The sequence below is a fragment of the Lactobacillus kefiranofaciens genome (assembly GCF_900103655.1).
GTDB classification, from domain to species: Bacteria; Bacillota; Bacilli; order Lactobacillales; family Lactobacillaceae; genus Lactobacillus; species Lactobacillus kefiranofaciens.
On the sequence record NZ_FMXC01000001.1, the window covers coordinates 1 to 115,343 of the forward strand.

The window sequence follows — 115,343 nt, forward strand, 5'->3', positions numbered from 1 at the left end:
TAAATAAAGAATAAAAAATCAATCTATGAGAAAGATCTATTTACACAAAAGATTTGACAGTTTCAGCTAATCTGAAAAAGATGGGAATAGATATGACTACGGCCACAAAAATGTATTATATTTATATTAATCAACATGGCAAACTTCCATTCGCTCCAAGTACAGGTAGATCGGAATTAGATCAGGCTGTATATGAAGCAAAACATCATCAGTATGCAGGAGAGTACAATTCATTAGAAGAATTCCGAAAGGATCTGTATTCTCCTGATGAAGATTAAATATACACATAATTACATAAGAAATTGAAACAACATCATGCTCATAAGTTGACCAATTATTATGAGCTACATATTAAAGGAATTGACTATTAGAATATGATTTTGATAAAGAAACCGGTGATTTGATTCTTATCTTAATTGATACTGGTGATCATGATGATTTGAAAAGAAAAAGATATTAAGTGTCTAGGAAAAAGCTCTTTGTCTGAATAACAAAAAAGGGACCAACTTTTGAAAAGTTGATCCCTTTTTTGTTACTTCCAAGCCCATGGATCTTCATGCCAGGTCTTTAATGTTTGGTATTGTTCGCTTGTGATATGACCAGATTCATTTTCCTTTTTGAGTAGTTCTGGGTAAGAAAGAAGCGGCGCATATTTAACTCTTGCTTTTTCAAAGTTTTCTTTTGCATCAGGCAAGTAATAAGTAAAGATTGAAGAAACACCGATGACATTGCCGCCATCTTTTTCAGTTGCCTTAACTGCGTTTAAAACAGAGCCACCTGTAGTGATCAGATCATCAATTAATACAATCTTGTCATTTGCAGTAAAACGACCTTCAATTTGGCGACCTTTACCGTGGTCCTTTGGCTTAGGACGAACATAGATCATTGGCAGGTGCAATTTTTCAGCAACAAGTGCTGCGTGAGGGATACCAGCTGTAGCTACACCGCCGATGATAGCTGCTTCAGGAAATTCTTTAGCGATTAAATTTGCTAAATCGCTAGCAATCATATCGCGCAAGTCCGGGTAAGAAACCATTAAGCGCAGATCGGTGTAGATTGGTGAAAGCATCCCACTAGCATAAGTAAATGGCTTGTCAGGTGAAATAGAAATGATTTTTTCTTGAATAAGTTGACTGATAATTTGATCTTGATGCATGTTAATTAAACTCCTTTTTAATTGCTTCGTATGCTGCATGAGGGTTGCTTGTTAAGGTTATAGGACGACCTACTACGATAGCAGTTGAGCCCCATTCTCTTGCTTGAGCTGGTGTAGCCACACGGGACTGATCATCTTTACTACTTCCTTTTGGTCGGATGCCAGGTGTGACATACAAAAAGTCATTACCAATTGCCTGATGTAATTCTTTAACTTCGAGTGGTGAACAAATTACGCCATCGGCTCCTGACTTTTTAGCCGTTTTAGCAAGACTCATTACTTGTTCACTCATTGATAAAGCACAATTTTGCTCAAAACGCAGAACTTCGTCTGAAATAGAAGTTAATTCAGTAACTGCAAGTAGTTTTGGTACTGTGTCTCCTGCAGGCGTACCCGCAATTAGACCGTCTTTGGCAGCGTGAATCATTTGGCTGCCACCTAATGCATGAACGGTGGTGTAGGTGATGCCAAGTTGTGCAAGTAGTTTTGCTGCTTGATAAACAGTGTTGGGGATATCGTGCAATTTTAAATCTAAAAAGATTTGGTAGCCTTGTTTTGCTAATTTTTTTACTAATTCAGGACCCGTGTGATAGAAAAGTTCCATGCCAATCTTGATAAAAACATCTTGCGGCTGTCCTAAGTTAGATAAGATTTTTGTTAATTGTTCTTGATTGTCAACGTCTAAAGCAACAATTACAGGTTTCATTTTCCCTCCATACAAAAAAGTCTATACCAGTGCAGAGAGACACCAGGTATAGACTTTCCCTAGATAAATTTAAGCCAATATTTTGAACTTGCGGTCTCTCTGTACCGTTTAAAGTTTGATCAAGGTGAAGTTTAACACCCCTGATTAGAAAATACAACAGCAAATTTTTGACCTTGCAAAAAAATAAAAGGCGTGTAGAATCAATTTCTAAAAAATAAGCGAATGACAGCGAGCATTCATTTTGGAGGAAAATTATGGTTAATACTCATGTAAATTTACCCGGTTTAGATTTGAAAAATCCAGTAATGCCAGCTAGTGGCACCTTTGGTTTTGGCGATGTGCCAGCCGCACAAAAATTTGATTTAAATGAATTAGGTGCAATGGTGATTAAAACTACAACTCCGCACGCTACAACAGGTAATCCGCAGCCACAAATTGCGGTTTTAGAAGATGGTGTTTTGAATTCCGTGGGGCTGACTAACCCTGGCGTTGATCATGTAATTAGTGAAAAATTAACTAAATTACGTCATCAATATCCCGACTTGCCGATTATGGCCAGCGTGGGAGGAGACAGCGAAGAAGATTATGTCGAAGTCGCAAAAAAACTGTCTGATTCTGGCTTAGTCAATGCGTTAGAAATTAATGTGTCCTGTCCTAACGTGGCACAAGGCGGCATGAGTTTTGGCGTTCATGCCGGTGTAGTTGAAAAGTTAACCAAAAAGATTAAGATGGCAGTTGCTTTGCCAATTTATGTCAAATTGACTCCTAATGTGACTGATATTGTTGAGATTGCTAAAGCAGCCGAATCCGGTGGTGCAGACGGGATTTCGATGATTAATACTCTGTTAGGAATGCGGATCGATATTAAAACTAGAAAGCCCCTTTTAGGTCACAACATGGGCGGCTTATCTGGTGAAGCTGTGAAGCCGATTGCCATTCGCATGATTAGTCAGGTCCGTCAAGCTACAACTTTGCCAATCATCGGGATGGGCGGAATCAATTCTGCTCAAGATGTAATTGAGTTTATGCTGGCTGGTGCTAATGCTGTAGCAGTTGGGACTGCTCATTTTAACGATGAACTGGCAAGTAAGCATATCGCCGAAGAATTACCAGCGGAACTAGAAAAATTAGGCGTAGAAGACATCAATGATTTGGTTGGACAAGTTAAATTTAATTAACTCTTGACAAACATATTCAATTACAGTAACTTTAAAGCAATGAATGTCCTTTAAAATTAGTCCCGTGAGGCTAGCAAGGCAGGCTTAAATAGTTTTACTTTACTAAAAGCTCCTAGTCTCAATGTAGGCTGGGAGCTTTTTTCATGGGCAGAGTTAGGAGAATTTTATGGCAAAAGAAATATGGGATGCATTGGCAATTAAGCGTGCATTAACGCGAATTACCTATGAAATCATTGAACAAAACAAGGGAACCGATGATTTGGTTTTAGTCGGGATCAAGACTCGTGGCGTTTATCTAGCTAATAGAATTCATGATCGAATTCAAAAATTGGAAGGCGTAGATGTGCCTGTTGGTGAATTAGACATTACGCTTTACCGTGATGACCGCCATGATGCTTCACTAAAGCAAGATCCAGTGGTTAATTCAGACAATATTGGTGTAGACATCAACAATAAGCGAGTAGTTTTGATTGATGACGTAATCTACACGGGTCGTACAATCAGAGCAGCCATGGATGCGCTCATGCACGTTGGTCGACCAAGCTTGATTAAAGTTGCAGTTTTAGTAGATCGCGGCCACCGAGAATTGCCAATTCGAGCAGACTTTGTTGGTAAAAATATTCCAACTTCTGCAGATGAACAAGTTGCAGTTAATGTGATTGAAAAAGATGGCAAAGATTCAGTTGAACTGAAGGCTTTGCCTAAGTAAAAAGAATAACAGATAAATAATCAACCATTTAATTGACTCCAGAGAGGGCCAGAAGGGTTGCTTAGTTTTTCGTATACAAAAATACGGAGAAGAAGCCTGGAGCAATTAAATGCTTCAGGCTTTTTTTGATAGAAAGAACAGAACATGAAAAATTTAAATCTTGTTGCTTTACCACATTTTGTTAGTGTTGAAAATTTGAAAAATGATGAAGTTGAGGCTCTGATTGAACGTGCAGAATACTTCAAAAAAGGTGGAGCTATACCTGGGTTAACCAGACCGGTTTACGTCACTAACATGTTTTTTGAAGATTCAAGCAGAACTCATACTAGTTTTGAGATGGCGGAAAGAAAGTTGGGCTTGACTGTGATTCCATTTGATCCAGCTCATTCATCTGTCAACAAGGGTGAGACTTTATACGATACCTCACTAGTGATGAATGCTTTAGGAGTAGATCTTGAAGTGATTCGTCACTCACAAAATGAATATTACGAAGATTTGATTAATTTAAAAGAGCATCAAAAATTAAACATCGGTGTGATTAATGCAGGAGATGGTTTGGGTCAGCATCCTAGCCAATGTATGCTTGATATGATGACGATTCACGAACACTTTGATCACTTCAAGGGATTAAAAGTAGCAATCGTCGGTGACATCACTAATTCCCGCGTAGCCAAAAGTGACATGGAGCTTTTAACTAGACTTGGCGCAGAAGTTTACTTCTCTGGCCCTGAATATTGGTATTCTAAAGACTTTGACCAATATGGCAAGTATGAAGAACTTGATAAATTGATCCCTAAAATGGATGTCATGATGTTGCTACGGGTGCAACACGAACGTCATAGTGGTGATCCTAATGAAAAGAAATTTGATGCTCACAGTTACCATGAAAAATATGGTATTAACCATAAACGCTATGAGGCTATGAAAAAAGATGCGATCATCATGCACCCAGGTCCAATTAATCATAATGTTGAATTAAGCGGTGATTTGGTAGAAAGCGACAAGTGCATGTTTGTGCGTCAAATGGAAAATGGCGTCTTTATGAGAATGGCCATGCTGGAAGCAGTTTTGCGTGGTAGAAAACTCGGAGGGCTTGAATAATGCAAACAGTAATTAAGAATGGAACAGTTTATCAAAATGGACGTTTGATTCATGCCGATGTGCTAATTGAAGATCAAAAAATTAAAGCGATTGGTACTGATTTAACTGGCGACAAAGTCATCGATGCAACTGGTAAGTTGGTTAGTCCAGGACTGGTTGATGTGCATGTCCATTACCGCGATCCTGGACAAACATATAAGGAAGATATTGAAACTGGCAGCAAGGCTGCAGCCCATGGCGGCTTTACTACAGTAGGAGCCATGCCTAATGTGACGCCGGTTCCAGATACGCCTGATTTAATGAAAAAGATGGTTCAAGAAAATAAACAAAAAGGCATCGTGCACATTTTTCAATATGGTCCAATTACCAAAAATGAAACAACAGATGAACTGCCTGATTATGCCACATTGAAAAAAGCTGGTGCCTTTGCCCTCAGTAACGATGGTCACGGCGTGCAAACTGCTCAAACGATGTACCTTGCTATGCAAGAAGCAAAGAAGAATGACTTGATTGTTGCAGCGCATGCTCAAGATGATTCACTTTTTAATCACGGCATCGTCAATGAAGGAGAAAAGGCAAAAGAACTGAATTTGCTGCCAGTAACTGAACTAGCTGAAACAACTCAGATTGCAAGAGATCTTTTATTAGCCGAAAAAACAGGTGTTCATTATCACATTTGCCACGTTTCAACTAAGACTAGCGTTGAATTAGTGAGAATGGCAAAAGCGCGCGGAATTAACGTTACTTGCGAAGCCGCACCACACCACTTGCTTTTAACTGAAGATGATATTCCTAAGGACAATGGCTATTACAAGATGAATCCGCCACTTAGAAGCAAGGAAGATCAAGCAGCTTTATTAGTAGGCTTGCTGGACGGCACGATCGATTTAATTGCAACTGATCATGCTCCGCACGCTAAAAAAGAAAAGCAAGGTGGAATGCAAAATGCGGCTTTTGGAATTACCGGTAGTGAGACAGCCTTTAGCACGCTTTATACCAAATTTGTTAAAAACGATAAGGTCTTTACATTAGAGCAATTGTTATCTTGGTTGAGTGATCAACCGGCTAAAGTATTTAGCTTAAAAAAGGCAGGAGTGCTGGAACCCGGACGTCCAGCAGATGTTGCACTTTTTGACTTAGAACATGAAACAGAATTAAAAGAAAAAGATTACCAATCAAAAGGCGTCAACACCCCATTTACTGGACAAAAGGTTTATGGAGCAACGGTAATGACAATGGTTGATGGCAAAGTTGTATATCAAAAAGGAGAAGAGTAATGCGCTATTTAATTTTAGAAGATGGCAGCATTTATGCTGGTGAAGGATTTGGCAGCGATAGAGAAACTACTGGTGAAGTTGTTTTTACGACGGGGATGACCGGCTACCAAGAGGCAATTACTGACCAGTCTTATGCCGACCAGATCTTGGTTTTCACTAATCCATTAATTGGCAATTACGGCATTACCTTAGCCGATTACGAATCATTGCAGCCACAGATAAAAGGCGTGATTTGTCATCAAGTTGCACGCCATCCTGATAATTGGCGGATGCAAACTACTTTGCCAGAATTTTTGAAGCAATTGCATATTCCAGGCATTCAAGGAATTGATACCCGAGAATTGGTTAAAAAATTGCGAGTTCACGGCACCTTGCGCGGCAAGATAGCTGATTCTAAAGAAGATGCACAAAAAATAGCGCAAGAATTAAAGCAAAAGAATGTCACTCAAGGCGTAATTAGCCGCGTTTCCACTAAGAGTGCCTACCCGGTCCCAGGATCCAAACGTAACATCGTGGTGCTTGACTTCGGTATTAAGCACAGCATCTTACGTGAATTGGCTGAGCGCGACTGCAACTGTATCGTTTTGCCATATACCGCAACTGCAGAAGAAGTATTAAACTTGCATCCCGACGGTGTTCTTCTTTCAAACGGACCAGGTGATCCAGAAGAAATGATCGAAGCAACCAAGATGGTGCAAGAAGTAGAAAAACATGTGCCGCTGTTTGGAATTTGCATGGGCCACCAAGTTTTTGCCTTAGCTAATGGTGCTAAAACCTACAAGATGAAGTTTGGTCACCGCGGTTTTAACCATCCGGTCCGTGAGATTGCGACCGGTCATATCGGCTTTACCTCTCAAAATCACGGTTATGCAGTTGATGCAAATTCAATTGATAAAGATAATTTAATGATTACCCATGAAGAAGTTAACGATGGCACTGTAGAAGGATTGAGACATAAAAAATATCCTGCATTTTCGGTTCAATTTCACCCAGATGCAACACCAGGACCACACGACGAGGATTCGCTATTTGATGATTTTATGTCAATGATTGATCAAAGAAAGGAAGAAGAGCATCATGCCTAAAAGAACAGATATTCATAAGATTATGGTGATTGGTTCAGGTCCAATTATTATTGGTCAGGCCGCAGAATTTGATTATTCTGGTACTCAGGCATGCTTGGCTCTGCGCGAGGAAGGTTATGAGGTTGTTTTAGTCAACTCCAATCCAGCAACAATCATGACTGACACTACAATTGCCGACAAGGTTTATATTGAACCCTTAACAGTAGATTCAGTTTCTCGAATTATTCGTCAGGAATATCCAGATGCGATTTTGCCAACATTGGGTGGTCAAGTTGGATTGAACATGGCATTGGCTTTGGCAAAAACAGGAATTTTGGATGAACTCCATATTGAGCTTTTAGGTACAAAGCTTGCTTCAATTGAACAAGCAGAGGACCGGGAAAAATTTAAGGAACTTTGTCAAAAATTAGGTGAACCGGTTCCACCTTCTAAGACGGTTAAGACGGTCGAAGATGCCTTAGCATTTGGGGATGAAATTGGTTATCCAATTATCGTTCGTCCAGCCTTTACCATGGGTGGTACCGGTGGTGGTATTTGTCACAATCATGATGAATTAGCCGAGATTGCCAAAAACGGTTTGGAATTGTCTCCTGTAACGGAATGTTTAATTGAAAAATCAATTGCAGGCTACAAAGAAATCGAATTTGAAGTAATGCGCGATCATAATAATAACGCCATGATCGTTTGCTGTATGGAAAACTTTGATCCAGTCGGTATTCACACTGGTGATTCCATCGTCTTTTCACCAAGTCAGACTTTGTCTGATAAAGAATATCAAATGCTCCGTGATTGTTCGTTGCGGCTAATTAGAGCATTGAAGATTGAAGGGGGATGCAACGTTCAGCTTGCCCTTGATCCAAATAGCTTTAATTATGATGTGATCGAAGTTAACCCAAGAGTTTCTAGATCTAGTGCTTTGGCTTCTAAGGCAACTGGTTATCCAATTGCCAAAATGGCGGCTAAGATTGCCGTTGGTTTAACTTTAGATGAAATCAAGAACCCAGTAACGGGGACCACTTATGCCGAATTTGAACCAGCTTTGGACTATGTAGTCTGCAAGATCCCTCGCTGGCCATTTGATAAGTTCCCTAAGGCTGACCGAGTTTTGGGTACGCAAATGAAGGCTACCGGTGAAGTTATGGCCATTGGTCGAACAGCAGAAGAAGCCATGCAAAAAGCGGTAAGATCACTAGAGATCGATGAAAAAGATCTTTATTCACCTGAAGCACATCAGGCAAGTGATGCACAGCTAGAGCAAAAATTAGTCAAGGCCCAAGATGATCGCTTCTTTTACTTAGCTGAAGCTTTCAGACGCGGTTATTCAGCTCGAGATGTGCACGAATTAACGAAGATTAATTATTACTTCTTAGATATCGTGCAACACATGGTTGAGATGGAGAAGACCCTTGAAGAGAACAAGGATGATGCCGATACTTTGCGTTTGGCCAAAAAATATGGCTTTAGCGATCCAACCATTGCCAACCTCTGGCATGAAAATGCAGATCAAGTCCGTGGCTTTAGAAAAGCTCATGGCATTATCCCGGTCTATAAAATGGTTGATACCTGTGCGGCAGAATTTGAGTCAAGTACGCCATACTTTTACTCAACCTATGATGCAGAAAATGAATCGCATAAGACGGGCAAGAAGTCAGTCATTGTTATCGGTTCAGGCCCAATCAGAATTGGTCAAGGGGTCGAATTTGACTATGCAACGGTGCACTCAGTTAAAGCCTTGCAAAAGATGGGCTATGAAGCAATCGTTATTAACTCCAACCCTGAAACTGTTTCGACTGATTTCTCGATTTCAGATAAGTTGTATTTTGAACCATTGACCTTGGAAGATGTGTTAAACGTCTGTGATTTGGAAAAGCCGGAAGGCGTGATTGTGCAATTCGGTGGTCAAACTTCAATTAACTTAGCTGCTGGTCTTGAAAAACATGGCATTAAGATTTTGGGTACCAAAGTTAAGGACGTTAACCGCGCCGAAGACCGTGAATTGTTTGATGAAATCATCAAGAAGTTGAAGCTTAACCAACCGCAAGGTTTAACTGCTACTACTCATGAAGGCGTAATTGCAGCAGCTGAAAAGTTAGGTTACCCGGTCTTGGTTCGTCCAAGTTATGTTTTAGGCGGTAAGGCAATGGAAATTGTTTATACTAAGGCAGAACTTGAGGAATATTTGCAAGACCACGTGGACATTGCCGCTGATCACCCAATCTTGGTTGATGATTACCTTGATGGACGCGAATGTGATGTTGATGCCATTTGTGACGGTAAGACAGTGCTTTTGCCAGGGATTATGGAACACATTGAACACGCTGGGGTTCACTCCGGTGACTCCATGGCCGTTTACCCACCACAAACCTTCTCTGATGAAGTTAAGGACAAGATTACGGAAGTTACTAGAAAATTGGCTTTGGAACTTAACTGTGTCGGCATCATGAATATCCAGTTCATCGTCCGCGATGGCGAGGTTTATGTAATCGAAGTCAACCCAAGAGCAAGTAGAACGGTGCCATTCTTGAGCAAGATAACTGGCATCGAGATGGCTCAAGTTGCTACTAGAGTAATTATGGGTGAAAGCTTGACTGAGCAAGGCTATAGCGATGGCCTTGCACCAGAACCAGATATGATTTCTGTTAAAGCACCAGTCTTCTCCTTCAGTAAACTATCAGATGTTGATGCTTACTTAGGGCCAGAAATGAAGTCAACTGGTGAAGTCATGGGCAGTGATCATACCTTTGCTAAGGCGCTTTATAAGGCCTTTGCCGGTGCCAAGATGCAATTGCCTGAAAACGGTAATGTTTTGTTAACCATTGAAGATCGTGATAAGGAAAAGATTTTGCCAATTGCTAAGAGATTTGCACGGATTGGGTATAGAATTTTTGCTACGAAAGGGACTGCAGACTTTTTACGCGGACATGATTTGCACGTTGATCCGGTTACTAAGGTTCACGAAGATGAAGAATCTAAGGAAAACATTCTGAATGAATTAAGAAACGGCAAGATTGATTTGGTAATTAATACCATGGGGCACGACATTGAAAAGAATTCCGATGGCTTCATTATTAGACAAGTTGCCATTGGTCAAAACGTGCCACTAATTACTGCACTTGATACGGCAGATGCTTTGCTGACTAGTCTTGAAAACAGATCATTTGCGACAGATGCTTTGAAATAAAAGATAGAATAGATTAAAAATTGCGATGCGTTTCTCTCAGCTGAGGGATGCATCGTTTTTTGATTAAAAAAAGATAAAAATTGAAATTTCTTACAAAAAAATTGAATTTTTTTGAACGAAAAGGCAACACAAATTTATCGAGTTGAATTTAATGGCAAGTATTTTTGGTTTTCTAGTTTAATTGGTGAATTTACTAAAGCATTTAAAATGCAAATTTCATTAATTAGTAGATATGAACAGCAGGGGAAAGATTTAACTGAGATTCAAGGCTTAATAGCCGCTGGAAAAGTAAAGGTTGATCAAGTTCATTTTATAAATGTTGGTGCGGATATCTGTCAGATGAAGCTTGCACAGATGTTGATTGATGATATGAAGAAATTTGATAGTTCTCAAATTTACGGTCAAAAAATTCCATTGTTGATGTTTTACTTAAAGAATTATCAGATTGTTGGTGATGAAATTAAAAGTGATTTTAGTGTGAACGAATTGCTTCAGTTAATGAATGATTACTGTCAAGTCGACTTTGGTTATCCAAATAATGAAACAGAGTATCAACATTTGCTTGGTGCAAGTGAAAATAGTAATGAATATTTTAAACAACGTTCATTGGTTTTAAACTATTGGTTGAAAGATGATCATTATTTACGAATTATTTTGCAAAATGCTATCAATCACAGCAACAGTTCAGTTCTTTCACAGCAAGCGCGTAGTAATTATAAAAAAGCGTACTATCAATTAGAAAATAGTGAGGTTAATTCTTTATGGTATGAGGATATTGAATCAAGAACTACAGGCTTGACTTGGTATCTTACTAGTGCTGATCAAGCAATTAAGATTTTGTCTAATTTTAGAATTGGTTCCGAAGATCAAAATAGAAATATGTCAGAGGATCATCATCTTACTTTTTCATTAAGACCTAAAACATTCATTAAGACCTAAAACACCGGAACAATATCAAAATGAAGGAATTTTGAACAAAGCAGCGGGTAATTGTAATTCTTTTGCACCTGTTCCAGTACCGGTCTTCATTTGTTTTAGTTTGAAACGCATTTTAGAACGTGGTGGCCTACTTATCAATAGTGAATTGAATAATAAAGAAGAGATGTCATTTAATTTACAAGAAGATGTGGATTGGGATTTATTTTCTTTCAACAAAAATATCCGTTCCATTTACGCTGATCACGATTCTACTAACTTAATGCAAACTAAGTGTATTATTAAAGACTACTTGGAGTTTATTGCAAAGGATATTATTAAAATTTATGTTAGAACGGAAGCTGAAAAAGTAAGTTTACTGACGGCTTTAATAGAATATCAAGCCAAACAAAGCTTTAGTAAAAAGCATCTGCAATTAATTGATCTTTCTCAATATGCAGCTAGAATTCAAGTTGAACCAGATTTGTTTTTCGGCGATAGAGGAAAAGTGATTTATGGAGATAATCGGATTGAGTTTTCAGAAATTGGTAAAACCAATATTCAGTCTCATGATGAGCCGTTTAGTATAGTTAAAGAAATGAAAACAGTATCAAAGATGATAACTATTGGAGGATTAATGCGTCAAGAATTCAAATTAGAAGATAGTAAAGGAAACTTGAAAACCGTAGCAGTTTATCATAAGCCAGATTGGATTTTAAAAGTGGTTAAGTGGGCTAGTGCATTTACAGGAGAAGTTAGATATTATTTGGGCCTATATTATCACAGCGAATTTTTGAGCGTGTACAGAATTGAAGGAGAAAACGAATGGATTAATAATCAAGATAAAACACGGATGAATTTTACCGAAAATGAACAACGAATTTTAAAGAAAGTTGAGGAAAGCTTTAAGTTAGAAACGGTGCGTAAGAATAGAAGATAGTGGTTAGAAAGCAACTTCTCAAAGCACTGTATATTTTGCTAGCCTATTTAAAATAATTTTGATAGAATTTAACTACAGAATATATGTTCAAGAAGAGAGGCGATAATATGGCTACCGCAACTTTTAAAGTAAATAATGACATCCTCAATTGGGTTCTACAGATAGCTGGGACTCAACTTAATTCAGAATGGATAAATAAGATTAATACTTGGATAAAAGGCGAAAAGACACCAACTATTAATCAATTAAAGAACCTTAGCAAAAAGTCACAAATCCCTTTTGGTAATTTCTTCTTGTCTCAACCGCCTAGAGTAGAAATGCCACTACTTCAATTTCGGACTATTGATAATAGTGGAATTACAGATGCGAGTCATGGGTTACTGAGTACAATAGATGCTATACAACTAAGAGCAGCTTGGCTTGAAGATTATCGAATTAAGGAAGGCTATTCAAAAATAGCATTTATTGGCATGGGGAATAAAAAGAAATATCGGTCAGCTTCTTATAAAGAAATTGCGGAGGAAATTTTAAAATATTTTGATTTAGTGAAGGGATGGAATAGTACTCTTAAATCTAATCAGAATGCCTTTAATTTCTTAAGAAAGAAGCTTAGTCAAAAAGGAATAGTTACTGAGACCGGCAGCTTTGTCGGTAACAAAACTAGAGATAGTTTAAATATTAATGAATTTAGAGCCTTTGTTTTGATAAATAAATATGCTCCATTCATTTTTATTAATACTAAGGATAGCGAGAATGCAAGATTATTTTCTCTAGTTCATGAACTAGTTCATTTATGGTACGAAAAAACTGAGATTTTTAATTATAATTTTCAAACCAATCCGCAATATTTGAATAAAAAGCTGGAGCAACAAGTTAATAAAATTTCAGAATGTATTTTGTTTGATAAAGATATTTTTGTTAAGGCTTGGATAGAATCCAATGATTTAGCATTGGATAAAATTTATGAAATTGCTAAAAAATTTAAAACTAGCCCAATAGCAACCGCAATTACTGCTAAGAATTATGGTTTGATTACGCAAAGAGTGGTTGATGAGGTTAAAGGAGAAACTACTAAAAACGTTGCTAATCGAAAGAACAAAGGTGGCCCAAATTTCTACGATACGTTGGCATATCGGATTGATATAAATTTTGCTACTTCTGTGATTAATAGCACAGAAGCTGGTGATACTACTTATTTAGATGCTTTTAGTCTGCTTAATGTTAAGAATATGAAGGGATATGATAGTTTAAAACAGAGAGTTGAGGAGAAAATGTAGATGGTGAAATATCTATTGGATAGTAATTGTTTCATTGAGCCGATGAAGAGATACTATAGCTTTAAGGCATTTCCCTCATATTGGAAGTGGCTTAATGAAGAGCTAAATAAAGAGAATAGTTTGTTAGTTATCTCGAAATGTGTAGCTGATGAAATAAATGTTGATCCTAGATTAGAGAAATGGACTCAAGAGCATTTCTCTAATTTAGTGTATGATAAAAATCGGGATCCTTTTGTTTGGTCCAAATATGCAGAAATTATTAATTATGTCCAAAATTGTGGAGCATATCAAACAGGTAGTGTTAATGAATGGAAAAAACCAGGGAAAGCAGATCCATTGTTAATAGCTATAGCTTCCCAATATAATTATCAAATTGTTACCTTTGAAAGAGAAAGTGGTCAATTTGGTTATGATGTAAATAATGAGTGGAATTGGAAGCACAACGGTGGTCCAATTAGGCATGAACCTAAAATCCCAGATATTGCTAAGCATTTTGGTGTTTCATGTATTACTTTATTTGATCTTGAGGAAAAATTAAAATTATGTATTTAAAAACAATGAATTTTGTCATTGCTTTTTTCTTAAAATTATTTTCTACAAACTTATTGAAAATTGTTTAGTTACTTCTTGATTGATAACCTAAATCTCCTGAATGTAAATGTTTGCACTAAAAGCGCTTTCGTTGATACAATCGTTTTTGTAACTTTTTAACAAAAAATATAGGGAGAAAAAACGAATGAGTTATCTATTTCTATTTATTCCAGCAATCGGCTGGGGTCTAATGCCGATGTTTGTTGCTGGAGTCAAAAAGAGTAGCATATATCACCAAATCTTAGGGACGGTGCTTGGTGCATTTATTTTTGGTGCGATTGTTACTTTAATTAAACATCCTGCATTTAACGCAACTACTTTTATTTTAGCAATGCTTGCCGGAGCAGCTTGGGTGATCGGTCAAGTTGGTCAGTACTACAGCTACTCCAAAGTTGGGGTTTCTGAAACAATGCCAATTTCGACAGGTTTGCAGCTAATCGGTGTGCCATTGGTTGGTGTTTTAATCTTTGGCGAATGGGCAAGTACGCAAGCTAAGATCTTTGTTTTTCTTGGTATTCTAGCCTTGATTATCGGTGTGGCATGTACTTCACTAACTGATAAGGGAACTGCAGAAGGTAATAAGCAGAATCAAACCACAACCATGATCGTGTTGGTTTTAACTACTCTTGGTTACATCACTTCAAGTTCCATTCCAAAGGCTTTGAAGGCGACAGCGTAATGATCTTCTTTGCTGAAACTCTTGGGATGTTGATTGCTGCGTTCATTTACTTAGTTGCCACTAAGCAAACGCAAGTATTTAAGGAAAAGCAAAGCTATCAAGTAATTCCAGCTGGTATTATTTATGCCATTGCTGCTTTAGCTTACATCGTTTCAGTTAAGATGAACGGGGTAAACTTAGCCTTCGTTATGTCACAACTTTGTGTAGTTATTTCTACTCTTGGTGGAATTATCTTCTTGCACGAAGCAAAGACCAAGAAAGGCTTCATTTATACTGGAATTGGTTTGGTATTGATTGTTGCTGGTGCGGTACTTACTTCAGTATTTTAGAAAATTAACGTCAGAAAATTCTGGCGTTTTTTTAATGCATTTGAAATAAAAGAATTCCTAAAAAGGCTTAAAATTGAAAAGTAAGAGAGTTTTTAGCTACCAAGGAGAAAAATAATGAATGACAATACAGTATATGTAATTAGCGCCCGAAGATATGCCCGTAATGGCGAGGTTATTGAGCGAAACGTACACGTTTATAGTTCCTATCAAAATGTAATTGCAGCCTTTAAGCCATGGCTTGAAGTGACCAATAAAGAAATTCATACGAATGATAAACAAGAGATGCTCCAAGTGCGAATTTATGATCCAGCCAATGAATTTTTGACGAGATATCGCTTTGACATTTATGAAAAGCAGATTGATAACTTTTTTCCAAGTACCACAGAACATATTTAAGGAATGATTAGATGACTTTAAGTGAAGCAGAAAAGAAAAGTGCTTTAAAGAAGCTAAATGAAGAACAGTACAACGTTACGCAAAAAGCGGCAACCGAATATCCTTTTACTGGTAAGTATGATGATTTCTATGAAAAAGGTATTTACGTTGATGTAGTTTCTGGGGAACCGCTCTTTTCTAGTCAGGATAAGTATGATGCGGGATGCGGCTGGCCTAGTTTTACTAAGCCAATTAAAAAGTTGACCTATCATCGCGATCAGTCGCATGGGATGGAGCGGACAGAAGTGACTAGTCCAGAAGCTGAGTCACATCTGGGCCATGTTTTTACTGATGGTCCGATTGATCGTGGTGGTCTACGCTATTGTATTAATTCAGCGGCGTTGAGATTTGTTCCTTATAATGAGCTTGATGAGCAAGGTTATGGGGAATATAAGAAGCTGTTTTAGTTTAATGAATATAAAATGATGAGCTAATCGATAAAATTCGGTTAGCTTTTTTGTTTGGAATTATAAGAAATATATTAGTATAAATTATTGAATATGAGAATAAAATTATGTATTATTTGTAATTAATAAAAAGGGAAGAGGAGTATACCCATGACAGAATCTATTTTATCGCCAATGAGTGTATCTATTGGAATTGGCTTCATTATGATTGCTTTTCAAGAATTTTTTGAGACAGTTTCTTGGAAATACTATGCAGGTGGTGCAGTGCTTGATATAGCTATAGTGTTGCTTTCCCCAGTGCTTGGCCTTGCTAAATATATGACTACAGCGGTAACTTGCTTTCAAGTAATCGCAATATTTGCATTATACTTTTTGCTTAAGAAAAAATTGAATGCAATCGTAGCTTTCATTTTAGCTTTATTAATTTCATTTGTTATGACAATTGCTTTGTGCTGTGTCATTGGAATTGTTTTTAATATTTAGATGAAAAATTGATTAATGGGGGAGTGAAAATATGGATGTTGAGATTAAAAAGTATGACAAACAATATTTTGACCAACTTTGTTCCGTCATGGATAGGGCGAGAATGCAGGAACTTAAAAGTGCTGGCTTGGAGCAAGTGTTTTTGTCGTTGAGGGATGCCCCATATTTAGGCTATTTATTAGATTGTGAAATTTACGTAGCTGTTAAAGAAGGAAAATTACTCGGATTTGTTGGCCTAAGAGCACATGAATTGTCATTCATCTATGTTGATCCTGATTATCAAAAGCAAGGAATTGGCAATGAGCTGATGAAGGTTGCGGTATCCCATTTAGAGAAGCCTGTAAAACTGGATGTATTTACTGACAATATTGCGGCCAAGTCTTTATATCAAAAATATGGCTTTAAGACTGTTAAAACAGTTACAGAAAAGTGGTCGGATGATTATCCGGTTGATTTTTCACAGGATACGATGGAGTTGAAGTAAAAATGAACATACAAATGTTAAAGCAAAAAGTGAATGATTTAAATGCTTCATTTTCTGACAAAGAAGTGAGTTGGCTCCTTGATAATATTGGAAATCCAGACAATGTAATTCGGGATAATTTAGTTTGTAATATTTTTGGTAATGGCTTTTTTGAAGAGAAATTTACTAAACAGCAAGTTAGATTTTTAATAGATCAAATTAGTAAAAGAAATCTATTGTTTTATTGCATTAAAGAAAGTGGAAAAACAACACTAACAAGATCTTTTACATGTTTATTGTGGGATCTAATTATTCGAACAAATGATAATAAAGATTCGCGGTATTATCAAATCTTAGATAAGGATGAAGAGCAACAAGTATTTAAGAATTTAATTTATTATTTGAAAAGTGAGCATGAATTCACTGGCTTTTCAAAAGAATACGGCTGGGTTCATGCAATTGCACATTGTTCTGATGCCTTAGCAGACAGTATGTTAAATAAAGATTTTGATCAAGAAATGGTAGAAAAATTTTTATTAGCAGTAAGAGAGATGCTGAATAATATTGATAAACGTTTTATTGATGGAGAAGAATATCGTTTAGCTGATGTTTTTATAAATGGCTTTAAAGTTAATAAGATTAGCTCTAGTAGTTTTATTAATTGGATAAAATCTATAACTTTTGATCCATATTCAGGAGATCTTTTGGAATATTATAAATTTAATAATTTGAAATCAATGTTGGAAGACATATATGTTAAATTGAATTCCTATTCATTGCTTGATTCTAATTTAAAGAAAATAGTAGAAAAAGATTTTATTAGTAAATATTAGAAACTTAGTTATGATTATAGACACCAAAAAATTACAAAAAGCAATTATCGAAAATAAGAAAAACCATAATTTTAATACCACTGATATAAAATTTGAACTTCTTTGTTTGTATGGAGAAGTAATGAGCTGTTTCAAGCTTGGTTAAAAGAGGATCAAGAGAATATTAACGAAGAGCTAGCTGATGTAGCTATTTTTCTACTAGGAATTTCTGAAATGTTGGGTAGCGATCTAGGCGAAGATATTGTTAAGAAAGTTGCTATTAATGCAAAACGAAAATATGTAAATGGAAAGAAGATAATCAATGATGACTAAAGTAGAACTGACTCGTTTCAGAATTAAAAAGGGAAAAGAAGCTAAAGCGCAAGAGTGGATGGATCTTTTGAATGAGCATCATGTTGATACTGTAGCTACGATGGCTGGTGAAAAGATGTATGTCGAAAGTGTCTTTAAAGAAAAAATCCAGATGGCTATACTTACTTTTACTGGTATTCGGTTCAAGGCGAGGGCGGTAATGCTGTTGAAGAATCTGAAAGCTATATCGATAAGAAGCATATTGAGTATTGGGATGAATGTATTGATCCTGAATGCAAGCCAGTTGATATGGAATTGGAAGAGAATTTGATTGCACCGAGTGTTGAGAAGGTAATTGAAGAAAATAAAAAGGAGTAAAAACTCCTTTAATCTTTATCTAACTCCTTAAATAATTTATCTGTTGAATCTACAGTTTTATAATTTCCTGCCTTGTATTCTTGGAGCGATTTTTTAATATTAGATTTCATGAACGGCGAAATTTCAGAATATCTAGATAAATTAACGGGAATGGCATTTTCACTTACAACTTGAGTTAAAATCATTCGCATTGCAGATGACCAATCAAGCCCATATTCATTAAATACTTTTGTTGCTTGTTTTTTTAAGTCTTCTGGTAATCGCAAACGCACAGTAGTTGTTGTCATAAATATCACCTCATAAATGTAGTATATCTAGTTACATTATGAAACAAATTAAAACATAAATACTGGAGGAAAGGTAAATGAAAACATGGAAAATTAGTGGAAGTATCGTATTAGTTTTATTCGTAGCAGTCAGTGTATATCTTAGCGTTAGAAAAGTTGACGGGGCTGGTGTAGCACAAACTCCCGAATTGAGAAATATCACTTTAATTATCTGGGGAATATTTGGGTTAATTATTTTTATTGGTTATCTAATTTGGCTAGCTGTATTAAAGCATAGAGCTGATAGAAAGTAGGAAATATTTTATGACAGATGACAAATTAATTGATTGGGCAAAAAACTATAAAGTTTGGCTCGAGCTGGCTTAACATATGGCAAAGAAGAGGCAGGGATCGATATTGCAGTAAAAAGATTAATTGCGATTCATGATTGTAATAAACGTTATAAAGGGATGTATCCTTATGGAATTACTACAGTATTTTTCTTATGTGAGCCGGTCAGTGGTAGTTTTACGGAAAATGATGAAACAATTGCCAGTGGATATTTTGCTCTGGATGACTTACCCAAATTAAGTGAAGATAAGGGATCAAAGGAGCAAGTAGAAGTGCGTTTTGAAGCATTTCATGATCTTGATTGGCAAGCGGAGTTTGAATAAAAAACTTATAGGGGTTGATTATTATAAGAGAGAAGAATGTTAGTTTTAAAATTGCGATTTTATTTTTAGCCTTTACAGTTGTTTTTACACTTTTTCGATCTTCAATGTCAGGAATTTTTTCGCTATTTTATGCAAAGAATGGAATTGAAAGTGCTAGTATTAGCTCGATAAAATCTTTTCAAAATATAGGAATAATGGTCGGTCTTTTACCAGCAGGTTATTTAGCAGATAAAATTGGTAGACTAAAAGTTTTAACATTGTCTTCTTTAATTATTGCAACTAGTTTCTTAATCTTAATTTTATTTAGAAGTTTCTTGGTTTTCTCACTTGCAGAGCTTTTATATGGAATCGGATTAGCGCTAAATTCAGGAACTTTAGTTTCATATATAACTGATTTGCAAGAGCAAAATAAAATCGCACCTGATTATTTGAAATTAAAGATACTGCACCTATTTGGTTTGCTATGGTTGGATTAGCTATTTATCCATTATTTATATTTATTACTGTTAAGTATTTATCCTTTTCTGATAATAAAGCAATAGATCAAGTTCAGAAACAAAGGGGATATAATCTAAGAAGTATTATTAGCTTTTTTTGGAAAAAGAATTTTTGGATTTTACTTTTGCTAAATGTGGGATATGATTGTGGCACACAGTTTATTCTTATCTACTGGTCAATTATTTATGTCGAAAAGTTAGGCTTTAACTTATCGCTGATTTATACGCTTTTCATGTGTGCGCTTATTCTAGGATCAGTAATATATAGTAGAGTATCTACTTTGCTTAATGTGAAAAATATTACTTTGATAAATACAGTATGTATGATTTTTATGTTTGTATTGAGTGGAATTGTCGATAATAAATTTTTACTTTTAGTTTTATTTTTAGCAATTGAGCTATTAATGGGAATGATGTCGGGACAAATTTCAGCTACTAGTAATGAAGCAATATATGGTGAACGCAATAAATCAACAATGCTTTCAACTGTATCATTCATTACGGAAATTTTAGTGAGTCTGTCTTTATTTATCAGTAATAGTATTATGAATTTGTTTGGAAACTTAAAAGTAATGTTTTTCGTATCAGCAATATACTTTGCGGTAATTTTGCTGATTATTCCATTAATTAAGAAGAAGGAACAGTAATGCTAGACAAAATATGGCAAAGAATGTATCACAAAGCTAAAGCAGTACAAAACTTTCGTGAAATATCAAACCACATGGAAGCTGGTGGAGTCGCAGCTACGGTTCTATCTAGCTCAGGTAAAATCTACACAGGGGTATGTGTAGATACAGCTTCTACTTTAGGAGTGTGTGCTGAACGCAACGCTCTGTTTATATGATTACTAATGGTGAGTCAAATATCACACGCGTATTGGCAATCATGCCGAATGGCAAAACTGGTGCACAGTGTGGGGCTTGTCGTGAATTCATGGCGCAATTGATGGAAGGTCATTATCAGGATGTTGAAGTAATGCTTGATTATGAACATGAAAAAGTTGTTACGCTCGGCGAATTAACTCCTGATTGGTGGTTATAGCATAAAAATAGAAGAGCTAATCACTCTTCCATTTTTTAGTTTATCCTTGTGCCAATTTAGTCACAATAAACGAATTTAATGAAACATTTTCTTCATCTGCTTCCTCAGCTAAATGAGCATGTAATGATTTAGGCATTCTAACTAATAGTTTTCCAGAATATTTTTATTAACAGGCTCTGGGATCTTTATATTACGTCTTAAGCAAGACGAAAACCATGCCTTTTTTGCACCGTTTAATTCAGTGATAGCTTCGTCTAATGAATCACCATAGGCAATAACACCGGGAAGTTTAGGAGTAGTAACACGATAATATGTTTCGCCATCATCTTCTACAATTTTTTAAAATTCGGTTGAGTAATTGAGCTTCATGTAGTAATTTAGATCTTTTTTCATAGCAACTAGTTATCCTTAAATTGATTAAATAGAAGAATTCTTTTTCTTTTAATTATATCGTTCAAAAACAAGTTTTCACAGAAAGAAGTAAAAACAATGAAACCAAAATTAATTATCATCAGAGGTAATTCAGGTAGTGGTAAAACAACTTTAGCTAAGGAAATTCATCAGCGATTGCCACGTAATACTTTATTAATTCCGCAAGATACAGTTAGAAGAGAAATGCTAAATGTTAAAGATGGAGAGAACACTTTAGCCTTACCACTATTAGAAAATTTGCTGGAGTATGGCTATACTCATTGTTCCTATACTATTTTAGAAGGTATTTTAAATGCAAAATGGTATTCAGAATTATTTAGAAAAGCTCAACAACTTTTTGGCGATCAAATTTATGCTTACTATTTTGATATTCCATTTGAAGAAACAATGAGACGACACAAAGAGCGTCATGAAAGTTCCTTTGGCGAAGAAAAAATGCGTTCATGGTGGAACGCCAATGATTATATTGGATTTATTTCAGAACGAGCTTTTACTAGTCGAATGAGTTTAGATGATGAAATTCAGGGTATCATAAATGATATTCAAATGGAGAAGAAAAAATGACCCTAGTTGAAAAATTAAATCAAGAGCTACACAGTAATCTAAAGCCAATCAATCATGAATCTCTTAACAAAACTTTTGTAGGTTATAGCAATTTATATAAGCAGTCAATTTTTGTAAAGCAATTTGCAAAAAGACAAGGAGACTATACGGAAGAGATGGTTACGAATCAATTGAATGACCGTGTAATAACGAATATGTTAATCGATGATAAATATATTTTGGTTTTAAAGGATGTTAAGCCTAGAGATATATCATCGAGTGTTGACCAAAATTTAGCATTTAAAATGGGACAAGTTCTCGGTAATTTTCATACTCATGTTCAGCCTTTTCCAAAAATAAAGATTGTCAAAAATCAATTTGATAACTATTTATCTGAAATAAATACTTTTCAAGATTCTTTTTATAAAAACAAACTAATTAAAGTTGCAAGAAAAATTAAATCAAATAAAAATGAAATTCAAGAAAATCTAAAAACAAATTCAAATTTTGTCTTACACGGAGATGTGGGTATTAGAAATTATAAGTACATTAATGGGAAATTAGCGCTAATTGATTTTGAAAAAGCACGTTTGGGTCCCGCATATCAAGATTTTATTAAATTGTTCTATCAGGATTTTTCATTAAATCAGAAATTAATCAATTCCTTTTTGAAAGGGTATTCGACTGAAAATTCAGATTATCAATTATCAAATCTGACAAAACAGTATTTAGTTTTTACTACGGCAATTGGAATTTTAAATTATACTGAAAAAATTAATGATATTGCTTTTAGAAACATAGGTAAGCGAATGCTTGACAGTATAGAAGACTAGTAACTGATTCGAGATATTGCACAGGCAGTGGTTATTGAATTTATCGATTTAATGGGGACTATCCATTTATTAATTAAAGCAGAGGGTACACATGAATGAAGAACCATTTATTTTAGATATTGATTTACATAAACAGGCCATAATAGAACCTGGAGTTGAAAATTTACAATATAAATTTCATGAGAAATTGCTTTTTGCGTTTGTTCCAGATGATGAAATTAAATCTTTTTTAGATAGACATTCTCATAAGACTTTGGGGAAATTTAAAACTGTTTCGTTTAGACCTAAAGTATATGAAGTAGAAATCAATAATCAACTAATTACTTTATGTCAAGCTCCAGTGGGAGCGCCAGCTTCAACTAAATTTTTGGATTGGTTGATTAATTATGGAGTTAAACAAGTATTAACTGTTGGAAATGCAGGAGCACTAGCCGATTTACCTGAAAACACGATCTTTGTTCCGCAAAGAGCGATTCGTGGGGAGGGTACGTCTTTTTATTACAAAGAATCAAGTAAGATTATTAAATTAGATAATAAGTTTGTAAAAAAAGTTGAGAATGAAATAAAAAATTTAGGTTTTCAATATGAAGAGGGAACAACTTGGACAACAGATGGCTTTTTTAGAGAAACTCCTAACCAAGTTTTGCAAGCTAAAGAATTAGGTGCAAAAACTGTAGAAATGGAGTGCTCAGCTTTGGCTGCTTGCGCGGAATTTAGAAACATAAATTTTGCACAAATTTTGTTTACTGCTGATAGTTTAGCTGACATGGATAACTATGATAAACGTAACTGGGGTCATGATTCATATAGTGTTGGACTTAATATCGGATCTCAAGTGTTAGTAAATTTATAATAATATTTCAACTAAAAATGGAGTGTAAAGCTATGAATAAACAACCATTTATTTTAGATTTTGACGAAAATCCGCATGCAGTAATAGAACCGAATCATGATCAAGAACCATTTCATTTTCATTCAAGATTGCTTTATGCATTTGTATCGGAGAAAGAAATCAATGCATTTTTAGATAAGCACCTTCATCGCACTTTAGGAGAATTTGAATCAGTTTCATTCAATCCTAAAATCTATGAAGTTCAAATTGATAATGAATTTTTTACTTTATGTCAGGCGCCATTAGGTGCCCCTGCAGCTGTACAATTATTAGAGTGGTTAATTACCTATGGTGTAGAAACAGTTCTAACGATTGGTACTGCAGGTGCTTTAAATGATTTACCAGAGAATGAAATGTTTTTGGTTAAACGAGCAATCCGTGATGAAGGAACGTCTTTTCACTATATGGACCCGGGACAGTTTGTTGATTTAGATCGTGATTTTTTAAAGCAGGTAGAAAAAGCATTATCTGAATTAAATCTGGATTATGATGAAGTTACCACTTGGACAACAGATGGTTTCTTTAGAGAGACACCTAAAAAGGTTGCACAATTCAAGCAATTAGGGGCAGCCACTGTGGAAATGGAATGTGCTGCTTTAGCTGCCTGTGCCCAATTTAGGGATGTTGATTTTGCTCAAATCTTATTTACTGCTGATACTTTAGCAGATATGGAAAACTATGATGAACGTGACTGGGGCAGTGAATCACATAGTGTAGGATTGGAGATAGGATCAAAAGTGGTCGCTCAGCTTTAAAGAATAATAAAAACGGTAAGAGCTTAAAATTGTGCTCTTACCGTTATTTGTTATTGATGATTATCTTTTTGTTTAAACCATTCACGTGCAAAATCAATTAATGCATGTGCATCAATTAACTTAATAACACCCTTATCCAGCTTAATAGTTTTCCATTTATTAGGATGAGCTTTTTCAAACGCTGCTCCCAATTCGTTAAAGTCATCATAAGAATACATATCAATATTTTGATATTTGGTCCAAATCGTTTTGCCGTTTTTGTCAACGTCAGTTGCAGCTAAGCAAGTTTCAGTTTTGCGGCCAATTGTTGATTCTGCGTAATGAAGCATCGTGCAGGTTTCGTAGTCTGTTCCTAAGAAAATAATTTTGATAAAGATAATCTAGTGGACTGTTTACACCATAGGGCATGTTGAGAGTTTGTCTCTCAGCAATACTTTCTTTATTTTTACCCCAAATTGCGATCGGTAAATAAGGGTGACTGCTTCGAACAACATTAGGCAATCTTCTAAAATATTCTGGAGTGACACCCAAACCTACAGTAATCGAAGTTGCTGGATTATAAGGTGGCATATTATCACGAACGAATTGAATCAAGTCCTTGCGAACTGGTGGATACTCCCAAGTTGCGGGATCACAATTGGTTGTAACTTGAGAAGGCATCATTAATGTGCCATCTGATAAAGTTTCTTCCAAAGCCTGGACAATAGTTTCGGGCCCACCTGGAACATAGTTAAACTTGCTCATTGCTGTGTGAACAAGACAAGCATCATTAGCTTTAATTCCGACTTCTTTCAATGCTTGTTTGAAATCGATCTTGGTTGTAACAGTGTTAATTAAATTTTCAGACATAATCATTTTCCTTTTTCAAATAGTAACGTTATTGACTGGGTCTGAAAAATGCTACTCTTGTTTTAATTTCTGCGTTGTTAATTTTATTTTTTTTGTTACTCATAATAATTCTCCATTTTCAAGAATATAGTTCACATTTTATCACATTAAATAAGCACTAATTCCAAGTAAGAAAGAACTAGTGCTTATTAATATGATTTTTAAATTATTTATTTTTCATAAAACTTAATCTCAGTCTTGGCTAAATCAACTGTATAAGTTTCTTCTTCAAGTGGACGCTTCGTCATCCCTTCGTCGGTTGAATAGATGATTAAAGCTAACTTGCTGCCAGATGGAATGGTGTAGTAGGTAGGTTGAAGCAAGAAGTCTAAATCGTAGAATTTATCAGCTTCGATTTCTTCAGGCTTTTTCATGTCTTTGTAGTTTTGTAAGTTCATGTGTGCCTTGGTGATTAATTTAGCCTTAGTCTTCTTGTCTGGGACAAATTCTTGCAAAGTGTCAGTACCAAATCTGTAACCAAGTTCTTGACCACCGCGCATCAAGAATTTAGGTGTAGCAATCAAACGTTTTCTTTCACCAAGTTCAACTAAAGCAACGGAGATTTCACCCTTAGGCAAACTGCCAGAAACGCGAACTTTGACTTCAGGACGACCCACAATCGTAGTTGGATGAATAAATTCATCAGTTTCAAAACGTAAACTTGGCTTAGCCCATTTTTCATCACCGCAAATGAACTTGTATTGCCAATCGCTTTCTGAAATACCAGCTTTCTTGAATTCAATACCGCCAACATCGGTAAAGGACTTTTGTGCTTTGCCGTTGCCATCTTGGAAAAGTTCGCCTTCATCAGTAGGGTAGTAGATCTTTTCTTGGCCTAAATCATTGCTCCAGTCAGGTTCTTCATGCCACTTGTCAGCTTGCAAGTTATCTTGAATCATAACCGTTGGCCATTGATTGTAAGCATTATTTTCAATGCCTAAAAGTTCATGAACAAACCAAAGGTTCATCAAGTCTGTAAAGTCAATCGAAACAAAGTTGTTCATATTGTAGTGTGGACCTTGGTGCAAGAAGAGGTGATGCTTCATTGGCATCTTTTTAACCAATTGCCAGATCTTGTAAACGTTCTTTGGCTTAACGTTCCAGTCATTTAAGCCATGAACAGAAATCCAGGAACACTTGATACCATCAGCGTGGTGACGGTAATTTCTTGCTTCCCAGAAGTCAGAATATTGACCCGTTGCACGATCCTCTTTTTCAAGCAATTCTTTTTGCATCTTGTCATATTCTGACTTGATCTTGAGATATGACCCTGCATCCCACAAGTTTGATTGACAAGTTTCAGCAAGTAAGTCTAAATCTTCGCCTTGGCAAGCTTCAGGAGCAATAACCAAACCATGTTCACGATAGTAGTCATACCAAGAAGAAATCGCAGCTTCAGAAACAACAGTCTTTAGGCCCTTAACTCCAGTAGTAGCAATCGCAATTTGTAAAGTACCTAAGTATGAACGACCAGTCATCCCGATATTACCGTTGCACCAATCAGCTTTAGTTTGAACAGTTCTAGTTCTGTCAGTGTAGGCAACACGATCACCATGGAGCCATTCGATTACTGCTTTTGCAGATTCGGTTTCTTCAGGCGCACCAGTGATGCGGACGCCGTCACTGCCGCGGGTTCCGATTGCACCAGCGAAGACACTGGCAAAACCGCGAGCTAACATGTATTCGTTAAGTGGGTAAGAAGACTTGTGTACTGCTTCTTCAGTTGCTGGGTGGCTAGAGCCATCTGGCTTTTGCGCCTTGACGATTGGTGAGTGAACGTATTGTGGATCATTCCATTCAGTAGCATCAGATAGGTTTTCGTCAACGCTATGGTTGCGTTTTTCATTAGCAATAATGCCGCCAAAGTATGGAGATGCTGTGTAAAGTGCTGGCACTTGAAGTCCTTTGTTTGTTTCAGCAGGACGGAAGATAGTCGTTTGAATCAAATCGCTCTTGCCGTCGTGATCAGTATCAAGATCAGTTTCAACATAAACAACTTCGCGAATAACCTTGTTGGTATCAAAAACAGGAATAGACTTGCCGTTGAAGAACTTGAACTTATTTTGACCCCAGAATTGAGTGAAGTAGCCTTTACCAGCCATCACATCAAGTAAAATCTGACCGTTCTTAGTACGGGTATTAAGTAAACGATAAAAAGCAGAAATGAGCTTTTGATTATCGCTAATATCTTGTACAAAAGGCAAAGCTTGTTTTTGCATAAAGCCCGTTGGATCAGCAAAGTCGTAATCGTAATGAACATGGTAGCCTAAAAGCTGCAAAGCTACATTATAGAATTGAGCTGTACCAATGGACGTTGGTTCTTGCTTTAAAAAGTCAGCCAAGGTTTCGTGATCGGAAACGGCGAATTCTGCTAGCTTCGCAGTTTTAGCCTCGGCGATTGTATTTTTGATTAACTTAGCCAACAAGTCGCTAAAATCCCAATCGGCGTAATTTCTAGGCAAAAAGTTGATGTCGATTAATTCTTTGACCTGTTGCTCAAAAGGTGTATCGACGTAGGCGTATTGATTGTATTTCATATTTTTCTCCTTTGGTTAGTTTAATTATCTATAGTTTACCTTTTTAAGAGAGTAGAACCAATAAAAATGAAAGTAATATGGAAATATTTTAAGATGAAAAGGCTTTATTTTTATAGGAAAAATATTCTAGGTATTTGATTTCATTAAAAAAGCTTGCTAAATTAAATATGTATGATATTATTTTAAATAATTAGTAGAAACAGAGAGGTTTTATTGCCATATGATTCGTTTACGTAAGTTCTAATATTTGATTTGTTGTTTAGCAAAATACTGTATTTACATGCTTATTTAGTGTACCTAATTTTGCTCACATCTCAATTATTAGCAGTAAGTGAATCTAGGGTAATTTTCTACGTCTAAATTAGCCTTTATTTGTTGCACTGTTTTTGAGAGTGAGTATCTCATGGCAGTGTTTTTTCTTTGCAATAAATCATTATTAGATTCAGAAAAAAACTAATATTTTTACAAAGAATGAGGAAAATAATGGGTTTAAAAGATTATTTTAAAATTAATCATCAGCGTGCTTTTTTAGTATTGTTTTTAATTACGTTGACTCAAGCAGCTACTACAGTTTACACCTATTTGACTAGTTCACAGCTTAATGCTTTGTCTTAGGGAAAATTTGTCTATTTTGTTGTATTGATTGCAGTTCAATTTATTTTCGGTCAAATTTGTAACATTAGCTTTAATTACTCTAATGTACAAAATACTAGACAAACACAGGATTTGTTTCATCAAGTAAGACAAAAAATAGTTGCACACTATTATCAAAAGCCAGCTAAAGTCTCAGAAATGGAAAATCATTTAGGCAATGATTTGCAGCTGGTGCAAGAGAGCTATTATGATGTGCTATTCTACTTTGTTTGTGACTTTATTTATATTTTGTTAACTATTGGGACGCTCTTTTCATTTCATTGGTTATTAGTTGCCTATGCCTTATTAGTTGCCTTGCTAGCAGTTCTTGTCCCTAAGTTACTTGAAAAATATACTAATAAAGCTACAGAAAAAGTATCTAGTAAAAATGCTGATTTTTTACATGCCATAGAAAAATGGTTCAATGGACTAGCTGAATTAAGACGATATCAGAATAAAACGGTCTTAAAGAAAGTAGTAGGAAAGAATAGTTATCAGCTAGAAAAAAGTGAATATAAACGTGACAAAGCATTAGCTTATACAGCAATGGTAGCTGCAATCTTTAATATTGCTGGGCGTGTCGGCGTACCTTTAATTGCTGGAATTTTGTTTTTTAATCATCAAGTTGATTTAGGTGTAATTTTAACGGCTGGGTATTTCGCCAATGGTATTTTCTATAGTGTTGATAGCTGTGTGAATAGATATATGCAGTTGAAATCGACCAGAACACTTCGTAATCGATTGAAAGTGCTACAAAAAGTAGTAGTTGAAAATCAATATGATGACTTGGATAAAGTTGATTCTATTCAAGTAAAGAATTTAACCGTTCACTATAAAGCAGGTGAAAGCATTAGTTATCCTGATTTCACTCTTCATCGAAGCGACAAGGTTTTACTGACAGGAGATAGCGGTACTGGTAAATCTACTTTGTTAAAAGTAATGCTGGGACAAGTTAAGCCTAAAACAGGTGAGGTGATTTATTTAGATAAGAACAGTAAGGTTTTACATCCCGATCTAAGGAAACTAGGCTATCTGGCGCAAGATTTATTAATCTTTCCAGGTAGCATTGCAGATAATATCACGATGTTTAATTCAAAGCTCAATTCAAGAGTTGGTGACCTAGTAGAACAAGTGGCTTTTAAAGACGATCAGGCACGTTTTAATGATGGGCTACAGACAAAGCTGGATCCTCATCATGAATTGCTCTCTGGTGGACAGAAGCAAAAAGTAGTTTTAATGCGGTTATTACTGCACCAGACGCCGATTCTTTATTTAGATGAGCCAACTAGTGCCATCGATCAAAAAGCCACAACCTTAATTCTGCAGAATTTGATAAAAACAAAGGCAACACTTCTAATGATTGCTCATAATTTAACATCAGAGCAAAAAGCATTGTTCGATCGTGAAATTTGCTTGGAGGAAAAATAATGAACTGGAAGGAATTATTTAAGTTAGAGCTATTTAGATTTTGTCTGGCAATTAGTTTGCAAATGATCGCTGCAGGTGGAGAGGTTGGAGTTGCCTATACTTTAACGTTGCAATTCAATGCAGTTAAAAATAGAGATTTAAAATTATTTTTATGGTGGACAGTAATTCAATTAATTTGTTATGCGTTAGTATTTTTATTTTATAATATCGCTTCCATACTTTGGCAAAAAGCATTGCAAAAGTATTTTCACTTAGTAAGACAAGAAATCACGGATCACTATTTTACTGATAGTCATCAACATAAGGTAGGAAGTGTACAGAATCGACTAACTAATGATATAAAAATCTTGCATAAAGATTACTTTAATTCTTTTATATGGGTAGCAGGGATGATCGCAAGCATCTGCAGTGTGACCATGACTTTATTAACCTTTCAATGGGCATTGTTAATCGCCTGTTTACTTTTAGCTGTGGTTCAAATCTTCTTGCCCAAGTTGTTAGATAAGCCACTGCAAAGAGCAACTAAGAAAGTTTCTTCAGCTAATCGAGAATATTTAACAACTTTGGGTGATTGGCTAATTGGATTGTCTGAATTGCGAAGGTTTGAAGCTAATGAAAAGTTATTCAAAACCGTTGCTAAATTTTCAGGTCGTTTGGGAGCAGCTAATGTGCAAAAACAGAAAGTTGATCAAGAATTAGATTACTTGAATCAATTAGCTTATTCACTAGGGGATGCTTTGATTTTCTTATTAACAGGATACTTAGTTGCTAATAATTTGGTCGTGTTTGGGTTAGTCGCTAGTATTGGCAATTTTAGTGCAGCGCTTTTTAGCTCGCTTCAAGGCATCGCTAATTATACCGGCAAGATGCGTGCAACTAAGAAGTTACGTGAAGAGATTTTAGCATCTAGAGAAAAAATTACTACGACAAGAACGGTAAATGCAAAAGCACCAGCAGGATTTACAATTCATGATTTAGCAATTGATTTTGAAAATGGTGAAGGAGTTGTTTTCCCCGATATTCAAGTAAAAGCAGGAGAAAAGATTTTACTGACTGGTGATTCAGGAGCAGGCAAGTCAACTTTATTTAAATTGCTATTAGGAGAAAAACAAGCTAGTTGTGGTGAGATCCAATATTTTGATCAAAATGGAACGAGGATTTATCCTAATCTATCCGAGATTGGTTATTTGCCGCAGGAACCAACTTTTTTTCCAACCACTATTGCAAAAAATATTACGATGTTTAATCAGAAATTAGATGATGGCATAAATGCTGCAATAAAACGAGTGGAGTTTGCAAGCGATGTGACTAAGATGCCGGCAGGAATTGAGACGAGCATAAATTTGGATCAATTGAATGTTTCGGGTGGTCAAAGACAGAAAATTGTTTTAGCTAGAAGTTTGGTTCATCAAAGCAAATTAATTTTAATTGATGAAGCTGCGACGATGAAAATCTTGCAAAATATTCTTACTGGTAGTGCGACAGTCGTGTTTATTGCACATAACTTTAATGAAGAGATGCGACACCTATTTGACCGGGAAATACATCTATAGATCAGTTTATAAAATGATTCGCACAATTTTGTTTAATAATTAGTTTTTTTAAATTATCAAAGCGATTAAGGATTTTGATTTTTTTGTGTAATAAATATTGAGTACTATAGTTAATACTATGGAGTCATAGCAAATCAGAGTAAACTAAAAGAAAAATAGACGTAAAAGAAGGTATGTTCAATGAATAGAACTCAAGTAAAAGACAACGCCAGAAAACATGAGGCAATGGTAGAGAAACTGTTTCAAACGCAGATTCAGCAGTCAATTGAAGAAACTATCGTGTATGATCAGGATTCTTTTAATGATAAATCAAAAAATAATTTTACTAAATTAGCCCAGCAAATCGTTTGGCCACTAGCTACGGATCAAGCAGTAATCAAGGCTTTTAAAACATATAAAGGTCAAAAAATTGCGGCATTGAATTTTGCTTCATATACTAATCCCGGCGGGGGTTTCTTGAATGGTGCTATGGCGCAAGAAGAAGCGATTTGCGCGCAATCAGATTTGTATCCAGTTATTTCGAGTCAGAAGAATTTCTATGATTGGAATAAACGGCATCTGAATCAGAAGATGTATTTAAATCGCGCCTTGTATTCACCCGATATTTTATGGGGCACTTCTACGGTGCCACAGGGGAAGAGTGCTGTGATTACTTGTGCTGCACCTAATAAGAGTGCTGGCCGACGTTTAGTAGAAGATAAAGAAGCACAAATGAAATTTGAGAGTAACGCAAATAGTGCAATGCTTAGTCGCATGAATTTTGTTAAGCAAATTGCTGAAGAGCAGAAAGTTAATGTCTTAATCTTAGGTGCATGGGGAGCAGGCGTCTTTGGCTTTACGGCAGATGAAGTTGCTAAAATGTGGCGGAGAGTTTTTGCTCAGACAAGCAGCATTGAAATAGTAATCTATGCTATTATTCCTGATAAACGTAGTAATCAGGCAGTTCGCGCTTTTAAAGATGTATTTGAAAAGTAATAAGAGAAGTTAATTTATGGGATTATTTAATTTATTTAGTAAAAAACAGCAACAAGCTAATCAGTCATTCTTAGCTAAGCAACGTAGCCAGCAGGCAATTGTCAAAATAAAAAAATTAGCTTTGCCATCTAGGATCAAGCAGCAATTAATCAAAGCTGAAGTTTATGATGTTTGGTTGAATAGTCATGATTTGTTGCCCTTGGCAAATTTAATTGAAGAAAGTGAAACGATTGAATATGCGGCTGTTGGAATTGATGACCATAGCAAGACAGTAATGTTAATTTGTACGAATTATCGTTTGCTTATTTTACAAAAGAAAATGACTAGTGAAAATACAAATATTATTCCGCTAGCTCAGATTAAGAGTGTTATCCTCAAACAACAATTGGCTTATGTTGAATTGAAGTTGATTGTCAAGGATGCACAGTTAGATTTTAACTCGCTTAATAAAGTACCAGCTGGAATTCTAGCAGATAAAATTAGAAAATATGCTAAATTAGCCCAGAAAGGATCGGTTGTCGATCAACAGCTGGAACAAATTAAAAAGTTGAAAGGCCTTAAGGATGAAGGCATTTTGACTGAAGAAGAGTTTCAGGCAAAAAAGAAGAAAATTTTGGATATGTAAACAGAAAGCTGAGTATCATCAAATACTCAGCTTTCTTCTTATTTAACTTGCATTTTCATAATTGCCTTAACCGAAATAATCTCAATTTGTTGTGTAGCAATATTTTTAACTTGCAGCATCTTATTGATGGTTGGGTTAGCAGCAGCTTGCATAATGTCTTCGATGATTTGTGAATCAGGAGAACTGTACTCATATTTAGTTTCATCAAAGGTCGCCAATAAAATAGTTGAACCGGTATTAGCAACAGGAGCTTTTGGTGCTTCAATTGGAGCAGATTCAGTTGCAACTGGTTTACTAATCAATTTATTTGCAATTGGTTTATTTTTAGGCTCGGCATGCTTGATAATCTTAACTTTAGGCACTTCGATTTTCTTTTCTGGCTCTGTAGCTTTAGCTTTTTCAACTGTTTTAATAGGTTGCTTGTCTTCTTTTTTAGGTTCAGTGGAAGTTTTATTAACCGTGGCCTTTAAGATCTTATCTGTATCAATTTTCTTAGGCTTTTCTACAGGTACTGGCATTTTTATCAATTGGGATTTCGCGTTTAGTGACAATGGTATTTTTGTTAGGTAAAAGATTACGAACAGTTTTACGTGCTTTGAAGAGGTCCATGACCCTGGGACCGTAAACATTAATTGAGTAATGTAATCCATTAAGAGGGAAGAATTCTTCTTGTCTAATGCGTGTGTCAACTTCACTACGGTCAATCCCGGTTTGTTTAACAATATCATCAGTTGTAAAAATAGGTAGGATATCTTTTAGGTGTTCTACAGTTGATGCATCTTGTGCACCAATCACTTTTCGCATGATGTCCCAACTTTTAGCGTCATATCGTCTGGTTAAGCCTGAATCCGCGGTTGGCTTAATAAGACCTTGTTTTCTTGCATTTTCTACAATTTTTTTGTCAACATCTAATGTATTAACTAATTCAAGCTCAGATAAGGCAGAGGTTGGTCGCAAGGATTCAATCTCGTTTGAAATTTCTTCAGTATGAATGTCTTTAGCTAAAGCCCAATTCTGATAACTAGCGATGTAGCTGGATTCGCCTTCTTCAGGATGAAGCCACATAATATAGCCTAGGAAGATATTAGGGTTAGTTGGTACAGGGACAAATTCATGTTCAGTCAACAATTTGAAGTCAGTTACCATATTGAAAGTACCACTGTTTGAAGGTGAGGCTTCACTCATGAATTGGATCTTGTCACCTGGTTTCAATTCGCCTAACTTTTTAATATCGCTAACGTAGGGCAAATAATACTTGGCAAAAATCAAACGATCGCTGGCAACATTGCGTATATTTTTAACTTCCAACTGCGGCATTTTATGACCGATTGAAGGGATTTTAATGGCGTGACTACGAATTACTTCGGCAGTATAGGTTTCTTTGCTTTTGTTAACCAAAGGAAGAACGTCGTTAGATTCACCTTGCTGTAATGCTTGCAAACGTTGTTGGAATTTCTTATAGCGACTGGGTTGGAACTTAACATCAACGTGGGCCCCATTAGCTGCAAACTCATCAGTATTATGGGTTAAATAATTTTCTGTATAATTCTTCTTAGTAAGATTATTATTGCTTAATTCAACTACCCAGGAATCTTGACGATCGTAGCCGCTGACTAATGTTTCAGGACGATTAGTACCTAAAAATATCCCAGCTTTTTTAATAAATGTAGCAGCTAAGCCGTATTTCCCTTGACCATATTGTTTAACCTTACTAATTCCTTCGATATAATCGCCAATTGCCAGTTGTTGATCAGGATGTTCAATATATTTGATATTTTCAATATTTAACCAGGCGTGATAGTCAAGAATTTCTATTTTTTCATCTGAATAACAAGAAATTTTATCAATTAATAGTGAACCATTTAAATTAGTTTTATTAGGTAAAGTTACATCACCTAATACACCCAGCCATTTTACCCAAATATCAGCATCAAAATAGGGCTTAAGGCGAATATGAACAGAATTAGGATGTAAATATTTGTTCAATTGTCCATTGATAATTTGATTTCTTTTCATATTGAAGACAATTGCTTTTTTAGCTAATTTTAATTCTTTTATTTTAATAAAATCAGCATATAATTGATTTTCTTTATTGCTACTATGATGTAGCTTATGTCGATTCTTATGCAAAAGCTTTTTCAAGTTATCGGTTTTCATAATTTTCCTTCTTTATTCTAAGTAATTAATTTTTTCTTTTTTATGATTCAACTTAGTACAAGGTTAAACATCTCCTTACTATTGTCAGTTATTCCATTATATAATAAAATCTAATATATAATAAAATCTAAGTTTTTTTCGTAAAAGTCAAATATGGTCAATTTTGCGTCCAATTCTGTAAGTAAAATATTTAGCAAAGCCTAAAAATTATCTTGCTAAATTAAAATTTATTTAGAAGCATAAAAATAGTTCATTACCATTTTAGTTGTGGTGATGAACTATTTTCTTTTTTATAACCAAGTTTGTTCAAAAATATTTTCTTTAAAGCCACAGGTTAAATGCTGTTCATCAACAACAAGGGGCCTTTTGATCAATTTACCATCTTTAGCCATCATGCTTGCAGCTTCATTAATAGTCATTGTTGGTATCTTATTTTTTAATTTTTGTTCGCGGTAATGCTGACCATGTGTATTGAAAAAGTATTTTAAGCCACGATCTTAATACTTGGTCATCCAATTAATTAAATCTTCTTTTTTAGGTGGTTGTTCTACTAAATCTTGAAATTCGTACTTAACATTGTGCGCATCCATCCATTTTTGTGCTTTGCGTGAAGTAGAGCAGCGTTTGTAACCGTAGAATTTAATCATAATTATCCTTTCATTTATTTTTGCAAAAAGTTTCTGAAAAATTCAATTTCCTCATCGTTTGCAATATCAGCTAATTCGTCCTTTTGATCAACGAAGAAGACATGACCGTGCGGATTATCTTTATCACCATAAGATTTACAGATTGCATGGACGCCACGTCCTAATAAGAAGCCAAAGAGCGTAAATTGCATATCATGCAAAAAGTCATTGTTGGCGGTAATTAAGTAAGTAGGCAGGAAGTTTTGATTAATGTATTTTTCGACGTTAAGCTGCTCGTGATATTTATTTATTGCTTTTTTAGTAAAGTAAGTACTAGCTAATCCATCTAGGTTGCTTGGGGTTAGCATGAAAGAAGCAGCACAGTTTAGGCCAACTGCACGGAATTTTAAATTCAATGGCTTATATGGGAATAGCTTTGCATAATCAGGATTAGTTAAAATAGTTGCATATTGTTCTGCCATTTGTCCGCCAGCACTATCACCAACGATGAAAACATTATTTCTGTCTAAACGATATTCCTCAGCGTGCTCATCAACCCAGTGCATGTAACGATCGACATCGTCTAGTTCATCTGGAAATTCCGCATTTTCTGGCGCTAAACGATAATTAGGATTAATAAAAGCAAAACCTCGCTTAGCAAGTCCCATACCATAGTATTGGTAGATCTCTTTAGTACCATAAACCCAGCCACCACCGTGAATATTAATGATTACAGGAAATGGGGCCTTGTATTTTTTAGGTAGATAGACATCTAATGTATGCCATTTCTGATCTGGACCATAAGGCAGATTGTCTAAACGTTCAACTTCAGGAATATCATTTGGCAGATCGCTATCTCGCTTAGTATCGTGTTTGTAGGCACCGGTTCTGAAATCTTCTACGAATTTTTTGATTTTATCTTTAAGTTCCATAGTCGTTCTCTTTTCTAGTAAGTATCTGTATCTAATTAAATTATACTTTAATTAATTTGCCTAGAATTGAAAAAATAAGAATTTTTTTGAAAATACCCTTGCATTTCGAATGAGCTTCTCATATAATAATTTATGTTCTGTTGAGGACATACAAACATACAAGATGGTCTGGTAGCTCAGCTGGATAGAGCAACAGTCTTCTAAACTGTGGGTCGTGGGTTCGAATCTCACCCGGATCATAAATGTAGCAACGTTTTCAAGCGTTGCTTTTTTGTATTTTAAGTGATTGACCATTAATTTGAAATGATTAATTGTATAATACAAATAGATGACAAATGTTAATCGCTTCTTACATTATAACCATATCGGTTGACTAAAGTTTAAATCGATATTATTCTAAATTTGATTCCATATAAAGAAGATCTACAAATGTGAAATTTTTTAGTTGTTTTCACATAGCGGAGGAAATTAATTTTGACTAAAACTAAGAAGATTATTATTAAATTAGCATGTGCAACTATTCTTGGTACTGCGGGCGTTGCATTGACTCACGTGAATATGCCGCAAGTAACAGTAAATGCAGCAGCAACTTCCGTTGCTGCTCGCGCCTTAGGCGTGGATGTTGCTAGTTATCAGAGTGCTGACTTATCAAGTCATGCTCATGCAGGTGCACAATTTGCTATCGTTAAGGTAAGTGAAGGGACTTCTTATAGTAATCCTAAGGCTTCAAGTCAAATTTCAACAGCTTTATCAAATAATATGATGCCAATGGCATATCATTTTGCAACTTTCAGTTCTAACAGTAGTGCTGCAGTTGCAGAAGCTAATTATGCGATTAAAGCTGCTCAAGCATTTGGCTTGCCTAAGGGCTCATACATAGCTTGTGACTATGAAACTGGTCAAGGCAACAATATTTATGGTGGTAAGACGCCAACGGCTAACGCAATTATTGCCTTTATGGATCAAATTAAGGCAGCAGGCTATAAGCCACTTCTTTATGCAAGTTCATCAGTTTTGCAACATCAGATTGATGCCAATAGCGTAGTTGCTAAATATCCTAATTCTTTATGGGTAGCTTCATATGCTATTTCTGGTAGAATTGATAATCCTAATTTTAATTACTTCCCATCAATGAATGGAGTTTCAATTTGGCAATTTACCGATAATTGGCGTGGTTTAAATGTTGATGGTAACGTTGCAGTTTTGCCTTTGTCTACAGATGGCAATGTTACTTCCAATAATGGTGCTATTTCGCAAGCTCCAACAAATAAACCAGCGGAAAATACTGCAAGTGCTAAGCCGGCTTCTAACCCTAAGCCTGCAGCAACTACTAATAATGAGTTGGCAACGTCTGGTTATGTAATGAAGAAGGCTTACATTTACAATAAGAAGGGCGAACGTCAAAGCGGTTACTATGCAGCTTACTATGGCATTAAATATTACGGTTCAACCGTGAAGCTTGATAATGGCAAGACAGCCATTAGAGTTGGTGACGATCGTTATGTCATGGCAAGTAATGTCTTAGGCAATTCGCGCGTGATGAAGCATAATGTTTACATTTATAATCATGCGGGTCGTCGTGCTAACTGGAGAATTTTGAGAAAAGGTACTCCAGTTAAAACTTACGGTACGAGATTCCATATTCATGGCAAGAGTTACTACCGTATTGGCAAAGGATTGTATGTAAAGTGTGCTAATTTCTAAGTTTAAAAACTGAATATTGAAAAGCGTAATGATTTTCCTATTTTTAGAAAATTGTTACGCTTTTTTGTATAATGAAAATACCTAGAAAAACGTCTAGATGTTTGATAAAAAGGTGAATTAAATTTTGAAAAAACGACTAATAACAATAATTTTATTGAGTTTAACCACTTTACTTGCGGGATGCACAGTAAGTGATAATACACATCATGTGAAATCAAATTCGAAGACCGTTAAAGTTGAAAAAAAGATAAAACCGAAGCAGGGGAAATATCAAGTAATTGAGCAAAATTGGACTATACAAAGAGATGGTGTCAATATTTATGGTCGCTTGTATTTGCCACAAAATAAGGTTGGTAAAAAGAAGGCAGTAATTTTAGCGCACGGTTTAGCAGGCAATCACCAAGATTTAGCTAATTATGCAAAGTACCTAGCCAGTCGCGGCTATTTAGCTTATGCGTTTGATTTCCCAGGTGGTGCAAAATGTGGTTTAAGTAACGGTATAGATCAATTGCAGATGTCGATTTTTACTGAAGAGCAAAATCTGAAAACTGTTTTAAAGGCTGTTAAAAATAGAAATGATGTAAATTCTAAAAGAGTTTCACTTTTAGGTGAAAGTCAAGGTGGTGCAGTTGCTGCGATGCTGGCTTCAAAGAATCCTAAGGAAATTAGATCATTAATTTTACTTTATCCTGCATTTTCGATCTCTGATTATACTCAAGCTGCCTTTGGCTCCATTAAAAAAGTGCCCAAAACTTTGAATTTGTTTGGTTTCACCGTTGGCAAAGCTTATTTTGAGAAGCTGTTTAAGTTTAATTTATTAAGGAGCGCTACTAAATATCATGGTCCTGTTCTCTTGCTTCACGGTACAGATGATATTATTGTGCCCGAAACTTATTCTGAAAAAGCTGCTAAAAAATTTAAACATGCTCAACTTTATAAATTTAAACATGCAGGACATGACTTTAAGGGCAAGTATCAAAAGTGCGCTTTTACTTTAATTGATAACTTTTTAGAGAAAAACTGAGGTTAAATCATGAGAAAGAAGTATCTAGGTCTAGTTGGACTTTTAAGTTTGCTCGGCTTAATGATTGTTTTTACTCAAAAAGTTAAAGCTGATGTTAATTATGATATTAACAATGTTGCTGTAACTGCTAAGGTGAATCGTGATGGATCAGTAACGATGCATCGTGAGTTCAATTATAGTTTTGACAGTGATGCACATGGTGTTTTTTATCGGCAGAACTTGACTAAAAAACAAAAAATTACCAATATCCAAGTAAAAGTAAATAATCATCCAGTAAAATTATCTCAAAGTGGCAAGAATAATACTTATCAATTAACCAAAAATAAGAATTCTTATAAATTTAAAGTATTTCACAATATTGCTGAAGCTGATGCTGTCAAAGTGGAATACTCTTATAAAATCTTGCATTTAATTACTAATTATCAAGATACTGCAGAATTGAATTTCAAGATTATTGGTAATGGTTGGGATGCAGATTTAGATCATGTCAGGGCTACGGTAATTTTTCCAGGTTCAGTTAAAGGCTTAAAAGCATGGGCGCACGGACCACTTGATGGCTATACTCAGGTATTGCCTAGACAAGGGAAAATTATCATGACAGCTGATGATGTAGCGGGTGATAGTGGAGTTGAAGTTCATGCGCTTTTTCCAACTTCAGTGACTGCCATTAATACCAATGTAGTTAAAGAAAATAGAAAAAAAGCAATCGAAAAGCAGGAAGCTCAATTAGCAAATGAGGCAAATCGAAAACGACGTAATCGATCTTATGTTAATTGGACTGTAGTAGCCATTTCATTAGTTAGCGGATTATTTGTTGTTATTAAGGGATTATTTAATAAAAAAGCTGGTTTTAAGCCTAAGAAAACTAAAGAATTATCACATAATTATGATATTCCTGATGTTAATCCAGTGGGTGCGCAAATTTTGGATAATGTTGCTTTACCCAATACGAAGGCGTTTACGGCCTATTTGATGCAGCTAGCCGGCCAGCATAAAGTAAAGATCGAAGAATATCACACAAAGCATTTAAAGAAAACGCATTATCAGATTTCTCTAGTAGATAAGAGTATTCTCGCTGATGAGCTGATTTACTTTTTGTTCAAACAAGTGGGAGATGGAAATTCTTTTACTACGAATTCTTTGAAAAAATATGCTTCTAAAAAACTAGGTCAAAAGTTTGATGAGTGGTGTAATAAGCAATATGATGCGGTAACTGCTGCAGGCTATCTAGATGATAAAATTGAACGACAACGTAGTCATTACCGCAAGCTTACTATTACTGGGATTGTGCTTAGTACTATCACTTGGGTGATCGCAGTTTTTTGCTTTAATGCTAATACCTATATTGTTTTGATAGGCATAGGATTAATCTTGCTTGAATTCATTGCCTTCTTTATTGGCAATCATCGATTGAGTCTTTATACACAAAAAGGAGCCATCGAAACTAACAAGGTGCGTGGCTTCGAAAAAATGTTAGATGATATTGGTCGTTTCAAGATGAAGGACGTTGGCGATCTGATCTTATGGGAAGATATTATGCCTTATGCTGTAGCCTTTGGCTTGTCTAAGAAGGTACTAAAACAGTTAAAACTAGAATTTAGTCAAGAAGAATTAAGTAGTACTGGTTTTATTGTAGGCAGTGCGTTTTATAGTCCCGGTAATGATGGCTTTGCTAATAATTTTGAAAGCAGTTTTTCTAGTGGCGTATCATATGGTTCTTCGTCAGTTTCTGGTACCAGTGGTGGCTTTTCTGGCGGTTCATCTGGTGGTATTGGTGGAGGAAGCGGTGGTGGCGCTTTCTAAAAAAGCTTGTATAATTAATTGAAAAAGGAGGAATTTTTATGCCATTTGTACATATTGAATTAATTAAGGGACGTTCAGATGAACAGATTACTAATTTGATGAAAGATGTTACTGAGGCAGTACATAAGAATACTGGGGCACCTAAGGAACATATTCATGTAATCATTAATGAATTAGGCAAGCATTCATACGGTCAGGGCGGTGAATGGAGAGCCTAGTTTTGAGTAAAAAAGATCTTCTGCGTTTAAAAAACAGAAGATCTTTTTTAGATATGTTTAATTTAATTCAATTTAACTACCCAATTGTAGTTATCTGCTAAGTCACCAACTTGAATGCCAAATAAAGTATCGTAAAGTTTTTGAGTGATTGGACCGGCTTTAGTTTCACTGCCAAAGACATGCTTTTTACCTTTATAAGTTAGTGAACCAACGGGAGAAATAACTGCAGCTGTTCCCATAGCACCAGTTTCTGCGAAACGATCTATTTCGTTAATCGGAATTTTAGTTTCAATTGGATCAAGGTCGAGATCCTTAGCCAGTTTAAGGATTGAGCGTTTAGTAATAGAAGGCAGGATTGAATCTGATTTTGGCGTCTGGAATTGTCCTTCTTTAGTAATGCCAAAGAAGTTAGCACCCCCAAATTCGTCAATATACTTATGCTCTTTAGGATCCAAATAAAGAGCATCGGCGAACCCGTTCTTTTTTGCAATTAAAGATGGCATTAAACTGCTGGCATAATTGCCAGCGGTTTTAGCTTGACCAGTACCAGCTGGTGCAGCTCGATCATAGTCACTGACTTCGTAAGGCATAGGCTTAAGACCCTTAACGTAAGCACCAACAGGTGTAGCATAAATTCTAAATTGGTAGGTTTCAGAAGGAGAAACACCGACAACAGATTGCATTCCCATCATGAAAGGACGCAAATATAAAGTACCATCAGAGCCATAAGGAGGAACAAAATCTTGGTTAGCCTTGACTACTTCTTTGACAGCTTTGATAAATTTATCCTCTGGATAAGGTTCCATTAGTAAACGTTTAGCGGAATTAGCCATTCTCTTAGCGTTTTGATCAGGTCTAAAAAGATTAATCCCGCCATCTTTTCTGCGATATGCTTTTAAGCCTTCAAAAATTTCTTGACCATAATGTAATTCTTCAGCAGCTTCATTAAAGGTAATGGATGAATCTTGAGTTAGATGTCCACCTTGCCATTTACCATCTTTAAATTCATCAACCCAGCGATAAGGCAGATCATGATATTTAAAACCAAGTTTATTCCAATTTAAGTCTTCAGGACGAGTTTTAACCATCGCAAATCCTCCTTGCATAATTAAATGCTACTTTCTTAAATTATAGTGGGACTAAAGTTAAAATGCAAAGAACAAGTTAGCTATTTATGAAAAAAATTGCCAAACCAACTATGGTGCTTTTTCTTTTGTTCTTGGTCCATTAATTTTTTATTTAGTTCTGACATTTGCTTACCCATTTCAGTCATTTGAGTAGTTGCCTTAGCCATTTGAATAACGGCATCTTGTTGTTGATGAGCCCGTACTTTATCACTATTCTGATATTTAGTCATTAAAGTATCATTGCCTAGCCATTTATCAAAATTTTTAATATCGATAATAAATCCGGTGCTAGTTTGCTGAGAAGAAATGTGATATTTTCGTGGCAAATATTGGAAATACCGTTCCATTAACATTGAACCACTATTTCTTGCCGTACTGTCGGAAACTTTATTAAATAATTGCTTATTAACTTGTGCTTTTAATCGATCATTTTGTTGAGTAAAGATAATATCTTTACCTGTTTCAGCTTGATTGATTAACATTGCCCAGTCGTTGCGACCAACAAAAAGAGAATAATCGTAGTTTTCTGAAAAATATTTATCAATTTGATCGTAGATTTCAAATTTTTTAAGTGCAATCTTAATAATTGATTTAATAGGATAAAGATAATCCTTTTCAATTTCCTTTGCATCTGCAGAAGATACGTTTGCAAAAAATTCAGCTAACTTAACTTGGCAATATTTGAATAAATCGTCATTAGCTCTGTTAAATAAACTATTTAATGCTTCTTCACGTTTTTCATTATTACCTGAAAAGGTAGATTCAAAGCTAAGATACCATAAACGACGCATCATCTCTGTTTTTAATGAAAACTGTGATTTGATTGAGCTTTCACGTCTGTTCATAGTAAAGATAAACGTTGGTAGGGGATGGGTTAAATTTCGGTTGTTAGTAACTTCTTTAATAAATCTCTCGAAGTAAGTTCGCGTGGTTAAATCTGGACTTACATCATCAATCATTAAAGGACTAACGGGCCCATTGCTGTAAACATAATCGCTTAATGTAGTGGTGATAGTCATATTAATGTTACTCTTGCCATTAACATAATTTTTAGAATCTAACATCCCACTGTCTAAGAAATTGTGGGCGCCGATTAGTTTAGCAGCTAATTTCTTTCCTAAAGTTGATTTACCAGTTCGTCCTTGTCCAATTAAAGCAACTGCAATTGGTACATCTTCTCTAGAACGGTTCGAATTAGATAGTTCGTATAAGTTGCGGATTTTCCAAAGCCAAGGTGATTCATAAAGAAAAAGCATGAAATCACAGGCTTGCCAGCCTTCTCCGACATCTTTGTAAGTATTATATTCATGCACGATATCGCAAAATAGTTGTAGTGCATCTTTCAATTGATCGTTAGTTAGGTTAGAGGATACAACTTGGCTTGGTATATTATTGCCAATTTTAGCTGCTTGAAAAAGTTGCCCATTATTGTAGAATAATGCTGGCTTAGGGAAGAGATCTACTTCACGATTAATTTTCAGTGTTTCATCATTTTGCTTTTGATCTTGGTGAGTAATTTTTTGAGTTAGCGTATATAAATCACGTCCGATAGTATCTAGCTTTCTTCTTTTATGTCCACCATCTCCAAATAAAGTAATTGCTTGTGTGACTGTTAATTTTTCTTTTTCAGAAAGCTTTTTAAATTCGTCGTCTTTGCTGTATTGTTCACGGTATTTTTTTATTTCTTCAGCCGGTAGAATAACAATATCTTTTTTGTCAGAGTTTAAATTGTTATCAATGCTAAGTGAAGAATCGTGTAGAATATGAATTTGTAATTCTTCAGTATCTTTAGCCTTTAAATATCCTGCTAGTTTTTTAGAATTAATGTAAGTAGTTGCATGTTGTAAATTATTGTTGAATAGTTGCTGATAAGACTGAAATAGAGGATCTGCAGTTGAACCGTAATCAAGAATTAGTTGCTCCATATTTTGAGACAAAGCTGCTTGAGTTAAATTCATTGAACCGGAAAAAACAGCATACCTTTGACTGTTGCTAACTTGATAAAATTTAGTATGGATTAATTCATTCTTGGTAAAAAGAAGTTCAAGGCTTCCGTCAAGTAGTCTAGTGGTAAATTCACTTGTAGGGTGTTTATAGCTATATTCAATTATATTTTTACGTTTATTTAATAATTGATCAATTCTTTTTCCGATCGAATTTTGACCATTGTCGCTCAAACCTAAAATTAGAGTGATTTTGGAAAAGTGAGGCAGCAAGTAAGTTTCGATAAACTTAATTGAAGAAACAAAAGAGATCCCTTTAAAATTAGTGAAATTATTTTCATGGCATTGTTGGTCGATTAGTTGCCAAAAGTTGGCATTGGAAATTAGTTTCTTTTGAGGATGATCAAGGACATTTAAGGGCATAATTATAATTCTCCTTTCAATAGATATATTAAAAATGGTAAATCAATTATATCCAACGCACGTTTGAAAGCAAAAGAAAAATATCATTTATTTTTATTAATTAAAAGTAAGTAATAAAATATAAAAGTATGACAAATAAAAGTGGTGAAAAATATGTATGATTATCGAAATAATCTTAAAATAATTTTGAATAAAACAGATGCGGATGATAAGAGCTTAGCTAACAGTTTGAATGCGATTAAGGCAATTATTGCTATGGCTGAAGGAAATACAGCTAATACACAGTCAATTGCTCAACGAAATGCGGATCTTAAACAATTTAAAAATCTATTACTGGGTTTAACTAAATTAATCGAGGTGCCAGGGGATGCTGGAGCTAAAAATGAGTCTTTAGCCGCACTACACAAGTTAACTTTTGTATCAGGTGTTGGCAAACGCTATGGCAATGTCTTAGGTAAGCTTGATCAGGCAATTCAAAAATCAAAAACTACTAAGGATGTAGTCAATAAGAAAATTTTTGAGGATGCAATTAAACTTAAACAGCAGCCTAAGCGAGATTATCGTAAAGGAAAACGTTATACAGTGATTAGAGCCTTATCTGGTTGCAATTTAATTAATGATAATGGACAGATTGTCTATCGCATTAAGGAATCGCAAATACATTCACTCAATTTAAGAAGTGGTGATATTGTGGAAGCTCTAGAAGATAAGGATAATTCTAATTATGAAGCTGAAGTATTGCGTGTAGTCGGTTGTCAAAAATTGCGCAGTCGCGACTATGATCCAATTGAAGAGTTTCGTTATGCAGTTGTACAGGGAAGAACGGGGCAATTAGCAATTACACGCAATATTAAAGGTGAAAAGCTGCGCATTCGCTGCAAGGAAGTAACGATTCCAGTTGATTCCAGTTATTATCAGGGTGAAAATATTCATCTAGAAGATGGTTCAATTGTAGATTTGGCTTGGTATACGGGGGATGTCCGTATTAAGAAGAATCCAGCAGATGCTGTGCAAATTCGCTGGATTTATCAAGTAGATCCGCCTAAGCAGTCTGATTTATCTTATAAGAAAAAAGATAAGAGCAAAAAAGACACTGCAGAAGAATTAACCAAACTAGACATGAATCTGCATTATCAAAGAGTTGGAATTGCAATTGGTGATAATCAAAATGAAGGTATTCTTGAAGGAATTGTTACTCGCTATAACGGTATCCCAATTCCAATTAATGCCTTTGAAGGTAAGAAAAAGGTAATGGAAAGACAGATCAAGGATTTAGATATTGTGATTCTAATGACTGCTTATGCTGCTCATGATGCAACTTGGAATATTCAAGAATTTGCTTCAAAGTATGGCGTAAAGTTTGCAGTTTCATCATCTAAAGGCTATCGTTCGTTTGAGCGTGCTTTATATCGGGCTGAAAATGGTTTACCAGCTTATGAAGGTACGCAGTCAATTGAATATAAGGAAACTAAAAAATCCTAAAATTATTGATCTTAATTGAAAAGCGTTGTATGATATAAGAGTTGTATTTGTGGAGACCTCCACATCTGCAACCGCACGGCTTGAGGTTAGAAGTCTTCTTGTGTAAGAAGCACCCCAGTTCGGCGAGTCTAAGTATTTTTTCGGAGGTGTACAAATGTACGCAATTATTAAGACCGGTGGTAAGCAATACAAAGTTGCAGAAGGCGACAGCGTATTTGTAGAAAAGCTTGATGCTGAAGAAGGCAGTTCAGTAACTTTTGACGAAGTTATCCTTGTTTCTAATGGTGACGACGTTAAGGTTGGTACTCCATTAGTAGATGGTGCTAAGGTAACTGCTAAAGTTGAAAAGCAAGGTAAGGAAAGGAAGGTTGTAACTTTCAAGTACAAGCCTAAGAAGCACTCACACAGCAAGTATGGTCACCGTCAACCTTATACTAAGGTTACAGTTGAAAAGATTGAAGCTTAATTCAGAGGTGAAATGATTATGAATATTTTAGGTATGAAATTATTTGCCCACCACAAGGGTGGCGGTTCTACTGCCAACGGTCGTAACTCAGCTGGTCGTCGTTTAGGCGCTAAGGCTGGTGACAGTCAATCAGTCCACGCAGGTACTATTATTTACCGTCAACGTGGTACTAAGATTCACCCAGGCAAGAATGTAGGCCAAGGGGGAGACGACACTTTATTTGCACTTGTAAACGGCGTTGTTAAGTTTGAACGTCTTGGCAAGTACAAGAAGCAAGTTTCTGTATACCCAGCTGAAGAAGCTAAGTAATTCAGATTAAAAGAATAAGGCGGGTAGCATTGTGCCACTCGTCTTTTTTCATGGTGTTTTACATGTCTTAAGACTAGAAATCTGGTATAATTGAGTAAATGCTATGCAAAGAAGGTTTTGACATGGAAAAACAGCAAGAGCTATTAACATTAATACAAAGTAGAATAAAAAAGGTTACAGCTTTGATTAAAGAACATAATGCAGATGCAATGATTATCTTTAATCAAGCTAATTATCGTTATCTTACTAATTTTACTGGTGAAGAAGCACAATTGATTTTAAATGCTGACGGCGGGCGGACCTTATTGTCGGATTCACGTTTTGCTGGTCAAATTAAAGCCCAAGCTCCCGGTGAAATGAATGTAATTATGAAACATTCAAGTGATTATGAAGAACTTACTAAAGCACTTAAGAAAATGAACGTTAAAAAAGTTTTAGTAGAAGGCGAGTTTGTTTCAGCTAGTGAATTTTTTAAATTAAAGGAATTGAATCCAGACATTGAATTTACAATGGTCGAAGAATTAGTTGAACGGGTACGTAATGTCAAAGACAAGCTTGAAATTGCTGCCTTGCGCAAAGCCGTTGATATTTCAATGGAAAGCTTTAAGGGTATTATTCCGATGATTAGACCAGGCGTAAAGGAGCGTGACATTGCTGCTAAACTTGATTATTTATTTAAAGTTAATGGTGGCGATGGACCGGATTTTGATACTATTGTTGCGTCGGGCGTGCGTTCAGCATGGGCTCATGGTGTAGCAAGTGATAAGCGTTTGGTAGATGGCGAGATGATCGTTATTGATTTCGGTAGTTTTTATCATGGTTATGCGGCCGATATTACCCGAACTGTGTCATTAGGTGCGGTAGATGCAGAGATGCATAAAATTTATAAGGTCGTACTTGAAGCACAACGTCGAGGCATTGCGGCTGCCGTCACCGGCAATACTGGTCGTGATGTAGATAAGGCAGCGCGTGATTATATTACAGCACAAGGATATGGTGAATATTTTGGTCACGGCATTGGTCATGGAATTGGATTAGAAATTCATGAATTATGTCAGCCTGCTTTACCGTTTAGGATAACGAAACTAGTTAACAATATGGTGCACACGGTTGAACCAGGCATTTATTTACCAGGTAAAGGTGGAGTTAGAATTGAGGACGATGTCTTAGTTCATGATAAAACGCCAGAAGTATTGTCAACTTTGCCTAAAAATGAACTAATTTCTTTATAGATAGATTTTAATAGGCTGAAGTTATAGCCAAACGCGCTTAAGATTGGTAAGATAATAATTGTAGAAATGAGGGACTTAATATGACAATGATTTCAGTTAACGAATTCAAGAATGGGTTAACTGTCAAGTACAACAATGACTTATGGCGCATTGTTGAATTCCAACATGTAAAGCCAGGTAAAGGTGGTGCTTTCGTACGTTCAAAGCTTAAGAGTTTAAGAAGTGGCGCTGTACAAGAGTATACTTTCCGTTCAACTGCTAAGGTTGAAACTGCAGAAATTGAAACTAAATCAATGCAATACTTGTACAACGATGGTAGTAGCTATGTCTTTATGGATACTACGACTTATGATCAATTGGCTATTCCTAATGAGCAAATTGGTGATGAAGCCAACTATTTATTGGAAAACATGGTTGTTAATGTAATTATGCACGATGGTGAAACATTAGGTATTCAATTACCAAACACTGTTGATTTAAAGGTTGCTAAGACTGAACCTAATATCAAAGGTGATACTTCATCAGGTGGTGGTAAGCCAGCTACCATGGAAACTGGCTTGGTAGTTAATGTGCCATTCTTCATTAATGAAGGCGACGTCTTAACTATTAATACTACTGATGGTACCTACGTATCACGTGCTAATAAGTAGTTTTTTGAGGTAACAAAATGGCAGATAGTTCAAAAATTCTCTTAAGTGGTGAAGAAAACAGCGAACAAATCAAGATTGATACAAGTGTTTTAGAGGTTATTTTGGGTATTGCTGCTGAAAAAATTGATGGTATTGCAGGAATGCGTGGCAGCCTTAAATCAGGTCTTAGCTGGGTTCTTGGCCGTGAAAATCATGGTAAGGGCGTCAATGTGAAGACGGATGAAGATAATAAGCTGATTGCAGACGTTTATGTTTATCTTGAAAGTGGCGTAAATGTACCTAAAGTTGGTATGGAAATTCAAAAAGCTTTAAAGGCACAGCTACTTCAAATGACTGATCTGGAACTTAAGTCAATTAATGTTCATGTGGTAGGTTTGATTTTCCCAGAAGACGAAAAAGACGCTGAAGAAAATACCTCAGAGCTGTTTCCGGAGGACAAATAGAGAAAATGAACCAACACGAAAGTCGAAAAGTTGCTATGCAAGCAGTTTATTTGGCTAATCAAGAACCAGATTTAACTGCTGAAGATGTTGAAGCAAAAATCGTCGCAACACTGGATTTAAAACAGCTTTCTGCCTATTCTAAGAAATTGATTGAAGGCGTAATTTCAGATCGTAAGGATCTACAATCTGAATTAGCTGATCATTTAAAAAAAGGCTGGCGTCTTGAACGTGTAAGCCAAATTGTTGTTGCTATCATGGAAGTTGCACTTTATGAAATAAAGCATAGCAATGAAATTGATGCTAAAGCGGCAGTTAATGAAGCTTTAAACCTGTGTGACGAATTTGCTGAGCCAAAGGAAAAACCATTTATTAATGGGATATTAGCAAACTTTGTTTAATAGCAATTATAGCCATTTTTTGCCGGCTATTTTTTATTAAAAGGAGAATTCAATGGGAATAATTCTGGATGGTAAAGCATTAGCAAATAAATTAGCAGAAAATCTTAAAGAAAAGGTAAAGACTTTAAAAAATGAGGGAATAACTCCACATTTTTGCGTAATAAATATTGGGGACAATCCCGCTAGCAAGATTTATGTTCACACTAAAAAACGACGTGCAAAAAAAGTAGGACTTATTCAGGATATATATCAGTTGCCAACTGATACTCATCAGGAGCAAGTATTAGCTTTAATTGATAAGTTAAATGCTGATCAGAGTATTAATGGTATCATGGTGCAATTGCCTGCTCCGAAGCAGATTAATGCGGATGAGTTACTTGAAAGAATTGATCCTAATAAAGATGTCGATGGATTGACTCCAGCTAATATTGGTCGACTCTGGTTAGAAGATCACTTTGTAGAACCAGCCACTCCTGCTGGTATTATTGCATTACTCCAGCATTATAATATTCCACTAGTAGGAAAAGATGTAGTAATCATTGGTCGTAGTAACATTGTAGGTCAACCTTTGGCAGCATTAATGCTTGAACAAAATGCAACAGTAACTATAGCTCATGCTAAGACTAAAAATTTAGCTGCACTTACTAAAAAAGCGGATATTATTGTTTCTGCTACAGGACAAGCATTTTTAGTAACTGCTGAAATGGTTAAAGATGGAGCTGTAATTATTGATGTAGGCATGAATCATGTAAATGGTAAATTAGTAGGTGATGTTGACTTCGATGCAGTCAAGAAAAAGGCGAGCTATATAACACCTGTTCCTGGTGGGGTTGGTCCTCTTACAGTACAATCTTTAATGGAAGCAGTTGTAAAACTGACTAGGAGACAAAATGACCGAAAATAAGTATTTAACGGTTACGGATTTAAACTATTATATTACGCAGAAGTTCAAAAATGACCCATACTTACACAAGGTCTTTCTTGAAGGCGAGTTATCTAACTTTCGCTATAGGCGTAATTCACACCAGTATTTTTCGTTAAAGGATGAAAAATCTAAAATCAACGTGGTAATGTTTCGTTCCTACTTTGATAAAGTGAAATTTAAACCAGAAGAAGGAATGAAAGTATATGTAGTAGGTTATGTTAGTGTATATGGCCCTCAAGGATCATATCAGTTCTATGCAGAAAAAATGGAGCCTGCTGGTTTAGGTGCTTTATATGAGCAACTAAAGCAATTGCAGGCTAAATTAGCCAAGGAAGGTTTATTTGATCCTGAGCATAAACGTAGTCTGCCTCGTTTTCCAGATCGAATTGCGGTGGTTACTAGCGCGTCAGGGGCAGTTATTCACGATATTATGGTGACGGCTAACCGGCGCTTTCCGCATGCTGAGATTGATTTATATCCGGCACAAGTTCAAGGAGACACTGCAGCAGAGTCACTTGTGCATGCAATGCAGCAAATTGCCGCTCAAGGTGATAAATATGATGTGATGATTATTGGCCGTGGTGGTGGATCACTAGAAGATCTATGGCCGTTCAATGAAGAAGAGGTTGTGCGGCAAGTATATTCAATGCCCATGCCAGTAATTTCTTCAGTAGGACATGAAACTGATACAACTTTGTGCGATTTGGTTGCCGATGCACGTGCCGCTACTCCAACCGCAGCAGCAGAATATGCAACACCCAATTTGACTGATGAATTAGCTGGAATTCATCAATTGCAGAGTAGATTATTAGCTAGTATGCAGGCTATTATTCGGGTACGGCGTGATCAGCTTAAACGAATTGAAAATTCAGTAATTATGCGTGAACCAACGCGTCTTTACGATCAGCAGATTCAACAGGTTGATCTGCTTAATCAACGTTTGCAAAATGGCATGCAGAATAAATTGGATCGCTATCAGCAAAATTATCGTCTGTTGCAACAGCGATTGATTAGTGCTAGTCCGGTTCAATCAGTTAAACAAATGAAACAGCAAAGACTCTTTTTGTCTAAGCGTTTAACTGCTAATATGCAGCACTATTTGAAGAATCAGCGCAATAGATTTACCCAAATAGTGCAGCAATTGGATGATTATAGTCTATTAAAGACTTTAGAGCGTGGTTTTGTTTATACAACCAATGATCAAGGAAAGACTATTAGTTCTACTAGGCAGATTAAGCCTAAAGATCAGTTAAATCTGCACTTTAAAGATGGTCAAGTTACAGCAACAGTTATAAAAGTAGAAGGAAAATATAATGCCAACTAAGAAAAATAATTTTGAAGAACAATTAAGTGAGTTAGAACAAATTGTTACTAATTTAGAGAATGGCAACGTACCACTTGAAGATGCTTTAAAACAATTTCAAGTGGGTGTAAAGATTAGTCGTGATTTGGATAAAAAATTAACTAGTGCTGAAGAAACGGTAGCTAAGTTGATTGATAGTGACGGTACGGAGCACAAATTAGATCCTAATAATGCTTCGGCTCCATAGGAATAGTTATGACAGCATTTACTTTTTTTAAAGATAATTGGACTCCGGTAATTGATGATTATTTAGCTCAGCATTTGGCTGATGAAGTTGATGATCAAAAAATTAGTCAAATTATGGCTTATTCGGTCATGGCTGGTGGCAAGCGTTTACGTCCCTTGCTATTTTTAGCAACACTTAACGCGTTAGGAAAAAAGATAGAACAACCTGAAATTAGAATTGCTTGTGGAATAGAGTTAATTCATACTTATTCACTTATTCATGATGATTTACCTGCCATGGATAATGATGATTATCGTCGTGGCAAGCTGACTAGTCACAAAAAGTGGGGCGAGGCAGAAGCAATCTTAGCTGGTGATGCTCTTTTACCCATGGGAATTCAATGGATTGCTGAAGGAAGTCAATCCGTGGAGTCAGTTTCTATTATTACCAAGGCCGTAGGCCCTAACGGTATGGTTGGTGGGCAATATTTAGATATTGATTCTACTAATAATGCTAGTGTTGCTGGTGATGCTAAATTTATTAATAAGATGGAATGGCTTAAGACAGGCTGTTTAATTCAAGCGAGTGTGCAAATGGCCGCAGTATACGCACAGGCTAGTCAAATTGAACAAGTGAAATTAATTGATTTTGCTAAGGCTTTTGGCCGCTCTTATCAAATCTATGATGACTTAGTAGATGTTGTTGAAACAAGTGAAGAGGCTGGTAAGGCAACACATAAAGATAAAGAAGAAGGTAAAAATAATACTTTGACTTTATTAGGCATTACTAAAAGTCGCCAGGAATTAACAGACTTAATTGACCAAGCTCAAACTGATTTACATGGTTTGAATGGCGAAACTTTAGCTGGCTTTTTAGATCTTTATCAAAAGGTGTTATAAATGGCAAAACAAAGAGCAGATGTTTTATTAGCACAGCAAGGAATTTTTCATTCTCGTTCTGCCGCTCAAAGAGCAATTATGGCAGGTTTAGTTTCAGATCATAATCATCAAAGAATTGATAAAAGTGGAACTAAATTCCCTGAAGGCGAAAAATTTTATATCAAAGATGATGGTAAAAAATATGTTTCTCGCGGTGGTTTTAAGTTAGAGAAGGCATTAAAAGTTTTTGATATTAATCTAAAAGATAAAGTTTGTTTAGACATTGGTGCTTCAACGGGTGGTTTTACTGATGTTGCTCTGCAAAATGGAGCGAAGATGGTTTATGCTCTAGATGTTGGCTACAATCAATTAGCATGGCAATTACGTGATGATCCACGAGTTGTAGTAATGGAAAAGCAAAATTTTCGTTATTCAAAACCAGCTGATTTTAATCAAGGTTTACCAGATTTTGCAATGACGGACGTATCTTTTATTTCATTAGATTTGATTATGCCACCAATGTATGAAATTTTAAAAGATCAATGCGATGCGGTTTGCTTAATCAAGCCGCAATTTGAGGCTGGCCCTGAAAATGTTGGCAAGCATGGTATAGTTCATGATCATGAAGTCCATAGGCAAGTTATTGAGCACACAATGCAAAAAGCTTTAGCGATTGGTTTTAATATTTTAGGTGTTGATTATTCGCCTATCAAAGGTGGCAAAGGAAATATCGAATTTTTGATCCATCTACAAAAAGATGAGTCAAATGGCGGTCATAATTTATGGCAAGGTACGGCTGAGGATGTTGTAGCTTGTGCCGTAAATGGTCTTTAGGAGTGAAAATATGTTAGTCGAACTGGATATCAAAAACTTTGCAATTATTAAAAGCTTAAAGGTTCGCTTTCAAGAAAAAATGACCGTCATTATTGGTGAGACTGGTGCAGGTAAGTCAATTATTATTGATGCGGTTTCACTATTAATGGGTGGTCGTGGTCAAAAGGAAATGATTCGATCTGGAGAAAAGAAGGCAGTAATTACTGGTCTGTTTGAACTGGATGATCAAAAAGAAAAGATTGCTGATCTTTGTGATAAATATGGCTTGCCTCATGAAGACGATCAATTAGTAATCAGTCGCGAGTTGGCGGTTAAAGGCAGAAATGTAGTGCGGATTAATGGACAATTAACTACTATTAATGTTTTGCGTGAAATTGGCAACTATTTGGTTGATATTCACGGTCAGCATGATCAGCAAATATTAATGGATCAAGATCGGCAGATTGACCTGGTTGACAACTATGCACCAGCTGAATTTAAAGATAAATTAGCAGCATATCAGGTAGATTTTGCTAAATGGCAAAAAGTAACTACTCAGTTGCGCCACTTGCGTCAAGATGCACAAGAATTAGCACAAAAGCAAGATATTTTGCAATTTCAAAATAATGAATTAGAGTCGGCGAATCTTGAAGATCCTCAAGAAGATGAAAAACTAGAGGAAGAATTTAATGAGTTAAATAATTATCAAAAAATTGCAGATACGGCAAATTATTTTATGCAATTATACGATGACGATGAGCATGGAATTGCTACGCTATTAGGTGATGCGCAAAATGCCGCTACGGATCTGACTGAATTTGGTTCTAAGTTTAAAGATTTTGCTAAAACAGTTGATGATGGAGCTTATGCTTTAAATGATGCTCGCAGCGAATTATCTAATTTGATGGATCAGATGGATTTTGATGAAGAACGTTTTCAATATGTAACTAATCGTTTAGATACTTTGAATTCATTAAAGAAAAAATACGGGCCAACTCTAACAGATGTTTTTAGTTTTTATGCTAAAGTACAGAAAGAATTAGGTCAGTTTGAAACAGGCGGTTTAGATGAGGAAAAATTAAAAGCAGAAGTTGCGCAAATTGAAAACAAATTGAGTAAAGAAGCTCGTCAATTGCATTTGATCCGAGAAAAGGTTGCTCACTCACTCGAAGAGCAGATTAAGCAAGAATTGGCAGATCTTTACATGGAAAAGGCCCGTTTTTCAATCAATTTTGAGGAAACTAAAACTTTTACTGCTAAAGGAATTGACGCAATTGTCTTTTTAATTGCTCCTAATCCTGGCGAAGATTTGATGCCGTTAGTAAAAATAGTTTCTGGTGGTGAACAGTCGCGCTTAATCCTTGCATTAAAGTCTATCTTTAGTCGAGTGGAACCAGTTGGTACCATGATTTTTGATGAAATTGATACCGGTGTATCAGGACGGGTGTCTGCCGCAATTGGTAAGAAGATGCATTCGATTGGGCAAAATAAGCAGGTCATTGCCATTACCCACTCCCCGCAAGTTGCCGCTGCAGGTGATCAACGCTATTTGGTTGCCAAAAAGGTTAAAGATGGTTCAACTTTCACGCAAATTGGACCACTTAGCAAGGAAGAGACCATTACTGCAATTGCACAAATGATGGCAGGTCAAGATGTAACAGACGCAGCTAAGAAAAATGCTGCCGATTTGATTAAGAGTATAAAAGATGAATAGTATTAATAAGTTTTGGTTAGATTTTTGTCAAAAGCATCAAGTAAATCCTGCTGCATTAGAAGAAGCATTTGCATTTGGTAGAAATAGCACCGATGCTAATGCATTAAGTGATTTAGTCGATCGCGGGATCAAGACAGCAACAACAAGTGTTTATAATCCTAATGAAGATTTACCAACGGTAGGGATGTACGCCATTGTTTTAGATGGCAATAATCAACCAGTTTGTGTAATCCAGACTAAAACTGTGGAAGTTATGCCATTTAAAAATGTCTCTGCCAAGCATGCTTATCTTGAAGGTGAAGGAGATCGGAGTTATGAATCTTGGCGCAAGGTTCATGAAAAGTTTTTCACCTGGGAATGTCAAGAAATCTTAGGGCGGAAATTCACTGATGAGACAGAAGTAGTCTGTGAGACTTTTGCTAAAGTGCAATAATAGAAAACTTGAAAAAACAGGGATTTTAGTGCAAACTAGTTATATTAATAGTTACTAGAGGAGTTTAGCATGGCAGATAAAGGTTTATTACTCGTGCTTTCCGGTCCCTCAGGAGTTGGTAAAGGGACAGTTAAAAGTGCAATCGTTGAAAATAAAGTCTTTCCGTTTGAATATTCAGTTTCAATGACAACTCGTAAACCGCGTCCCGGAGAAGTTGATGGTAAAGATTATTTCTTCGTCAGCGAAGCGCGTTTTCAAGAAGCTATTAAAAATGGTGAGCTATTAGAATATAATGAATATGTCGGTCACCATTATGGTACGCCACTTGCTCCAGTGAAGGAGATGCTTCATGAGGGCAAAGATGTTTTACTTGAAATTGATGTTAATGGTGCTCAAAAAGTTCGTGAAAAGATGCCCGATGGAGTATTTATTTTCTTGACTCCACCAGATTTGTATACGCTGCATTTACGGTTAGAACGTCGTGGAACAGAGCCTGAAGCAGTTATTCGTGGACGGATCAAACAAGCACGGAATGAAATTCTGGAAATGGCAGATTACGATTACGCAGTAGTAAATGACACAGTTGCCAATGCAGTAGACCATATCAAAGCAATCGTTGATGCAGAGCATGTCAGTGTTAAGCGTGTGATTGATGACTATCGTAAGATGGTCAAGGAGGATTAAACTAATTATGAGAATTACTTACCCATCAATTGACAAATTATTATCACGTGTTGATTCACGTTATTCATTATCTGTTCTTCCTGCTAAAAGAGCACATGAACTAGAAGCTGGAGATCCACCTACGTTAGACCACTTTAAGTGTGACAAGTCAGTTGGCAAGGCCCTTGAAGAGATCGCTGCTGGTAAAATTAAAGTTGATCCGGCTCATGCTGAGATTAACCTCGAAGATTAATTTGCTGACCTTCATCCTTTGGGTGGAGGTCTTTTTTACAGGTGATTAGATGATTGCTCAGGTTATTGTAGATGTTGCAGTTAAGCAGACTGATCGTATTTTTGAATATCATATTCCAACTGAATTAGAAAAAAGCATTCAGATTGGTTCGAGGGTAGTAGTACCTTTTGGCAGAAGAAAGGTACAAGGCTTTGTTGTAGGTTTAACTGAAAAAAGCGAGTTTAAGGGCAAACTGAAAGACTTATTAGTTATAGTTGATGAAATGCCACCTTTAACCCCCGAATTGGTTGATTTATCGCAAAGTTTAGCAAAGGATATTTTTTCTTACCGTATTAAAATATTGCAGGCAATGTTGCCTTGGGTGATGCGTGCTGGTTATCGTAAATTATTAGTTCCTAATAATGATCAGGCTAAACAATTACCTTTTTTTAAAGGGGATCCAATTGATTTAAATAAGTTAACGGATTTGCAACAAATCGAAAAAGTACATCAATTGCTTAGAAACGATGATGCTAAGATTGAGTACTTAGTTGAAAACCGCGCTAAAAAGAAAAAAGAAAATCAATATGCGTTAGCGTTAGATTCAACTGAATATACTAAAATATATAATACTTTGCGTCAAAATGCGGTTAAACAAAAAAAGCTAGTAATGGATATTATTGAAAATGCAGCTACATATCCTAAATCTCAAAATAAATTAGAAAAGGAATTAGGTTTAACTGCGGCTGTATTGAATTCCGCCGTGAAAAAAGGTTGGCTGGTTAAAAAGGCTGTTGAGGTTTACCGTAATCCATTAGCCGGTTTTGAAGACGATGAAAAGCCTAAGCCGGTAACCTTAAATGAACAACAGCAAGCAGCTTTAGATCAGATTGCTAGTGCGATCAATAAGCGGCGTTCAAAGACCTTTTTGCTAGAAGGGATTACTGGCAGCGGCAAGACAGAAGTGTATTTACATGCAATTAGTAAGGCATTAAGTCAAGGACGTAATGCTCTGATGTTAGTGCCAGAGATCTCTTTGACTCCGCAAATGGTAAGGCAAGTTAAAGCACGATTTGGCAATCAAGTAGCAGTTTTGCATAGTGCCTTATCTGAAGGCGAAAAATATGATGAATGGCGTAGAATTCGTCGTGGTGAAACTAAAGTGGTAGTTGGTGCAAGAAGTGCTGTTTTTGCACCATTAGATAATATTGGTTTGATTGTAATTGATGAAGAACATGAAGCCTCTTATAAGCAAGAAACAGATCCACGCTATAATGCTAAAGATGTAGCACTTTGGCGTAGTCGTTATCATCATTGCCCGCTCGTTCTAGGCAGTGCTACCCCTGCTCTAGGTAGTCGTGCAAGGGCGCAAAAGCATGTTTATCAATTATTGCGATTAACTAAACGAGCTAATAATAAGAAACTGCCGCAGGTTAATTTGATTGATCTGAAGCACGTTCAGTTTGCTGGAGGTCAATTTGATTTATCTGTCGATTTAGTTGCTGCGATTAAGAAACGCTTAGAGAAAAAAGAGGAAGTTATTTTGATGTTGAATCGGCGCGGGTTTGCTAATTTTATGCTTTGCCGGGAGTGTGGTTTTGTCTTAAAGTGCCCGAATTGCGATGTATCATTGAATTTACATAAAGACACTAACAGCATGCAATGTCATTATTGTGGTCACAGTGAACCTATTCCTCAGGCTTGTCCTAATTGTCAAAGTAAACAGATTCGTTTCTTAGGAACGGGTACGCAAAAAGTTCAAGAAGAACTAAAAGAACTTTTACCGGGTGCCAGAATTTTACGAATGGATGTTGATACGACTCGTCGAAAAGGCAGCTATAAGCGAATTTTGGATGCGTTTGGCGATCATGAGGCAGATATCTTGTTAGGAACGCAAATGATCGCTAAAGGACTGGATTTTCCTAATGTTACCTTAGTAGGCGTTATTAATGCGGATACCGGATTATGGATTTCAGATTACAACGCGTCGGAAAGAACTTTTGAGTTATTGACGCAAGTAGCTGGTCGTGCAGGTCGAGCTGAAAAAGAGGGCGAAGTTTTAATTCAGACTTATAATCCCGAACATTATGCGATTCAATTAGCTAAAACTCAAGATTATGAACGTTTTTATGGCTATGAGATGCATGTTCGACATGAAGGAAATTATCCGCCATACTTTTTTACAGTTTTGATTTCAATTTCAGCCAAGAAGGAACAAAATGCTGCTAGAGAAGCATTTCGCATTAAAAGATATCTAATGCAGCACTTAGGACAGGAAACAATTATTTTGGGTCCATCGCCCAGTGCAATTTCTCGATTAAAAAATAAATATTATTATCAAATACTGGTAAAATATAAAAAAGAACCAAATTTAAATAAGTTATTACACCATGTTCAGGATTCTGCTCAGGAAGCCAGGAAATATGGATTAAGTATTTTTATTGATAACGAACCAGAAAGAATTATGTAAAGGAGATGCTTGAATGACATCAATCATTTTTATGGGGACGCCTGAATTTTCAGTTCCAGTACTCGAAGGTCTAATAAATCATGGTTATGAAATTAAAGCAGTAGTAACGCAACCAGATAAAAAGGTAGGACGCAAACAAAAAATCACTAAGAGTCCAGCTAAAATTGCTGCAGAGAAACATGATTTGCCAGTCTTTCAACCAATTAAGCTATCCGGTTCTGAAGAAATGAAGCAGTTGATTGATATGCATGCTGATTTAATTGTTACTGCAGCATATGGTCAATTTTTACCAACTAAATTTTTGAATTCAGTTAAAATTGCTGCTGTAAATGTTCACGGGTCGCTTTTGCCTAAATATCGTGGTGGCGCACCAATTCAGTATTCCTTGATCAATGGGGATCAAGAAACTGGAATTACTATTATGGAAATGGTCAAGAAGATGGATGCTGGTGACATTTACGCGCAAGAAGCACTTAAGATTGAGCCAGAAGATAATGCCGGGACTTTATTTGAAAAATTGTCTTATCTTGGTCGTGATTTATTACTTAAGACTTTACCGTCAATTATTGATGGCAGTATAAAGAAAACGCCACAGGATCCTGAGCAGGTTGTTTTTTCACCTAATATTACTAAAGAACAAGAAAAAATCACGGTTAAAATGACTGCTCGTGAGGCTAATAACATGATTCGGGCTTTAAACCCAGATCCTGGTGCTTACATGATGATTGAAGGTAAACGGTTCAAAGTATGGCAGGCTGAAGTTGCTCAAGAGACAACAGAGCTTAATCCTGGTTGTTTAATTGCAAATAAAGGTCGTTTTGCCATTGCTTTTGCAAATAAATCTGTGTTGAATTTGTTAGTAGTTCAGCCAAGTGACAAGAAAAGAATGGAGATTAAAAGCTTTTTAAATGGTCAGGGCAGCAAATTTAAACCAGGAGAAGAAATTGTCGATCAATAAAAGTGCACGGGCGATTAGTTTAGAAACTTTAATAAGAGTTTTAGCAGATGGCTCATATTCAAATATTAGTCTGAATAACAGCCTGCAGCATTCTAGCTTATCCTTGACTGATCAAAATTTAGCTACGAGGATAGTTTATGGAACTATTCAATATCGGCTGTTTTTGGAATATCAATTAAAGGGCTTGGTAAGAACCAAGATTACTGAAAAATATCTTAAACCACTTTTGTTAATGTCGCTTTATCAGATTATTTTTTTAGATAAAGTACCTAATCGTGCAGTCTTAGATGAAGCTAATAAGTTGGCTAAACAATTTGGTAGACATCATTCATCTGGCTATCGAATTATAAACGGAATTTTGCGTTCGTTTATTCGCCGCGGGGTGATTTTACCAGATAAAAAAGATCGAATTCGCTATTTGAGCATTAAAGAAAGCGTGCCAGAATGGTTAGTTAATTACTTTATTAATAATTTTGGCATTAAAAAAACCGAATCTGTCTTAACTAGTATTAATCAGCCTGCTAAAAATAGTGTACGTATTTCAAGTTTGGTTGATTCCAAGCAAGTATTTGCCAAATTGAAGGCTGATGGCTATGAGCCACAGTGGTCTAATTTGTCTACACATGATGTTGTTTTAAATCATGGTGGGATAAGTCAAAGTGATTTATTCAAGCAAGGAAAGTTGACAATTCAGGATGAAGCCGCTAGCTTAGTGGTAGAAGCTTTTAATTTTGACCAAGAAGCAGATCATGTATTAGATGCTTGCAGCGCACCAGGTGGTAAGACTGTCCAAATTGCAGAGAATATTAAGGGTGATGTTATTGCTCTTGATATTCATGAAAAGAAATTAAATCTAGTTCGAGAAAACGCTCGGCGAATGCATGTTGAAGATCGGGTTAAAACTAAGGCATGTGATGCACGTAAAGCACCAGAAATTTTTAAGCCGGGTGAATTTAGTAAAATATTGGTAGATGCTCCTTGCTCTGGTCTTGGTTTACTTAGAAGAAAGCCAGAAATTCGCTATACTAAGAGCTTGCAAGATTTGCGAAATCTGCAAAAAATTCAATTAGCAATTTTGAATTCTGTAAGTAGCTTATTAAAAGAGCAAGGTGAGTTAGTTTATTCTACTTGTTCAATTTCAATAGAAGAGAATGAGCAAGTTGTAAAGCAGTTTTTGCGACAGCATCCCAGCTACAAGCTAGAGCCCTTTAAGTTGAGTAAACTTGAATCAGAAACAGGGATGCTGAAAGTAATGCCTGATCTAGACGGTAATGATGGATTTTTTATTGCCAAATTTAAATTACGAGGTTAGATTTTTGATTGAAACAGCATATGCTTCAAGTATCGGTAAGGTACGAAAAAGCAATCAAGATTTTGTAGGAGTTTTTAAAAATCGTAAAGGAATTCCTTTGGCCATTGTCTGTGATGGGATGGGTGGTCATCAGGGTGGTGATGTTGCCTCAACGATGGCAGTAACTCATTTAGGGCATAATTTTATTACAACAGATTTTACTGATGCTAATATTGCTCATAAATGGTTAGAGGTCCAATTAAATTCTGAAAATGAGTCAATTCTAAAAACAGCTGATAAGTTTCCTGACTTAAATGGGATGGGGACGACAGTTGTGTTAGCTTTTGCTTTTGATGATGACGCTTTGATTGCTCATCTAGGTGATTCGCATGCTTATAGTTACTCTGAAGGCAAGTTTGTTCAATTGACGGAAGATCATTCTTTGGTTAATGAACTGGTTAAAATGGGGCAAATTACTAAAGAGCAGGCTAAGCATCATCCTCAAAAAAATATTATTACGCAAGCTTTAGGAGTTTCTAGTACGATAGATCCGGAATTCGATAATATTGAATTGGGCGAAAATGATATTATTTTGCTTTGTACTGATGGCTTGACTAATTCACTTAGTGATCCGCAAATTCAACAGATTTTAGCAACTAAGGAGCTCAGCTTAAAAGAACGTTGTAATAAGCTCATCAGTGAAGCTAATCGATTAGGCGGTGGTGATAATATTACTGTCTGTCTAGTTTGGAACAAGGAGGACGAGAGCAGTGATCGATAAAGGTTATCTGCTTGGTGAACGCTATCGAATCATTGATACTTTAGGCGAAGGTGGGATGGCTAATGTTTATTTAGCTGAAGATATTATCTTGCAGCGTAAAGTAGCTGTTAAGATCCTGCGGCTTGATTTACAAAATGAGCCTCAAACGCAGGCACGTTTTCAAAGAGAAGCATTAGCTACCAGCGAGTTAAGTCATCCTAATATTGTTTCTGTTCTTGATGTAGGCACAGACCATAGCTTGCCATATATGGTAATGGAATATGTCGATGGTCCCGATTTAAAAGAATATATTCGTAAAAATTCCCCCTTAGATTTGCGTGAAGTCATTCGGATTATGGATCAAATCTTAAGTGCGGTTGCTTTGGCACATAAGCATAATGTGATTCACCGTGATTTAAAACCACAAAATATTTTGATGGATAAGAGAGGCAATATTAAAATTGCTGATTTTGGGATTGCAGTAGCCTTAAATCAAAGTTCTATTACGCAAACGAACTCCGTTATGGGCTCAGTTCATTATATGTCACCTGAGCAAACTAGGGGCGGAATGGTTACTAAGCAATCCGATATTTATTCTTTAGGAATTATTTTGTATGAATTGCTTACTGGTACTGTTCCTTTTAATGGAGATACGCCAGTTTCGATTGCTCTTAAACATGCTCAGGAGCTAATTCCATCTATCAGAAAGAAAGATAAAAGTGTTCCGCAAGCATTAGAAAATGTGGTCTTAAGAGCAACAGCTAAAGATCCACGTGATCGTTATCCTTCTGCCCAGGCTATGAAGGCGGATCTAGACAGCAGTCTTGATCCTGAACGCAGTGATGAACCGGTTTTTGTACCTACACATGGTTTAAATAACGATAAAACGATTGTATTACCTGGTTTTAGGCCACAAGAAAAGCAGCAAGAAAAACCAGAGGTTTCCAAAGAAGACACACAGCCTGAAGAGCCTAAAAGCAAAAAAATTTTTTGGCAAAATGTTAAAGATCATAAATGGTGGTGGATTTTTTCGGTAATTACAGCTGGCTTGATCATTTTTATTATGATTTTTGCGTTAAGTGGCAGAGGTGATAAGCCTGAACAAGTTAATGTCCCCGATGTAACTAATATTGCTGAAAACCGGGCTAAAGATAAATTAGAGGCTGCTGGTTTACAAATTGGGCAAGTGATTAAACGTCAGTCTGATGATGTAAAAAAGGGGCGCGTAATTGCAACTAAACCCAATGCTGGAAATAGTATTGATCAGGGAAAAACTGTCGATTTAATTGTTTCTAGTGGCTCGAGTATGGTAAAAGTAGCTGACATGGTTGGCAAAGAATATGATGAGGCTACAAAAAAACTAGAAAATTTGGGTTTTGATGTAGTTAGAGAAGATCAATATTCAGATAAAGTTCCTACAAATGAAATTATCTCTCAGAGTATTGCCGCAGGCGTAGAGGTTAAACCTACGCAAACTACTATTACTTTAGTTGTTTCTAAAGGGAAACCTGTGCGGCCTCATAATCATACTGTCACTCTAAGAGATTTAAAGAACTATTCACTAAAGGGTGCTCAAGATTATGCCAAAGAACATGGATTAACTTTGCAAATTAATCAGGAGTATTCTGATAACGTTGAAAAGGGAATGGTGATCTCAATGGAACCTGGTCCAGGGACAAAAGTTGATCGCGGTTCAACTGTTACGATTAAGGTTTCACGGGGGCCAAAAGCTAAAAAAGAAACAACGATAACTAAAACATTTACAGTTAATTATGTTGGTGATAGCTTTGGTAAAGATGAAAAGACCAATAACGATAAAACCGATAATAGTTCTTCTAATGAAGATAGTAATTCGAAAGGTGATCATGTTCAGATTTATATTAAAGATGATGATCATTCATTAAGTAACATTTATCGTGATTTATATATTAAACGTGATATGAGCTTTTCAATTCCATTTTCGATTAGAAGTGGTCATGGGGAGTTGCGTGTAGTTCGTAATGGTCAGACGATTTTGAACGAAAAGGTGACAAAGTAAATGAAACTAGCACAAGGAATTGTTGTTGGTCTAATTGCTGGTTATTATGACGTAGAAACTACCACGGGTATCGTGAGAACACGTGCTCGTGGCGTTTTTCGTCAAAAAAAGCAAAAGCCGGCAGTAGGTGATCGTGTAGAAATTCAAATAGATGATCAAGGTATGAGTTATTTGGTAAAAATTTTGCCTAGATTGAATCGAATAGGTCGTCCAGCTGTAGCTAATGTAAGTCATGTTTTATTAGTGATTTCTGCTATTGAACCTGATTTTTCTGTAGAACTATTAGATCGTTTTTTAACTTTCTTTTCTTGGCAAAGAGTAAGAGTTACAATTTATCTCTCCAAGACTGATCTAATTGAGGCCGAAAAGCTGGCGAAAATAAAGCAAAAATTAAGTTATTATCAAGCAATTGGCTATCTGGTATTTACAGATTATCATGAAGTTCAAAGGCAAATTTCTACAATGATTCAAGATGATCAAATTTGGACTTTAGCTGGTCAATCTGGTGCGGGCAAATCCACTCTGCTTAATCATTTGAAAAAGGATGCCAATCAAACGACTGGCGCCATTTCCACTAGTTTGAATCGAGGCAAGCATACTACGAGAAAAGTTGAATTATTCAAGTTAGGTGCTGGTTTTTTGGCAGATACACCAGGTTTTTCTTCAATTGATTTAACACTGATTAAGTTAAACGAACTGTGTAATTATTTTGTTGAATTTAAAAAGGCTAGTGTTAATTGCAAGTTTCGTGGTTGTCAACACTTAAAAGAACCAGGATGCGAAGTTAAAAAATTGCTTAAAGAAGAACAGATTATGTCTAGTCGCTATGAAGATTATTTAGCAATAAGAACCGAAATTAGTGACGGACGTATACCAGAGTATTTGAAATAATTGTGTGAGGTGAGTTTATGATTATTGCACCATCAATTTTAAATGCAGATAATCTGAATTTAAAAAATGAAATAGATGAAGCTGTAGCAGCGGGAGTTGATCGCTTTCATATTGATATTATGGACGGACATTTTGTCCCAAATCTTTCTTTTGGGCCACAGCTAGTGAGTGACTTTAAACGGGAATTTCCGATGACTAACGCGGAAATTCACTTAATGAGTGATAATCCAGATGATTTAGTACCAGCTTTTGTTGATGCAGGTGCTGATATTATTGAACTTCATTATGAGGCAATGAGTGAATCTAAGATAAACTATTGGTTTGATTATTTAGCTTCTAATGGCGTTCATGCTGCTTTAGCAATTAATCCTGATACGTCTGTTGAGGTAATCGAAAAATTTTTGCCTAAGATTAGTCAGATATTAGTTATGACAGTTCATCCTGGCTTTGGCGGTCAAGGATTTATTGCGAATTCTACCTCAAGAATTAAAGAAGTGAGAAAATTGGCAGGTCCTAATGTTCCAATTGAAGTAGATGGCGGTATTAATGATGAAACCATCAAGCTGGCCAAGCAGGCAGGTGCTGATGTTTTTGTAGTAGGATCATATCTTTATGAAGATGGCGATGTAGCGCATCAGATTCATTTATTAAAAGAAAAGCTGACTAAATGAAAGCATATGCATTATTAGGCGGGCCTACAGATTTATGGCCTCAGAATATTCAAGCGCAATTTCGTCAAGCTCAAGCGCAAGGCGATTTAATCATTGGGGTAGATCGTGGCTCTTTGTTTCTGGAAGAATTAGGGATCATACCAGATTTGGTAGTGGGTGATTTTGATTCTTTGCAAAAAAAAGATTTAGCTCAGATTGAAAATAGCGTGGCTGATATCCGCTATTCTAATCCTGTTAAAGACTGGACAGATACTGAATTAATGTTGCAAACAGCTTTTAGGGATTATGCGATACAGAATTTAACAATTTTTGGAGCAACAGGTGGCCGAATCGATCATTTTTTAACTAATCTTTGGATGATACTTAATCCTGCTATTCGATCCTTTGCGTCACGACTTACGTTTATTGATCAACAAAATTTAATTAAATTTTTTAATCCAGGTAGGCATACAGTAACAAAAAAAGAAATTTATCCTTATATTGGTTTTGCTAGTTTAACGTCCATTAGAGATTTTAATATTATTGGTGCTCGTTATAAGTTAAAGAATTATTCCGGCGATTACCCACGAGTTTTTGCTTCAAATGAATTTTTGACCGGACATGAGCAGTTTGAGATTTCTTTTGCAAAAGGGATGATAGCTGCAATTTATTCAAAAGATGTAGATCGCTTTCATAATCTTTCCTAAAACGTGTAAAATAGACGTAGTGAAACAGAAACGAGGAAGAATTATGAAATATATCGATTTTGAAAGAGATATTGCTGGTTTTGGTGATGGCCGTTATGAAGCCAGACTTGATCGAGCAAAGAAAAATGTAGAAGATTATATGCACAAGAATCATGTTCATGTGTTTGATAAGAAAAAGAAGAAAGAAGTAGCTACAATTAGTGGCTTATCTAGAAATGTTACTTATCAAGACTTAGGTTTGCCGACTAAGCTAGGTGAAATGATTACGGAATATGCTTATACGCCAATCGATGAAAGAATGGCTGATGAAATTCCAGACGATGATAAACGACACAATATTATGAAATAAAAGAAAAAGAACCACTTTCTGGTTCTTTTTTGATGCACAAATGTTGCACAAAATGCATTTACTTAAAAATGAGCAAAAAAATAAGCCCGTCAGATTATTGATCTAACAAGCTCTTGGTCTATTAGGCACGAGTAACTTTACCAGACTTTAAAGCCTTGGTTGAAACCCATACGCGCTTTGACTTACCGTCAACAAGAATGCGAACTTTTTGAAGGTTTGGCTTCCAAGCACGACGAGCTGAGTTCATTGAGTGTGAACGTTTGTTACCGAATGTAGTCTTCTTACCTGTTACGTAATCTTTTGCCATTTGCTAAACCTCCTTTGTTTGTGATGTCATACTTTATTAGATTATCATATGTTTTGTTGCAATTCAACTTTTTTTAAACGTATTTTGTTTATTGATTATGTCTCTACTATGATAAAATAATAAACGTATATATAGATAATAAGACGGAGGAAAAACATGGCTGTTAAGATCAAGACAAAGGATGGTTTGATTGATATTTCAAACGGTGTAATCGCAACTGTTGTTGGTGGCGCAGCTACGTCTAATTATGGCGTTGTGGGAATGGCTTCCAAGAATGCCATTCGTGATGGATTTGACGGAATTCTTAATCGTGCCAATTATAAGCGCGGTGTTGTTGTCAAGTCACAAGATAATGAAATTACTGTTGACGTGTACATTATTGTCGGATATGGGTTGAAGATTTCTGAAGTAAGTAAGAATGTTCAAGATAGTGTTAAATTCAACCTTTCTAATCAATTAGAAATTAACACTAAAGCCGTTAATGTAATCGTCCAAAGTGTTAAGGTACTTGACGAATAACGCAAGCGGAGGTTTTAAATAGTGGTTTTAAATGAGATAGATAGTAAACAATATAGAGATATGGTACGTGTTGCTACTCATAGAATTGGTAAGAATGCAGAGTTTGTTAACTCTTTGAATGTCTTTCCGGTTCCGGATGGTGATACTGGTACTAATATGAATTTAACCATTGAAAGTGGTGCTAAGGCTGTCTCTGAAGATCCTAGTACTAGTGTAGGCGATTTAACTGAAAGCCTAGCTAAGGGGATGCTGATGGGTGCACGTGGCAATAGTGGTGTAATTACTTCACAATTGTTCCGTGGCTTTTATAAGGCTACTCGAGGCATGAAGACCTTAACTGCTCAAGAATTAGCTAACGCTTTTTCGAATGGTGTAGCAACTGCTTATAAGGCTGTTATGAAACCTGTAGAAGGGACTATCTTAACTGTTGCACGAGTTGCGGCACAAGAGGGTGCAACTAAGGCTAATGATACAGACGATGTTACAGAGGTTATGAAGGCCGTTGTAGAAGGAGCTAAAAAAGCTCTGAAATCAACACCGGATTTACTTCCTGTATTGAAGCAAGTTGGCGTAGTTGACTCAGGCGGTCAAGGATTACTGTTTATTTATGAAGGCTTTTTGGAAGGTTTGCTTGGTGAAAACTTTGCTGATCAATATCAACCAGATGAAACTGAAATGGATGAAATGATCAATGCCATGCATCATCAATCTTCGGTTCAAAGCCAGTTAGCTACTCAGGACATTAAAAATGGCTATTGTACTGAAATCATGGTGGATTTAAATGCTGATGTACCAAATAAAAAGAAATTTGATCTAGAAGAATTCAGAAAGCATTTATCTAGTTTAGGTGATTCACTTCTTGCCGTTTCAGATGGCGAAATTGCCAAGGTTCACGTTCATACGGAGCATCCAGGTGATGTATTCCAATATGGCAGTCAATTTGGTCAATTAGGTAAAATCAAGATTGATAATATGAGAATTCAACATGAAAGTATTGTTGATCAGGATGAAGAAGAACAAGAAGCTGTCGACTTTGCTGTGATTGCAGTAGCTTCTGGTAATGGGATTCGTAAGTTGTTCGAAAGTGAAGGGGTAAATCGAATTATCTCTGGCGGTCAAACAATGAATCCATCTACACAGGATTTTATTGATGCGATTAAGAAGTCAGGTGCGAAGAAGGCTATTGTTTTACCAAATAACGGTAATATTGTGATGGCTGCCAAACAAGCTGCTGAAGTTAGTGATATTCCAGTAGGCATCGTACCAAGTAAGACTATTTCTCAAGGTTTGACTGCAATGCTTTCATTTAACCCAGATGCATCAGTTGAAGAAAATGTTGAAGCAATGTCAGATGATCTTGATACAGTTGTTTCAGGTGAAGTTACTAAAGCTACTCGTGATACCGAAATTGATGAAGTTGAGATTCATAAGGATGATTTCTTAGGGATTATTGATGGTAAGATTAAGGTTGATAATGCTGATTTAATTAAGACTACTTCAGAAATGATCGAAAAGATGCTGGATGAGGATTCAGAAATTATTACTATCATGTATGGTCGTGATTCAAACAAGCAAGAAGCTCAAAAAGTAGTTGAACAATTAGAAGCAAATCATGATGATCTTGAATTTGAAATTCATGATGGTGGTCAACCCGTTTACCATTTCTTGGTTTCAGTGGAATAAACAAATGATAGATAATGCATTATTTGCTCCTGTGACCAATTTAAAGGGCGTAGGGACAAAGACTGCGGCTGATCTTGGTAGTTTAGGCATTTATAGTATTTATGATTTACTCTTTTACTTCCCATTTCGCTATGATGAATTGCAGACATTGCCTCTAGACCAAATCATGGACGGTCAAAAAGTAATGCTAAAAGGAATAGTTGCCACTGAGCCTTTTGTTAGTCGTTTTGGTTATAAAAAGAGTCGTTTAAGCTTCAAGATGAGAATTGACCATGACATAATCATGGTCAATTTTTTTAATCAACCATGGCTAAAAAGCAAGATTGAAATTGGTCAAGAAGTTGCAATTTATGGTAAGTACAACGTGGCACGGCAAAGTCTATCTGCATTTAAGTTTGTCGCTGCTAAAGAAAATGACAGTGGCATTGCTCCGATTTACCCATTAAATCGTCATGTAAAGCAAAAGAAATTAGTTACTTTAATTAATTTGGCAATTGATGATTTTTTAGAGCAAGTTAAAGATATTGTGCCTAAAGAAATTAGACAAAAATATCGCTTATTGACGGATCGAGAAATTATTCAAAAAATGCATCATCCCAATAATGGGCGTGAAGCAGAAATAGCAAAGCGAAGTGCGATTTTTCGAGAGTTCTTTATTTTTGAATTGCAGCTAGCTTTGTTGACGCGGAATGATGGTCAGCAGAAAGGTTATCCCAAAGATTATGATCTGAAGGAAATTGCTAAATTAACCAGCTCATTGCCGTTTGAATTGTCAGCAGATCAGAAGCAAGTAGTGAATGAAATTTTTGCTGATTTGCATTCGGAAAGACAAATGCGTCGTTTGCTCCAAGGAGATGTAGGTTCAGGTAAAACGGTTGTTGCAATTTATGCAATTTTTTCCGCCATTACTGCAGGTTACCAGGCTGCTTTGATGGTGCCGACCGAAATTTTAGCTACTCAACACTTTAAGAAAATAGATGAATTGCTGCGTCCATTAGGTGTAAGGGTAGCATTATTAACGGGGAATACTAAGACGCTTGAACGACGAGAAATTTATCGCGAGTTAACAGATGGTACGATTAATGTGGTAATTGGAACTCATGCCTTAATTCAGAAAAATGTTATCTTCAAAAAATTAGGGCTAGTTATTATTGATGAGCAGCACCGCTTTGGTGTAGGTCAGCGTCAAGCTTTGATAAATAAAGGAGATAATCCAGATATTTTAGCGATGACAGCTACCCCGATTCCGCGAACTCTAGCCTTGACTGTTTATGGAGATATGACTGTATCTGAAATTCATCATCTGCCATCAGGCAGAAAACCAATTATTTCTGTCTGGAAAACTAGCAGTCAGATGAAGGATGTTTACCAGCAAATGAAGGAGCAGTTAGCTCAAGGTTTTCAAATTTATGCGGTAACACCATTAATTACCGAATCAGAGACTCTAGATTTAAAAAATGCTGAAGAGTTACATCAAAAATTAAGTCATGACTTTCCAGATCAAAAAGTAGTGTTATTGCATGGTCAAATGCCCGGACCTAAAAAAGATGAAATTATGGAATGCTTTGCTAATGGCGACATTAATATTTTGGTTACGACTAGTGTAATTGAAGTTGGGGTTGATGTAGCTAATGCCAACATGATGGTCATTTATAATGCTGATCGTTTTGGTTTAAGTCAATTGCATCAACTTCGTGGTCGCATCGGTCGTGGTCAGACCCAGAGTTATTGTGTCTTTGTAGCTGATCCTAAAACTGACGCGGGGAAAGCTCGAATGAAGGTTATTGCAGCGACTAATGATGGCTTTAAACTAGCCGAAGAGGATCTAAAAATGCGGGGTGAAGGTGATCTTTTTGGTAAGGCGCAATCAGGACTGCCTGAATTTAGAGTTGGTGATGTGGTTAATAACTACAATACTTTGGTTGTTGCCCAAAAGGTTGCCCGTGAATTGGTAAAAGCTGATCCTGGTTTGAAAGACCATAAAACTCTTAAACAAGTGCTAGAATATAAGCAGCTAGAGCAAAATAGAATTTAGAAAAGATTGTGGTAAATTATGAGAACAATTGCGATTGATGCTATGGGTGGTGAAAATGCACCTGAAGCGATCGTGAAAGCAGTATTAAAGGCAAAAACTGAATTGCCGGAAACCAAATTTTTGTTATTTGGTGATAAAGAGCAATTAAGAAATTTAATTCCAGCAAATCAAATCAGTGATCAACTTGGTGTTGTAGCCACTACAGAAGTGATTGCTGATGAAGATGAACCAGTGAAGGCAATTAGGCACAAAAAAGATTCTTCAATGGTCCAAGCAGCTAATTTTGTTAAAGAAGGCAAAGCTGATGCACTCTTATCTTTAGGTAATACTGGTGCACTTTTAGCCTGTGGCATTTTCATTATTGGCAGAATCAGGGGGATTACTCGTCCTGGCTTAATGCCAACTTTACCAGTAAAGAATAGTGATGAAGGCTTTAATATGGTTGATGTTGGTGCTAATGCCAAAAGTAAGCCGGAATATCTGCTCCAGTGGGCACAAATGGCTTCATACTATGCTAAAAAAATTCGTGAAATTGAAAATCCTAGAGTTATGCTTTTAAATAATGGTGCAGAAAGCGATAAAGGCGATGAGGTACATCAAGAAGCATATAAGCTATTGAAAGATAGCAACTTAAACTTCTTAGGCAATATTGAGGGCAATGAATTGCTTTTAGGTAAGGCTGATGTCGTAGTGACAGATGGTTTTACTGGCAATGCCGTTTTAAAAAATATTGAAGGTACTTCTAGCGTCCTGCTTCATTTATTAAAAGATAGCTTGTTAAATAGTGGAATGATGACTAAATTAGGAGCTTTGCTGGTCAAAGGCTCATTAGCTGGTCTAAAGTCTAAATTTGATACAGCTAAGTATGGTGGTGCAGTTTTACTGGGAGTAAATGCACCGGTAGTTAAGACGCATGGTCGTTCTAATGAAAGGCCGATTTATTATACTCTTAAGCAAGTCGATAAGATGATTGCAGAAAATCTTGTTGCAGAGTTTAGAGATGAATTTGCTACAAAATAGTAAAATATTTTATTAAAAAGGAGAAATTTTAGAATGTCAGAGGAAGAGATTTTTAATAAGATTAGAGATTTGATTGCTGATAATTTTGATGTCGACAAGGACAAAATTACTGAAAACACTAATTTTACTGCCGATTTAGATGCTGATTCAATTGACTTAGTTGAATTTATTTTGCAATTAGAAGATGAATTTGGTGCAGAAATTCCAGATGATGATGCTGAAAAAATTAAAACAGTCGGTGATGCAGTTTCATATATTAAGTCTCATCAAAATTAATTTAAAAAAAGCGGTGTCGTGATTTGCATACGACCGGCTTTGTGTTTATAATTAGAAAATAAATAGAAAAGATTAAACAGCTTTTAATGAACAAAGCTTTAGATGGGGGAATGACCTTTGGAAAAGCAGAGTGATCTATTACTAGATATTCAACACCTGCATACGGCTTACCGTTTGCAAGGGAAGTTCTATGATGCTGCGGATGATATTAATCTGACTTTGAAGCGTGACGAGATTTTAGCTATCGTAGGTGAATCTGGTTGCGGTAAAAGTACGATCGCTGCAAGTATCATTGGACTTTATGACCATAAAAATACAAAAGTTACAGGGGACATTCTTTACAATGAATTAAACCTGGTTGGCTTGAACGAATCATTGTTTAACAAGATTCGTGGGGATAAGATCGGAATGATCTTTCAAGACCCATTGGCCAGCTTGAATCCATTGATGCGTGTTGGTGATCAAGTTGCTGAAACTCTTTATTACCACACTGACATGGATGAAAAAGCACGTCATGCACGTGTGATTGAATTGTTTAATCAAGTGGAAATGCCTAAGCCTAATGAGATGTACGAAATGTATCCACATGAGTTGTCAGGTGGATTACGTCAGCGTGTGGTAATTGCGATGGCTATTGCATGTAAGCCAGAAGTAATTATTGCTGATGAACCGACTACTGCTTTGGATGTTACTATTCAAGCTCAGATTTTGGATTTGCTGGAAGATATTCAAAAGCAGTCACATTCAGGTATTATTTTGATTACGCACGATTTAGGTGTCGTAGCTGAGACTGCAGATGAAGTTGCAGTTATGTATGCTGGTCAAATTGTTGAGAAGTCCGATGTGAAGACAATTTTTGAGCATCCACTTCATCCATATACTAGATCACTACTTAATTCTATGCCTCAATCAGATGATACTGATGAGGATTTACATGTTATTCATGGTACGGTACCATCGCTTAAAAATATGCCACGTACAGGTGATCGTTTTGCTGCAAGAATTCCTTGGATTCCTGCAAGTGCACATGAGGAGGAGCCACAAGTACATGAGGTCGAACCAGGTCACTGGGTAAGATGTACTTGTTGGAAGACATTCCACTTTGAGAATGAAGATAGTGTGCAACAGGTAACAGCAGCAAGTGGGGAGTAGTTTATGGCGAAAGAAATTATTCAAATAAAAAACTTAAAAGTCTATTACCCAATTCGTTCCGGTTTTTGGAATAGAATTACTGATTATGTTCGAGCTGTCGATGGAATTAACTTCTCAATTGGAGAAGGCGAAACCTATGGCTTAATTGGTGAATCAGGTTCGGGTAAGTCAACGGCTGGTAAAGCAATTGTTGGTGTTGAAAAGGTTACTAGTGGACAAATCATTTATAAAGGTGTAGATGTTACTAAAGCAAGTAATCGTAGAAAGCTTGACTACAACAAAGACGTACAAATGATTTTCCAGGATTCAATGTCAAGTTTAAATCCAAGAAAGCGGATTGAAGATATCATTGCTGAGCCTATTAGAAATTTTGAAAATCTAACTACTGATCAAGAACGCGATCGTGTACAAGAACTGCTTGATATCGTAGGGATGCCTAGCGATGCGATTTATAAATATCCTCATGAATTCTCAGGTGGTCAACGTCAGAGAATTGGCGTCGCTCGTGCGGTGGCTACGAATCCTAAATTGATTGTAGCCGACGAACCAACTAGTGCTTTGGATTTGTCAGTTCAAGCTCAGGTTTTGAACTTCATGAAGCATATTCAACAACAATACAACATTGCTTACTTATTCATTTCACATGACTTGGGTGTTGTTAAGCATATGTCTGAAAACTTGGCGATTATGCACCGTGGCCGCTTAGTTGAATTAGGTAGCCGTGAAGAAATTTACAAGCATCCCATTCACATCTATACTAAGCGTTTGCTTTCTGCTATTCCTAAGGTAGATGTTGAACATCGTGAGGAACACAAGAAGCATCGTGAGCAGGTTGAAAAAGAGTTCGAAGAAAACCAAAGCAAATGGTATGACAAAGATGGTCGTGTATATCCGTTACAAAAAGTAGCTCCTAATCACTGGGTAGCATTACCTAAAGATTTGGCACAGGAAGCCGAACTTGAAGAACATGAAGAAAAGGAGAGTGATTAAAGATGTGGAAAACAATATTACGGCGTTTGTTAATCATGATCCCACAATTGATTATCTTGAGTCTGTTGGTCTTCTTGCTTGCTAAGATGATGCCAGGTGACCCATTTAGTGGATCAATTAACCCTAACACCGACCCTAAACAAATCGAAGCTTTAAGAAGAGCTGCTGGACTTTATGATCCATGGTACGTTCAATACTTTAGATGGGTAGGAAACTTGTTCCATGGCGATCTTGGTACAAGTTATATCCAGCACGTACCTGTAACATCATTAATTGCTGATCGTGCAAGTAATACTTTCTGGTTATCACTTTTGACAACTATTTTAAGTTATAGTATTGCGATTCCTCTTGGTATTACCGCTGGTCGTCACCAAGACCAATGGCAAGATAATGGTGTACAAATCTTTAACTACATTACTTTAGCTACACCAGGTTTCGTATTCTATATCTTAGGTTTGTGGTTATTCGGATTTACCTTAGGTTGGTTTCCAATCTCAGGTTCCGTATCAGCCAGTGCATCCGGATTCTGGGGAGTTCTTCTTAGTCGATTAGATCACATGATCTTCCCAGCTATTCTGTATGCCTTAATTGCGACTACTGGAACAGTTCAGTACTTAAGAACTGGTATCGTTGATAACAAGGTTGAAGATTACGTAAGAACTGCACGTAGTAAGGGTGTTCCTGAAAATGTTGTTTTCCATAAGCATATTTTAAGAAACTCATTATTGCCAATCGCTGCCTTCTTAGGTAACACGATTACCGGTCTTCTTAGTGGTTCAATGATCATTGAAAGTGTATTTAGTTATCCTGGTATGGGTAAGCTGTTCCTTGACTCAATTAGTCAGCGTGATTACACAACTTTAACTGCTCTAATTCTGATCTTTGGTATCTTAACCTTAATTGGTAATCTTTTATCAGATATCATTATGAGTATTATTGATCCACGTATTAGAATTCAATAGGGAGGAGAGAAAAAATGGCTGATAAGAAAGAAAATTCTGCTAAGACAGTAAAAGCAAAAGAAGCTAAAGATAAGGCTACTCTCCCACCTTCTGGATTTCGGGTAGCTATGCGTGAAATTTTACGGTCAAAGTCCGCATGTATAGCTTTGATTATCATTATTTTAATATTGTTATTCACTTTTGGTGGATCTTTATTCTTGAATAAAGCACAAGTTACTGAAATGAATATTGCTGATGCCTACTATGGTTGGGGTGAAGCTGGTCACTTACTCGGTACTGACGATGGTGGTCGTGATATCATGAAGCTCCTTATGATGGGTGGACGTAACTCAATCATGATTGGTCTCTCAGTTACCTTAATCACTGAAATTGTCGGTTTGATTGTCGGTTTGGTTTCAGGTTACTACGGTGGTGCAATTGACTCAGTTATCATGAGAATAGTTGACTTTGTTCAAATTTTGCCACAATTGCCAATTATCATTGTTTTGACTACTGTTATTCGTAACTACAATGCCGTAATTTTAGTATTCTTGATTGCGATGTTTGGATGGACAACGACGGCGCGTTATTACCGTTCCTTCATCCTGTCACAGCGTGACCGTGATTATGTTTTGGCTTCTAAGACTTCAGGTTCATCTAATCTACAAATTATGTTCCGTGAAGTTTTGCCTAACATTACTTCAATGATTATCATTGACGTTGTTTTAACTATTGCTGGTAACATTGGTATCGAAACTAGTTTGTCCTTCTTGGGCTATGGTTTGCCTACTGCAACTCCATCACTTGGTACTTTGATTGGATTTGCGGATGACCCAGTTAACGTTATTAACCGTCCATGGTTGTGGCTTCCAGCTACTATCTTGCTTTTGGTTATTTCCTTAAGTATTAACTATGTTGGTCGTGCCTTACAACGTGCAGGTGACGCAAGACAACGTGAAAATTAATAAATTAATAAAATCATTAAAAACAGCTCTGTCGCTTGATAGAGCTGTTTTTGTTTTAATTCCATAATGATAAAGTTATGCAATTAACTTAAAACAAAAATTAAAAAATATTTTCATAAAACTATTGAGAAATTAATAAAACATGGTATTATTTAATCATCAACTTGATTTCCAAAACAGAAATAATAAGCCAAATATGGAGGCATATAAGTATGAAGAAAACACAACTTTTAGGATCAATCGGATTGGTTACAGGTGCTGTTTTAACTTTAGCAGCCTGTGGTCAAAAGAGTAATGATAATGCGGGCGCTAACGGCGCTAAGAAGTTCCCACAACAAACACCAAAGAAGGCTGTTAAAAAGGGTGGTACTTTATCTTACGCACTTGAAACTGATACCCCATTTACTGGTATCTTTAACAACGAATTATCCACTACTCAATATGATTCTGATGTAGCTCAATTCGGTAACGAATCATTATTTGATACTGATGATAGCTATAAGATTAATAACAAGGGTCCTGCAACTTTTAAGCTTGACCGTAAAGCTAAGACTATAACTATTGAAGTTAAGAAGGGCGTTAAGTGGTCAGACGGTAAGCAAGTAACTGCTAAAGACGTTGAATACGAATACGAAATCATGGCTAACAAAGGCAGTAAGTCACAACGTTATACTGCTTCACTTCAAAACATTGTTGGTTTAACTGATTACCATGATGGTAAGTCTAAGACTATTTCCGGTATTGAAATGCCAGAAGGTGAAAATGGTCGTAAAGTTGTAATTCACTTTAAGGAAATGAAACCTGGTATGATTCAATCAGGTAACGGTTACTTCCTTGAAACAGCTAGTCCATATCACCAATTGAAGAACATCCCATTTGATAAGTTGCAATCTTCAGATGCTGTACGTAAGAATCCTATCTTCTTTGGTCCATACAAGATTAGTAAGATTGTTCGTGGTCAATCAGTAACTTGGGTTCCTAACAAGTACTACTGGAGAGGTACTCCAAAGCTTGATAAGATTACAATTAGTGTTGTTAACCCTAACTCAGCTTCACAAGCTATTAAGAGTCACAAGTTTGACATTGCAAGTGTTGTTAACTCACAATGGCAAAACATTAAGGGAACTAAGGACGTTAACTTCATTGCCCAAATTCCGCTTTCATACTCATACCTTGGTTTTAAGGTAGGTAAGTGGGATGCCAAGAAGGGTGAAAACGTTATGAATCCTAAGTCTAAGATGAATAACAAGGCTCTTCGTCAAGCAATCGGTTACGGTATGAACGTTGACCAAGTTTACAAGCGTTACTCATATGGCTTGAGCTTTAGAGTACCAACTTTAATTCCTAAACAATTCGGTGACTACTTCGATAAAAATGTTAAGGGCTATACCTACAACCTTAAGAAGGCTAACCAATTGCTTGACAAGGCTGGCTTTAAGAAGAAGGGCAAGTACCGTGTACAACCTAATGGTAAGCCTTTGACTATTCGTTTGGCTGCTATGACTGGTTCATCAACTCAAGAACCAATCGTTCAAAACTACATCCAACAATGGAGAAAAGAAGGCTTGAACGTTAAGTTAACTACTGGCCGTTTGATTGAATTTAACTCATTCTACGATAAGGTTCAAAATGATGACCCATCAGTAGATATGTTCTTAGGTGCATGGTCATTATCTAGTGAACCATCACCAAATGACCTTTATGGTGAAAAAGCACCAATGAACTATTCACGTTTCGTAGCTAAGAAGAACAATCAGCTTCTTACTGATATGGACTCACAAAAGGCATTTAACCATAAGTATAGAGTTGATAAGTTCCACGAATGGCAAAAGTACATGGATGATGAAGCTTACGTCATTCCTGTAGCTAACAACTACTCAATTACTGCTGTTAACAAGAAGCTTACTGGTTATTCACTTAAGCCATCAGATGCTAACTCATTATGGTACAAGGTTGGTTATGCTAAGTAAATTAAGTTAAAAATGAAAGGGCTACTTCTAAGTTTAGAAGCAGTCTTTTTTTGCATTCAAAAAAGCAACCTAAAACTGGTATAATTTAGAGGTATAAAAGGGGCAATTTTATGGTAAGTACAAAATTTTTAAAGAAATTAAAAGAAGAATATAATATTAAATTCAATAATGAAAAGCTGCTAGAAGAAGCCTTTACGCATTCTTCTTATTCAAATGAACATTCTAATGATGGTATTCGTGATTATGAAAAGCTAGAATTTTTAGGTGATGCGGTTTTGGAATTGGCAGTTTCAGATTATCTTTATCGTCACTATCCTAAGCTTAATGAAGGTGAATTAACCAGGTTGAGATCGAACATCGTTAGAACTGAAGGTTTTTCAGAATTTGCGATTGAATGTGGTTTTCAAACAGAAATTCACTTAGGTAATGGTGAAGAGAAAGCAGGTGCTAGAAGGCGTAAGACTTTGTTAGAAGATGTTTTTGAAGCTTTTAATGGTGCTTTGTTTTTAGATCAAGGAATGCCAGCGGTTGAACACTTTTTGCATTTAACGGTTTATCCATTAATTGATAAAGGTGAATTTGATGATTCACGAGACTATAAGACTGATCTGCAGGAATTATTGCAACAAGATGGCCCTGTTGATATTGAATATAGTGTGGTGAGTGAATCACAGCTTCCTTCACATTTTGTAGTTGAATTGAAAATTAATAATAAAGTACAAACTCAAGGTGAAGGCCATAATAAAAAGGCAGCTGAGCAACAAGCAGCTAAATCAGCATTACAAAAATTTGAATAAGGGGATGAAAGAGTGCCATTAACAGAATTAGTGCTCGATGGTTTTAAATCATTCGCTGATAAGACAATTATTCATTTTAATGATGGAATTACTGGAATCGTTGGTCCTAATGGCAGTGGTAAGAGTAATATTACTGAAGCTATTCGTTGGGTAATGGGAGAGTCCAGTGCCAAATCACTTCGTGGAACTAACATGAAAGATGTTATTTTTGCGGGGAGTCAATTTCGAAAGCCTCTTAATAAGGCAGAAGTGACATTAGTCTTTGATAATCAAAAGCGTGAATTGGCATTTGATGCTGATCAAGTGTCAATTACGAGAAGGATTTTACGCTCTGGTGATAGTGAATTCTGGATTAATAATCAACAGGTTCGAATGCGTGACGTGCATGCGCTTTTCCTTGATTCTGGAGTTTCACAGAATAGTCTGGCAATTATTTCTCAGGGACGAGTTGATCAAATTTTAAATTCGCGTCCTGAACAAAGAAGAGTAATCTTTGAAGAAGCAGCTGGTGTGCTTCACTTTAAACAACAAAAAGAAGCTGCTCAGACTCAATTAAAAAAGACGCAGGACAATCTAATTAGAATTAATGATTTAGTTAAAGAACTGAAGAATCGTCTTGAGCCGTTACATGAACAGAGTTCTTTAGCTAAGGAATACCAATTTCAAAAGGCAAGATTAGACAAAAAATTAAAGAGTCTGTTGGCTTTTGAAATTGAGGATATTAATCGGCAAAAAGAAGAGGTACAGGAATCTGCTAGCAAAAATAAGGTTCTTTTAGCTAAACTTGATGCGGAAGTTAAAGAATCGCAAAATGCGGTTTCACAAAAGAGAGCAGAATATCAAAAAATTCGTGATCAGCGTGAAAAAACACAAGCTGAATTATTGAAACTGAGTCAACAGCTATCTGACTTAAGTGCAAGTTTGCAGGTAGCAGAACAATCGCGTCAATTTGATGATGCAACTAAGGTGGAATATCAGAATCAAGTTAAAGCTTTAACAGCTGATTTAGTAAAATTTAATTCAACCTTAGCAGAATTACAGCAAAATCAGAAGAACCTAAAAAAGCAACAAGCAATATTACAGAAAAAGCGTGCGCAATTAACTGCACAATTGAAGGAAGACCCAGAAGAATTAAATCAGCAGTTGGAAGATTGCCGTAATGATTATATTCAATTGCTTCAGGATCAAGCGACTACTAATAATCAGGTAGTTAATTTGAATACTGATTTAAAACGAAGTAAGGCAGATACTAGTTATCAGAATAACGATGTTTCAGAGCAGTTAAGTTCGGCTCAAAAAGAATTAGAGCAATTGCGTAATAAGGGAAAAAATTTAACCGAAAAGCGCAAGCAAGAAAAAGATAAATTTACGCAAATTAGTGAACAAAACGCTGAATTAAGTCAGAAACTAAATAGTTTACGGCAAATCGTTAATGATGAGCATAGTAAATTAGAAAAAGTTGAGGCACGTCATGAAGCTTTGCTTAATATTCAAAAGCGACATGAGGGCTACTACTATGGCGTAAGAAATGTTCTGAACCATTTGAATGAATTTAAGGGCGTAATAGGCGCTGTAGGTGAGTTAATTACTTTCCCAGCAGAACTTGAAGCAGCAATGACAACTGCTTTGGGTAGTGGCGTACAGGATTTGATTACAACTAGCCGAGTTAGCGCTAGAAATGCCATTCATCAATTAAAGCTCAATCGAGCTGGGCGAGCTACCTTTTTACCATTAGATGGATTAAGGCAGTATGGCATCCCACAATCAACGATAACTACATTAAGCTCATTCAATGGCTTCAAGGGAATAGCAAGTCAATTAGTAAAGACCAAAACAGAGCACGATATTTCTTCTGCCATTAATTATTTATTAGGTAGCGTGATTATTGTTGATACCATCGATACTGCAATGCTAATTTCACAACGTGTAGGTCGTTACCGAATCGTTACGCTTGATGGAGATGTTATTTCTCCAGGCGGCTCAATGACTGGTGGTCAGAGAAATCAACGAAACAATTCTCCTTTGCAAACAGCGACTGAAATTAATAAATTAGAAAAGCAGCTTGAGGCCTTGTCTGCCAAGCTAAAAGCGGATCAAGCACAGCTAAAAGATTTTGCCGATCAAAGTGTAAATGTATCTAATCAATTGCAAAAATTGCATGATTCTTTGCAAGAAACAAATCAGGCAATTAATGAAGCTGCTATTTCATTTCAAAATCAAGAGAAAGAAGTTAAGCGACTAACTGACGCCAATTCTTTATATGAGTCTCGCATAAAAGAGCGCAATGAGCGGATCGTTTCTTTGCAAAAACAAATTGAAGCTGCAAATGTTAAACAAGAAGATTTAACTAAGCAAGGTGAAAAGCAAAAGAAGCGGATGAATGATCTGCAAGATAAGATTCGCAATTTTAATAGCTTGAGTCAAAGAATTCAAGATCAGTTGTCACAACTTGATCCTAAAATTGCTGTGTTTACTAATAAATTAGAGAATTTGACTAGTCAGGAAAAAGAAAAAGTAGGTCAGATTGCTAATAACAAGCAACAAATCACAGATTTAAAGCAAAAATTGACTGATTTAGTTCAGAATGGTGAATTGTCGGTTAAAAAGAACTCAGATTTGAGAAAGCACAAAATTGAGATTAATCAGCAAACTGAGAAGTTACAAAAGAAATTAAATGACTTGAGTTCACAGTTAGGACAATTTGATGCGCAGATTAATCAGTTAGATCAAGTAGCTAGTCGAAACTATGATTTGCGTAAAGATGCTGCAATTGAGCAAGAAGATTATTCAGTTAAAATTGCTAAGTTTAATAGTCTAATTGATCAAAGACTTGGGGTTTTGCGTGATGATTATTCCTTAACCTTTGAAGCTGCTTTAGCCCAAGCTGAAGGTGAAAATACAGAAGATAATCGTAATGAATTAACCAAAAGCGTCAAATTGCATCGAATGTCGATTGAAGATATTGGACCGGTAAATCTGGATACTATCCAGGAATATGAGGATGTTAGAAAACGTTATGATTTCTTAGATGGACAGCAGAATGATTTACTCAAGGCTCGTGATGATCTTGAAAAATCAATGGATGAATTGGATGAAGAAGTTAAGTCACGTTTTAAATCAACGTTTAATGCTGTTGCAGAAAGTTTTAAGAGTATTTTTCCGGTAGTCTTTAGTGGTGGCAAAGCTAAGTTGGAACTAACTGAACCGAATAACTTGCTAGAAACAGGGATTGAGATTATTGCTCAACCACCTGGTAAGAAGCTGCAGCGTTTGAGTCTTTTATCTGGTGGGGAACGTGCTTTAACTGCGATTACGTTGCTTTTTGCAATGTTACAGGTTAATCCAGTACCTTTCTGCGTATTAGATGAGGTTGAAGCCGCACTGGATGATGCGAATGTTACTCGCTTTGCTCAGTTTTTGCTTAAGTATGATCTTAAGACACAATTTATTGTGATTACTCACAGGCGCGGTACGATGAGGCAAGCAGATCAATTGTATGGCGTGGTGATGCAAGAATCTGGTATTTCTCAAGTCTTATCAGTATCATTAAAAGAAATGAAAAATAAAAATGAGGTGAAGTAATTGGGATTATTTGATCGAATTAAAAAATCTCTCTTTGGTAAAAAAGATGAAGACGAAGATAAGAAAAAAGAAGAACAAAAACAGCAAGAAAAAGAAGAATCTACTGCTGAAGTAGAAACAGAAAATCAAGAAGAAGAGGCTGAATCAGCTTCTGAAGAAACTCCAGAAAATACAGAATCGGAAACTATAGAACAAGAAAAGGAAAGTACTGATTCTGAAACATCTGAGTCTGAAGATGAACCAACTTCTGAAGTTGAGGAAGAGCCTGAAACTGAAGAAGTAGAATCAGAAGAAGCAGATACAACTTCTGTAGATCAAGAACAATCTGAAGAATCAAAACCTGCTGAAGAGAAATCAGAGACTGAAGAAGATTCAAATGAACAGCTTTATGAAAAAGGTTTAGAGAAAACCAATAAGGGCTTTGGTGCACGCTTAAATGCTTTCTTTGCCAAGTTTAGAACAGTTGATGAAGACTTTTTTGATGATCTGGAAGACTTGCTCATTGAATCTGATGTTGGTTATGAAACTGCTGAGCAATTGACGGACGAATTGCGTGAAGAGGCCAAATTGCAAAATGCCAAGTCACGTGATGATTTAAAGAAGGTTATTGTTGAAAAACTGGTTGATCTTTATGATCAAGGTGGTAATAGCGAGGATGAAAAACTTATTTATCATCCAGACGATAAGCCAAATGTTTACTTGTTTGTCGGCGTAAATGGTGCTGGCAAGACGACTACTATTGGTAAACTGGCTAAGCGTTTTAAGGATGAAGGCAAGTCAGTTATCTTGGCAGCTGCCGATACCTTTAGAGCAGGGGCAGTTGAACAATTAGTAGAATGGGGCAAGCGTGTAGATGTGCCAGTTGTAACTGGCAAAGCACAAGCTGACCCCGCTTCTGTTGTTTATGATGCCACTGAACGAGCAATTAATGAAAAGGCAGACTATCTCTTAGTTGATACCGCTGGTCGTCTGCAAAACAAGAAAAATTTAATGGCTGAACTAGAAAAAATTCAGCGTACAATTAAGAAGCTTTTGCCCAAGCAACCAACAGAGACTTTATTGGTGCTTGATGGTTCAACTGGGCAAAATGCTTTGCTTCAAGCCAAAGACTTTGATAAAACTACTAAACTAACTGGTTTGGTTTTAACTAAGCTTGATGGTTCATCTAAAGGTGGGGTTGTATTGGCAATCCGTAACGAGATGAATTTGCCAGTTAAGTTAGTTGGCCTTGGCGAAAAAGCAGAAGACTTAGCAGACTTTGATGCAGCTAATTACGCTATTGGCCTTTTCCATGGCTTAGTCTAGTGATAAAGTAAATATATAATTTCAATTTATAAGGAGAATTTTATGAAAGAATATAGTGCTTGTACTACCATTTTAGTTGGTAAAAAAGCTTCAATTGACGGCACGACTATGATCGCTCGTAACGATGATACTTTCCGTCCAATTACCCCACAAAAATTTATTATCGAACCTGCGCGTCATGGTGAAAAGAAACACATTAAGTCATGGCTCAATAAGTTTGAAATGGATTTACCGGAAGATGCACAACGTGTTCCTGCTGTACCAAATGTTGATTATAAACACCGTGGTTACTATGACGAAAGTGGTATTAACCAAGAAAACGTATGTATGTCATGTACCGAATCAACTTACGGTAACGAAAGAACTTTAGCTTTTGACCCACTTGTTAAGGATGGTCTTGATGAAGATTGTATGCAAACTTCAGTATTGCCATACATTCATTCTGCACGTGATGGTGTGCAATACTTAGGTAAATTGATTGCTAAGTACGGTTCACCAGCTGGTAACTCAGTTCTCTTCAGTGATAAAGACGAAATCTGGTACATGGAAATTGTTACTGGTCACCACTGGGTTGCTGAACGTATCCCAGATGACTGCTATGCTGCAACTGGTAATCGTGTAGCCATTGAACAAGTTGATTTTGACAATCCTGATTACTTCATGTGGAGTGAAGGCATTCAAGATTTCGTTGAAAAGCACCACTTGAACCCTGATCATGAAGGTTGGAACTTCCGTCATATTTTCGGTACCTATACTGAACAAGATCATCACTATAACACTAACCGTCAATGGTATATTCAAAAGTTGTTCAACCCTGAGATTGAACAAGATCCACAAGACGGCGACATTCCATTTATCCGTAAGGCTGCTAAGAAGATTACCAAGGAAGATATTCAATTTGCTTTAGGTTCTCACTACCAAGACACGCCATACGATCCATTTGGCAAGGGTACTGATGAAGAAAAGCACCGCTACCGTCCAATTGGCTTAAACCGCACTCAAAATGCTCACGTTTTGCAAATTAGAAGCGATGTTCCTGCAGATCGTGCTGCTATTATGTGGTTATGTATTGGTGGCCCAACATTTACTCCATTTGTTCCATTCTTTGCTAATATGAGTGATACTGATCCTTCATACAACAATACTTCAATGGATTACAATATGAATGATGCATGGTGGTACTATAAGTCATTTGCTGCTATTGTTGAAAGCCATTACCCACAATTCGTTCAACTTGACACTACTTACTTAACTGAACTTAACCGTTACTTCAGAGGTCGGGTTGAAGAAATTATTGCTGGTAGTGAAGGCAAGTCAGGCGATGAATTGACTGCATATTTGACCAAGGAGAACCAAAAGACAGTTGCCCATACTCGTAAGGAAACTGAAAAGCTTTGGGGTCAAATGATGATTGATTCAATTAATATGTCTAAATTGACTTTCAATATGGATGAAAATCTTTAATTTACGTTTTAAGAAACAGTTCACTTGTTGAGCTGTTTTTTTCTTGCGCTAGTATAATTAAATTGGTAGATGGAAAGGATGATAAATGATGACAGAGAACACGATTGGTTCATTTTTTACTAAAATGAGCAATGAAGTTGAAAAACAAATGGATGAAGACCTTAAAAATTTTGGTATTACCGCTAATGAATTAGAAGTCTTAATCGAGTTAAGATATCATAAACATGGTAAAAAACTAGAAAAATTAGCTAAAGCAATACATGTGAATGATGAGAAATTAAAGACATTAACAACTCCACTTGCTACTAAGAAATTAATTACCATTTCTAATGATACAGCTATGGATACAGATGAAGGAAAAGAGCTTTGCAAGAAGGTAGCACAGCATCGGCGGGATACTGATCAAACCATTACGGCAATGCTAAGCAAAGATGAAACTTTAGGCTTAGTAAATGTTCTGAAAAAAATGTTAAAAGAAGAGGAAAGTTAGGGTATGAAAAAAGCGGCTTTGGCCGCTTTTTTGTTTGAAATATTATTTTTTCTTGTTTAACACAGAATGATGAATGCCATAAGTAAAGTAGATGATTAATCCTAAAATAAACCAAATACCGGCGTAGAGTTTAGCTTGATAATCTAATCCTAAAAAGACAATCAATGCAGCTAAGAAGCCTAATGCAGGCAGTACCGGATAAAATGGCATTTTGAAAGATGGATCATCAATATCTTTGCCTTCACGCGGACGTAATTTATAAATTCCTAGTGAAACAAACATGAAGGCGATCAAAGTACCTGCAGAAACTAGTTGTGACAACATTGAGAATGGGAAAAATGCTCCCAACAAGATACCAACTACTGTTAAAGTCCATAATGCGTTATTAGGGCAACGTTCAGAATTTAATTTACCTAGCCACTTAGGCAACATTCCGTCTCGACCAAATGAATAAATTAATCTTGATCCAGCCATACTCATGCCGATTAAAGCTGTAAACATTCCTAAAACTGCAATAGTTTGAACAATAACTGCGACAATTGGATGTCCTGCGTAACGTAGAGCTAAACCAACTGGTTCTGCGGAATTTGCATATTTTTGATATGGCATCATGCCAACTAGAACTAAACTAACACCGACAAAAAGGGCAACGGCGATTACCAGTGAGCCTAAAATGCCGCGGGGCATCGTCTTTTGTGGATTAATAGCTTCGGCTGAATTAGCCGCAATTGAGTCAAATCCAATGTAGGATAAGAAAATCATTGATACGCCGGCATAAATTCCTTGCCAACCACCAAATGATCCATTAGCAGTTGGTCGATATTTTGGAATAAATGGCATAAAGTTGGCTGCTTTTAATGCAGTTAAACCAACAACAATGAAAAGTAAGATTGCTAGCACTTTGAGCACTACCAAAGCATTTTCAACACGTGCGGCTCTTGATACGCCGTGGCCGATTAATAAAGCTACTAATAAAATGGAAAGCAGTGAGATTGCATCGATAATTCCACCATTTGTACCAAATGCATTAGATAATGAAGCTGGTAGCTTTAGACCAATCGGTGCGATCAAGGCTCGGAAATTAGCAGAAAGTCCGGAACCGACAAAGGCCAAGGCAATAAAGTATTCAGCTAAGAGTGCCCAGCCAGCGACCCAACCCCAAAATTCGCCAAAAACAACATTAATCCAAGAATAGGCAGAACCTGCAAATGGCATTGCGGCAGCCATTTCTGCATAAGCAAAAGCAACTAATCCCGCGGCTATCGCTGCTAAGATAAATGAAATTGCGACGGCTGGACCAGTATGTAGTGCCGCAACTTCACCCGGTAGAGTAAAAATTGAAGCTGAAACAATCGTTCCAACACCTAAAGCTAGAAAGTCCTTAACTTTTAATGAGCGAACCAAGTGTCCATCTTTGTTTTCATAAACGCGCGGATCTTCTTTTTTGTTCATTCTTTGCCAGAGATTCACAATACAACTCCCCTTTACGTTTTAATTATGTATCTAATTATAATTAAAAATACGTTAAAAAAGCAACCATAAAATATTTAATATTTTAACTTTATAGGAATTATAGGAACTGAAAACACTTACTTTTTGTTACAAGTCGCAACTTGCGTTATAACAATTATTAGGGTTTTAAAAGTAATAATTATTTATGAATTGGAAAGAATTTTATGGCTTTATTAATCGCTTTAATTAACATAGTAGGTTGGGTTTTGATCCCATTAACAGTAAAGGGCTCTCCTGCTCATCAAATTGCAGGGATGGGATTGGGTGCATTCATTACTGCATTCATTACTGCATTTATTATTTATCTCTGTACTAGACCAGCCTTTGATGCTGCAACTTGGGGAGTAGCTTTCATTGCAGGGATGCTTTGGACAAATGGGACAATTCATCTCTTATACGCGCATAGGTGTTAGTGGGACTATTCCTTTATCAGCTGGTTTTCAGTTAGTAGGTAATTCATTGATTGGGGTTCTGATCTTTGGTGAATGGTCAACTGTTCAAGCTAAGATTATCGGTTTTATTGCTTTAGTTTTAGTAGTTGTAGGAATCGTTCTAAGTTCTAAGAGTGATGACCAAGAATCTAGTAATGCTAATGCTAAAAATATTGCATTTTTGCTTGTCACTACAATTGGTTTTTGGATTTACTCAAGTTTTCCTAAGCTAATTGCCAAAAATATTAATCCTAACGTTAATGGCCTAGATTATATCTTGCCAGAAATGTTTGGTGTTTTAGTTGGTACGGTTGTATACATCATTGGTTCACATTCAACCTTTGTATATAGAGGTAAGCTGTTGTGGCAAAATAGTATTGCTGGATTAGAATTCGGTATTGGTACCTTATTTTATTTGTTTTCGGTAAAGCAAAATGGGGTTACCAATGCATTTATTTACAGTCAGTTGTGCTCTGTCATTTCTGCCTTTGGTGGAATTTGGTTCTTGCATGAATCAAAATCTAAACGTGAGATGACTTATATTATCATTGGTTTGATTTTTATTGTGGGCGGTAGCATCTTGACAGGTTTTGCCAAATAAAAATTAATGAAAGAAAAGGACCTTGATTATTTTGATCAGAGTCCCTTTTTGATATACTAAAGGCTGGTGAAACATATATGGATGAATTAACGAAAAACGAAGAACTAGGCGATTTATATGCCTACTATGGTTCATTACTAACTCAGGGACAGCAATCCTATTTTGAAGATTATTATTATAATGATTTGTCTTTGGGTGAAATAGCGCTTAATCATCAGGTCTCTAGACAAGCTGTCTATGATAATTTGAAGCGATCAAGTAAGATCCTGCAAAATTATGAAGAAAAATTACATATGAAACGTGATAATAATCATGTTGAGGATGTTTTAGCTGATGCTCTCTTATCACTAGACAATGATGATAGCCAAGCTGCAAAACAAGAAATAACGAATTTATTAAATCAATTGAGGGGAGAGTAACCCATGGCTTTTGAAAATTTAAGTGAAAGAATTCAAAAAGCATTAAAAAATTTAACAGGCAAGGGTAAAGTTTCTGAAGAAGATATTAATAAGGCTAGTCGTGAAATTAGGTTAGCTTTATTAGAAGCCGATGTTAACTTTAGGGTCGTTAAAGATTTTATCAAAACGATTAAAAAAGAGGCATTAGGCGAGGAAGTACAAGAAAGCTTGAATCCTGGACAGCAGGTAATTAAGATTGTCAATGAACAATTGACAAAGATGATGGGTGAAGAAGCTGTTCCACTTAATAAGTCTAAGCATATTCCGACGATCATTATGATGGTTGGTTTGCAAGGTACAGGTAAAACTACTACGGTTGGTAAATTAGCTTATCATTTGCAGAAGACAGAAAAGGCTCGTCCTCTGTTAATTGCTGGAGATATTTACCGTCCAGCTGCCGTTGACCAGTTAAAGCAAATTGGCGATAAGCTAAAGGTACCGGTCTATAGCGAAGATGGTGAAAAAGATGTCGCTAAGATTGTTCAAGATGGATTAGCTGAGGCAGATAAAAATAAAAATGATTATGTTTTAATCGATACTGCTGGTCGTTTGGAAATTGATGAACCTTTAATGGAAGAATTGGAACGAGTAAAGCAAGTTGCTGAGCCGGATAATATTCTTTTAGTTGTTGATGCCATGACTGGTCAAGCTGCAACTGATGTAGCCAAAGGCTTTGATGAACGGCTAGATGTTACTGGTGTGATTTTGACCAAACTTGATGGTGATACTCGTGGTGGTGCTGCGCTTTCAATTCGTGCTGTTACTGGCAAACCAATTTTATTTACTGGTCAAGGTGAAAAATTAAGCGACTTGGATGTTTTCCATCCTGATCGAATGGCTTCAAGAATTTTGGGTATGGGGGATATGCTTTCCCTGATCGAAAAGGCACAACAAGATTATGATGCCAAAGAAGCTCAAAAAGTAGCTGAAAAGATGCGTGAGAGTACTTTTGATTTTAATGATTTTGTAGATCAATTAAAGCAAGTACAAAAAATGGGTCCATTAGATCAGATTATGAAAATGATCCCGGGGATGGCTAACAATCCGCAACTTAAGAATTTGAGTATTGATCAAAAGCAAATTGATCATACTGAAGCTATTGTCTATTCAATGACCGAAGAAGAACGTGAAAATCCCGATATTTTAAATCCAAGTCGGCGCAGAAGAATTGCTGCTGGATCAGGTCGTCCTGTTGTTGAAGTTAATAGGATGATCAAGCAGTTTAAGCAAATGCGTGATATGATGAGTAAAGTCACTAAAGGCAATATGAAGGGTTTAAGCAAGTTGCCTGGGATGGATTCGCCAATGGCTAAGATGGCTATGCGACGCATGAATAAAAACTTTAAGAAGAATAAAAAGAAGCGTTTACGTAAAATTAAGCGATTCCACTCATAATTTTTGTAGCTGTTAAGGGAAAACACTTTACACCCACAAAATTTGGTGGTATATTATTAATCGTTAAGTTTTTAGGAGGAAATTAATTTATGTCAGTTAAAATTCGTATGCACCGTGCTGGTGCCAAGAGAAAGCCATTCTACAGAATCGTTGTTGCAGACTCACGTATGCCACGTGATGGTCGTTTCATCGAACAAGTTGGTTACTACAACCCAGTTTCACAACCAAAGGAATTGAAGCTTGACGAAGACAAGATCTTCGATTGGTTACAAAAGGGTGCACAACCTTCAGACACTGTTAGATCACTTCTTTCAGGTGCTGGCTTAATGACTAAGTTGCACGATGCAAAATACAACAAGTAATCTTGTTATGATTTAAGGCTTGATGCTATGTGCTTCAAGCTTTTTTTCTTACTTAAAAGGAGTTACCGATGGAATATTTTGACGTAGCGAAGATCTTAACTACCCATGGTTTAACTGGAGAAGTTAAGGTAAATGTGATTACTGATTTCCCAGAAGAACGCTTTGCGGAAGGGATGCATTTAGCCTTAAAGGAAAATACTGATCGAATCTTAACTATTAAGAAGAGTCGGTCATTCAAGCAATTTTGGTTGCTGCAATTTAATGAAGTAACGGATATTGATGCAGCTGAGAAGCTACGTGGCAAGGTCTTAGTAGTTAGTGAAACTGATCGCGGAGAACTACCTAATAATGTTTACTATTATAAAGATATCTTAGGATGCGACGTGATCGATAATGAATCTGAGAAGATTTTAGGTAAGATTACTGATATCCAATCACCAGGGGCTAATGATATTTGGTTAGTTCATGAAAAAAATGGTAAGGAATATTGGATTCCGAATATAGCTGATGTAATTAAAAGTGTAGATGTACCCGATAAAAAGATCTACGTTGATTTGATGGAGGGCCTACGCGATGAAGATTAATGTTTTAACGCTTTTTCCTGATATGTTTACGCCTTTGCAGGTATCAATGCTAGGTCGCGGGCTAGAAGATAAGAAGTGGCAACTTAACTTAATTAATTTCCGTGATTTTACTAATGATGTTCATCATCACGTTGATGATACTCCGTATGGTGGCGGAGCAGGGATGGTTTTACAAATAATGCCGATTAAGAAAGCATTAGATTCTTTATCATCGACTGGCAAGATTATTATTACTGCCCCACAAGGTAAGACTTTTAATGAAAAAATAGCGCAAGATTGGGCCAAAGAAGATGAATTAACATTTATTTGCGGTCATTATGAGGGCTTTGATCAGCGGGTATATAATTTAGCTGATGAAACAGTATCAATTGGTGATTATGTTTTAACTGGTGGCGAATTACCAACAATGAGCATGATTGATGCAACTGTACGTTTAATTCCAGGTATCTTAGGCAATGCTGCTAGTCCAGTAGAAGAAAGCTTCTCACATGGATTGCTTGAATATCCGCAGTACACACGTCCTGCAGATTTTGAGGGGCAGAAAGTACCAGAAGTTCTGACTAGTGGCAACCATCAAAAGATTGCCGAATGGCGACATAAAGAAGCTTTAAAAGCAACTTATCTTCATCGACCTGATTTATTGGAAAAGCGTGATTTAAGTAGCGAAGAAAAGAAAATGTTGACAGAAATTAGGTTAGAGCTTGATTAAGTATTGTTTATTTGTTAAACTAGTTAGCGTGGCTAAAGTCACAACTAATCAAAGTTATGGGTGTTCCGCTGACGTTAGTACGTTGATGAATGCCGTAGAAGGAGAAAATACATTATGGATCCATTAATTCAAGAATTAACTAAAGAACAAATTCGTGACGATATCCCTACTTTCCGTGCAGGTGATACTGTAACTGTTCACGTACGTGTTGTAGAAGGTACACATGAACGTGTTCAGTTATTCGAAGGTGTTGTAATTAAGAAGAGGGGCACTGGCATCGGTGCTACTTACACTGTTCGTAAGATTGCTTCAGGTGTTGGTGTTGAAAGAACCTTCCCAGTTAACGATCCACGTGTTGCTAAGGTTGAAGTTAAGCGTCATGGTCGTGTACGTCGCGCTAAGCTTTACTATTTACGTGAACGTCATGGTAAGTCAGCAAGAATTGCTGAAGCACGTCGTTAATTATCAAAGGAGTCAGTTCGATGTGAACTGGCTCTTTTTTATTGATTAAGTTTGTGAAAATATTTATTGTGTAACTTATGTGAAACGCTAAAATAACTTCACAAGATATCAATAAATATTTATATATAAGTATTTATAGCTTGTGAAGTTATGATTATAAAAATTAATAATAAGTGTGGAATTACGTCTAAAACAGACACTTATCCACAGTTATACTTGGGTAATTACTATATAATATAAATAAGGGTAGGTGATAATAATGGATTATCCGGAAAAATTAATTGCGGAGGTTATGCGACGCTCAAGAGGAATGAAATTAGAAGGCCTTAACTCAGGCAGCGGTCCACAGCATCCCTTGTTAATGATTGTAGGAGAAGCCCCAGGAAGAAATGAAATAGTCAATAATATTCCTTTTAGTGGGAGTGCGGGAAAGGAACTGGATAAATCTCTTCGGCAAGTCGGTTTAACTAGAAAGGATGTCTATATCACTAGTGCAGTTAGAAGTAGACCATTTGCGATCAAAAAAGTTTTTAGTAAACGAGAAAATAAAGAGGTTATTAAACGGCCTAATCGTAAACCGACGAAAAAGGAAATCTTAGCACATGCTCCATTTTTAGATTATGAAATTGATTATGCGCAGCCCAAAATAATAGTTACTTTAGGAAATACTGGCCTTGAGAGGCTTTTAGGCCCAGGACATAGAATTTCAGCAGAGCATGGTAAAGTAATTGAAAATACGCCAATTTTAAAACTGGATGAAACAAAAAATGGTTATATTTAGTCTGATAAAAAATATACAATTATTCCAGAATATCATCCCGCTGCAATTTTCTATAATCGTAAATTGACAGAGGATATAATTAAGGATTGGGAGATAATTAAACCTTATATAGCTAAAGAAAGGAAAAATAATGAGTAATGAAACTTTTTTAATTCCGATTAGACAAAATAATGATCTCTCAGATATTGCTCTAAATGAACTTCGAATGGATTTAGATGAACATCCATTGTATCAACGTATTTATGCAGATCTGGCATATTTATCTGGTAATAATCGAAAATATAGTTTAAATAAAGTGGAGACAATAAATAGCCCTCTACGAAATAAAAAAATTTTGTTTTTAGGCTCTTCTGTAACGTTTGGCTTTGGCGCTTTAGGCGAATCTTTCGTAGATTATCTCTGGAAGAAAGATGGAATAGCTGCAATTAAAGATGCTGAAAATGGTACTACTTTGGTTGATCAAGCGACTTATAATGCAGGTGATTCTTATGTTGCACGCTTTAATAAAGAATTAAAGGAGACTAATCCTGATTTATTTGTTTTGCAATTATCTACTAATGATGCTAGACAAGGTAAAAAACTAGGTAAAATTAGTCAAAATGATGTTTTTGATACTCAGACTATTATTGGGGCTATGGAATATATTATTAGTACTGCTAAATCAAAATGGCATTGTCCAATTTTAATTTATACTAATCCATATTTTGAAAGTGAATTATATGAAAAAATGGTAAATAGTGGACATCAATTAGCACAAAAATGGAATATTGAAATTTTAGATTTGTATAATAATCCCAAGCTAAAAAAACAAGCTTCACTTTACATGGCTGATGAAATTCATCCAACTCGTGCCGGATATTTAAAGCAATGGTTACCTTTATTCGAAGATAAAATAATACAAATTTTGGTAGAAAAAAGCCTAAATCTTAAGACTTAGGCATTAAACATTAATCAATATTGTTACGGTAAAGGCTAACTACTTTACCAAGAATTTTAACTTCTGAAAGAATAATAGGAGACATTGAATCGTTTTCTGGTTGCAAACGGTAATGTCCATTTTCTTTAAAGAAACGCTTAATAGTTGCTTCATTTTCTTCAGTCATTGCAACAACTATTTCACCATTATTAGCAGTTGATTGTTTCTTAACAATAACACTATCACCGTTTAAAATACCAGCATTAATCATGCTATTGCCATGTATTTTAAGCATGAAAAGTTCACCAGCATCATTCTTAAGATCCGGTGGTAGTGGGAAATAATCCTCAATATCTTCTACTGCTAAAATTGGTTGACCTGCTGCTACAACACCCACGATGGGAATAGTTGTGGGCTTAATGCCTAATTCTTTCTTGCCCTCAGCAGTAATTTCTAGAGCCCGAGGCTTAGTAGCATCTTTGATCAATAGGCCTTTGCGTTCAAGACGCGATAAGTGTCCGTGAACAGTTGAAGTTGAAGATAATCCTACTGCTGCACAGATTTCACGCACCGTCGGTGGAAATCCGCGATGATCTACAGTATCATAAATGTATTGTAAGATTTCTAATTGCTTAGTCTCACTAGTTTTTTTAGGCATAATAGTCTTTCTCCGTTTACTTAAATTTTTATTATTTTATTTATAACATATATTCTACCAGAATTGAAAGGAAATATCAAACAGGCGTTCTAAAAAATATATCTTTTTTTATTACTAAAAATACGGTAGACTAAAGATTGTTAATGTGAGGTGGATATTATGACAATGAGCAAAGAAGAAGAAAAAAGGGTTACTGATCGAATTAATGAACTTTATAATAAGAAAGAAAATGAAGGATTAACCCCTGCAGAAGAAAAAGAAAGAAAAGAATTACATCAAAAATTCTTGGCTAACTTTAGAGCTGCTTTCAAGCAAGATGTTGAAGATATGGTTATTCTGGATAAAAATGGTAAGGAAATCACTTCCGAAAGAGCCAAGCGCGCTCAAAGAAGAAAAGGACTTAGAAAAGACTAATTAACCCTTTAAAAAAGTTAAAAAATTATGTAAGATAATATTGTTAGTTAATGGAGGATATACAATATGAATTTAGGTTTAGCAATTTTTTTGATTATTATTGCGCTCTTGATTGGTGCCGTAGCTGGTTTTTATGGTGCAAGAGCATATATGAAGAAATATTTTAAAGAAAATCCTCCTATCAGTGAAGATATGATCGTTGCTATGATGTCTCAAATGGGACAAAAACCCTCTAACAAGAAGGTTCACCAAGTAATGAATATGATGAAACACCAGCAAAGATAATTCAATTAATTATTTTTTATTGAAAAGGCGAGGAAAATTTTCTTCGTCTTTTTTTGTACACTTTTGTAAATGAAGTGAATATATGAAAATATTTAGAAAATTAGGCTGGTTCTTTAAACAAGAGAAAAAACGATACATTGTTGGCATCACTTTTTTAGCCCTGACTTCATTAGCCAATCTTGTGCCGCCGCGAGTTTTAGGGCTAATGGCAGATCAGCTTGATAAAGGCCATATTTCTTGGGGCGAATATGGAATGTTAATACTAGCCGTATTAGCAGCAGCTTTTACGCTTTATGTTTTACGTTATTTTTGGCGTAAGCAGATTTGGGGGGAGCTGCTGAATTGGAACGGCAAATGCGTTCTAAATTATTTAACCATTTTATGATAATGGATCGAACTTTTTATCAGCGCCATCGAACGGGCGATTTGATGGCACATGCGACGAATGATGTATCAGCTATTCAAAATGTTGCCGGCGATGGGGTTTTGACTTTAGTTGACTCTCTAATTATGGGTCTTTCAACGATGATCGCGATGATTATTTTTGTTGATTGGCGCTTAACCGTAATAGTTTTATTGCCATTGCCGTTTCTGGCATTAGGTGCATGGAAGTTTTGGACAATTAGTATCTTTTATTGCCTATATTTCTAATATGGTTTGGCCAATGTTTGCAATCGGGTATCTTTTCAACATTTTGGAACGAGGCAGTGCAAGTTATGATCGAGTAGAAGAATTATTAGATGAAAAGCCTCTTATTACAGATGCTCATGCCGATCAGACCATTACTTCTAAAGATTTACAAGGCGATTTGCATTATGATATTAAATCTTTTGCATATCTTGATGAAAAAGATATTCCAGTTTTAAAAAATATTGAATTTACTTTGAAGCAAGGCCAAACTTTAGGTTTAGTTGGGCGTGTTGGTGCCGGTAAAACAACAATTATTCAACTATTGCTGAGAGAATTTGATCAGTATCAGGGGCAGATAACTTTGAATGGCAAAGACATTCGCAATATTCCACTAAAAGTTTTATTGGGGCAGATTGCTTATGTACCACAGAATAATTTTTTGTTTTCAACCAGTATCGGCAAGAATATTGCGTTTTCTTCTGAAAAAGCAAATAAAAGTGATGTGGCGAGTGCAGCCGAAAAGAGTGATTTGCATGATGATGTTCTTCAAATGCCGAAGGGCTATGAAACTTTAGTTGGTGAAAATGGTATTTCCCTTTCTGGTGGTCAGAGACAAAGAATGTCAATTGCTCGAGCTTTGTTAAAAGATAGTCAGATTTTAATCTTGGATGATGCTTTGTCCGCTGTAGATGCTAAAACGGAAACAGAAATTTTGTCTGCATTAAGAAAAGAAAGACAAGATAAGACGACATTGATTGCAGTTCACCGTCTGACGTCAGTGATGGATGCCGATCTGATTTTAGCATTAAAAGACGGGCAAATCGTAGAGCGTGGCAACCATCAACAGCTATTAGCAGAAGATGGCTGGTATGCAGAAATGTGGTGCAGACAGGAATTACAAGCAAAGGTAGGTGAAGACATCAATGAATAATGAAGAAAATCAGGAATCAGTTTGGGCAAAAGCTATTCCCTTTAAAGAACAAGTTGCAATTTTTAAACGATTGATGAAGTTCGTTAAAAAATTTAAATTTGAAATGATTATTGCCTTAGTGGGAGCCTTTATAGTCAGCATTATTAATATTCTTTTGCCTAGAGGGTTGCAGTATTTTTTAGATGTCTTTTTATTGCATCAGAGTGCGACTGTGCAGGTGATTTTGTTTGCTGGCTTTTTATATGCTTTAGGTTCAATTCTTAAGGCAGTTATTTAATTTATTTATCAATACTTTTTTGCATTAGGTTCAGAAAAAACACTTGAAAGTCTTAGACGGGCTTTATATCGTAAATTGCATACGTTAGGAATGCGCTATTTCGATAAAACGCCTGCCGGCTCAATAGTATCTAGAGTCACTAATGATACGATGACCTTAAGCAATTTCTTGACAGTTCTATCAACTATTGTTATTGGTGCGTTTTCGGTGGTGACAGCACTTGTTGCCATGTTTACTACAAATGTGATCGCTGGTTGGCTGATTTTAGCCTTTATACCTATCTTGCTTTTGGTAATTTGGCTATATTCACAAAAGAGTTCGCGTTTATATCGTAATTATCGTGAACACTTAAGCCGAATTAATGCTAATTTAAACGAATCAATTGAAGGCGTCTCAATTATTCAGCAATTTAATCAAGAACATCGAATGACTAAAAATTTTGAAGGAGAAAACGGCGGTTTAATGAATACACGTTTTAATATGATTCGAATTAATTCATTGCTTCTGTCGCCTTTAACCAGTTTGCTTTACTCATTGGCTTTAGCAGTGTCATTAATGTACTTTGGCTTTCCACTGCGAGAAACTTTTGTGCCTGCTGGCGTAGTTTATGCATTTTCACAATATATTTCTCAACTGTTTAACCCGATTTCAACAATGATGGATCAAATGACCTTCTTCCAAGACGGGATTGTTGCAGGTAAAAGAATCTTTAGAATCTTAGATGATACGCAATATGAACCTGCGCAAAATGAGCAGCAGGACTTGACTATTACTCAGGGCAAGATTGAATTTAAGCATGTTAGTTTTTCTTATGATGGTAAAAATGAAATTTTGCACGATATTTCATTTACGGTCAATCCAGGAGAAACTTTAGGAATTGTGGGGCATACTGGCTCAGGTAAGAGTTCGATTATTAATGTTATGATGCGTTTTTATGAATTCAGCCAAGGGCAAATTTTAATCGATGGCGTGGATATAAAAAAATATCCTAAAAAGGAATTGCGTCAAAAATTAGGCTTGGTTTTACAAGAGCCATTTATGTTTTATGGTGATATTTCATCTAATATTCGTTTATACAATAAAAAGATTACTGATCAGCAAATTAAAAAAGCCGCAAAGGCAGTACAAGCTGATCAGTTTATTGAGCAGATGCCAGGAAAATATCATGCTAAAGTAATTGAAGGTGGAGAAGAACTAAGTTAAGGTCAAAGACAACTGATTTCATTTGCTAGAACTTTGGTAACTAATCCAAAGGTCTTGGTGTTAGATGAAGCAACAGCCAATGTAGACACCGAAACTGAGACTTTGATTCAACAAGGACTTAAGCGTCTGCGTAAAGGTAGAACCACTTTAGCAATTGCACATAGATTATCAACGATTGCCGATGCAGATCAGATTATTGTTTTGGATAAAGGGCGTATAATTGAACGAGGCAATCATGAAGAGTTGTTAAAGAAGAAGGGCTATTATTACAATCTGTATACTTTACAGAATAATGAAAATAAATAATTGAAGGTGAAAAAATGAGAAGATATTTTGCAGTTCGTGGTGGTGCTGGTGATGTTGCTGAACCTGACGTTAATACTAAACCACAAGATAACCTATATTTAGCAGTTAATTCAGAGTGGCTTTCTAAGGCTGAAATTCCAGCTGATCGTACTTCAACTGGAGTGAATTCCGAACTAGATATTCGCATTGAAGATAGAATGATGAAAGACTTTGCCAATATTGCTGCAGGCAAGGAAGAAATACCTAAGGTGAGAGATTTTGATAAAGCAATTGCTTTGTACAAGATTGCAAAAGCTTTTGTCAAGAGGGATGCCGACGGTGCTCGCCCAATTCAAAATGATTTGCAAAAGATTTTAGATTTAAATAATTTTACTGATTTTAAGCAAAATGCAGCTAAATTATTTATAGGACCATACGCATTGCCAGTTGTTTATGATGTTGATGCCGATATGAAGAACACTGACGTAAACGTGCTTTATTTTGGTGGACCAGGAACATTTTTGCCAGATACAACCACTTATCAAACTTCAGATGCAAAAAAACTATTAGATATTTTGCAAAAGCAAAGTATTAATTTGCTGATGATGGCTGGTCTGGGTAAGACTGAAGCAAAAACATATGTCGAAAGCGCTTTAGCTTTTGATCAAAAGCTATCCAAAGTAGTTAAATCTACTGAAGAATGGTCAGATTACGCTGCTATCTATAACCCGGTTTCATATGCTGATTTTATTGCAAAATTCAAGTCATTTGATATGGCCGATTTCCTAGATCAGATTTTACCAGTTAAACCAGATCGCGTGATTGTGATGGAGCCGCGTTTTCTTAAGCATGCTGAAGAATTGATCAATGAACAAAACTTTGACGAGATCAAGGGCTGGATGTTAGTTAAATATATTAACAATGTAGCTAAATATTTATCCCAGGAATTTCGTGAAGCAGCGTTTCCGTTTGATCAAGCTATTTCAGGTACGCTAAAAATGCCTTCACAGATCAAGCAAGCTTACCGTTTAGCTAATGGTGCTTTTGATGAAGTCGTAGGTATCTACTATGGTCAAAAGTATTTTGGTGCTGAGGCAAAGCATGATGTGGAAGACATGATTCATAAAATGCTAAAGGTCTACGAAGAGCGAATCAAAAGTAATGATTGGCTTTCTGAAGATACTAAGAAAAAGGCGATTGTTAAATTAAATGCTTTAGTATTAAAGATCGGCTATCCAGAAAAGATTGAAGAAATCTATGATTTACTGCAAGTTGATCCTGCAAAAAGTTTATACGAAAATGAAGCGGCTATGGCAACAGTTAGAACTAGATATGAAATGAATAAATTAACTAAGCCAGTTGATCGCTCAGTATGGCTGATGCCAGGGAATTTAAACAATGCGTGCTATGATCCGCAAAGAAATGATTTAACTTTCCCAGCTGGAATTTTGCAAAAACCATTTTACGATATTCATCAATCTCGCGGTGCAAACTATGGCGGTATTGGTGCAACCATTGGTCATGAAGTTTCACACGCTTTTGATAATAGTGGTGCTAAATTTGATGAACATGGAAATATGAATAATTGGTGGACCAAAGAAGACTTTGCTGAATTTAACAAGCGTGTCGGTCAAATGGTCGATATCTTTGACGGCTTGCAATATGGCCCGGCTAAAGTTAATGGTAAGCAAGTGGTTGGTGAGAATATTGCTGACCTAGCTGGTCTTGCTTGTGCTGTACAAGCAGGCAAGAATGATGGTGTAGATTTGAAAGACTTGTTTGAAAATTATGCCAGAAGCTGGATGCAAAAGCAGCGTCCAGAAGCAATTAAAACGGAAGTACAAGTTGATGTTCATGCACCACAGCCTACAAGAGTAAATATTCCTGTGCAATGTCAAGATGCCTTTTATGAGGCTTTTGATGTTAAGCCGGAAGACGGCATGTGGCTTGATCCAAGCGTTATTAGCTCCACCTTGTTGACGGGTGATGCCATGAATCAAAGCTACACCATCATTCTTGAGGTATTTAGCAACATCATTGAAATATTCACCCAAGTTCTCAGAACCAACATGTTCAAACATACCAACGGAAGTTACGTAATCCCATTGTTGATCACCTAATTCACGGTAATCTTCAAGTTTAACTTCAGCTACATCTTGCAAATTTTCATCGTAAATCTTCTTTTGAACGAGTTTGTACTGTTCTTCACTTAAAGTTACGCCGGTAACTTTTAAACCATATTCCTTAGCAGCAGTAAGCATTAAAGTACCCCAGCCACAACCGATATCAAGCAAAGTTCTGCCCTTTTGAGGATTTAGTTTATTTAAAATATGGTGAACTTTAGCAATCTGTGCTTTTTCAAGGTCATCTTTATTATCATCGGTGAAGTAGGCACATGAGTAAGTCAAAGTAGGATCAAGCCACATTTCGTAGAAGTCGTTACCAATATCGTAATGTCTTTGTACGTCTTCTTCGCTTTGCTTTTCCGTATGTTTTAATTTAGGTAAAAATTTACGGAATTTTAAAGAGCGTATAAAACTGTCTGCACTCTCATAAGCACCATCGATTACTTTTTGAATGCTGCCATGAATTTCTATCTTTTTATACATGTAGCCTTCGCCTAAAGCTAGAGAAGCATTTTTAATGATCTCGCTCATAGGGATCTTTTCATTGAATACGATCTCAGCTTCAGGAGTGCCATTACCATAAACTTCGCTTTTGCCGTCCCAGTAAGTTACTTTAACGGGAAAAGGGAAGGACTTGCTAAGCATCATTTTGTAAAATGTTTTTTCTAACAATTATCTTTCCTCCAATAATTATCAAACCTAATTATTTATTTTAACACTAATCAAATATAAGCATAAAAAATACTTAGTCCGTTTTGAACTAAGTACATTATTATTTTGCAATGTAATGGAAATTAGGATCTAATTCTTGGTCTAAATTATTCCAAGCATCTTCAAGTTGCTGATAGATAATTGCTTCATTTTCATGAGTTAGTTTAGTTTTACGGTCTATTGAGATTGGATTGCCGTAATTAACTTTTAATGGCTGCCGTTTTAATAATCCTTTAAATGACAATGGACCTTGATAGACTACGGGAACCATTGGCTTTTGTGACATCTTGGCAATTACCAAGGCTCCACCTTTTAATTTAGCTGAATGCCTTGTCCCAGATGGAAAAATAATCAGGGAAAGCTTACCTTTTTTAAGTCCCTTAACTGGAACTTTTAGAACTGAAGGACCAGGATTTTTGCGGTCTACTGGAAAAGCGTGAGCATGATTTAAAATAAAACGCAAAACTGGATTTTTGAATAATTCTATTTTGGCCATAAACATGAATTCCATTGGACTAGCGCCTAATGCAAAAAGTAAAGGCTCCCACCAAGTTCTATGTGGTGCAACTAGAATATAGTTGCCTTTTGGCAAGCGATCTTTATGATGAATATGTAGATGTCCATTTAATACCCATACGATAAAGCGCACGATAGGGCAAATAATTTTATAAAACATAAATTCCTCCAATTGTTGTAAGCTATTATAAAAATATAAACACAAGAAAGGCAACTGTTTTTATGGTAGAACTTAAAGATAATGAACGAATTGATTATATGTATAGCGATAACTTGCGGATAATTCAAGAAAAAACTGCTTTTAGCTTTTCAATGGATACGCTTTTTCTGGCTTATTGGGCTAAAGATGCGATTCATGATCGGGATAAAGTAGCAGATCTTTGTGCTGGGAATTGTGCGGCCACTATTTATATGGCATATTTTAATCGAGCACATTATGACGCAATTGAAATTCAGAAAGAAATATTTTCTCAAGCTCAACGTTCAATTGAGTTGAATAAAATGGAAAACCGAATTTCAGTTTATCAGGAAAATGTTTTGAATGCTCCTAAATTTCTGCGCAAAGATAGTTATGATGTAGTGACAGTCAATCCGCCATATTTTAAAGCACCTAAAGGTCATGAGATTAATCCTGACCGTAAGAAAGCAATTGCCCGTCATGAATTGTTGATTAATTTGGAACAAATCATTGAAGTAGCTAGTGGATTGCTCAAGATGAAAGGGAAAATGTTTATGGTCCATCGTCCTGAGCGCTTAGGTGAAATTTGTTATTATTGTATGAAGCATGATTTGAGTGTGAAGTTTGTTCAACCGTTTGTTGCACATCGCGGAAAAGATGCAAATTTAATCATAGTTGAGGCTGTTAAGCATACGGGAACAGATGGAACAGAAATTAGGGATGCAATTGAAGTTCATGATCAAGATGGCAATTTTAAGCCTTTTATTCAGAAAATTGTACGAGAAACTGACGAAGATAAGCAAAAAAGAGAAGCACAGGGCAAGTATTATTTTTATGTTTTATTATGTAACGATGGTAGTTTTTATGGCGGATTTACTAATGATTTGGCGCATCGTTTGAAAATGCATAATGCAGGTAAAGGAGCAAAGTATACTAAGACGCGTAGACCGGTACGAATGATTTATCATGAGCAATTTGATGATAAGCGCTTAGCATTAAAGAGGGAATATTGGTTTAAACATCATAATCGTGAATGGAAGGAAAAGTTTTTAAAAGAACGTAATATTAAGTTTTAGTCTTGAAAGTTAAAAAAAATTTTTGTAAAATAGATAAGTATGTTTTAAGACATGCAAGAATTTAAAACACATCAAGAGCGATCACCATTGTGGTGCCCTAGGTAGTGGTTAAATGGTGAAAAGAACGCTTGAGAGGATTAAAACCATAGGAGGAATATAATATGGCAGACATTGTTACAATGAAGCAATTGCTTGAAGCTGGTGTGCACTTCGGTCACCAAACTAGAAGATGGAACCCAAAGATGGCTCCTTACATTTTTACTCAAAGAAATGGTATCTACATCATTGATTTACAAAAGACTATCAAGATGTTAGATGGCGCTTACAACTTTATGAAGGCTGTTGCACAAGACGGCGGCGTTTTCTTGTTTGTAGGTACTAAGAAGCAAGCTCAAGACTCAATTGCTGAAGAAGCAACTCGTGCAGGTCAATACTACGTTAACCAACGTTGGTTAGGTGGTACTTTGACTAATTGGACTACTATTCAAAGCCGTGTTAAGAGATTAAAGCAATTAAATGAAATGTCAAAGGATGGTACTTTTGACGTATTACCAAAGAAGGAAGTTGCTCTTTTAACTAAGGAAATGGACAAACTTGAAAGATTCTTAGGTGGTATCGAAGATATGCCAAGAATCCCAGATGTATTGTTTGTAGTAGATCCTAAGAAGGAAAAGATTGCTGTTCACGAAGCTAACATTTTGGGTATCCCAGTTGTAGCTATGGTTGATACCAACACTGATCCAGAACCAATTGACGTAGTTATCCCTTCAAACGATGATGCTATTCGTGCTATCCGTTTGATCGCTGGTGCTATGGCAGATGCTATCGTTGAAGGCAAGCAAGGTCAAGACGATGAGTCTGTTGAAGTTGACTTTAAAGAAAATGCTGATGGCTCAGAAGAAGCTGTTAGTGCTGAAGAAAACCCAGAAGACTAGTTTTTACTGTTAGTTCTGTAGGAGGACTTATAATGGCAATTACTGCAAAGCAAGTTAAAGAATTACGTGAACGTACTGGTGCTGGCGTTATGGACGCCAAGAAGGCATTAGTAGAAGTTGACGGTGATATGGACAAGGCCATTGAATATCTTCACGACAAAGGTATGGCTAAAGCTGCTAAGAAGGCTGACCGTGTTGCAGCTGAAGGTTTAACTGGCGTTTGTGTTGCTGGCAACGTGGCTGCTTTGACTGAAATTAACTCAGAAACTGATTTCGTTTCTCAAAACGAAAAGTTCGTTAACTTAGTAAAGGATGTTACTAAGACCATTGCTGAAGGTAAGCCAGCTAATGCTGAAGAAGCAAATGAATTAAAGATGGCTGATGGCAAGACCCTAGCTCAATCTTTTGTAGACGCAACCGCAACAATTGGTGAAAAGATTGTTTTACGTCGTTTTGCTTTAGAAGAAAAGACTGATGATCAAGAATTTGGTACTTACCAACACAATGGTGGTCAAATTGGTGTAATCACTGTCTTAGAAGGTGCAGATGCCGCAATGGCTAAGCACTTGGCAATGCATATTGCTGCTATGAAGCCAAAGGTTATTTCACCAGATGAATTAGACGATGACTTCATTACTGAGCAATTGGCATTGATGAACCACAAAATTGATCAAGATAACGAAAGTCGTGCATTAGTACACAAGAAGCCATTGCCACACCTTGTTTATGGCTCAGAAAAGCAATTAACTGATGATGTTTTAGCTAAAGCTAAGGAAGACATCAAGGCTGAACTTAAAGAAGAAGGCAAGCCAGAAAAGATTTGGGACAGAATTATTCCTGGTAAGATGCAACGTTTCATCGATGATAATACTCAAGTTGATAAGCAATTTGCTGTTTTATCACAAGATTACATCATGGATGATAGTAAAACTGTTGGCGAATTTTTAAAAGACAATGGTGCTAAGTTAGTTGCCTTTAAGCGTTTTGAAGTTGGCGAAGGTATCGAAAAGAAACAAGAAGACTTTGCTGCTGAAGTTCGCGAACAAATGAAGTAGTTATTACTACCCTAAATAGAAAGGAGGAGTACGTTTATGTACCCCTCCTTTTTTTAGAAAAAATCTTTTGCCTTTGTTGACTTAAAAGACATTAACTAGTTATATATGGTAGAATAATTAAAGCTATTAGAGGAGGTCATTTCATATGAGTCAAGTAAAATATAAGCGTATTATTTTAAAAGTATCAGGTGAAGCTTTAGCAGGTGATAAAGGAACTGGGATTAATCCAACAGTCATCGGACACTTAGCTAAAGGAATTAAGTCTGTTCATGATTTAGGTGTTGAAATCGGTGTTGTCTGTGGCGGCGGTAATATGTGGCGTGGTGAAACTGGCGCTAAGCTAGGAATGGAACGTGCACAAGCTGACTATATGGGGATGCTTGCTACTATTATGAATGGATTAGCTTTGCAAGATGGTCTTGAAAAAGTTGGTGTTCCAACTAGAATGCAAACCTCGATCGAAATGAGACAAATTGCTGAGCCTTATATTAGAAGGAGAGCTTTACGTCATCTTGAAAAAGGACGCGTAGTTATCTTTGGTGGTGGTACAGGTAATCCTTACTTCTCAACTGATACTACTGCAGCACTTCGTGCGGCCGAAATTGGTGCAGATGTAATTCTAATGGCTAAAAACGGTGTTGATGGTGTTTATTCAGCTGATCCTAAAACTGATCCTTCAGCTACCAAGTTCTCAGAGTTAACTCAACTTGATTTGATTTCTAAGAATTTGAAAGTAATGGACAGAACTGCAAGTTCACTTTCGATGGACACAGAAATTCCGTTAATTGTATTTAACGTTAATACCCCAGGTAACATTAAGAAAGTTGTTTTGGGTGAAAATATTGGTACTGTGATTAGAGGTAATAAATAATGAATAACGAAATTATTAAGAAAACACAAGAAAATATGGATAAATCCATTAAGGTTTATCAAAAGAAATTAGCATCAATTCGTGCGGGAGTTGCCAATGCAGCTTTGCTTGACAATGTTCAGGTTCAATACTATGGCGCACCAACTCCTTTAACTCAAATGTCAAGTATTACTATTCCTGAACCTCGTGTATTACTAATTACACCCTATGATCAAAATAGTTTAGATGACATTGAACATGCATTATTGGCTTCTAATCTTGGCTTAACCCCAGCTAATGATGGGAAAGTAATTAGATTAGTTATTCCACAACTTACTGGTGAGAGAAGAGAAGAAATCGCTAAGGAAGTTGGAAAATACGCTGAAGAAGCTAAAATTGCCGTTAGAAATGTTCGTCGTGAAGCTATGGATTCTTTGAAAAAAGATGAAAAAAATGGCGATATTACTGAAGATGAACAACGCAACTTGGGAAAGCAAGTTCAAAAAGTAACTGATGACTCAACTAAGAAAATTGACCAACTTGCTGATGAAAAACGCAAGGAAATTACTCAAGGATAAATATGAGTAAAAAAGACAATGAATTAAATCATCTAGCTATTATTATGGATGGCAATGGTCGCTGGGCTAAAAAAAGGCATAAGCCTCGATTTGTAGGCCACCGAGAGGGCATGGATAATGTTGAACGAATTACTTTAGCTGCTGATAAGTTAGGTATTAAAATTTTAACTTTATATGCTTTTTCTACTGAAAATTGGGCAAGACCTAAAGAAGAAGTTGCTTATTTAATGAATCTTCCAGTGCGCTTTTTTGATAAGTATATGCCCACTTTGATGAAGAACAATGTCAAAGTAAATATTATGGGGTATCTGGACGAGCTACCAGAGAAAACCTATCAAATTGTTCAACGTGCTATGTCAGAAACTGCTCATAATACTGGCCTGATCTTAAATTTTGCCTTTAATTATGGCTCGCGTAGAGAAATTGTTTCAGCGATGCAGGAATTGGGTGGAATGATTGAAGCAGGTATGCTCAAGAGTGAAGATATCACTGAAGGAATGATTTCTGACCATTTAATGACGGGTAAATTCGGGGAATACCAAGATCCTGATTTATTAATTAGAACTTCTGGTGAGCAGCGTATTTCCAATTTTTTACTCTGGCAATTGGCTTATTCAGAGCTAGCTTTCAGTGATAAAAATTGGCCTGATTTCAATGAAGATGATTTGAAGAAATTTGTAGATGATTATAAGCACCGTAATCGGCGCTTTGGTAAGGTAGACGAATCGGATAGTTAATATGAAACAACGTGTAATTACGGCAGTTATTGCCTTAATCTTATTTATTCCAATTGTGCTGGCAGGCGGACTCTGGATGGATTGGTTGACTGTATTATTTGCTGCAGTTGGCATTAGTGAAATCTTCTTAATGAAGAAACAGATTTTAGTATCCTTTGATTTTTTGCTAGCTTTGCTTGCTACTTTGACTTGGACAGTCCCAGATTCATTTTTTAAAGTATTCCCTTCAAGCATTACTAAGTTTGGAGTATTCTTTGGAATTATTATGCTTTTCTTAACATGGACTGTTCTTTCCAAAAATAAAACAACATTTGATGACGTAGGTGTATATATTTTAGCTTCGCTTTATATAGGAATAGGATTCCATTATATGGCAGCTATTAGATCATTTCCGTATAATGGTTTAGCATTATTAGGTTATGTTTTTGTAGTAGTTTGGTCTACTGATATTGGTGCCTATATGATTGGTCGTAAGATCGGTAAACATAAATTATGGCCTGTTATTAGTCCAAACAAAACCTGGGAGGGAGCAATTGGTGCAGTAATCTGTGCTTTGATTTGTAGTGCAATCTATATGGCAATTATGGGCAATTTAGGGATTAACTTTAATACTTCTGAATTGACTATGATTGTCTTGGCCTTTTTCCTTTCCATTGTAGGGCAGATGGGTGACTTAGTAGAATCTGCATATAAACGTTTCTATGGCGTCAAAGATTCTGGTAAAATTTTACCAGGGCATGGTGGTATCTTAGATCGTTTTGATAGTATGCTATTTGTTTTGCCCGTAGTCGCCGCAATTTTAGGTATTGTACATTAGGAGAATTTTTATTTGAAAGGTATACTAATCTTTATAGTCGTTTTCGGAATACTGGTTTTTGTTCACGAATTTGGACATTTTATTGTAGCCAAAAAATCAGGTATTCTTGTACGAGAATTCTCAATTGGAATGGGACCAAAGCTTTTTCAAATTAGAAGAAATCCAACAACCTATACCATTCGTTGGCTACCATTAGGCGGTTATGTTCGTTTAGCCAGTTCTGATGATGAAAGTAAGCTTGATCCTGGTATGACCGTAGTGTTGCAGTTAAATGACCGAAATCAGGTTATTAGGATAGATGCTTCTGAATCAGAGATCCCAATTGAAGGAATTCCTGTTCAAGTTACTAAAGCAGATTTAGTGGATGAATTAATTATTGAAGGCTATGAAAATGGTGATGAAAATAATCGGGTAACCTATCGGGTCGATCATGATGCTACAATTATTGAAAAAAATGGTACTGAATTAGTAATTGCCCCACGTGATACTCAATTTAATCAGGCGAATGTTTGGCAGAAATTGGCTACCAATTTTGCTGGACCATTTATGAATATAGTACTTGGTTTTGTGGTTTTTTTGATCTGGACTTTCACAGTTCCAGGACCAGCGACTACTACGATAGGTTCAATAATAGCTCATTCACCTGCGCAGGATGCTAAAATTGAAGCTGGTGATCGAATTGTAGCAATTAATGGTCAAAAGATTGTTAGTTTTGAACAAGTATCGCAAAAGATTAATCAAAGTAAAGGTAAACCTTTGACCTTTAAACTAGTTAAAGATGGTTCGACTAGAACTGCTACAGTGGTGCCAAAGGTACGCCGTATTCAAAAACAAAAGGTTTATCAAATTGGGATTGAAGCCCAAAGTAATGAAAATGCTTTTGTAAAGTTAAAACGAGGCTGGGACACAGCGGTTTCTACGACCGGTTTGATCTTTCGGGCCGTAGGTAATTTGTTTAGTCACTTTAGTTTGAATAAATTATCTGGACCGGTGGGTATCTATTCGCAAACCTCACAAGTATCACAAATGGGCTTTACGTATGTTCTAGCCTTTTTAGCGATGATTTCTATTAATTTAGGAATTGTCAACTTAATCCCGATTCCAGGCTTAGATGGTGGTAAACTTTTATTGAACTTAATTGAATTATTCCGTGGTAAGCCAATTGCTGAAGAGCATGAAGCTATCGTTGATTTAATTGGATTTGGTTTATTATTAATATTAATTATTGCAGTTACAGGTAATGATATTTATCGTTACTTCATAAAATAATATAGTTAGTTTTATTTTTACTTTAGGAGAAATTAATGCGTCAATCAAAATTTTTTATGCCGACATTAAAGGAAGCTCCATCAGATGCAGTGGCTGAAAGTCACAAACTGATGATTAGAGGAGGATATATTCGTCAGGTTACCGCTGGTGTTTATGCTTATCTTCCGTTAGGTTACCGTGTTTTACGCAAGGCAGAGGCAATTATTGAGCAAGAAATGGACAGTATCAATGTTCCAGAAATGATTATGCCTCATTTATTACCAGCAACCTTATGGCAAGAATCAGGGCGTTATAAAAAGTACGGTGCTGAAATGTTTAAATTGAAAGACCGTCATGGTCGTGAAAGCTTGCTTGGCCCTACTCATGAAGAAACCTTTACGGAAATCGTTGCTAAGAATTTAAAGAGTTATAAGCAAATGCCACTTGCTTTGTATCAAATTCAAACTAAGTTCCGTGATGAAAACCGTCCTCGTTTTGGTCTTCTTCGTGGTCGTGAATTCGTAATGTTAGATGGTTACAGTTTTGCCGCAACTCGTGATCAATTAGATGAACAATTTGATGATCAAAAAGGTGCATATGAGCGTATTTTTAAACGTGCAGGTGTAACTGTTCACCCAGTAATTGCTGACTCAGGTACAATGGGCGGCAAAAACTCAACAGAATTCCAAGCTCCTGCAGCTATTGGTGAGGATACCATTGCTACTAATGAGAAGGGTACTTATGCTGCTAACCTTGAAATGGCTAAGAGTGTTGATACCTTTAAGCAAGAACCAGAGGAACCTAAAGAATTAACTAAAGTAGCAACGCCTGGTTGTGATACTATTGAAAAATTAGCTAAATTCTTAGATGTTCCAGCAACTATAATCGTTAAGAGTATCCTTTACATTGCTGATGATCAAAAAGTTCTTGTTTTAATTCGTGGCGATAAGCAAATCAACGAAGTTAAGTTGGGACATATTCTTGATGCAGATGAAGTTCATGAGGCAAATACTGCAGATTTAAAGGAAATTACTGGTAGTGAAAAGGGTGGCGTAGGTCCTGTTAATGCTGATTGGGCAAACAAGATTATTGCCGATGAAACTGTTAAGAACCTTTACAATGTAGTAGTTGGCGCTGGTGAAACCGACTATCAATTTAAGAATGCCAACTTAGACCGAGACTTTAAAGTTAATGAGTTTGCTGATATTAGAACTGCTAATGAGGGTGAACCTGATCCAGTTGATCACTTGCCATTAAAGTTCACTACTTCAATTGAAGTAGGTCATATTTTCAAATTAGGTACTTATTATACTAAGACAATGGGTGCCAATTTCTTGGATCAAAATGGTAAGGCTAAGCCAGTTATCATGGGTTCATACGGAATTGGTGTTACTAGAATGCTTTCTGCAGCTGTAGAACAACACTTGACTGAACATGGTGTTGCTTGGCCAAAAGAGATTGCACCATTTGCAATTCATATTGTTCAAATGAAGATGAACAAAGATGATCAAACTGAATTAGCTGAAAAACTTGAAAAAAAGTTCAGTTCTAAGTATGACGTTTTATACGACGACCGTAAGGAACGTGCTGGCGTTAAGTTTGCTGATGCTGACTTGGTTGGTGCTCCAATTAGAATTACGGTTGGTAAGAAAGCTGCTGATGGAATCGTTGAAGTTAAACGTCCAACAGATGCTAAAGCGACTGAAATGTCAATTGATGAATTAGACAAGTTTGTAAATCAAGAGTTAGGATAATTTTTGTGATTAATAAGAATGATCTTTTCTTAAAATTGCTCAAACAGGTTCACTTTCCTGATAGTTTTGAAGACAATGATTTGCTTCAGAAAGGAAAGATTGAAAACGTGGATGTTTACGCTAAGGAACATAGGTGGGATATCCACGTTTTTTTTGATACGCCCTTAAGATATGATACCTATGTAGCTTTAAGAAAAGCAGTAGAAGAAACTTTTTCTTCATTTGTAAACGTAAAATTGGTTGTAAGAACTGCAGATGGATCAGATCAGTATTTACTTAAATATTGGCATTATGCTGTTCAAAATTCTAATGTTCTTCAGCCTGTAGCTAGAGAGTTTTTAGCGGGACAAAAGCCAGATAAAATTGATAATCGTTGGGTAATCCCAATAGATAATAATGTAATTGATGGTATGATTGAGCAAAAGGCTTTAGATGATTTAGCTGAAGAAATGCGCAATTATGGCTTCTTTAATTTAAAATTTATTACCCAAGTTGATAATACCAGTTCGCAAAATAATCTGGAGAGCTTGCAAGAATTGCAGCAAGAACATGAAAAGAGTATGCAGCAGGTTTATGAAAAAACACCCGATAAACCTAAACCGCAACTTAGTAAGTATCCCACCAGAAAAACTTCATATGGTAAACGAAAGTTAGATGAAAATGCTCCGATTACTCAGATAAAAGAAGTTGAAGATGGTACTCGTAATGTAGTCATTGAAGGTAATATCTTTAATATTGAAAGCCGAGAATTAAAATCGGGCTCGGTTATTTTTACTGGAGAAATTACTGATTATAGTGATTCTATTGCTTTTAAGAAGTTTGTTTCTGATAAAGAACAGATCGAACAAATGTCAGCTATTAAGCCAGGAACATGGGCTAAAATGCAAGGCTCAGCGGCTGATGATCAATGGCAACATGATGTAGTTTTCAATATCAGTAGTTTTGAGACTGTTGAACACATTGGTCGGACTGAAGATTATGAAGGCGATGAAAAACGAGTTGAGTTACATCTACATACGAATATGAGTCAGCTGGATGCAACTAATACACCATCAGATTTCATTAAAACAGCTAAGAAGTTTGGTCAAAAAGCTATCGCAATTACGGACCATGGAGATGTTCAATCTTTTCCAGAAGCTTATAGTACTGGTAAAGCCTTAAATATGAAAATACTTTATGGTGTAGAAGCTAATATGATAGATGATCATGCGCTTTTAGTTTTAAATCCAGCACCAATGACTTATGAAGATCGTGAATTTGTAATTTTTGACGTAGAAACGACTGGGCTTTCATCTGTTTATGATACGATTATTGAAATTGGAGCCGTTAAGATGAAGAATGGTGAAGTGCTTGAGCGCTTTGATAAATTCATTAATCCCCATCATCCTTTGAGTGAACAAACTATTAACTTGACTTCAATTACTGATGAAATGGTTGGTGCAGCTGATGATGAAGCGGTAGTAATCAAGCGGTTTCAGGATTTTTATGGTGATCGTCCTTTATGTGGTCATAATGTACAATTTGACGTTGGATTTGTTAATGCTGCTTTAAGAAGGGCAGGTCTGAGCGAGATCACCCAGCCAGTTGTTGATACTTTAGAGGTTTCTCGTTTACTTCATCCTGAGCAAAATCGACATACTTTAGATTCTTTAGCTAAAAAATACAATGTTTCTCTAGAGCATCACCACCGAGCAAATCAAGATGCGGAAGCTACTGGATATTTGATGTATAAGTTGCTTGATGCATTTAAGAAAAAATATAATGAAGATAACTTAAATAATTTAAATAGTTATGCTGCTCATGGTGAAGTATATAAACGTGCTCGACCTTCTCATATGACGGTATTAGCTAAGGATCAAAAGGGATTAAAGAATCTTTATAAGTTAGTTTCAATTGCAAGTACGAAAGATTTCTATCGAATTCCACGGACGCCTAAATCTGATTTAGCTAGATTACATAAAGGTTTACTTTATGGATCGGGTTGTTGGCAAGGTGATGTCTTCATTACCATGATGCAAAAGGGTTATGATGAAGCGCGTGAAAAAGCCAAATTCTATGATTATTTAGAGGTACAGCCTCCAAAAAGCTATTCTCAATTAATTGCAGATGGCTTAATTAAGGATGAGGATCAGCTACACGAAATTATTGGTAATATAGTTAAACTTGGTAAAGAATTAAATAAGCTAGTTGTAGCTACAGGCGATTCTCATTATGTAGAGCCACATGATGCTATTTATAGAACAATTTTAATTTCAGCACAGCGTTCTAATCCTAATAGAAATAAACCACAACCGGATTTGCATTTTTATTCAACACAAGAAATGCTGGATGCATTTAGCTTCTTAGGTAAGGATGTTGCTAAAGAAATTGTAATTGATAATACTAATAAGATTGCTAACGAAATTTCTGAAATTCAACCGATTAAAGATGGTTTGTATCCACCGCATATTGCTCATGCTGATGAAGAAATGAAGAAATTGACTTATGATAAGGCCTATGAACTTTATGGCAATCCGCTACCGAAGATAGTCAAAGATAGAATTGATCTTGAATTAAATTCTATTATTTCTAATGGATATGCAGTTATTTATTTAATTTCTCAGCGTCTGGTAGCTAAATCCAATAAAGACGGCTATTTGGTAGGTTCTCGAGGTTCCGTTGGCTCAAGTCTAGTTGCTACAATGTCAGGAATTACGGAAGTTAATCCACTGGCACCGCATTATCGCTGTCCTAAGTGTAAATATTCCCAATTTTTTGAAAATGGTGAATATGGTTCTGGTTATGACTTGCCAGATAAAGATTGCCCTAAATGTGGTACACCATTGGTAAAAGATGGACAAGATATTCCATTTGCCACTTTCTTAGGGTTTCATGGAGATAAAGTCCCTGATATTGATTTAAACTTCTCGGGAGATTATCAGCCGGTGGCTCATAATTTTATTCGAGTTATGTTTGGTCCTGACAATTCATATCGTGCTGGAACAATTGCTACGGTTGCGGATAAAACGGCATATGGTTATGCTAAGCATTTTGATGAAGAACGAGATCTTAAATTAAGAAATGCTGAACTAGACCGTTTAGCTAGTGGTGTTCGTGGTGTTAAGAGAACTACAGGTCAGCACCCGGCCGGTATTGTTGTAGTGCCCGA

Annotated in this window: 106 protein-coding genes, 1 tRNA gene, 12 pseudogenes and 1 other annotated feature (1 of these 120 running past the window's edge); of the genes and pseudogenes, 101 read left to right on the forward strand and 18 right to left on the reverse strand. The window is 36.2% G+C overall.

Features of this window, described 5'->3' with window-relative positions; all coding sequences use genetic code 11:
* Positions 1 to 92 precede the first annotated feature (92 nt).
* Positions 93 to 278 carry a hypothetical protein gene (locus tag BLP58_RS00005; RefSeq protein WP_013853825.1) on the forward strand — a complete coding sequence of 62 codons (186 nt, stop codon included), beginning with the start codon at positions 93 to 95 and terminating at the stop codon, positions 276 to 278.
* A gap of 254 nt (positions 279 to 532) precedes the next feature.
* Here BLP58_RS00005 and pyrE read toward each other — a convergent pair whose 3' ends face one another.
* Positions 533 to 1,156, reverse strand: coding sequence for an orotate phosphoribosyltransferase (gene pyrE, locus BLP58_RS00015; RefSeq protein WP_013853826.1), 624 nt, complete (start codon positions 1,154 to 1,156; stop codon positions 533 to 535).
* A gap of 1 nt (position 1,157) precedes the next feature.
* Positions 1,158 to 1,862: an orotidine-5'-phosphate decarboxylase gene (gene pyrF, locus BLP58_RS00020; protein ID WP_013853827.1), complete on the reverse strand. Its 705-nt coding sequence runs from the start codon at positions 1,860 to 1,862 to the stop codon at positions 1,158 to 1,160.
* 254 nt (positions 1,863 to 2,116) lie between these two features.
* On the opposite strand from pyrF, the gene BLP58_RS00025 reads away from it, so the two are divergent.
* The 18 genes and pseudogenes from BLP58_RS00025 to BLP58_RS00110 all read left to right on the forward strand — a co-directional run bounded on the left by BLP58_RS00025 (position 2,117) and on the right by BLP58_RS00110 (position 18,414).
* A complete protein-coding gene (locus BLP58_RS00025) occupies positions 2,117 to 3,040 on the forward strand; it encodes a dihydroorotate dehydrogenase (RefSeq protein ID WP_013853828.1) in 924 nt (307 codons plus the stop codon).
* A 166-nt stretch (positions 3,041 to 3,206) separates the two neighbouring features.
* Positions 3,207 to 3,749, forward strand: a complete 543-nt coding sequence (gene pyrR / locus BLP58_RS00030) for a bifunctional pyr operon transcriptional regulator/uracil phosphoribosyltransferase PyrR (RefSeq protein WP_013853829.1) — start codon at positions 3,207 to 3,209, stop codon at positions 3,747 to 3,749.
* 144 nt (positions 3,750 to 3,893) lie between these two features.
* Positions 3,894 to 4,850, forward strand: a complete 957-nt coding sequence (locus BLP58_RS00035; protein ID WP_013853830.1) for an aspartate carbamoyltransferase catalytic subunit — start codon at positions 3,894 to 3,896, stop codon at positions 4,848 to 4,850.
* Positions 4,850 to 6,127, forward strand: coding sequence for a dihydroorotase (gene pyrC, locus BLP58_RS00040; protein ID WP_013853831.1), 1,278 nt, complete (start codon positions 4,850 to 4,852; stop codon positions 6,125 to 6,127). Before BLP58_RS00035 ends, pyrC begins: the two co-directional genes overlap by 1 nt.
* Entirely contained in the window at positions 6,127 to 7,212 is a 1,086-nt protein-coding gene (locus BLP58_RS00045; protein WP_013853832.1) for a carbamoyl phosphate synthase small subunit, read from the forward strand. The genes pyrC and BLP58_RS00045 overlap by 1 nt, the downstream gene beginning before the upstream one ends.
* A complete protein-coding gene (gene carB / locus BLP58_RS00050; RefSeq protein ID WP_013853833.1) occupies positions 7,205 to 10,393 on the forward strand; it encodes a carbamoyl-phosphate synthase large subunit in 3,189 nt (1,062 codons plus the stop codon). The genes BLP58_RS00045 and carB overlap by 8 nt, the downstream gene beginning before the upstream one ends.
* A 111-nt stretch (positions 10,394 to 10,504) precedes the next feature.
* Positions 10,505 to 11,332, forward strand: a complete 828-nt coding sequence (locus BLP58_RS00055; RefSeq protein ID WP_013853834.1) for a hypothetical protein — start codon at positions 10,505 to 10,507, stop codon at positions 11,330 to 11,332.
* Positions 11,333 to 11,363: 31 nt separating this feature from the next.
* Entirely contained in the window at positions 11,364 to 12,248 is an 885-nt protein-coding gene (locus tag BLP58_RS00060; RefSeq protein WP_013853835.1) for a hypothetical protein, read from the forward strand.
* 107 nt (positions 12,249 to 12,355) lie between these two features.
* Complete coding sequence (locus tag BLP58_RS00065; RefSeq protein ID WP_013853836.1) at positions 12,356 to 13,525, forward strand: ImmA/IrrE family metallo-endopeptidase; 1,170 nt, start codon at positions 12,356 to 12,358, stop codon at positions 13,523 to 13,525.
* A complete protein-coding gene (locus BLP58_RS00070) occupies positions 13,526 to 14,077 on the forward strand; it encodes a DUF4411 family protein (protein WP_013853837.1) in 552 nt (183 codons plus the stop codon).
* Positions 14,078 to 14,261: 184 nt separating this feature from the next.
* Positions 14,262 to 15,124: pseudogene (locus BLP58_RS00075) on the forward strand (GRP family sugar transporter).
* Between the two features lie 114 nt (positions 15,125 to 15,238).
* A complete protein-coding gene (locus tag BLP58_RS00080) occupies positions 15,239 to 15,520 on the forward strand; it encodes a hypothetical protein (protein ID WP_013853838.1) in 282 nt (93 codons plus the stop codon).
* Between the two features lie 11 nt (positions 15,521 to 15,531).
* Positions 15,532 to 15,966, forward strand: coding sequence for a peptide-methionine (R)-S-oxide reductase MsrB (gene msrB, locus BLP58_RS00085; protein ID WP_013853839.1), 435 nt, complete (start codon positions 15,532 to 15,534; stop codon positions 15,964 to 15,966).
* A 150-nt stretch (positions 15,967 to 16,116) separates the two neighbouring features.
* The gene (locus BLP58_RS00090; RefSeq protein WP_013853840.1) at positions 16,117 to 16,449 is read left to right on the forward strand and encodes a hypothetical protein; all 333 of its coding nucleotides are present in this window, start codon (positions 16,117 to 16,119) and stop codon (positions 16,447 to 16,449) included.
* A gap of 31 nt (positions 16,450 to 16,480) precedes the next feature.
* Positions 16,481 to 16,933, forward strand: a complete 453-nt coding sequence (locus tag BLP58_RS00095) for a GNAT family N-acetyltransferase (protein WP_013853841.1) — start codon at positions 16,481 to 16,483, stop codon at positions 16,931 to 16,933.
* Between the two features lie 14 nt (positions 16,934 to 16,947).
* On the forward strand, positions 16,948 to 17,745 hold the full coding sequence (locus BLP58_RS00100; protein WP_013853842.1) for a DUF2785 domain-containing protein: 798 nt from the start codon (positions 16,948 to 16,950) through the stop codon (positions 17,743 to 17,745).
* A 10-nt stretch (positions 17,746 to 17,755) separates the two neighbouring features.
* Positions 17,756 to 18,057 (forward strand): annotated as a pseudogene (locus BLP58_RS11740) (MazG-like family protein).
* Positions 18,050 to 18,414, forward strand: a pseudogene (locus BLP58_RS00110) (DUF6176 family protein). Before BLP58_RS11740 ends, BLP58_RS00110 begins: the two co-directional pseudogenes overlap by 8 nt.
* 8 nt (positions 18,415 to 18,422) lie before the next feature.
* Here BLP58_RS00110 and BLP58_RS00115 read toward each other — a convergent pair.
* Positions 18,423 to 18,701 (reverse strand): type II toxin-antitoxin system RelB/DinJ family antitoxin, encoded by a 279-nt coding sequence (locus BLP58_RS00115; RefSeq protein WP_013853844.1) that lies wholly within the window; start codon positions 18,699 to 18,701, stop codon positions 18,423 to 18,425.
* A gap of 77 nt (positions 18,702 to 18,778) precedes the next feature.
* Here BLP58_RS00115 and BLP58_RS00120 point away from each other — a divergent pair, with 77 nt between their 5' ends.
* From BLP58_RS00120 to BLP58_RS12610, 5 genes and pseudogenes are all read left to right on the forward strand, one after another.
* Positions 18,779 to 18,994: a DUF3923 family protein gene (locus BLP58_RS00120; protein WP_013853845.1), complete on the forward strand. Its 216-nt coding sequence runs from the start codon at positions 18,779 to 18,781 to the stop codon at positions 18,992 to 18,994.
* 54 nt (positions 18,995 to 19,048) lie between these two features.
* A complete protein-coding gene (locus tag BLP58_RS00125) occupies positions 19,049 to 19,354 on the forward strand; it encodes an NUDIX hydrolase (protein ID WP_013853846.1) in 306 nt (101 codons plus the stop codon).
* Positions 19,355 to 19,368: 14 nt separating this feature from the next.
* Positions 19,369 to 19,830: an MFS transporter gene (locus BLP58_RS00130; RefSeq protein ID WP_226908586.1), complete on the forward strand. Its 462-nt coding sequence runs from the start codon at positions 19,369 to 19,371 to the stop codon at positions 19,828 to 19,830.
* A complete protein-coding gene (locus BLP58_RS00135; protein WP_013853848.1) occupies positions 19,818 to 20,498 on the forward strand; it encodes an MFS transporter in 681 nt (226 codons plus the stop codon). The genes BLP58_RS00130 and BLP58_RS00135 overlap by 13 nt, the downstream gene beginning before the upstream one ends.
* Positions 20,498 to 20,892: pseudogene (locus tag BLP58_RS12610) on the forward strand (cytidine deaminase family protein). The gene BLP58_RS00135 and the pseudogene BLP58_RS12610 overlap by 1 nt, the downstream one beginning before the upstream one ends.
* A gap of 40 nt (positions 20,893 to 20,932) precedes the next feature.
* Here the strand turns inward: BLP58_RS12610 and BLP58_RS12230 are convergent.
* Positions 20,933 to 21,028, reverse strand: a complete 96-nt coding sequence (locus tag BLP58_RS12230; RefSeq protein WP_023061612.1) for a toxin-antitoxin system HicB family antitoxin — start codon at positions 21,026 to 21,028, stop codon at positions 20,933 to 20,935.
* 5 nt (positions 21,029 to 21,033) lie between these two features.
* Complete coding sequence (locus tag BLP58_RS12235) at positions 21,034 to 21,228, reverse strand: type II toxin-antitoxin system HicB family antitoxin (protein ID WP_226908603.1); 195 nt, start codon at positions 21,226 to 21,228, stop codon at positions 21,034 to 21,036.
* 111 nt (positions 21,229 to 21,339) lie between these two features.
* On the opposite strand from BLP58_RS12235, the gene BLP58_RS00155 reads away from it, so the two are divergent.
* The 4 genes from BLP58_RS00155 to BLP58_RS00170 all read left to right on the forward strand — a co-directional run bounded on the left by BLP58_RS00155 (position 21,340) and on the right by BLP58_RS00170 (position 24,347).
* Positions 21,340 to 21,888 carry a kinase gene (locus tag BLP58_RS00155; protein ID WP_256330598.1) on the forward strand — a complete coding sequence of 183 codons (549 nt, stop codon included), beginning with the start codon at positions 21,340 to 21,342 and terminating at the stop codon, positions 21,886 to 21,888.
* Positions 21,885 to 22,700, forward strand: a complete 816-nt coding sequence (locus tag BLP58_RS00160) for a phosphotransferase (RefSeq protein ID WP_013853851.1) — start codon at positions 21,885 to 21,887, stop codon at positions 22,698 to 22,700. The genes BLP58_RS00155 and BLP58_RS00160 overlap by 4 nt, the downstream gene beginning before the upstream one ends.
* Before the next feature lie 91 nt (positions 22,701 to 22,791).
* Entirely contained in the window at positions 22,792 to 23,553 is a 762-nt protein-coding gene (locus BLP58_RS00165) for a nucleoside phosphorylase (RefSeq protein ID WP_013853852.1), read from the forward strand.
* Between the two features lie 32 nt (positions 23,554 to 23,585).
* A complete protein-coding gene (locus BLP58_RS00170; protein WP_013853853.1) occupies positions 23,586 to 24,347 on the forward strand; it encodes a nucleoside phosphorylase in 762 nt (253 codons plus the stop codon).
* 50 nt (positions 24,348 to 24,397) lie between these two features.
* Here BLP58_RS00170 and BLP58_RS00175 read toward each other — a convergent pair.
* Positions 24,398 to 25,196 (reverse strand): annotated as a pseudogene (locus BLP58_RS00175) (AAC(3) family N-acetyltransferase).
* Between the two features lie 209 nt (positions 25,197 to 25,405).
* Positions 25,406 to 27,772, reverse strand: coding sequence for a Xaa-Pro dipeptidyl-peptidase (locus BLP58_RS00180; RefSeq protein ID WP_025084105.1), 2,367 nt, complete (start codon positions 27,770 to 27,772; stop codon positions 25,406 to 25,408).
* 483 nt (positions 27,773 to 28,255) lie between these two features.
* On the opposite strand from BLP58_RS00180, the pseudogene BLP58_RS00185 reads away from it, so the two are divergent.
* The 4 genes and pseudogenes from BLP58_RS00185 (at position 28,256) to BLP58_RS00200 (ending at position 32,986) form a co-directional block, all read left to right on the forward strand.
* Positions 28,256 to 29,833 (forward strand): annotated as a pseudogene (locus tag BLP58_RS00185) (ATP-binding cassette domain-containing protein).
* Positions 29,833 to 31,386, forward strand: a complete 1,554-nt coding sequence (locus BLP58_RS00190) for an ATP-binding cassette domain-containing protein (protein ID WP_013853857.1) — start codon at positions 29,833 to 29,835, stop codon at positions 31,384 to 31,386. The pseudogene BLP58_RS00185 and the gene BLP58_RS00190 overlap by 1 nt, the downstream one beginning before the upstream one ends.
* 180 nt (positions 31,387 to 31,566) lie before the next feature.
* Positions 31,567 to 32,361 (forward strand): TIGR02452 family protein, encoded by a 795-nt coding sequence (locus BLP58_RS00195; RefSeq protein WP_013853858.1) that lies wholly within the window; start codon positions 31,567 to 31,569, stop codon positions 32,359 to 32,361.
* 16 nt (positions 32,362 to 32,377) lie between these two features.
* Positions 32,378 to 32,986 carry a PH domain-containing protein gene (locus BLP58_RS00200; protein ID WP_013853859.1) on the forward strand — a complete coding sequence of 203 codons (609 nt, stop codon included), beginning with the start codon at positions 32,378 to 32,380 and terminating at the stop codon, positions 32,984 to 32,986.
* A gap of 38 nt (positions 32,987 to 33,024) precedes the next feature.
* On the opposite strand, the gene BLP58_RS12240 is transcribed toward BLP58_RS00200, so the two are convergent.
* From BLP58_RS12240 to BLP58_RS00215, 4 genes and pseudogenes are all read right to left on the reverse strand, one after another.
* Positions 33,025 to 33,513 carry a hypothetical protein gene (locus BLP58_RS12240; RefSeq protein ID WP_236695757.1) on the reverse strand — a complete coding sequence of 163 codons (489 nt, stop codon included), beginning with the start codon at positions 33,511 to 33,513 and terminating at the stop codon, positions 33,025 to 33,027.
* The gene (locus tag BLP58_RS00205) at positions 33,479 to 35,143 is read right to left on the reverse strand and encodes a molybdenum ABC transporter ATP-binding protein (RefSeq protein WP_226908589.1); all 1,665 of its coding nucleotides are present in this window, start codon (positions 35,141 to 35,143) and stop codon (positions 33,479 to 33,481) included. The genes BLP58_RS12240 and BLP58_RS00205 overlap by 35 nt, the downstream gene beginning before the upstream one ends.
* Before the next feature lie 290 nt (positions 35,144 to 35,433).
* A pseudogene (locus BLP58_RS00210) lies at positions 35,434 to 35,790 on the reverse strand (arsenate reductase family protein).
* Positions 35,791 to 35,804: 14 nt separating this feature from the next.
* Positions 35,805 to 36,701, reverse strand: coding sequence for an alpha/beta hydrolase (locus tag BLP58_RS00215; protein ID WP_025084106.1), 897 nt, complete (start codon positions 36,699 to 36,701; stop codon positions 35,805 to 35,807).
* Between the two features lie 165 nt (positions 36,702 to 36,866).
* Here BLP58_RS00215 and BLP58_RS00220 point away from each other — a divergent pair.
* The 5 genes from BLP58_RS00220 (at position 36,867) to thmT (ending at position 41,450) form a co-directional block, all read left to right on the forward strand.
* Positions 36,867 to 36,940 (forward strand) — tRNA-Arg (locus BLP58_RS00220).
* 235 nt (positions 36,941 to 37,175) lie between these two features.
* Entirely contained in the window at positions 37,176 to 38,405 is a 1,230-nt protein-coding gene (locus tag BLP58_RS00225) for a GH25 family lysozyme (RefSeq protein WP_013853862.1), read from the forward strand.
* Positions 38,406 to 38,529: 124 nt separating this feature from the next.
* Complete coding sequence (locus BLP58_RS00230) at positions 38,530 to 39,429, forward strand: alpha/beta hydrolase family protein (RefSeq protein ID WP_013853863.1); 900 nt, start codon at positions 38,530 to 38,532, stop codon at positions 39,427 to 39,429.
* Positions 39,430 to 39,438: 9 nt separating this feature from the next.
* On the forward strand, positions 39,439 to 41,232 hold the full coding sequence (locus BLP58_RS00235; RefSeq protein WP_013853864.1) for a DUF2207 domain-containing protein: 1,794 nt from the start codon (positions 39,439 to 39,441) through the stop codon (positions 41,230 to 41,232).
* A 38-nt stretch (positions 41,233 to 41,270) separates the two neighbouring features.
* Positions 41,271 to 41,450 carry a 2-hydroxymuconate tautomerase gene (gene thmT, locus BLP58_RS00240; RefSeq protein WP_003547962.1) on the forward strand — a complete coding sequence of 60 codons (180 nt, stop codon included), beginning with the start codon at positions 41,271 to 41,273 and terminating at the stop codon, positions 41,448 to 41,450.
* Between the two features lie 62 nt (positions 41,451 to 41,512).
* Here the strand turns inward: thmT and BLP58_RS00245 are convergent, their stop codons facing one another.
* A complete protein-coding gene (locus BLP58_RS00245; protein ID WP_013853865.1) occupies positions 41,513 to 42,538 on the reverse strand; it encodes a branched-chain amino acid aminotransferase in 1,026 nt (341 codons plus the stop codon).
* Between the two features lie 80 nt (positions 42,539 to 42,618).
* The gene (locus BLP58_RS00250) at positions 42,619 to 44,943 is read right to left on the reverse strand and encodes a phospholipase D family protein (protein WP_013853866.1); all 2,325 of its coding nucleotides are present in this window, start codon (positions 44,941 to 44,943) and stop codon (positions 42,619 to 42,621) included.
* A gap of 153 nt (positions 44,944 to 45,096) precedes the next feature.
* Here BLP58_RS00250 and BLP58_RS00255 point away from each other — a divergent pair, with 153 nt between their 5' ends.
* The 25 genes from BLP58_RS00255 (at position 45,097) to BLP58_RS00375 (ending at position 67,224) form a co-directional block, all read left to right on the forward strand.
* Complete coding sequence (locus tag BLP58_RS00255) at positions 45,097 to 46,425, forward strand: DUF2325 domain-containing protein (RefSeq protein WP_013853867.1); 1,329 nt, start codon at positions 45,097 to 45,099, stop codon at positions 46,423 to 46,425.
* Positions 46,426 to 46,484: 59 nt separating this feature from the next.
* Positions 46,485 to 46,565: a sequence feature (ribosomal protein L21 leader region), on the forward strand.
* A 14-nt stretch (positions 46,566 to 46,579) separates the two neighbouring features.
* Positions 46,580 to 46,891: a 50S ribosomal protein L21 gene (rplU, locus tag BLP58_RS00260; protein ID WP_025084108.1), complete on the forward strand. Its 312-nt coding sequence runs from the start codon at positions 46,580 to 46,582 to the stop codon at positions 46,889 to 46,891.
* A gap of 18 nt (positions 46,892 to 46,909) precedes the next feature.
* A complete protein-coding gene (gene rpmA, locus BLP58_RS00265) occupies positions 46,910 to 47,200 on the forward strand; it encodes a 50S ribosomal protein L27 (RefSeq protein ID WP_013853869.1) in 291 nt (96 codons plus the stop codon).
* A gap of 122 nt (positions 47,201 to 47,322) precedes the next feature.
* The gene (locus BLP58_RS00270) at positions 47,323 to 48,432 is read left to right on the forward strand and encodes a M24 family metallopeptidase (RefSeq protein ID WP_013853870.1); all 1,110 of its coding nucleotides are present in this window, start codon (positions 47,323 to 47,325) and stop codon (positions 48,430 to 48,432) included.
* Positions 48,433 to 48,512: 80 nt separating this feature from the next.
* On the forward strand, positions 48,513 to 49,082 hold the full coding sequence (gene efp / locus BLP58_RS00275; RefSeq protein WP_013853871.1) for an elongation factor P: 570 nt from the start codon (positions 48,513 to 48,515) through the stop codon (positions 49,080 to 49,082).
* Positions 49,083 to 49,099: 17 nt separating this feature from the next.
* On the forward strand, positions 49,100 to 49,525 hold the full coding sequence (locus BLP58_RS00280; protein ID WP_013853872.1) for an Asp23/Gls24 family envelope stress response protein: 426 nt from the start codon (positions 49,100 to 49,102) through the stop codon (positions 49,523 to 49,525).
* Positions 49,526 to 49,530: 5 nt separating this feature from the next.
* Positions 49,531 to 49,923 carry a transcription antitermination factor NusB gene (nusB, locus tag BLP58_RS00285; protein ID WP_013853873.1) on the forward strand — a complete coding sequence of 131 codons (393 nt, stop codon included), beginning with the start codon at positions 49,531 to 49,533 and terminating at the stop codon, positions 49,921 to 49,923.
* Positions 49,924 to 49,975: 52 nt separating this feature from the next.
* Entirely contained in the window at positions 49,976 to 50,827 is an 852-nt protein-coding gene (locus BLP58_RS00290; protein ID WP_013853874.1) for a bifunctional methylenetetrahydrofolate dehydrogenase/methenyltetrahydrofolate cyclohydrolase, read from the forward strand.
* The gene (gene xseA / locus BLP58_RS00295; protein WP_013853875.1) at positions 50,814 to 52,172 is read left to right on the forward strand and encodes an exodeoxyribonuclease VII large subunit; all 1,359 of its coding nucleotides are present in this window, start codon (positions 50,814 to 50,816) and stop codon (positions 52,170 to 52,172) included. Before BLP58_RS00290 ends, xseA begins: the two co-directional genes overlap by 14 nt.
* Positions 52,162 to 52,398: an exodeoxyribonuclease VII small subunit gene (locus BLP58_RS00300; protein WP_013853876.1), complete on the forward strand. Its 237-nt coding sequence runs from the start codon at positions 52,162 to 52,164 to the stop codon at positions 52,396 to 52,398. The genes xseA and BLP58_RS00300 overlap by 11 nt, the downstream gene beginning before the upstream one ends.
* 8 nt (positions 52,399 to 52,406) lie before the next feature.
* Positions 52,407 to 53,276: a polyprenyl synthetase family protein gene (locus tag BLP58_RS00305; RefSeq protein ID WP_013853877.1), complete on the forward strand. Its 870-nt coding sequence runs from the start codon at positions 52,407 to 52,409 to the stop codon at positions 53,274 to 53,276.
* On the forward strand, positions 53,277 to 54,089 hold the full coding sequence (locus BLP58_RS00310; protein ID WP_013853878.1) for a TlyA family RNA methyltransferase: 813 nt from the start codon (positions 53,277 to 53,279) through the stop codon (positions 54,087 to 54,089).
* Between the two features lie 10 nt (positions 54,090 to 54,099).
* The gene (recN, locus tag BLP58_RS00315) at positions 54,100 to 55,782 is read left to right on the forward strand and encodes a DNA repair protein RecN (protein WP_013853879.1); all 1,683 of its coding nucleotides are present in this window, start codon (positions 54,100 to 54,102) and stop codon (positions 55,780 to 55,782) included.
* The gene (locus tag BLP58_RS00320; protein WP_013853880.1) at positions 55,775 to 56,215 is read left to right on the forward strand and encodes an ASCH domain-containing protein; all 441 of its coding nucleotides are present in this window, start codon (positions 55,775 to 55,777) and stop codon (positions 56,213 to 56,215) included. Before recN ends, BLP58_RS00320 begins: the two co-directional genes overlap by 8 nt.
* 69 nt (positions 56,216 to 56,284) lie before the next feature.
* Complete coding sequence (gene gmk / locus BLP58_RS00325; RefSeq protein ID WP_013853881.1) at positions 56,285 to 56,899, forward strand: guanylate kinase; 615 nt, start codon at positions 56,285 to 56,287, stop codon at positions 56,897 to 56,899.
* Positions 56,900 to 56,906: 7 nt separating this feature from the next.
* A complete protein-coding gene (rpoZ, locus tag BLP58_RS00330; RefSeq protein WP_025084109.1) occupies positions 56,907 to 57,131 on the forward strand; it encodes a DNA-directed RNA polymerase subunit omega in 225 nt (74 codons plus the stop codon).
* A 49-nt stretch (positions 57,132 to 57,180) separates the two neighbouring features.
* A complete protein-coding gene (gene priA, locus BLP58_RS00335; protein ID WP_025084110.1) occupies positions 57,181 to 59,580 on the forward strand; it encodes a primosomal protein N' in 2,400 nt (799 codons plus the stop codon).
* A 13-nt stretch (positions 59,581 to 59,593) separates the two neighbouring features.
* Positions 59,594 to 60,538, forward strand: coding sequence for a methionyl-tRNA formyltransferase (gene fmt, locus BLP58_RS00340; RefSeq protein WP_013853884.1), 945 nt, complete (start codon positions 59,594 to 59,596; stop codon positions 60,536 to 60,538).
* The gene (rsmB, locus tag BLP58_RS00345; protein ID WP_081462944.1) at positions 60,489 to 61,850 is read left to right on the forward strand and encodes a 16S rRNA (cytosine(967)-C(5))-methyltransferase RsmB; all 1,362 of its coding nucleotides are present in this window, start codon (positions 60,489 to 60,491) and stop codon (positions 61,848 to 61,850) included. The genes fmt and rsmB overlap by 50 nt, the downstream gene beginning before the upstream one ends.
* A gap of 4 nt (positions 61,851 to 61,854) precedes the next feature.
* Complete coding sequence (locus BLP58_RS00350; RefSeq protein ID WP_025084111.1) at positions 61,855 to 62,610, forward strand: Stp1/IreP family PP2C-type Ser/Thr phosphatase; 756 nt, start codon at positions 61,855 to 61,857, stop codon at positions 62,608 to 62,610.
* Positions 62,600 to 64,627 (forward strand): Stk1 family PASTA domain-containing Ser/Thr kinase, encoded by a 2,028-nt coding sequence (gene pknB, locus BLP58_RS00355; protein WP_013853887.1) that lies wholly within the window; start codon positions 62,600 to 62,602, stop codon positions 64,625 to 64,627. Before BLP58_RS00350 ends, pknB begins: the two co-directional genes overlap by 11 nt.
* Positions 64,628 to 65,518 carry a ribosome small subunit-dependent GTPase A gene (gene rsgA, locus BLP58_RS00360; protein WP_013853888.1) on the forward strand — a complete coding sequence of 297 codons (891 nt, stop codon included), beginning with the start codon at positions 64,628 to 64,630 and terminating at the stop codon, positions 65,516 to 65,518. It begins immediately after the preceding gene.
* 17 nt (positions 65,519 to 65,535) lie between these two features.
* Positions 65,536 to 66,189, forward strand: coding sequence for a ribulose-phosphate 3-epimerase (gene rpe, locus BLP58_RS00365; RefSeq protein WP_013853889.1), 654 nt, complete (start codon positions 65,536 to 65,538; stop codon positions 66,187 to 66,189).
* The gene (locus tag BLP58_RS00370; RefSeq protein ID WP_013853890.1) at positions 66,186 to 66,875 is read left to right on the forward strand and encodes a thiamine diphosphokinase; all 690 of its coding nucleotides are present in this window, start codon (positions 66,186 to 66,188) and stop codon (positions 66,873 to 66,875) included. Before rpe ends, BLP58_RS00370 begins: the two co-directional genes overlap by 4 nt.
* A 43-nt stretch (positions 66,876 to 66,918) precedes the next feature.
* On the forward strand, positions 66,919 to 67,224 hold the full coding sequence (locus BLP58_RS00375; RefSeq protein WP_013853891.1) for a hypothetical protein: 306 nt from the start codon (positions 66,919 to 66,921) through the stop codon (positions 67,222 to 67,224).
* Between the two features lie 121 nt (positions 67,225 to 67,345).
* Here BLP58_RS00375 and rpmB read toward each other — a convergent pair whose 3' ends face one another.
* A complete protein-coding gene (gene rpmB / locus BLP58_RS00380) occupies positions 67,346 to 67,531 on the reverse strand; it encodes a 50S ribosomal protein L28 (protein ID WP_013853892.1) in 186 nt (61 codons plus the stop codon).
* A 156-nt stretch (positions 67,532 to 67,687) separates the two neighbouring features.
* Between rpmB and BLP58_RS00385 the strand changes: the two genes are divergently transcribed.
* From BLP58_RS00385 to BLP58_RS00455, 15 genes are all read left to right on the forward strand, one after another.
* Complete coding sequence (locus BLP58_RS00385; RefSeq protein WP_013853893.1) at positions 67,688 to 68,050, forward strand: Asp23/Gls24 family envelope stress response protein; 363 nt, start codon at positions 67,688 to 67,690, stop codon at positions 68,048 to 68,050.
* A gap of 21 nt (positions 68,051 to 68,071) precedes the next feature.
* Positions 68,072 to 69,733, forward strand: a complete 1,662-nt coding sequence (locus BLP58_RS00390) for a DAK2 domain-containing protein (RefSeq protein ID WP_013853894.1) — start codon at positions 68,072 to 68,074, stop codon at positions 69,731 to 69,733.
* Positions 69,734 to 69,737: 4 nt separating this feature from the next.
* Positions 69,738 to 71,768, forward strand: coding sequence for an ATP-dependent DNA helicase RecG (recG, locus tag BLP58_RS00395; RefSeq protein ID WP_013853895.1), 2,031 nt, complete (start codon positions 69,738 to 69,740; stop codon positions 71,766 to 71,768).
* Positions 71,769 to 71,786: 18 nt separating this feature from the next.
* Positions 71,787 to 72,788, forward strand: coding sequence for a phosphate acyltransferase PlsX (gene plsX / locus BLP58_RS00400; protein ID WP_013853896.1), 1,002 nt, complete (start codon positions 71,787 to 71,789; stop codon positions 72,786 to 72,788).
* Between the two features lie 33 nt (positions 72,789 to 72,821).
* A complete protein-coding gene (acpP, locus tag BLP58_RS00405; RefSeq protein ID WP_013853897.1) occupies positions 72,822 to 73,064 on the forward strand; it encodes an acyl carrier protein in 243 nt (80 codons plus the stop codon).
* Positions 73,065 to 73,181: 117 nt separating this feature from the next.
* Positions 73,182 to 74,216 (forward strand): ABC transporter ATP-binding protein, encoded by a 1,035-nt coding sequence (locus tag BLP58_RS00410; protein ID WP_013853898.1) that lies wholly within the window; start codon positions 73,182 to 73,184, stop codon positions 74,214 to 74,216.
* Between the two features lie 3 nt (positions 74,217 to 74,219).
* On the forward strand, positions 74,220 to 75,206 hold the full coding sequence (locus BLP58_RS00415) for an ATP-binding cassette domain-containing protein (RefSeq protein WP_013853899.1): 987 nt from the start codon (positions 74,220 to 74,222) through the stop codon (positions 75,204 to 75,206).
* 2 nt (positions 75,207 to 75,208) lie between these two features.
* The gene (gene opp4B / locus BLP58_RS00420) at positions 75,209 to 76,168 is read left to right on the forward strand and encodes an oligopeptide ABC transporter permease (RefSeq protein ID WP_012212411.1); all 960 of its coding nucleotides are present in this window, start codon (positions 75,209 to 75,211) and stop codon (positions 76,166 to 76,168) included.
* A 14-nt stretch (positions 76,169 to 76,182) separates the two neighbouring features.
* Positions 76,183 to 77,112 carry an ABC transporter permease gene (locus tag BLP58_RS00425; RefSeq protein WP_013853900.1) on the forward strand — a complete coding sequence of 310 codons (930 nt, stop codon included), beginning with the start codon at positions 76,183 to 76,185 and terminating at the stop codon, positions 77,110 to 77,112.
* 212 nt (positions 77,113 to 77,324) lie between these two features.
* Positions 77,325 to 79,082 (forward strand): oligopeptide ABC transporter substrate-binding protein, encoded by a 1,758-nt coding sequence (locus BLP58_RS00430; RefSeq protein WP_025084112.1) that lies wholly within the window; start codon positions 77,325 to 77,327, stop codon positions 79,080 to 79,082.
* 110 nt (positions 79,083 to 79,192) lie between these two features.
* Complete coding sequence (rnc, locus tag BLP58_RS00435) at positions 79,193 to 79,879, forward strand: ribonuclease III (protein WP_013853901.1); 687 nt, start codon at positions 79,193 to 79,195, stop codon at positions 79,877 to 79,879.
* A gap of 12 nt (positions 79,880 to 79,891) precedes the next feature.
* On the forward strand, positions 79,892 to 83,461 hold the full coding sequence (smc, locus tag BLP58_RS00440) for a chromosome segregation protein SMC (protein WP_025084113.1): 3,570 nt from the start codon (positions 79,892 to 79,894) through the stop codon (positions 83,459 to 83,461).
* Positions 83,462 to 84,766, forward strand: coding sequence for a signal recognition particle-docking protein FtsY (ftsY, locus tag BLP58_RS00445; protein WP_013853903.1), 1,305 nt, complete (start codon positions 83,462 to 83,464; stop codon positions 84,764 to 84,766).
* A gap of 42 nt (positions 84,767 to 84,808) precedes the next feature.
* On the forward strand, positions 84,809 to 86,230 hold the full coding sequence (locus BLP58_RS00450) for a C69 family dipeptidase (RefSeq protein WP_013853904.1): 1,422 nt from the start codon (positions 84,809 to 84,811) through the stop codon (positions 86,228 to 86,230).
* Positions 86,231 to 86,318: 88 nt separating this feature from the next.
* A complete protein-coding gene (locus BLP58_RS00455; RefSeq protein ID WP_034536233.1) occupies positions 86,319 to 86,720 on the forward strand; it encodes a winged helix DNA-binding protein in 402 nt (133 codons plus the stop codon).
* 42 nt (positions 86,721 to 86,762) lie between these two features.
* On the opposite strand, the gene BLP58_RS00460 is transcribed toward BLP58_RS00455, so the two are convergent.
* On the reverse strand, positions 86,763 to 88,190 hold the full coding sequence (locus tag BLP58_RS00460; protein ID WP_013853906.1) for an APC family permease: 1,428 nt from the start codon (positions 88,188 to 88,190) through the stop codon (positions 86,763 to 86,765).
* A gap of 206 nt (positions 88,191 to 88,396) precedes the next feature.
* On the opposite strand from BLP58_RS00460, the pseudogene BLP58_RS00465 reads away from it, so the two are divergent.
* The 9 genes and pseudogenes from BLP58_RS00465 (at position 88,397) to BLP58_RS00505 (ending at position 94,952) form a co-directional block, all read left to right on the forward strand.
* Positions 88,397 to 89,264: pseudogene (locus BLP58_RS00465) on the forward strand (GRP family sugar transporter).
* Positions 89,265 to 89,341: 77 nt separating this feature from the next.
* Positions 89,342 to 89,683 (forward strand): YlxM family DNA-binding protein, encoded by a 342-nt coding sequence (gene ylxM, locus BLP58_RS00470; protein WP_013853907.1) that lies wholly within the window; start codon positions 89,342 to 89,344, stop codon positions 89,681 to 89,683.
* Positions 89,684 to 89,686: 3 nt separating this feature from the next.
* On the forward strand, positions 89,687 to 91,117 hold the full coding sequence (gene ffh, locus BLP58_RS00475) for a signal recognition particle protein (RefSeq protein ID WP_013853908.1): 1,431 nt from the start codon (positions 89,687 to 89,689) through the stop codon (positions 91,115 to 91,117).
* A gap of 89 nt (positions 91,118 to 91,206) precedes the next feature.
* Positions 91,207 to 91,479, forward strand: coding sequence for a 30S ribosomal protein S16 (rpsP, locus tag BLP58_RS00480; protein ID WP_003627549.1), 273 nt, complete (start codon positions 91,207 to 91,209; stop codon positions 91,477 to 91,479).
* 68 nt (positions 91,480 to 91,547) lie between these two features.
* Positions 91,548 to 92,063 carry a ribosome maturation factor RimM gene (gene rimM, locus BLP58_RS00485; RefSeq protein ID WP_025084114.1) on the forward strand — a complete coding sequence of 172 codons (516 nt, stop codon included), beginning with the start codon at positions 91,548 to 91,550 and terminating at the stop codon, positions 92,061 to 92,063.
* A complete protein-coding gene (gene trmD, locus BLP58_RS00490) occupies positions 92,053 to 92,772 on the forward strand; it encodes a tRNA (guanosine(37)-N1)-methyltransferase TrmD (protein WP_013853910.1) in 720 nt (239 codons plus the stop codon). Before rimM ends, trmD begins: the two co-directional genes overlap by 11 nt.
* Before the next feature lie 114 nt (positions 92,773 to 92,886).
* On the forward strand, positions 92,887 to 93,234 hold the full coding sequence (rplS, locus tag BLP58_RS00495; protein WP_013853911.1) for a 50S ribosomal protein L19: 348 nt from the start codon (positions 92,887 to 92,889) through the stop codon (positions 93,232 to 93,234).
* Between the two features lie 259 nt (positions 93,235 to 93,493).
* Positions 93,494 to 94,153 (forward strand): annotated as a pseudogene (locus tag BLP58_RS00500) (uracil-DNA glycosylase).
* Positions 94,146 to 94,952, forward strand: a complete 807-nt coding sequence (locus BLP58_RS00505; protein WP_013853913.1) for an SGNH/GDSL hydrolase family protein — start codon at positions 94,146 to 94,148, stop codon at positions 94,950 to 94,952. The pseudogene BLP58_RS00500 and the gene BLP58_RS00505 overlap by 8 nt, the downstream one beginning before the upstream one ends.
* 10 nt (positions 94,953 to 94,962) lie before the next feature.
* Here the strand turns inward: BLP58_RS00505 and lexA are convergent, their stop codons facing one another.
* Positions 94,963 to 95,589, reverse strand: coding sequence for a transcriptional repressor LexA (gene lexA / locus BLP58_RS00510; RefSeq protein WP_013853914.1), 627 nt, complete (start codon positions 95,587 to 95,589; stop codon positions 94,963 to 94,965).
* A gap of 165 nt (positions 95,590 to 95,754) precedes the next feature.
* On the opposite strand from lexA, the gene BLP58_RS00515 reads away from it, so the two are divergent.
* From BLP58_RS00515 to BLP58_RS00540, 5 genes and pseudogenes are all read left to right on the forward strand, one after another.
* A complete protein-coding gene (locus tag BLP58_RS00515; RefSeq protein ID WP_025084061.1) occupies positions 95,755 to 96,003 on the forward strand; it encodes a DUF896 domain-containing protein in 249 nt (82 codons plus the stop codon).
* A 66-nt stretch (positions 96,004 to 96,069) separates the two neighbouring features.
* A complete protein-coding gene (locus BLP58_RS00520; protein ID WP_013853916.1) occupies positions 96,070 to 96,288 on the forward strand; it encodes a YneF family protein in 219 nt (72 codons plus the stop codon).
* An 82-nt stretch (positions 96,289 to 96,370) separates the two neighbouring features.
* Positions 96,371 to 97,849 (forward strand): annotated as a pseudogene (locus BLP58_RS00525) (ABC transporter ATP-binding protein).
* A pseudogene (locus tag BLP58_RS00535) lies at positions 97,842 to 99,635 on the forward strand (ABC transporter ATP-binding protein). Before BLP58_RS00525 ends, BLP58_RS00535 begins: the two co-directional pseudogenes overlap by 8 nt.
* A gap of 14 nt (positions 99,636 to 99,649) precedes the next feature.
* Positions 99,650 to 101,734: a M13 family metallopeptidase gene (locus BLP58_RS00540; RefSeq protein WP_013853917.1), complete on the forward strand. Its 2,085-nt coding sequence runs from the start codon at positions 99,650 to 99,652 to the stop codon at positions 101,732 to 101,734.
* Here BLP58_RS00540 and BLP58_RS00545 read toward each other — a convergent pair.
* Positions 101,636 to 102,388, reverse strand: a pseudogene (locus BLP58_RS00545) (class I SAM-dependent methyltransferase); the annotation flags it as partial. The gene BLP58_RS00540 and the pseudogene BLP58_RS00545 sit on opposite strands and share 99 nt — an antisense overlap.
* A gap of 124 nt (positions 102,389 to 102,512) precedes the next feature.
* Entirely contained in the window at positions 102,513 to 103,127 is a 615-nt protein-coding gene (locus BLP58_RS00550; protein WP_013853918.1) for a lysophospholipid acyltransferase family protein, read from the reverse strand.
* Between the two features lie 62 nt (positions 103,128 to 103,189).
* Here BLP58_RS00550 and BLP58_RS00555 point away from each other — a divergent pair, with 62 nt between their 5' ends.
* From BLP58_RS00555 to BLP58_RS00600, 10 genes are all read left to right on the forward strand, one after another.
* Positions 103,190 to 104,221, forward strand: coding sequence for a GIY-YIG nuclease family protein (locus tag BLP58_RS00555; protein ID WP_013853919.1), 1,032 nt, complete (start codon positions 103,190 to 103,192; stop codon positions 104,219 to 104,221).
* A gap of 161 nt (positions 104,222 to 104,382) precedes the next feature.
* Entirely contained in the window at positions 104,383 to 105,156 is a 774-nt protein-coding gene (rpsB, locus tag BLP58_RS00560) for a 30S ribosomal protein S2 (protein ID WP_013853920.1), read from the forward strand.
* A gap of 29 nt (positions 105,157 to 105,185) precedes the next feature.
* Positions 105,186 to 106,211, forward strand: a complete 1,026-nt coding sequence (gene tsf, locus BLP58_RS00565; protein WP_095341971.1) for a translation elongation factor Ts — start codon at positions 105,186 to 105,188, stop codon at positions 106,209 to 106,211.
* A gap of 145 nt (positions 106,212 to 106,356) precedes the next feature.
* Positions 106,357 to 107,082, forward strand: a complete 726-nt coding sequence (gene pyrH, locus BLP58_RS00570) for a UMP kinase (protein ID WP_013853922.1) — start codon at positions 106,357 to 106,359, stop codon at positions 107,080 to 107,082.
* Entirely contained in the window at positions 107,082 to 107,639 is a 558-nt protein-coding gene (gene frr, locus BLP58_RS00575) for a ribosome recycling factor (protein WP_013853923.1), read from the forward strand. Before pyrH ends, frr begins: the two co-directional genes overlap by 1 nt.
* Positions 107,640 to 107,641: 2 nt before the next feature.
* Positions 107,642 to 108,376, forward strand: a complete 735-nt coding sequence (uppS, locus tag BLP58_RS00580) for an undecaprenyl pyrophosphate synthase (RefSeq protein ID WP_013853924.1) — start codon at positions 107,642 to 107,644, stop codon at positions 108,374 to 108,376.
* 1 nt (position 108,377) lies between these two features.
* Positions 108,378 to 109,193 carry a phosphatidate cytidylyltransferase gene (locus BLP58_RS00585; RefSeq protein WP_013853925.1) on the forward strand — a complete coding sequence of 272 codons (816 nt, stop codon included), beginning with the start codon at positions 108,378 to 108,380 and terminating at the stop codon, positions 109,191 to 109,193.
* Positions 109,194 to 109,205: 12 nt separating this feature from the next.
* Entirely contained in the window at positions 109,206 to 110,462 is a 1,257-nt protein-coding gene (gene rseP / locus BLP58_RS00590) for an RIP metalloprotease RseP (RefSeq protein WP_013853926.1), read from the forward strand.
* 35 nt (positions 110,463 to 110,497) lie between these two features.
* Complete coding sequence (locus BLP58_RS00595) at positions 110,498 to 112,195, forward strand: proline--tRNA ligase (protein WP_013853927.1); 1,698 nt, start codon at positions 110,498 to 110,500, stop codon at positions 112,193 to 112,195.
* A gap of 5 nt (positions 112,196 to 112,200) precedes the next feature.
* Positions 112,201 to 115,343, forward strand: the 5' portion of a protein-coding gene (locus BLP58_RS00600; RefSeq protein ID WP_013853928.1) for a PolC-type DNA polymerase III. It continues 1,165 nt past the right edge of the window; only the first 3,143 of its 4,308 coding nucleotides appear in the window; its start codon is at positions 112,201 to 112,203; its stop codon lies beyond the right edge, outside the window.

What these genes read in the sequence shown, in the direction of transcription:
- BLP58_RS00005 (WP_013853825.1), top strand. Translation starts at nt 93, where the DNA reads ATGACTACGGCCACAAAAATGTATTATATTTATATTAATCAACATGGC.
- pyrE (WP_013853826.1), bottom strand. Translation starts at nt 1,156, where the DNA reads ATGCATCAAGATCAAATTATCAGTCAACTTATTCAAGAAAAAATCATT.
- pyrF (WP_013853827.1), bottom strand. Translation starts at nt 1,862, where the DNA reads ATGAAACCTGTAATTGTTGCTTTAGACGTTGACAATCAAGAACAATTA.
- BLP58_RS00025 (WP_013853828.1), top strand. Translation starts at nt 2,117, where the DNA reads ATGGTTAATACTCATGTAAATTTACCCGGTTTAGATTTGAAAAATCCA.
- pyrR (WP_013853829.1), top strand. Translation starts at nt 3,207, where the DNA reads ATGGCAAAAGAAATATGGGATGCATTGGCAATTAAGCGTGCATTAACG.
- BLP58_RS00035 (WP_013853830.1), top strand. Translation starts at nt 3,894, where the DNA reads ATGAAAAATTTAAATCTTGTTGCTTTACCACATTTTGTTAGTGTTGAA.
- pyrC (WP_013853831.1), top strand. Translation starts at nt 4,850, where the DNA reads ATGCAAACAGTAATTAAGAATGGAACAGTTTATCAAAATGGACGTTTG.
- BLP58_RS00045 (WP_013853832.1), top strand. Translation starts at nt 6,127, where the DNA reads ATGCGCTATTTAATTTTAGAAGATGGCAGCATTTATGCTGGTGAAGGA.
- carB (WP_013853833.1), top strand. Translation starts at nt 7,205, where the DNA reads ATGCCTAAAAGAACAGATATTCATAAGATTATGGTGATTGGTTCAGGT.
- BLP58_RS00065 (WP_013853836.1), top strand. Translation starts at nt 12,356, where the DNA reads ATGGCTACCGCAACTTTTAAAGTAAATAATGACATCCTCAATTGGGTT.
- BLP58_RS00070 (WP_013853837.1), top strand. Translation starts at nt 13,526, where the DNA reads ATGGTGAAATATCTATTGGATAGTAATTGTTTCATTGAGCCGATGAAG.
- BLP58_RS00080 (WP_013853838.1), top strand. Translation starts at nt 15,239, where the DNA reads ATGAATGACAATACAGTATATGTAATTAGCGCCCGAAGATATGCCCGT.
- msrB (WP_013853839.1), top strand. Translation starts at nt 15,532, where the DNA reads ATGACTTTAAGTGAAGCAGAAAAGAAAAGTGCTTTAAAGAAGCTAAAT.
- BLP58_RS00090 (WP_013853840.1), top strand. Translation starts at nt 16,117, where the DNA reads ATGACAGAATCTATTTTATCGCCAATGAGTGTATCTATTGGAATTGGC.
- BLP58_RS00095 (WP_013853841.1), top strand. Translation starts at nt 16,481, where the DNA reads ATGGATGTTGAGATTAAAAAGTATGACAAACAATATTTTGACCAACTT.
- BLP58_RS00100 (WP_013853842.1), top strand. Translation starts at nt 16,948, where the DNA reads ATGTTAAAGCAAAAAGTGAATGATTTAAATGCTTCATTTTCTGACAAA.
- BLP58_RS00115 (WP_013853844.1), bottom strand. Translation starts at nt 18,701, where the DNA reads ATGACAACAACTACTGTGCGTTTGCGATTACCAGAAGACTTAAAAAAA.
- BLP58_RS00120 (WP_013853845.1), top strand. Translation starts at nt 18,779, where the DNA reads ATGAAAACATGGAAAATTAGTGGAAGTATCGTATTAGTTTTATTCGTA.
- BLP58_RS00135 (WP_013853848.1), top strand. Translation starts at nt 19,818, where the DNA reads ATGGTTGGATTAGCTATTTATCCATTATTTATATTTATTACTGTTAAG.
- BLP58_RS12230 (WP_023061612.1), bottom strand. Translation starts at nt 21,028, where the DNA reads ATGCCTAAATCATTACATGCTCATTTAGCTGAGGAAGCAGATGAAGAA.
- BLP58_RS00160 (WP_013853851.1), top strand. Translation starts at nt 21,885, where the DNA reads ATGACCCTAGTTGAAAAATTAAATCAAGAGCTACACAGTAATCTAAAG.
- BLP58_RS00165 (WP_013853852.1), top strand. Translation starts at nt 22,792, where the DNA reads ATGAATGAAGAACCATTTATTTTAGATATTGATTTACATAAACAGGCC.
- BLP58_RS00170 (WP_013853853.1), top strand. Translation starts at nt 23,586, where the DNA reads ATGAATAAACAACCATTTATTTTAGATTTTGACGAAAATCCGCATGCA.
- BLP58_RS00180 (WP_025084105.1), bottom strand. Translation starts at nt 27,772, where the DNA reads ATGAAATACAATCAATACGCCTACGTCGATACACCTTTTGAGCAACAG.
- BLP58_RS00190 (WP_013853857.1), top strand. Translation starts at nt 29,833, where the DNA reads ATGAACTGGAAGGAATTATTTAAGTTAGAGCTATTTAGATTTTGTCTG.
- BLP58_RS00195 (WP_013853858.1), top strand. Translation starts at nt 31,567, where the DNA reads ATGAATAGAACTCAAGTAAAAGACAACGCCAGAAAACATGAGGCAATG.
- BLP58_RS00200 (WP_013853859.1), top strand. Translation starts at nt 32,378, where the DNA reads ATGGGATTATTTAATTTATTTAGTAAAAAACAGCAACAAGCTAATCAG.
- BLP58_RS00205 (WP_226908589.1), bottom strand. Translation starts at nt 35,143, where the DNA reads ATGAAAACCGATAACTTGAAAAAGCTTTTGCATAAGAATCGACATAAG.
- BLP58_RS00215 (WP_025084106.1), bottom strand. Translation starts at nt 36,701, where the DNA reads ATGGAACTTAAAGATAAAATCAAAAAATTCGTAGAAGATTTCAGAACC.
- BLP58_RS00235 (WP_013853864.1), top strand. Translation starts at nt 39,439, where the DNA reads ATGAGAAAGAAGTATCTAGGTCTAGTTGGACTTTTAAGTTTGCTCGGC.
- thmT (WP_003547962.1), top strand. Translation starts at nt 41,271, where the DNA reads ATGCCATTTGTACATATTGAATTAATTAAGGGACGTTCAGATGAACAG.
- BLP58_RS00245 (WP_013853865.1), bottom strand. Translation starts at nt 42,538, where the DNA reads ATGGTTAAAACTCGTCCTGAAGACTTAAATTGGAATAAACTTGGTTTT.
- BLP58_RS00250 (WP_013853866.1), bottom strand. Translation starts at nt 44,943, where the DNA reads ATGCCCTTAAATGTCCTTGATCATCCTCAAAAGAAACTAATTTCCAAT.
- BLP58_RS00255 (WP_013853867.1), top strand. Translation starts at nt 45,097, where the DNA reads ATGTATGATTATCGAAATAATCTTAAAATAATTTTGAATAAAACAGAT.
- rplU (WP_025084108.1), top strand. Translation starts at nt 46,580, where the DNA reads ATGTACGCAATTATTAAGACCGGTGGTAAGCAATACAAAGTTGCAGAA.
- rpmA (WP_013853869.1), top strand. Translation starts at nt 46,910, where the DNA reads ATGAATATTTTAGGTATGAAATTATTTGCCCACCACAAGGGTGGCGGT.
- BLP58_RS00270 (WP_013853870.1), top strand. Translation starts at nt 47,323, where the DNA reads ATGGAAAAACAGCAAGAGCTATTAACATTAATACAAAGTAGAATAAAA.
- efp (WP_013853871.1), top strand. Translation starts at nt 48,513, where the DNA reads ATGACAATGATTTCAGTTAACGAATTCAAGAATGGGTTAACTGTCAAG.
- BLP58_RS00280 (WP_013853872.1), top strand. Translation starts at nt 49,100, where the DNA reads ATGGCAGATAGTTCAAAAATTCTCTTAAGTGGTGAAGAAAACAGCGAA.
- nusB (WP_013853873.1), top strand. Translation starts at nt 49,531, where the DNA reads ATGAACCAACACGAAAGTCGAAAAGTTGCTATGCAAGCAGTTTATTTG.
- BLP58_RS00290 (WP_013853874.1), top strand. Translation starts at nt 49,976, where the DNA reads ATGGGAATAATTCTGGATGGTAAAGCATTAGCAAATAAATTAGCAGAA.
- xseA (WP_013853875.1), top strand. Translation starts at nt 50,814, where the DNA reads ATGACCGAAAATAAGTATTTAACGGTTACGGATTTAAACTATTATATT.
- BLP58_RS00300 (WP_013853876.1), top strand. Translation starts at nt 52,162, where the DNA reads ATGCCAACTAAGAAAAATAATTTTGAAGAACAATTAAGTGAGTTAGAA.
- BLP58_RS00305 (WP_013853877.1), top strand. Translation starts at nt 52,407, where the DNA reads ATGACAGCATTTACTTTTTTTAAAGATAATTGGACTCCGGTAATTGAT.
- BLP58_RS00310 (WP_013853878.1), top strand. Translation starts at nt 53,277, where the DNA reads ATGGCAAAACAAAGAGCAGATGTTTTATTAGCACAGCAAGGAATTTTT.
- recN (WP_013853879.1), top strand. Translation starts at nt 54,100, where the DNA reads ATGTTAGTCGAACTGGATATCAAAAACTTTGCAATTATTAAAAGCTTA.
- BLP58_RS00320 (WP_013853880.1), top strand. Translation starts at nt 55,775, where the DNA reads ATGAATAGTATTAATAAGTTTTGGTTAGATTTTTGTCAAAAGCATCAA.
- gmk (WP_013853881.1), top strand. Translation starts at nt 56,285, where the DNA reads ATGGCAGATAAAGGTTTATTACTCGTGCTTTCCGGTCCCTCAGGAGTT.
- rpoZ (WP_025084109.1), top strand. Translation starts at nt 56,907, where the DNA reads ATGAGAATTACTTACCCATCAATTGACAAATTATTATCACGTGTTGAT.
- priA (WP_025084110.1), top strand. Translation starts at nt 57,181, where the DNA reads ATGATTGCTCAGGTTATTGTAGATGTTGCAGTTAAGCAGACTGATCGT.
- fmt (WP_013853884.1), top strand. Translation starts at nt 59,594, where the DNA reads ATGACATCAATCATTTTTATGGGGACGCCTGAATTTTCAGTTCCAGTA.
- rsmB (WP_081462944.1), top strand. Translation starts at nt 60,489, where the DNA reads ATGGTCAGGGCAGCAAATTTAAACCAGGAGAAGAAATTGTCGATCAAT.
- rsgA (WP_013853888.1), top strand. Translation starts at nt 64,628, where the DNA reads ATGAAACTAGCACAAGGAATTGTTGTTGGTCTAATTGCTGGTTATTAT.
- rpe (WP_013853889.1), top strand. Translation starts at nt 65,536, where the DNA reads ATGATTATTGCACCATCAATTTTAAATGCAGATAATCTGAATTTAAAA.
- BLP58_RS00370 (WP_013853890.1), top strand. Translation starts at nt 66,186, where the DNA reads ATGAAAGCATATGCATTATTAGGCGGGCCTACAGATTTATGGCCTCAG.
- BLP58_RS00375 (WP_013853891.1), top strand. Translation starts at nt 66,919, where the DNA reads ATGAAATATATCGATTTTGAAAGAGATATTGCTGGTTTTGGTGATGGC.
- rpmB (WP_013853892.1), bottom strand. Translation starts at nt 67,531, where the DNA reads ATGGCAAAAGATTACGTAACAGGTAAGAAGACTACATTCGGTAACAAA.
- BLP58_RS00385 (WP_013853893.1), top strand. Translation starts at nt 67,688, where the DNA reads ATGGCTGTTAAGATCAAGACAAAGGATGGTTTGATTGATATTTCAAAC.
- recG (WP_013853895.1), top strand. Translation starts at nt 69,738, where the DNA reads ATGATAGATAATGCATTATTTGCTCCTGTGACCAATTTAAAGGGCGTA.
- plsX (WP_013853896.1), top strand. Translation starts at nt 71,787, where the DNA reads ATGAGAACAATTGCGATTGATGCTATGGGTGGTGAAAATGCACCTGAA.
- acpP (WP_013853897.1), top strand. Translation starts at nt 72,822, where the DNA reads ATGTCAGAGGAAGAGATTTTTAATAAGATTAGAGATTTGATTGCTGAT.
- BLP58_RS00415 (WP_013853899.1), top strand. Translation starts at nt 74,220, where the DNA reads ATGGCGAAAGAAATTATTCAAATAAAAAACTTAAAAGTCTATTACCCA.
- opp4B (WP_012212411.1), top strand. Translation starts at nt 75,209, where the DNA reads ATGTGGAAAACAATATTACGGCGTTTGTTAATCATGATCCCACAATTG.
- BLP58_RS00425 (WP_013853900.1), top strand. Translation starts at nt 76,183, where the DNA reads ATGGCTGATAAGAAAGAAAATTCTGCTAAGACAGTAAAAGCAAAAGAA.
- BLP58_RS00430 (WP_025084112.1), top strand. Translation starts at nt 77,325, where the DNA reads ATGAAGAAAACACAACTTTTAGGATCAATCGGATTGGTTACAGGTGCT.
- rnc (WP_013853901.1), top strand. Translation starts at nt 79,193, where the DNA reads ATGGTAAGTACAAAATTTTTAAAGAAATTAAAAGAAGAATATAATATT.
- BLP58_RS00450 (WP_013853904.1), top strand. Translation starts at nt 84,809, where the DNA reads ATGAAAGAATATAGTGCTTGTACTACCATTTTAGTTGGTAAAAAAGCT.
- BLP58_RS00455 (WP_034536233.1), top strand. Translation starts at nt 86,319, where the DNA reads ATGACAGAGAACACGATTGGTTCATTTTTTACTAAAATGAGCAATGAA.
- ylxM (WP_013853907.1), top strand. Translation starts at nt 89,342, where the DNA reads ATGGATGAATTAACGAAAAACGAAGAACTAGGCGATTTATATGCCTAC.
- ffh (WP_013853908.1), top strand. Translation starts at nt 89,687, where the DNA reads ATGGCTTTTGAAAATTTAAGTGAAAGAATTCAAAAAGCATTAAAAAAT.
- rpsP (WP_003627549.1), top strand. Translation starts at nt 91,207, where the DNA reads ATGTCAGTTAAAATTCGTATGCACCGTGCTGGTGCCAAGAGAAAGCCA.
- rimM (WP_025084114.1), top strand. Translation starts at nt 91,548, where the DNA reads ATGGAATATTTTGACGTAGCGAAGATCTTAACTACCCATGGTTTAACT.
- trmD (WP_013853910.1), top strand. Translation starts at nt 92,053, where the DNA reads ATGAAGATTAATGTTTTAACGCTTTTTCCTGATATGTTTACGCCTTTG.
- rplS (WP_013853911.1), top strand. Translation starts at nt 92,887, where the DNA reads ATGGATCCATTAATTCAAGAATTAACTAAAGAACAAATTCGTGACGAT.
- BLP58_RS00505 (WP_013853913.1), top strand. Translation starts at nt 94,146, where the DNA reads ATGAGTAATGAAACTTTTTTAATTCCGATTAGACAAAATAATGATCTC.
- lexA (WP_013853914.1), bottom strand. Translation starts at nt 95,589, where the DNA reads ATGCCTAAAAAAACTAGTGAGACTAAGCAATTAGAAATCTTACAATAC.
- BLP58_RS00515 (WP_025084061.1), top strand. Translation starts at nt 95,755, where the DNA reads ATGAGCAAAGAAGAAGAAAAAAGGGTTACTGATCGAATTAATGAACTT.
- BLP58_RS00520 (WP_013853916.1), top strand. Translation starts at nt 96,070, where the DNA reads ATGAATTTAGGTTTAGCAATTTTTTTGATTATTATTGCGCTCTTGATT.
- BLP58_RS00540 (WP_013853917.1), top strand. Translation starts at nt 99,650, where the DNA reads ATGAGAAGATATTTTGCAGTTCGTGGTGGTGCTGGTGATGTTGCTGAA.
- BLP58_RS00550 (WP_013853918.1), bottom strand. Translation starts at nt 103,127, where the DNA reads ATGTTTTATAAAATTATTTGCCCTATCGTGCGCTTTATCGTATGGGTA.
- BLP58_RS00555 (WP_013853919.1), top strand. Translation starts at nt 103,190, where the DNA reads ATGGTAGAACTTAAAGATAATGAACGAATTGATTATATGTATAGCGAT.
- rpsB (WP_013853920.1), top strand. Translation starts at nt 104,383, where the DNA reads ATGGCAGACATTGTTACAATGAAGCAATTGCTTGAAGCTGGTGTGCAC.
- pyrH (WP_013853922.1), top strand. Translation starts at nt 106,357, where the DNA reads ATGAGTCAAGTAAAATATAAGCGTATTATTTTAAAAGTATCAGGTGAA.
- frr (WP_013853923.1), top strand. Translation starts at nt 107,082, where the DNA reads ATGAATAACGAAATTATTAAGAAAACACAAGAAAATATGGATAAATCC.
- uppS (WP_013853924.1), top strand. Translation starts at nt 107,642, where the DNA reads ATGAGTAAAAAAGACAATGAATTAAATCATCTAGCTATTATTATGGAT.
- BLP58_RS00585 (WP_013853925.1), top strand. Translation starts at nt 108,378, where the DNA reads ATGAAACAACGTGTAATTACGGCAGTTATTGCCTTAATCTTATTTATT.
- BLP58_RS00595 (WP_013853927.1), top strand. Translation starts at nt 110,498, where the DNA reads ATGCGTCAATCAAAATTTTTTATGCCGACATTAAAGGAAGCTCCATCA.